Below are 115343 nucleotides of genomic sequence, written 5' to 3' on the forward strand. Positions count from 1 at the left end.
CGGCAGTCGTGGGTGGGCCTGCGGCTACTTGACCGCGTCCGCGGGGACCACCTGCAGGGCGTCGTCTCGGCCGGAGGCGACCAGCAGCGCACCGCTCGCCGGGTCGACGTCCATCGACGTCACCTGCGGCACGCTGGCGATCCGGTGCTTCTCGATGGTCTCACCGGTCGAGACGTCGTACGCGGTGATCGAGTTGGCCGCGGTGCTCGACACCCAGAGGAGCTTGCGCTGGTTGTCGTAGGCGAGCGCGTACGGGCTGTCCGCGACGGGTGCCCGCATGCGCATGACGATCGGCTGGCCGTAGAAGGCGTACACCTCGTTGTTCCGGGTGCCGGCGACCAGGATGCGGCCGAACCGGTCGACGATCGAGTTGGTCGCGCCGTCGCCGGCGCGCAGTGCGGCCTTCAGATCTCCCGAGTCGATGTCGATCGGTGTCAGCGCCGACTGCGCACGGTCGAGCACGACGATCTGGCCGGCACGATCGCCCGCGGTCGGGGGAGCGACGGTGATGTCGTCGACGCGGACGAAACCGCCGATGTCGCGCTGCTCCTTGCCGTCCCGATCGAGAACGAGCACATGACCCCGATCGGTGCCGACCAGCGTACGACCGTCGGCGGTCACCGCCACGGACTGTGCGCCGGAGAGATCGGCCTGTTGCTCGGTCGTCGAGCCGTCCGCCGCGATCCGGACGATGCCGTTCGGGCCTGCACCGACGAAACCGTCGCCGGAGGCGGTCAGCGCGGCGAGCCGGGGGACCTTCACCGAGACGGGAGCGGGAGCCCCGGGGGTACCGGGCGCGGCGAAGATCTGCACGGTCTCGCCGTTGTTCGCCAGCACCGCGGCACGTGACGGTCCCGTCTGCGCCGCGACCACCGCGGTCGCGGCGTCGGCGCCGACCACGACGCCCGCGGGGGCGGTGACGCCGACCGGGGACGAGGCCGCCGTCGCCGGTGTGACAGTGGGCACATTCTGCGCCGGACCGTCGTCGGACTGGCTGCAGGCAGTGAGGGCGGACGCGGTGGCCACGGCCACGAGCAGGGCGGTGATTCGGGTTCGCACGCGCATGACACCATCTTGCGCGATGCCGGTGTGTGACCCGTTCGATGGGTAGCATCAGCCCCCGTGACTCCGACCATGACATGGCTCCAGGCAATCGTCCTCGGAGCCGTCCAGGGCCTGACCGAATTCCTGCCGATCTCGTCGTCGGCCCATCTGCGGATCATCTCCGAGATCTGGTTCGGCGACGACGCCGGCGCGTCGTTCACCGCGGTCACGCAGCTCGGCACCGAGCTCGCGGTGCTGCTCTTCTTCGCGAAGGACATCTGGCGAATCATCCTCGCCTGGTTCGCCGGGTTGCGGGATCAGACCAAGCGGGGCCTCGACTACCGGATCGGGTGGTACGTGATTCTGGCCACCATCCCGATCGGTGTGCTCGGATTCGTCTTCAAAGACCAGATACGCACGGCCGGACGGAACCTGTGGCTGGTCGCGATCATGCTGATCCTGTTCTCCTTCGTGTTCCTGGCCGCGGAGTACGTCGGCAAGCGGGACCGGCCGCTGGAGAAGATCACGCGCCGAGACGCGATCGTCATGGGCGTGGCCCAGTGCCTGGCGCTGATCCCGGGCGTCTCGCGCTCTGGTGCGACTGCCAGCGCCGGACTGTTCGTCGGCCTGGAGCGCGAGGCGGCGTTCCGGTTCTCGTTCCTGATCGCGATCCCCGCAGTGCTCGCGTCGGGACTGTTCAGTCTGAAGGACGTCTTCGAGCCCGCCGGAGAGGGGCTCGCGGCAACCGGTCCGCAGATCGTGGTGGCCACGCTCGTCGCCTTCATCCTCGGCTATGTCTCCATCGCCTGGCTGCTCAAGTTCGTGGCGCACCATTCGATGGTCTGGTTCGCGACGTACCGCGTCGCGCTCGGTCTGCTGGTGATCGTGCTGCTGCAGCTGGGCGTGATCGCCGCGTAGCGTCTGGCGGCCACGGGTGTCGGTAATCTGTCCACCATGACGGTGATCCTGGTCCGGCACGGACGATCCACGGCCAACACCTCGGGCCTGCTCGCCGGTCGTACACCGGGCGTCGGCCTCGACGATCGCGGACGCGCCCAGGCCGAGGAGCTCCCACAGCGACTCGACGGTGTCCTGGCGGACCTGACCGCAGTGGTCCGCTCGCCGCTCCAGCGATGCGCCGAGACCGTCGAGCCGCTGGTGTCGGCCCGGCCCGAGCTGCCGCACATCACCGAACCGAACCTCGAAGAGGTGGACTACGGCGACTGGAGCAATCGCAAGATCGCCGAACTCCTCGCCGAGCCGCTGTGGAAGGTGGTTCAGCAGCAGCCGTCGGCCGCCGTCTTCCCCGGCGGGGAGGGACTGCTCGACGTCTCCCGCCGGGCGACGGCCGCCGTCCGCGAGCTCGACCGGGTCCACGGCGGACCGGACGGAAAGGGTCTCTGGGTGGCCTGCTCCCACGGCGACGTCATCAAGGCCGTCCTCGCCGACGCCCTCGGCATGCACCTCGACCAGTTCCAGCGGATCGTCGTCGACCCGGGGTCGATCAGCGTCATCCACTACGGTTCGGCCAGACCTTATGTGCAGACCGTGAACAACAGCGGCGCTCTCGAGCTTCCGCGACCGCCGATGGCGGCCGGTGCGACGGTCGGCGGTTCCACCGGGACCTAGTCCGGGGACGGGGCAGCACCCTCCGGGTACCGTTGAGACATGGCCCGTACGATTCACGAATTCCGGAGTCCGCGACGATTCGTCGCCGGCACCGTAGGCCAGCCGGGGGACCGCACCTTCTACATCCAGGTGTCCCAGGACTCTCGGTTGATGAGCGTCGAACTCGAGAAGCAGCAGGTGCTGATCCTGGCCGATCGGCTCGGCTATCTGCTCGACGAGGTCCGTCGCCGCTTCGGCACGCCGATTCCGCCGGAGGCCGAGGACGTCGACGACGTGTCACCGCTCGAGAACCCGATCGACTCGGAGTTCCGCGTCGGCTCCATGGGACTCGGCTGGGACGCGGACGCGGCCTCGGTCGTCATCGAACTCCTCGCCGTCACCGAGCAGCCGCTCGACGAGTCGGTGATCCTCGACGACACCGACGAGGGGCCCGACACAGTGCGGGTCTTCCTCACCGCCGACGAGGCGAGAGAGTTCAGCGCGCGCTCGATGCGGGTGATCGCCGCGGGCCGTCCGCTGTGTCCGCTGTGCAACCAGCCGCTCGACCCGACCGGCCACATCTGCGCCCGCAGCAACGGGTACAAGCGCGACGCCGAGTTCAGTCGATCGTTGGAGTTCGTCGATCCCGAAGTGCTCGCCAGCCTCAGCCGACTGGTGCCGGGCTTCGACTCGTCTTTCAGCGTCGAGCCGGACGACCTCGACGAGGAGGGCCTGGCCGACGATGATCCCGACCAGGACGAGGACGGCGACGACGGCGACGACACCGACCGGTGAACGCCGACTGTCTGGAGCTCCTCGTCACCGGTGAGCTCACCGTTCTCGGCCGTATCGCGTCCGCGAGCAACCTCACTGTGGCGTGCGAGGTGTCCGACGGGACCTCCGCGATGCGGTGCGTCTACAAGCCGATCCGCGGCGAGCAGCCGCTGTGGGACTTCCCGGACGGCACCCTCGCCGGCCGGGAGGTCGCCTCGTACCTGATCAGCGACGCGCTCGGATGGGACCTGATCCCCGAGACCGCCCTGCGCGACGACGGACCGGTCGACGTCGACCTCGGTCCGGGTATGGTGCAGCGCTGGATCGACCGGCCCGACGCCCGGGAAGACGTCCTCGATCCGGTGGATCTGGTCCCCGCGGGCAGCGTTCCGGACGGCTACCGCGGCGTGCTCAACGCCTACGACCAGCACGGGGACGAGGTGGTGCTCGTCCACGAGGACTCGCGCCGGCTGGCCCGACTCGCCCTGCTCGATGTCGTGCTCAACAACGCCGACCGAAAAGGCGGTCACATCCTGACCGGCGTCGACGGCCGGGTCTACGCCATCGACCACGGGATCTGCCTGCACTCCGAGAACAAGTTGCGGACCATTCTGTGGGGGTGGGCGGGGTCGCCCGTCCCTGTCGGCGATGCCGGCGACCTGGTACTTCTGGGCCGGTCTCTCGACGATCCGGACAGCAGTCTGCGCGTGCGCCTGTCGGGCCTCATCACGGCCGACGAGATCGACGCGCTCCGGCGGCGAGTGGCGGTCCTCGCCGACGACGGCGTCATGCCGTTGCCGCCGCACAGTCGCGCCATCCCGTGGCCGCCGTTCTGACCCCACCCCGGGCTGCCACGCATCGGCCGTCGACACATACAGTTGACGTCATGCATTCGTGGCCGTCGCCTCAGATTCCGTCCGTGCCGGGTCCCGCCGTCCCGCTGCGTCTCTACGACACGTCCGACGCCCAGGTGAAGCCGGTCAGTCCGGGCGAGGTCGCGACGATGTACGTCTGCGGCATCACGCCCTACGACGCGACTCACCTCGGCCACGCCGCCACCTACGTGACATTCGACCTGATCAACCGCGTCCTGCGCGACGGTGGGCACGACGTCCACTACGTCCAGAACATCACCGACGTCGACGATCCGCTGTTCGAGCGCGCCGAACGCGACGGCGTCGACTGGCGCGATCTCGGAGCCCGCGAGATCGATCTGTTCCGCGCGGACATGACCGCTCTGCGGGTGCTCGCGCCCCGTGACTACATCGGGGCGGTGGAGTCCATCGACGAGGTGATCGACGCGGTCGGGAAGCTGCTGGCCAACGGCTCGGCCTACGTGGTCGACGACCCTGAGTTCCCCGACGTCTACTTCAGCGTCGACGCGACCCCGCAGTTCGGCTACGAGTCGGGCTACGACGGCGAGACGATGGCCAAGTTCTTCGCCGAGCGCGGCGGCGACCCCGATCGTGCCGGCAAGCGGAATCCGTTGGACGCGCTGGTGTGGCGTGCGGCCCGCGACGGTGAGCCCTCCTGGGAGTCGCCGATGGGCCCGGGCCGTCCGGGCTGGCACATCGAGTGTTCGGCGATCGCGCTCAACCGGCTGGGAATGGCGTTCGACATCCAGGGCGGCGGCAGCGACCTGATCTTCCCGCACCACGAGTTCTCTGCCGCGCACGGCGAGGCGCTGACCGGTGAGCGACGGTTCGCGCGCCACTACGTGCACACCGGCATGATCGGGCTGGACGGCGAGAAGATGTCCAAGAGCCTCGGCAATCTGGTGCTCGTCTCGAAGCTGCGTGCCGCGGGCGTCGATGCGGGTGCGGTCCGGCTCGGCCTGATGTCGCAGCACTATCGTGCGGACCGGATGTGGACCGACGACATCCTCACCGACGGTGAGCGCCGCCTCGCGACCTGGCGGCGCGCCGCGAAGCACGCGACCGGGCCGGACGCGACGGCGACCGTCGCACGGCTTCGCCAGCACCTGTCCGACGACCTCGACACCGCCAAGGCGATCGCCGCGGTCGACGCCTGGGCAGCGGATGCGATCCTCGGCATCGGGTCGTCGGAGACGGCGCCGGCACTGATCATCGATGCGGTCGACGCACTGCTCGGCGTCGACATCGCGCCGGTCGGATAGGACCCGTTGTGGCCCGAGCTCTCGAGATCCCGGACGGCAACTCCGAAGGCGTGTGGACCGTCGTCACGCGCACGTCGACGTACATCCTCGACTTCGGCGAGATGACCCTTCTCCGTGCGCCCGGCGTCGGGCGGACCGACGACCACCGGTGGGAGGTCAGCGAACTGCGCCGCGACTCCGAGGACATTCCGCTGCTCGGGGTCAAGAACTGCCGAGTCGGCGTGCCCGCCCAGTTCTGGGTCCGGGCGGCCGACGATCCGGAGGTCCGGACGTGGCGGGTCACGACGCCGGTGGTCGAGATCGAGCGAATCGGCTGAGTGGCCGCGGCGGGTGAGGCTCAGGGGCCTTCGTCGCCGCGGCGACGAAGATACTTCTCGAACTCGGCCGCGAGCTCCTCGCCGTCGATCCGGAGCATCGCGTCGTTCAGATCCTCGTCGGTGGTCTCCTCGAGCTCGTGGACGTACGCGGCCATGTCCTCGTCGTCCATCGTCAGCTCGGTGATCGTCTGCTCCCACTCCTCGGCACGGTGGGGCAGGGTACCGAGCGGGATCGGCACCCCGGTGACCGTCGCCAGATTGGTCAGCAGCGCCAGGATCGCCTTGGGATTGGCGGTGTGCGCAACGTAGTGGGGGACCGCGGCCCAGAGTGACACCGACGGGATCCCCGCCTGCACGAACGCGTCCGACAGCACACCGGTGATGCCCGTCGGTCCCTCGTACCTACTGAGCTCCAGACCCAGCCGCTTGGCCGAGTCCGCGGTCTCGGCGGTTCCCGACACCGGCACCGGTCGGGTGTGGGGCGTGTCGGCGAGCAGCGCGCCGAGCATCACCGTCATCTCGACGTCGAGCGCCTCCGCGAGGTCGACCAGGTGCGCGCAGTACGCCCGCCACCGGTAGTTGGGCTCCGGTCCGAGCACCAGCACGACGTCCCGGTCATGGCCCTCGAGCACGCAGGCGGACACGCTCGTCACCGGCCACTCGATCCGGCGGGTCACCCCGTCCTTCTGCCGGATCGTCGGGCGGGTGGACTGGTAGTCGTAGTATTCGTCGGGATCGATCTCGTGGATCGAGGTCGCGTTCCATTCGAGCGCGAGGTGTTCGACCGCGCCCGTGGCGGCGTCGGCACCGTCGTTCCAACCGGAGAACGCGGCAATTAAAATCGGCCTGCGTAAAATTGGGAGCTCGCCGCGGCGAGACGAATCGTCCTGCTCAGCTGCGTTCTCGTCCGGATCGGAGTTCATTCCATCGAGCCTACGGCGCTCGCCGATTCGCCGCGAACTAACCTACTAGGTATGGCATCTCATCCCACCGCAATCGACAAGTACGACTCGACCTTTCTGCAGGCGATGTCGCGACGGGTGTTGATCGGTGACGGCGCGATGGGAACGATGCTGCAGGCGGCCGACCTGACTCTCGACGACTTCAATCACCTCGAGGGCTGCAACGAGATCCTCAACGACACCCGGCCGGACGTCCTGGCCGACATCCATCGCGCGTACTTCGAGGCCGGCGCCGACGCGGTCGAGACGAACACCTTCGGCTGCAACCTCTCGAACCTCGGCGACTACGACATCGCCGACCGCATCCGCGAGCTGGCCTACAAGGGCGTGTCCATCGCGCGGGGCGTGGCCGACGAGTTCGGCCCGTCGGCCGACGGGACCGACCGATTCGTCCTCGGCTCCATGGGCCCGGGAACCAAGCTGCCCAGCCTCGGGCACACCACCTTCGACGTGATCCGCGACGCGTACGTCGAGTGCGTCCTCGGCATGCTCGAGGGCGGTGCCGACGGCATCCTTATCGAGACCAGCCAGGATCTGCTGCAGCTGAAGGCGGCGGTCGTGGCGGCGCGTCGTGCGATGGAGCAGTTCGGCAGGCACCTGCCGATCATCACCCACGTCACGGTGGAGACCACCGGCACCATGCTCATCGGCTCGGAGATCGGCGCGGCGCTGACCGCCATCGAGCCGCTTGGCGTCGACGTGATCGGGCTCAACTGCGCCACCGGGCCGACCGAGATGAGCGAGCATCTCCGCTACCTGTCCAAGCACGCCCGGATCCCCGTCTCGGTGATGCCGAACGCCGGCCTGCCGGTGCTGGGCAAGAACGGCGCCGAGTACCCGCTGACCCCCGAGGACATGGCGACCGCGCTCGCCGGTTTCGTCGCCGACTACGGACTGCAGTTCGTCGGCGGCTGTTGCGGCAGCACTCCCGAGCACATCCGCCAGGTCGCCGAGGCAGTCGCGGAGGTGACCCCGGCCGAACGCCGTCCCGAGCACGAGTCGGAGACGTCGTCGCTGTACACCGCTGTGCCGTTCGAACAGGACGCCAGCTTCCTGGTGATCGCCGAGCGCACGAACTCCAACGGATCCAAGGCCTTCCGCGAGGCGATGATCGGCGGCGACTATGAGACGTGCCTGGAGATCGCGAAGAACCAGACCCGCGACGGCGCGCACATGCTCGACCTCAACGTCGACTACGTCGGCCGCGACGGCGCCGCCGACATGACCGAACTGGCCTCGCGGTTCGCGACCGCCTCGACGCTGCCGATCATGATCGACTCCACCGAGCCCGATGTGATCCGCGCCGGACTCGAGCACCTCGGTGGTCGTTGTGCGGTGAACTCGGTCAATTACGAGGACGGCGACGGGCCGAACTCGCGTTTCACCAGGATCATGAGCCACGTCAAGGAGCACGGGGCGGCGGTCGTCGCACTGACCATCGACGAGCAGGGTCAGGCCCGCACCGCTGACCACAAGGTGGCCATCGCCGAACGCCTGATCACCGACCTCACCGAGAACTGGGGTCTGGAGGAGGAGGACATCATCATCGATGCCCTCACCTTCCCGATCTCGACCGGTCAGGAGGAGGTCCGCCGCGACGGCATCGAGACCATCGAAGCGATCCGGCGGATCAAGCAGGCGCACCCGTCGATCCATTTCACACTCGGCATCTCCAACATCTCGTTCGGCCTCAACCCGGCGGCCCGCCAGGTGCTGAACTCGGTGTTCCTGCACGAATGCGTCCAGGCCGGTCTCGACACGGCGATCGTCCACGCGTCGAAGATCCTGCCGATGGCGCGGATCCCCGACGAGCAGCGTCAGACCGCGCTCGACCTGGTCTACAACAACAGGACCGACGACTACGACCCGCTGCAGAAGCTGATGGAGCTGTTCGAAGGCGTGTCGGCGGCATCGGCTCCCCCGGCGCGGGGCGCCCGACGTCGCGAGAGGCGGTGGTGTGTGCGACACGTACCAGCCACGTCAGCGCCTCGAGCGGCGAATCGTCGACGGCGACAAGAACGGCTTGATCGACGACCTCGACGAGGCCCGCCAGACCGTGCCGCCGCTCACCATCATCAACGACACGCTGCTGTCGGGCATGAAGACCGTCGGCGAGCTCTTCGGCTCCGGCCAGATGCAACTGCCGTTCGTGCTGCAGTCGGCCGAAGTCATGAAGTCGTCGGTCGCGCACCTGGAGCAGTTCATGGAGGCGACCGACGAGGACGGTAAGGGCAAGATCGTCCTCGCCACGGTGAAGGGCGACGTCCACGACATCGGCAAGAACCTCGTCGACATCATTCTGAGCAACAACGGCTACGACGTCGTCAACATCGGCATCAAGCAGCCGATCGCGACCATCCTGTCGGCCGCAGAGGAGAGCCGGGCCGATGTGATCGGCATGTCGGGCCTGCTCGTGAAGTCGACGGTGGTGATGAAGGAGAACCTGGAGGAGATGAACTCGCGGGGCCGGACCGACATTCCGGTCCTGCTCGGCGGCGCCGCCCTGACCAGGACGTATGTCGAAGACGACCTCGCCGACGTGTACGACGGCGATGTCCGCTACGCCCGCGACGCGTTCGAGGGGCTCGCCCTGATGGACGAGGTCATGGCCATCAAGCGCGGCGAAGGCCCCGACCCCGACAGCGAAGAGGCCAAGGCCGCCGCGGCGAAGGTCGCCGAGCGGAGGGAGCGCCGTCAGCGGTCCAAGCGGATCGCCGAGAAGCGCAAGGCCGCCGAGGTGCCGGTCGAGATTCCCGCTCGCTCGGACGTCGCCGCCGACAACGAAGTGCCCGCCCCGCCGTTCTGGGGCACCCGGATCATCAAGGGCATCCCGGTCGGCGATTACCTGCCGATGCTCGACGAGCGTGCGCTGTTCCTCGGGCAGTGGGGCCTGCGCGGAACGCGCGGCGACGAGGGACCCGGCTACGACGAACTGGTGGAGACCGAGGGCAGGCCCCGTCTGCGTGAGTGGATCGACACGTTGTCGACCGAGGGCATTCTGCAGCACGCCGCGGTCGTCTACGGGTTCTTCCCGGCCGTCAGCGAGGGTGACACCGTTCACGTCCTGGAATCCGACGACCCGTCGTCGCCGATTCGCCACAGCTTCGAGTTTCCGAGGCAGCAGCGACCCAGGTTCCTGTGCATCGCCGACTTCATCCGGTCCAAGGAGCAGGCGCTGGCGGACGGCCGGGTCGACGTTCTGCCGTTCCAGCTGGTCACGATGGGTACGCCCATCGCGGACTTCGCGAACAAGCTGTTCGCCGACAACTCGTACCGCGACTACCTCGAAGTGCACGGCATCGGGGTGCAGCTCACCGAGGCGCTGGCGGAGTACTGGCATCAGCGGGTGCGCAGCGAGCTGAAGTTCGCGGGCGGCGTCGTCGCCGACGAGGACCCCGATCAGCCGCAGGGCTTCTTCGACCTCGAGTACCGCGGCGCGCGCTACAGCTTCGGCTACGGCGCCTGTCCGAACCTGGAGGACCGGGCCAAGATGATCGACCTGCTGGAACCGGGTCGCATCGGCGTCGAACTGTCGGAGGAACTGCAGCTGCACCCCGAGCAGTCGACCGACGCCTTCGTGCTGCACCACCCGGAGGCGAAGTACTTCAACACGTAGGCCGGCCTCAATCGTTCTCTCGGCTGTTCGGCCGGACTAGGGTCGGCACCATGGGCAGCCGACTGAACGTGCGGGGCAGGACGCGGTTCGGTACCGGCTTGGCGGCCGGGGCGGTGATCGCGGCGATCGTCTGGCCGGCGACCGGGCTCTGGCAGCTCGCCCCGATGGTCGTCGTGACGGTGACCGCAGCCGTGTACCTGGTGTGGTCGATCCGGATCCTGTGGCCGATGGACGCCGCGTCCACTCGCGCCCACGCCGAGGCGGCCGACGTCCGAGACGAACTCGGGGACGCCGCGTTGATCGCGACGCTCGCGGTCTGCCTGTCCGCGGTCGGAGTGCTGCTCCTGTCCGCCGGTGATCGGAATCGCAGCTGGTACGCGACGCTCGCCGTGATCGCGGTACTGGCGGCGTGGGGGATGCTGCACACGCTGTTCGCGTCCCGCTACGCCCGCATCTACTACGGCGGTGATTCCGGCACGGGTGAAGCCGGCGGGATCGACTTCAACACCTCGGATCAGCCGTGCTACGTCGATTTCTTCTACTTCGCGTTCAACCTCGGCATGACCTACCAGGTCTCGGACACCAGCGTCGGCCCCCGCCATCCGTCGCGAAGTGCTCAAGCACTGCCTGCTGAGCTACATCTATGGCACGGTGATCATCGCGACCACCATCAACCTGGTGATGAATCTGGTCGGCTGACGGCGGGAATCACGGTGCTCCTCGCCGATAGGCTGGTCATCATCCCCATTCGCGTCGAAAGGCTTCAGCAGTGGCAGATGACCGTGCGCTTCCGAGCGCAGTGCTCTGGGACATGGACGGCACCCTCCTCGACACCGAGCCGCTGTGGGGCCGGGCGATGGAGGAGTTCGCGGTCAAGGTGGGTACCCGGATGACACCGGAGCTGCGCGACTCGACGATGGGCAACAGCTCCGTCGACGCGCTGACGAAGGTGTACGACGCGGCGCTGGTCCCGGAGTCCGGACGTGATTTCGACGCCGACGAGGCGTGGATGGTCGAGCGCGTGCTCGCGATGTTCGCGACGGACCTCCGTTGGCGACCGGGCGCTCTCGCCGCTCTCGACCTGGTGTCCGCGGCGGAGATCCCGATGGTTCTGGTCACCAACACGATCCGGGAGGTGACCGACGTCATGCTCGACACTCTCGGGCGCGAACGCTTCGTCGCGTCTGTCTGCGGTGACGAGGTCGAGGCGGGCAAGCCGGAACCGCACATCTATCGGCGTGCGGCCGAGATCGTCGGATTCGCGCCGGGCGAGTGCCTCGCGTTCGAGGACTCGCCGGTCGGGGCCGCCGCCACCCATGCGGCGGGCGTTCCGGCGATCGTGATTCCGTCCGCGGTGCCGGTGCCGCCGAAGCCGACGTACTCCTACCGCGAGTCTCTGGAGGGCCTCACCCTGGACGACCTGTCGGCGGTCTTCCGCGGGAAGTGATCCACAACGGCCCCGCACAGGCGCCTGTCAGTGCGACGTGCAAAAATACGTACCGTGAAAACCTTCGACGAACTCTTCTCTGAGCTGGCCGACAAGGCGCAGACCCGCCCCGAGGGCAGCGGCACCGTTGCCGCACTCGACGCCGGCGTCCATACGCTCGGTAAGAAGATCATCGAGGAGGCCGGCGAGGTCTGGCTGGCCGCCGAGCACGAGTCCGACGAGTCACTGTCGGAGGAGATCTCGCAGCTCGTCTACTGGCTGCAGGTGATGATGATCAAGCGCGGGCTCACCCCGGACGACATCTACCGCTACCTCTGACCCGATCCGACGACACTCGGCCGTCCACACTCTCAAGGAGCCAACGCATGTTGCGCGTCGCCGTCCCGAACAAGGGCGCACTGTCCGAAGCCGCTGCCGGAATCCTCTCCGAGGCCGGTTACCGCAAGCGGTCGGACCCCAAGGACCTCAACGTCATCGACGTCAACAACGACGTCGAGTTCTACTTCCTGCGCCCCAAGGACGTCGCGATCTACGTCGGCGCAGGCACCCTCGACCTCGGCATCACCGGCCGGGACCTGGCGGGTGATTCCGGTGCCGAGGTGATCGAAGAGGTCGCGCTCGGCTTCGGCTCGTCCGTGTTCCGCTACGCGGCGCCCGCCGATCAGGAGTGGACCGTCGACGACCTGGCAGGCAAGCGGATCGCGACCTCGTACCCGAACCTGGTGCGCCGCGACCTCGCTCGGCGCGGACTCGAAGCGGAGATCATCCGACTCGACGGTGCCGTCGAGATCTCGATCCAGCTGGGTGTCGCCGACGCCATCGCCGACGTCGTGGGCACGGGTCGCACTCTGCGATTGCACGGCCTCGCCGCGTTCGGCGACTCGCTGTGCGACTCGGAGGCGGTGCTCATCCGCAATCCGGAGTCGGCCGAGGCCACGAAGGCCGCGAAGCAGTTCATCGCCCGGGTCCAGGGCGTCGTCTTCGGTCAGCAGTACGTAATGATCGACTACGACTGCCCGAAGGAGCTGCTGGATCAGGCCGTTGCGATGACGCCGGGCCTCGAGTCCCCGACGGTCTCGCCGATGCTCGACCCCGAGTGGCTGGCAGTGCGGGCGATGGTGCCGCGCAAGTCGCACCAGTCGCTCATGGATGATCTGTCCGAGCTCGGCGCCCGTGCCATCCTGGCCTCCGACATCCGCTCCTGCCGCTTCTGATCCCCCTGAGGGCGACGACGGCTATCCCTGTCGCGCGATCATGTCGGTCTGCGCCGACCGCCCGAGGAAGCCGGTGACGTCGTACAGGTCGGCGAAGGTCGCGCCGTAGCCGCGGGCACCGATGGCGAGGTCGGCGTCCAGACCGAGCCACGGTGAGGTCGGCTGACCGACCAGGTGCACCGTGGTATCCATGTTCATCCACGACCACTCGGTCGGGTCGAGTCGCGTACCGACGCCGTTAGCGACGTCGAGCACGGTGAAGATCGATTCGAGATCCGACATCTCCTCGCCTTCGACCAGCGGAATCGCCGGGCGGATCCAGAGTGCGGGCGTCTTGCCGTTACGCCCGGACTGGCGGGCGGTCACCGTGGTGCCGATGAACCCGACCTTGCCCCACGCGACCGCGTCGTCGTCCTCCGTCGGGAAGCCGATCGACTGACGGAGCTCATCGGGCGACGCGGGGAGCGCAGCCACCGGTGCGCTGACGACGGCCGCGGAATCGGCGGCGAGCAGTCGCCACGCCACCGATCGTGCGACGAGCCGGAAGTCGCCGCGCTGAGTCTGGGCTTCGAGATCGGCCTGGATCATCGAGATCCGCTTCCCGGGCCGCGGGATCGAGGTACGGACGCGGTTCACGCCGAGGCCCACCGGACCGATGATCTCGGTCGTGATCCGGCTGAACTCCTGGCCGTCGTCCGGTGCGGCACGCAGCATGGCTCGCATCAGCAGACCGGCGGGCGGCCCGCCGTGCTGCATGTCCTGCGACCACACGCTCGCGGTGGCGAGCGTCGGCTGGAAGTACTCGTAGCTGTCGTCGGCGCCATCGGGCACAGCGATCGGTTCGTAATAGCAGCTGTAAGGCACCTCGTTCACGTCCATACGGGCACTCTATGACAAGGTTGTCAGAGCACTTCTCGGACGTCCGCCGTTGCGCGTCGACTGTCCGTTCCGGCGTGCCGAACCGAGACGAAGGACAACTCCACGATGGCGACTACCGGCCCGTTCGTCGTAGGCGATCGCGTACAGCTCACCGACTCGAAGGGACGCAAGTTCACCGTCGTCCTGGAAGAGGGCAAGCAGTTCCACACCCATCGCGGCGGCATCCTGCACGACGATCTGATCGGCAGCCCGGAGGGTTGCGTCGTCGAGGCGACGTCGGGCACGCAGTACCTCGCGCTGCGACCGCTGCTCACCGACTACGTGGTGTCGATGCCGCGCGGCGCACAGGTGATCTATCCGAAGGACTCGGCCCAGATCGTCGCCGAAGGGGACATCTTCCCCGGCGCGCGCGTCCTCGAGGCCGGTGCCGGGTCGGGTGCGCTGACGTTGTCGCTGCTGCGCGCGGTCGGCAGCGAAGGCTCGGTCCTGTCGTACGAGGTCCGCGAGGATCACGCAGAGCACGCGGTTCGGAATGTGGAGACCTTCCTCGGCGGCCACCCCGACAACTGGACGCTGAAGGTCGGGGACCTCGTCGATCACGATCCGGCGGAGCAGTTCGACCGCATCATCCTCGACATGCTCGCACCGTGGGACTGCCTCGACGTGGTCTCGAAGACTCTGCGACCGGGCGGTGTGCTCACGGTGTACGTCGCCACGGTGACGCAGTTGTCGAAGGTGATGGAGGGATTGCGCGAGCAACAGTGCTGGACTGAGCCGCGCGCCTGGGAATCCTTGGTCCGGGAGTGGAGCGCAGTCGGGCTCGCGGTGCGCCCCGAGCACCGCATGCAGGGACACACGGCGTTCCTCATCACCGCTCGACGACTCGCCGACGGCACGGAAACGCTTCGGGTGCAACGGCGTCCCACACGCGGGTAGCGTGGACAACACCCCCCGGCAAAGGAGACACGATGACTGAGTCCGAGCGTTCGCCCAGCAGCAGCGTCGAGTTCTCGACCATGCAGCAGCGCGTCGAGAGTCTCACCGTGCGGAACAGCAAGCTGACCGAGATGCTCAAGGAGGCGCGGCAGCAGCTGATCGCCCTGCGCGAGGAGGTCGACAACCTCGGTCAACCGCCGAGCGGATACGGCGTGCTGCTTCAGGTGTGCGACGACGACACCGTCGACGTCTTCACCTCCGGCCGGAAGATGCGCCTCACGCTGTCGCCGAACATCGAGGTCGATTCGCTGCGCCGCGGCCAGTCGCTGCGGCTCAACGAGGCGCTGACCGTCGTCGAAGCCCTCGACTACGACTCCGTCGGCGAGATCAGCACGCTCCGCGAGGTCCTTGCGGACGGTCGGCGCGCGCTGGTCGTCGGCCACAGCGACGAGGAGCGGATCATCCAGCTCGCCAAGTCGCTGATCCACGTCGACGACGGCGGCGAGGCCGGCCGCAAGCTCCGTCCGGGCGACTCGCTGATGATCGACGGCAAGGCGGGTTTCGCGCTCGAGCGCATCCCGAAGGCCGAGGTCGAGGATCTGGTGCTCGAAGAGGTGCCGGACGTCGACTACGAGGACATCGGCGGTCTGCGTCGGCAGATCGAGCAGATCCGCGACGCGGTGGAACTGCCGTTCCTGCACAAGGATCTGTTCCACGAGTACTCTCTGCGGCCGCCGAAGGGCGTTCTGCTGTACGGACCGCCCGGATGCGGTAAGACGCTCATCGCTAAGGCCGTCGCCAACTCGCTGGCGCGGAAGATCGCCGAGGCGCGAGGCGACGACGCCGCGCACGAGGCGAAATCGTACTTCCTGAACATCAAGGGCCCGGAGCTGCTCAACAAGTTCGTCGGCGAGACCGAGCGGCACATCCGGCTGATCTTCCAGCGCGCCCGCGAGAAGGCGTCCGAGGGGACTCCGGTCATCGTCTTCTTCGACGAGATGGACTCGATCTTCCGCACCCGCGGGTCCGGCGTCTCGTCGGACGTGGAGACCACCGTCGTTCCGCAGCTGCTCAGCGAGATCGACGGCGTCGAGGGCTTGGAGAACGTGATCGTCATCGGTGCGTCGAACCGCGAGGACATGATCGACCCCGCCATCCTCCGACCCGGCCGCCTCGACGTGAAGATCAAGATCGAGCGCCCGGACGCCGAGTCGGCGATCGACATCTTCTCGAAGTACCTGACACCGGAACTGCCGGTGCACCCGGAGGATCTCGCCGAGTTCGACGGCGACCGTCAGAGGTGCATCGACGCGATGATCCAGCGGGTCGTCGAGCGGATGTACGCCGAGTCGGACGATAACCGTTTCCTCGAGGTCACCTACGCCAACGGCGACAAAGAGATCATGTACTTCAAGGACTTCAACTCGGGTGCGATGATCCAGAACGTGGTCGATCGCGCCAAGAAATACGCGATCAAGGCGCACCTGGACACCGGGCAGAGCGGCCTGCGGATCAGTCATCTGCTCGATTCGATCCTCGACGAGTTCTCCGAGAACGAGGATCTGCCGAACACCACCAACCCCGACGACTGGGCGCGGATCTCCGGAAAGAAGGGCGAGCGGATCGTCTACATCCGGACGCTGGTGACCGGGAAGACCGGTGGAGCGAGCCGGGCCATCGACACCGAGTCGAACACCGGGCAGTACCTCTGAGCCGTAACGTCGAACGCTGAACCGTCGGCGCGCCGCCCCGCGTATGCGGGACCGGCGCGCCGACGTCATTCCGTCGGTCGATCACCGCATCGGCGACGATAGAGTTACCCGCGATGAACACGACAGCAATCACGCCGCTGCAGGTCCGGGTCGCGGGGTCGCGCCCGCAGGTGGTGCGCAGCTCACCGGCCACGCTCGGCCGCATCCCGGACAACGATCTGGTGGTGAACCACCCGCTGGTCTCCCGGGTGCATCTGGCGTTCGAGTGGAACGGCGCCTGGAGCGTGACCGACCGCGGGAGCACCAACGGCTTCTTCGTCGACGGAGTCCGCCAGACGACGGTGCGGGTGGACCGCCCGCTGCAGATCCGGCTCGGTGATGCGACCACCGGTCCGACGGTGGACCTGAGTCCCCAGGGATCGGCAGCGCCGACGGTCGTGCCGACGGCGGCCACGACGCCGGTCCGGCAGCCCGCGCCACCTCAACCTCCCCAGCCATCGCCGCGCACGCCCCAGTCGGGTTCGATCCCGCAACAGGCACGACCGCAGATGCGACCGGCGGGCGGCCCACCGCCACCGGCGGCGCGCCCGGCGACCGCGCGGATGGGCGCACAGCAGCCGCCGGGCGGCTACCGCCAGGCACCGCCGCGGTTCGGCGCGCTGCCCGACGCACCGCACCTGGCAGCGTTGCACCAGAACGCGTCGGCGGTGTACGAGGTGCCCGGTGAACTCCGCGGCCGCGAGACCATCTCGCTCAAGGGCGTTCAGACGATCGGCCGCACACCGGACAACGACATCGTCGTCAGCGACGTTCTCGCGTCGCGGCATCACGCCCGGATGACGAGTACCCCGCAGGGCATGCTGCTGGAGGATCTGGGCAGCGTCAACGGGACGTTCGTCAACGGTCACCGGGTGATGGCCCATCGGCTCAGCGAGAGCGATGTCGTCACGATCGGCAACTCCGACTTCGTGCTCGCCGGCGGTCAGCTGGTCCGCGGCCGCCCGCAGGCACAGGTCGCGGGCGGGCTGGAGGTCACCGGCGTCGGTCTGACCATCGACGGCAAGGCACTGCTCAACGACATCTCGTTCTCGGCCGCGCCCGGCACGCTCACCGCGATCATCGGTCCGTCGGGTGCGGGCAAGTCGACGGTCTCGAAGATCGTCGCCGGGCTGAACAATCCGACCGTCGGTGTGGTGACGTTCGAGGGCCGCGGCGTCCACAGCGAGTACGAAGCCCTGCGTTCGCGCATCGGCATGGTGCCGCAGGACGATGTGCTGCACCAGAAGCTCACCCTGCGGCAGGCGCTGCGATACGCCGCGGAGTTGCGGCTGCCCGCGGACCTCTCGACCGCCGACCGCGATCAGGTGATCGACGGTGTGTTGTCGGAGCTGCAGTTGACCGAGCACGTCGACACGCGGGTCGACAAGCTCTCGGGCGGCCAGCGCAAACGCGCGTCGGTCGCGATGGAACTGCTGACCGGGCCGTCGTTGCTGATCCTCGACGAGCCGACCTCGGGCCTGGATCCCGCGCTCGATCAGCAGGTGATGAAGACCCTGCGCAGGCTCGCCGACGCGGGCCGCGTGGTGCTCGTCGTCACGCACTCGCTGACGTATCTCAGTCTGTGCGATCAAGTCCTGCTCCTCGCTCCCGGCGGTAAGACGTCGTTCTGCGGCGCACCGGGTGATGTCGCGAGCGAGATGGGTACGAGCGACTGGGCGGAGATCTTCGGCTATGTCGCCGACCAGCCGGATCAGGCGTGGGCGCAGTACCGGGGACGGCATCCGCAGCAGACGCCGCCTCCGCAGGCGCCGCCGCCCGGTCCGCCCGTGACACCGGTGAAGATGGGGTTGCTGAGACAGACCGGCACCGTCGCCCGCAGGCAGTTCCGGCTTGTGTGGGCCGACAAAGGCTATCTCGTCGTGCTGCTGGTGATGCCGATCGTTCTCGGCTTGCTCACCTTGGTGATCCCGGGCGACAAGGGATTCAGCCGAGCGGTGATGCCGCCGACGAACAACTACGTACCGCCGAAGGACCCCGGTGAGGCCCTCCAGATTCTGACGGTCCTGGTGATCGGTGCGGCGTTCATGGGCACCGCCCTGGCGGTCCGCGACCTGGTGGGCGAGCGGGGGATCTTCGAACGCGAACGCGCGGTCGGTCTGCGACCCGGTGCCTATCTCACGGCCAAGGTGCTGGTCTTCTCGCTGATGAGTGTGCTTCAGGTGGCGATCATGATCGGCCTCACCTACGGGCTCAGGGCGATGCCGAAGGCCGCCGACATCACCAAGCCGGGTGATTCCGAACCGCTGATCCCGCCGGCGGTCACTCTATTCCTGGCGGTCGCGACGCTGGCCTGCGTGAGCGTTCTCGTCGGCTTGGCGATCTCCGCCGCCGTCCGGTCCACCGAGCAGACGATGCCGCCGCTGGTGATCGTGGTGATGGTTCAGCTGGTGCTCTCGGGTGGTCTGTTCGCGATCGGTTCGGCATTCGTGAAGCCGTTGACGTGGATCTTCCCGACTTACTGGGGTTACACCAACGCCGCCCAATCGGTGAACCTCCCATGGATCGCCGACCAGGTGCCGCAGGTCAAGATCGAGGAACCCGGCGACGAGATGATGTATCCGCTCTGGCAACCGTCGGCGATGCACGCGCTGATCAGTTACGGCGCGCTCGTGGCGATCGCCGCGGTACTGACCGTGTTCATCTTCTCCCGTCTCCGCCTTCGGCGGCGGTGACGGGGCGCGAGGCGATGGACTCTCGCACCACGGCCTAGGCTGGAATCCATGCAGCGCATCATCGGAACCGAAGTCGAGTACGGCATCTCAGCTCCGGGCGACCCGTCCGCGAACCCGATCATGACCTCTACCCAGGCGGTTCTGGCGTACGCGGCCGCCGCGAACGTGCCGCGCCGCGACCGCCGCACGCGCTGGGACTACGAGGTCGAGTCGCCGATGCGTGACGCGCGGGGGTTCGACCTCGGGCGCAGCGGGGGACCGGCCCCGATCATCGACGCCGACGAGATCGGCGCCGCCAACATGATCCTGACGAACGGCGCCCGGCTGTACGTCGACCACGCGCATCCCGAGTACTCGGCACCCGAGGTCACCGATCCGCTGGACGCGGTGATCTGGGACAAGGCGGGGGAGCGGGTGATGGAGCAGGCGGCGCGTCACGTCGCCAGCGTTCCCGGTGCGCCCCGCCTGCAGTTGTACAAGAACAACATCGACGGCAAGGGCGCCTCGTACGGGACCCACGAGAACTACCTGATGCGCCGCGACACGCCGTTCGAGTCGATCGTCACCGGCCTCATGCCGTTCTTCGCGTCGCGGCAGGTGATCTGCGGATCGGGCCGTGTCGGGATCGGTCAGCGCGGTGAGGACGCCGGCTACCAGCTCTCGCAGCGCGCCGACTACATCGAGGTCGAGGTGGGCCTGGAGACCACCCTCAAGCGCGGCATCATCAACACCCGCGACGAGCCGCACGCGGATCCGGAGAAGTACCGCAGGCTCCACGTCATCATCGGCGATGCGAACCTGGCGGAGACCGCGACGTACCTCAAGGTCGGCACCACCGCGCTCGTCCTCGACCTCATCGAGGCCGGTGTCGATCTGTCCGATCTGGCGTTGGCGTGGCCGGTGGAAGCCGTCCACACCATCAGCCACGACCCGACGCTGCGTGCGACCGTCGCTCTGGAGAACGGCCGCGAGATGACGGGTCTGGCGCTGCAGCGGGAGTACCTCGATCGCGCCCAGCGCTTCCACGACGCGCACCACAGCGACGACGATCGCGCGGCGCACGTGCTCGCCACCTGGGCCGATGTCCTGGACAAGCTCGAGCGCGACCCGATGGAGTGCGCCCACCTGCTGGACTGGACGGCCAAGCTGCAGCTGCTCGAGGGCTTCCGCAACCGCGAGGGCCTCACCTGGTCGGCGTCGCGGCTGCATCTGATCGATCTCCAGTACTCCGACGTCCGCCTCGACAAGGGGCTCTACAACCGGCTCGTCGCGCGCGGCTCGATGCAGCGGATGACGACCGAGGAGCAGGTGATGAGGGCGGTCGAGACACCGCCGGAGAGCACCCGCGCCTACTTCCGCGGCGAAGCGGTCCGCCGGTTCGGCGCGGACGTCGCCGCCGCCAGCTGGGACTCGGTGATCTTCGACCTCGGACGCGACTCGCTGGTGCGGATTCCGATGCTGGAGCCCCTGCGGGGCACGGCCGCACACGTCGCCGAACTGCTCGAGACCGCCGAGTCCGCCGCCGATCTGGTGGACCGGCTCACCGCACCCTGACAGCTGGAATCGCTCCGGCCGCAAGAAGATCCCGAACGGGACCGCCGCGTCGGCCACGCGCGGGGGTCGCCCACCGGTAGGGTTGAAGTCACAACTCTCTTCACAGGAGGCGAACATGGCGCAGGAGCAGACCAAGCGGGGCGGCGGCAGCGACGATGACGACGCGATCGGCGGCGGTGCGGCCGGCCAGGAGCGGCGGGAGAAGCTCACTGGCGAGACCGACGATCTGCTCGACGAGATCGACGACGTCCTGGAGGAGAACGCCGAGGACTTCGTCCGCGCCTACGTTCAGAAGGGCGGCCAGTGACGGCGGTGCGAGGCCACTCGGTACCGGGCGAGGCGGGCGCGGGCGGCATCTCGTCGTTCACCGAGTACCTGCGCGTACACGCACCTGATCGCTTGCCGCAGAACATGACGGTCGCGAACGGCTCCGTCGAGCAGATCCCCCACGGCACGACCATCGTCGCGGTCGGCTACCCGGGTGGCGTGATCCTCGCCGGCGACCGGCGAGCGACGATGGGCAACCTCATCGCCACCCGGGACGTCCAGAAGGTCTACGTGACGGACGAGTTCACCGCGGCCGGCATCGCGGGAACCGCGGGCATCGCCATCGAGATGGTCCGGCTCTTCGCCGTCGAACTCGAGCACTACGAGAAGATCGAGGGCGTGCCGCTCACGCTCGACGGCAAGGTCGCGCGACTGGCGACGATGGTCCGCAGCAATCTCGGGGCCGCGATGCAGGGCCTCGCCGCGGTACCGCTGCTCGTCGGATTCGACGCCGAGGGCGATCCGGACGATCGCGGCCGGATCTTCTCCTTCGACGTCGCGGGCTCGCGGCACGAGGAGACCGCGGGTTACGACGCGATCGGTTCGGGTTCGGTGTTCGCGAAGTCGTCGCTCAAGAAGCTCTATCGCGGGGACCTGACCGCGGCCGAGGCGCTCGCGACCGCCGTCGAGGCGCTGTACGACGCGGCCGACGACGACTCGGCGACCGGTGGACCGGACCTGGTGCGCCGGATCTTCCCGACCGCCGCGCGCGTGACGGCGGACGGAGCCGACATGGTCGCGGAGTCGGAGATCGAGGCCGCCGCCGAATCGGTCGTCGCCAGACGCCGCGACGCAGCGACGTCCGGACCCGGAGTGACAGGGGAGCGCGGATGACGTTTCCGTACTACGCCAGCGCCGAGCAGATCATGCGGGACCGCTCGGAGCTCGCGCGCAAGGGCATTGCCCGCGGCCGCAGCGTCGTCGCGCTGACCTACGCCGACGGCGTGCTGTTCGTCGCGCACAATCCGTCCAACACGCTTCGCAAGGTCAGCGAGATCTACGACCGCATCGGGTTCGCGGCCGTCGGCAAGTACAACGAGTTCGAAGGGCTGCGGAAGGCCGGCATCCAGATGGCCGATCTCCGCGGGTACAGCTACGACCGCGCCGACGTGACCGGACTGTCGCTGGCGAGCGCCTACGCCAACACCCTCGGTGCGGTGTTCACCGAGCAGGCGAAGCCGTTCGAGGTCGAGCTCTGCGTCGGCGAGGTGGCCCGCCCAGGCAAGAGCACGCCGTCGCAGCTGTACCGCATCGGCTACGACGGCTCCATCGTCGACGAGACCTCGTTCATCGTGATGGGCGGCAGCACCGAGCCGATCAATGCCGCGATGAAGGACGCCTACCAGCCGGACCTGCCGCTCCCCGCCGCGCACCGGCGCCTCGGCGCGCGACCGCGCGGGCGGTACGCGCGCTGTCCGCGCCGGCGGAGCAGACCAACGGCGACAAGGAGACCGCGGCCGCCGCGCTGACCGGGGCGGACGTCGAGGTCGCGATCCTCGATCGGAATCGTCCGCGGCGCGCATTCAAGCGGCTGCGCCGCACCGACATCACCGGCTATCTCGAACAGGAGTGAACGCCGTGGAACGACGGATCATGGGCATCGAGACCGAATTCGGTGTCACCTGCACATTCAAGGGGCAGCGACGCCTGAGTCCAGACGAGGTGGCCCGCTACCTGTTCCGCCGGGTGGTCGCCTGGGGACGGTCGTCGAACGTCTTCCTGACCAACGGCGCGCGACTCTACCTCGACGTCGGCTCTCATCCGGAGTACGCGACCGCCGAGTGCGACTCGGTCGCACAGCTGATCGCGCACGACCGCGCCGGTGAACGGATCCTCGAGGAGTTGCTCGTCGACGCCGAGGAGCGGTTGGCCGCCGAGGGCATCGGCGGTGACATCTACCTGTTCAAGAACAACACCGATTCCGCGGGCAATTCATACGGCTGTCACGAGAACTACCTGGTGAGCCGGGTCGGGGAGTTCGGCCGCGTCTCCGACGTGCTCCTCCCGTTCCTGGTGACCCGGCAGCTGATCTGCGGCGCGGGGAAGGTGCTGACGGTCGGACACGAGGCGAGGTACTGCCTCTCGCAGCGGGCCGACCACATCTGGGAGGGCGTCTCGTCGGCGACCACCCGCTCGCGGCCGATCATCAACACCCGGGACGAGCCGCACGCCGACGCGGAGAAGTATCGGCGGCTCCACGTGATCGTCGGCGACTCCAACATGTCGGAGACCACCACCATGCTCAAGGTGGGATCGGCGCTGCTGGTTCTGGAGATGATCGAGTCGGGGATCTCCTTCCACGACTTCGCGCTCGACAACCCGATCCGCGCCATCCGCGACATCAGCCACGATCCCTCCGGACGGCGGGAGATCCGGCTCGCCGGCGGCCGCACCGCGACGGCGCTGGCCGTCCAGCGCGAATACCACGCCCGGGCGGTGCAGCATCTGGCGACGCGCACCCCGGATCCGACGCTGGACCGGGTGGTCGACCTGTGGGGACGGGTACTCGACGCGGTCGAGAGCGACGACTACAGCGGCGTCGACACCGAGATCGACTGGGTGATCAAGCGGAAGCTGCTGCAGCGCTACCAGGACCGGTACTCGATGGAGCTCACCGATCCGAAGATCGCGCAGCTCGACCTCGCGTATCACGACATCCGTCGAGGCCGCGGAGTGTTCGATCTGCTCTCGCGCAAGGGACTCGCGGCGCGGGTGACGACGGACGAGGAGATCGACGCGGCGACGTCGACCCCACCCCAGACCACTCGCGCGAAGCTTCGCGGCGACTTCATCACCGCGGCGCAGAAGGCCGGACGCGACTTCACCGTCGACTGGGTGCACTTGAAGATCAACGATCAGGCGCAACGGAACGTCCTCTGCAAGGACCCGTTCCGCAACGTCGACGAGCGCGTCGATCGGCTGATCGCGTCGATGTAGCACCTAAAGTGGACACGTGACCGCGAAGAACGAGCGACTTGTCAACCTCGTCGTCTGCCTGATGTCTGCCCGAACCTTCGTGCCCGCGGTGTACATCCGTGCGAACGTCAACGGCTACATGGAGTCCGAGCAGAGCGCCGACTCGTTCAAGCGAATGCTCGAACGAGACAAGGCCCTGCTGCGCGAGATGGGCATCCCGGTCGAGACCGGCCGCAATCCCAGCGGCGAAGAGGGCTACCGCATCGATCCGGACCAGTACGCACTGCCGGAGATCACACTCGACCGCGCCGAGGCGGCGGCGATCGCCGCTGCGTCAGCGGTGTGGCGCGAGCCCTCGGTGGCCGCCGTCTTCCAGACCGCGGTGCTCAAGCTGCGCGCCGCGGGCATCGAAGTGGTGCCGGACGACGAGGTCGGTGTCCTGCAGGAGGGATCGGCACGGTCGCTCGGTGACGAGCGGGCGATCACCGGACTGCTGTCGGCGATCGACGTCGGCCAGCCGGTGACCTTCACCCACCGGTCGGCGCGTGGCCGGAAGACGCGAACCCTCGAACCGTGGGGCATCGCGGGCGGTCGCGGACGGTGGTACGTGACCGGCCACGACCGTGACCGCGATGCGGTCCGCACGTTCCGTATCTCGCGCATCTCCGACGTCGAGGCCTTCGAGGAGCCGGGGTCGGTGGTCGTGCCCGCGTCCGCGAACATCCAGGCGATCGTGAACGAGGCCGCCGACCTCGCCCATGCCGACGGCGGGGCGACCGCCGAGGTCTGGGTGGCCGTCGGCCGTGCACATGGGCTGCGGCGAATGGCGACGTCGGCCACGCCGCACCGCCTGGGTGACGACGACGGCGACCTGTTGACGATCGACATCACCTCCCGGTCGGGTCTGCGGCGGGTGGTGCTCGCGGCCGGTCCCGACGCCGTGGTTCTGTCTCCCGCGGATCTGCGGGCGGACGTGATCGCCGGGCTGGACGCATTGATCACGATGGAGGCGACCGCATGACCGGACCGAACCCGACGCGGTTGTCGCGCCTGCTCGCGATGGTCCCGTACTTCCTCGCCCGCCCGGGCATCAAACTCTCGACGGCGGCCGCGGACCTGGGACTCACGCCGAGCCAGCTCCAGTCCGACCTCGAGCAGCTGTACGTGTGCGGTCTGCCCGGCTACGGCCCCGAACACCTCATCGACATCCAGTTCTGGGACGGTTACGTCAGCGTCGTGTTCGCGGCAGGCATCGATCACCCCCTGCGACTGACCGGGCCGGAGGCGAACGTGCTGCTCATGGCCCTGAACATGCTCTCGGAGACGCGTGGTGCCGCCGAGGCGGACGCGGTCCGGAGCGCGATCGCCAAGATCGAGGAGGCGATGGGAAGCACCCATCGCGCGGTGAGCGCCGATGCCGTCGCCGTCGACGAGGAGCGTCCGGTCGACGCGGTGATCCGTCGGGCGATGGAGCAGCGGCGAGCACTGCGCCTGACGTACTACACAGCCAGTCGCGACGAGGTCACCGAGCGCACCGTCGATCCGATCCTGATCAAAGCCGTCGACGGGAACACCTACCTCGAGGCATGGTGCCGATCGTCCGAGGGCATCCGCCTGTTCCGATTCGACCGCATCGAATCGGCCGAGGAGACCGGGGAGGAGTCGCGACCGCCCGCCGATGTGGTCCCGCCGGAGCCGACGGGGTTCAGCGTCCTCACCGGAGAACTGCCCACGGCGCGCATCGAGATCGACCCGGACGCGGTGTGGCTTCTCGAGTACTACGCGGCCGAGGCGGACGAGGAACTCGCGGAAGAACCCGAGGGGCCGATCAGTGCCACGATCAGGTACGGCTCACCGCAGTGGCTGGCGCGATTTCTGCTCGGTTTCGGTGGCCGCGTGCGGTTGCTCGAGGACGTCGACGGCACCTCGTCCCTCGTCGCGACCGGTGCCCGCGCCGCGCGCGACCGCTACCGCGCGTAGGTCCGTGTCCGACCGGTCCGGCGAGCTTCTCGACAACCATGGGATAGCCACCGAAACCGGACCGCGCCGAAGCGGCGGTCGTTCGGTAGACTGGAGCACCGAGACTGATTTCCTTTCGAAGGGTTGAATTATGGGTGCGATGTCGCCGTGGCACTGGGCAGTCGTTCTGCTGGTGCTGGTGCTGCTGTTCGGCTCGGCGAAGCTCCCCGGAGCGGCACGCGGCCTCGGCCGTTCGCTGCGGATCTTCAAGTCGGAGATGCAGGAGATGCAGAGCGACGGCAAGTCGTCGAACACCGAGTCCGGCGAGGCCTCGCGGGAGCTGCCGTCGGCGCCGGAACAGGTCCCGGGTGCGGACGGTTCGCCGCAGTCGAACGACAAGAAGACGGCTTAGCCGCACACGACTGGGGTGCGCAAGCGATTCTCACTCGGTCGATTCGATCCTCGTCAACGACGAAGCAGGGTCAATCCCGACGGCTCGATGCCGTTGGCCGAGCATCTCTATGAGCTGAGGACCCGGCTCGTCATCTCGATGATCGCCATCGCGGTGACCACCGTCATCGGCTTCGTCTGGTACAGCCACGGACTCTGGCGTATCGAGTCGCTCGGCGAACTGCTGCGCGGGCCGTACTGCGATCTGCCCGCGTCGACGCGTGCCTCACTGACGCCGGACGGCGAATGCCGACTCCTGGCGACGGGTCCCTTCGACCAGTTCATGCTACGTCTGCAGGTGGCGCTCACCGCGGGTGTCGTGCTCGCGTGCCCGATCTGGCTGATGCAGATCTGGCGTTTCATCACCCCGGGCCTGCACAAGAACGAACGTCGCTACGGCATCGGTTTCGTGGTCGCCGCCAGCATCCTGTTCGTCACCGGAGCGGTGTTGGCCTACCTCGTGGTCTCGAAGGCGTTCCACTTCCTGCTCACCATCGGCAACGACGTTCAGGTCACCGCACTGGCCGGCGACCAGTACTTCAGCTTCATGCTGCACCTGCTCATCCTGTTCGGCATCAGCTTCGAACTGCCGCTGCTGATCATCGCGCTCAACTTCGTCGGCGTGCTCACCTACGAGCGGCTCAAGCGCTGGCGCCGCGGACTGATCTTCGCGATGTTCGTGTTCGCGGCCGTCGTCACCCCGGGCCAGGATCCGTTCACCATGCTCGCGCTGTCGGTGGCGCTGACCGTGCTGCTGGAGATGGCCATTCAGATCTCTCGGATTCACGACCGCCGCAAGGCCAAGAAGGATCCGGACTGGCTCAACCTGCCCGACGACCAGGCTTCGCCCCTGGGGTCCGACAGCGCCGATCCGGGTATCGCCGTGATCGACCGTCCGGCGCCCGTGGAGCCCGCCGGACCGATCGGTGCATCAGCGGATCGCAAACCCATTCGGACGCAAAGCGCATTCGATGACATCCTGTAGGGGATGACCACCCACGATCTTTCCGAGACCGGCCCGCAGCTGACTGCGTTCAGCGCCCGACTCGGCTTCTCCCTCGATCCGTTTCAGCACCGCGCGTGCCTCGCTCTCGAATCCGGGCAGGGGGTCCTGGTGTGTGCACCCACCGGCGCGGGTAAGACCATCGTCGGCGAGTTCGCCGTGCACCTGGCGCTCGCACACGGCACCAAGTGCTTCTACACCACCCCGATCAAAGCGCTCAGCAATCAGAAGTTCCACGATCTCGTCGACGTGCACGGTGCGGAGAACGTCGGGCTGCTGACCGGTGACAACTCGATCAACTCCGGGGCTCCCGTCGTCGTGATGACCACCGAGGTCCTGCGGAACATGCTGTACGCCGACTCCTCGGCACTGCGAGGCCTCTCGCATGTGGTGATGGACGAGGTCCACTTCCTGGCCGACCGATTCCGGGGCGCCGTGTGGGAGGAGGTGATCCTGGGCCTCGACCCGGCTGTCCGCGTCGTCAGCCTTTCGGCGACCGTCAGCAACGCCGAGGAGTTCGGCGACTGGATCACCACCGTCCGCGGCGACACCGCGGTGATCGTCGACGAGCACCGGCCGGTGCCGCTGCATCAGCACATGCTGGTCGCGAACCGGATGTTCGGACTCTTCGACCGCAAGCATCCGGGGCAGGTCAATCCCGAGCTGAATCGCTACATCAAGCATCGGCTCCTGTCCGACGACGCGGTCGGCGGCTACCGGGAACGCCTGGCCCGCGAACGGCGGCGGGGCGGCACCGGGATCTCCCGGCCGCGGTTGATCAGGCTGCTGGAGGAGAACGGGCTCCTGCCGGCGATCACGTTCATCTTCTCGCGCAAAGGATGCGACGGCGCCCTCGCGCAGTGCCTGCGCTCCGATCTGAATCTGCTCGAACCGCACCAGGTCCAGGCCGTCGACGCGATCGTCGACCGGCATCTGGAAGCGCTCGCGCCGGGCGACGCCGACGTGCTCGGCGTCGACGAATGGCGCGAAGGGCTGCGCCGCGGCTTCGCCGCGCATCACGCGGGTCTGCTGCCGACCTTTCGGCAGGCGGTCGAGGAGCTCTTCGTCGAGGGACTGGTGCAGGTCGTCTTCGCGACCGAGACCCTCGCGTTGGGCATCAACATGCCGGCGCGGAGCGTCGTCCTCGAACGACTGGTGAAGTACAACGGCGAGGCGCACGTCGACCTCACGCCGGGGGAGTACACCCAGCTGACCGGGCGGGCCGGCCGTCGCGGGATCGACGTGGAGGGACACGCGGTCGTCGTCTGGACACCGGAGGTCGTGCCCGACCGCCTGGCCGGGCTGGCCGGCGCACGGACGTTCCCCCTTCGGAGCTCGTTCGCGCCGGAGTACAACATGGCGATGAATCTGATCGACCGCCTCGGCGTCGAGGGGTCGCGCGATCTGCTGCGTCGGTCGTTCGCGCAGTTCCAGACCGACCGATCCGTCGTCGGCCAGGCCCGCCAGCTCGACCGTGCGCGACTGACATTGCGCAAGGTCGACGGCGAACTCGAGCACTCCACGGAACGTCATGGCCTCGCTCCCGAGGCCTTCCTCGAGTACGTCTCGCTCCGGGAGGACATCCGCAGACAGGAACGCGCTGCGAAGTTCGTCCGCCGGATGGAGGCGTCGGACGCGGTCTCCGAGGACCTTCTGGCGTTGAAGCCGGGACATGTGATCGGGCTCAACACCGGGAGGCACCGCGGGCTCGCGGTGGTGCTCGAACCGGCGGCGATCGACCGGGACCCGAAGCCACTGGTGCTGTGCGAGGACGGGTGGGTCGGACGCGTCGGAGTCCGGGACTTCGTGAACCCGCCGGAGGTGCTGGGGAACCTGCGGATCCCGAAGTCCGCGAATCGGCGCAGCGCACACGGTCGGCGCGACTTGGTCGCCATGCTGAGATCGAGTGGGATCGACCGCCCGCGTGGGCGCAACACCAAACGGAAGAAGCAGTCGGAGAGCGATCTGCGACTCGTCGAACTCCGCAATCGCCTCAAGAAGCACCCGGTGCACAAACTCGGCGGGATCGACGACCTGCACCGGCTCGCCGAGCGGCGTCACCGTCTGCTTCGCGACATCGACGGTCTGGAACGAGCCGTCGACGAGCGGACTGCCGCCCTGGAGACCGAGTTCGACGCGATCACCGGGGTCCTGACGGAACTGTCGTATCTGGAGACTGACGACGCAGGCGAACTGGCGGTGACCCCGACCGGTGCGGTGTTGCGGCGGATCTACTCCGAGAGCGACCTGCTGGTCGCCGAGTGCATCCGCGCCGGCATCTGGGATCGGTTGTCGCCGCCGGACCTGGCCGCCGTGGTGTCGGCGATGGTGTACGAGTCCAGACGGGATTCGTACACCGGCGGGATCGATTCGATGCCTGGAAACAAGGCGCTCCGCGATGCGCTCGTGGCGACCGTCGAAGTCTGGCACGCGACTAACGAGGTCCAGGAGCGGCACGGCGTCGTTCAGACGCGTGAACCGGACACCGGATTCTGCGTCGCGATCGGCGCGTGGGCGTCGGGAAGATCGTTGCGCGAGGCCCTTCTCGCCGCGTCGGAACGCGGACAGATGCTCTCGCCGGGCGACTTCGTCCGATGGAACCGCCAGGTCATCGACCTCCTCGAACAGGTGCGAGGCAGCGTCGAGCCCGAATCGAGTCTCGCCGAGGCCGCGCGGAAGGCTGTCAAGGGTGTTCGACGCGGTGTCGTCGCATCCGAATTGGATTGAATCCCTGCGGTAACGTGACACCAGCCAGCGCTCAGGGGCACTTTCAGAGGAGGAAGGCGCGACATGACGAACGGGAACGAGCCCACCGCTCCGGGACAGCCGGAGGACGAGAAGACCACGGTGGTGCCGCGCCCGGGTGCGTCGGAGACTCCGTCCGCAGGTGCACCGGATCCGGCCGCTGAGACGACGATCGTGACGCCGCCGGCGGCCGCCCAGGCGAGCCCGTGGCAGCAGGAGCAGTCCGCGGGTCCGACCGAGCAACTCGGTCAGCCGCCGATCGGCGCTCCGGCGTACGGTCAGGAAACGCCGGGAGCTCCTCCCCAGTACGGCCAGCCCCAGTACGGCGCCGGACAGCCGGCGCCCGGACAGTTCGTGGCGCCCGCTCAGTACGGTCAGCCGCAGACGCCGCCTGGTGCGCCCCAGCAGAATCCGTACGCTGCGGGGCCACCGGCGTACGGTCAGCAGCAGCCGTACGGTCAGGTCCCCGGCTCGCAGACTCAGTTCGGCCAATCGCAGTTCGGGCAGTCGCAGTACGGGCAATCGGGGCAGCTGAGCGGCGACCCGACGCTCAATCCGTACGCACCGCCGCAGGCACCCGCGTCGAAGAAGTCGACCGGCAAGATCGTCGGAATCGTCGTCGGCGTGCTGGTGCTGATCGCCGCGGTGATCGCGTTGACGGCCTTCGTGTGGCCGAAGTGGGCGAGCAAGGACCTCAACCAGTCCGCGGTGCAGGACGGCGTGACGAAGATCCTCACCACCCCGGAACCCGAGGGATACGGTTTGAAGGACGTGACCTCCGTCGACTGCCCCAGCGGCCAGAAAGTGGAAACGGGACACACGTTCACCTGCTCGGTGAAGGTGAACGGTGAGAACAAGCACGTCACGGTCACCGTCAAGGACGACAGCGGGACCTACGAGGTCTCTCGGCCCACCAACTGACTCGGTCGACGACCTGCGCGAATCGATGAGCTGACGCGCCCGGCGGAGGGATCCGCCGGGCGCGTCACCATTCGAGGGCCTTGGCGAGCCGGCCGATGCTCGCGTCGATCCCGAGCTCGTCGACCAGCCGGTCGAGGCCGGCGCGATCAGCGGGGGCGGGCGGCAGGGCATCGGAGTCGGTGCTGTCGATCGTGTCGGCATCGGTGCGCACCGCGACGACCGTGCGGGCGGCCGCGAGGTACTCCACCGAGTTGAGGATGGAGTTGCGGGCGCGCGTCGGCACCGGCGCCGTCGGGTCCCCGGCCGCAGATTCGAGAGCGTCGAGGCTCGCGAACTGGGTCAGCAGTTTCGCTGCGGTCTTCTCGCCGATTCCGGGAACGCCGGGGAGTCCGTCGGACGGATCGCCGCGCAGGATCGACATCTCGGCATAGGCGACGCCCGCGCGGTCGACAGGCACCCCGTACTTCGCTGAGACCTCCTCCGGTCCCATCAGTTCCGCCTTCGCCAGACCGCGACCGACGTAGAGCACCCGAACCGGCACGGGATCGTCGGCGACCACCTGGAGCAGATCACGGTCGCCGCTGACGACGAGGACGTCGTCGACCGCTTCGTGGAACGCGAGGGTGCCGATCACGTCGTCGGCTTCACAGCCCCGGGCACCGGAGGTGGCGATGCCCGCACATCGAAGGACGTCGAGGATCATGTCGACCTGCGGAGTGAGGGTGTCGGGTACCTCCTCCGCGCCGTCGCCTTCGGCCGCGACTCGATGCGCCTTGTAAGACGGGATCAGCTCGGTGCGAAACGCGGGCCGCCAGTCCAGATCGAGGCAGACCACCAGACGGGTGGGCCGATGGGTGGTGACCAGCGCCGCGATGGTGTCGACGAAACCTCGCACGGCATTGACCGGTCGACCGTCGGGTGCGGTCATCTTCTCCGGCAGTGCATAGAACGAACGAAACCACAGACTCGCGCCGTCGAGGAGCATCACCGATCCGGTCATGATCATCACCTTGTCACACCCGTCGTGAAATACGCTTGGCGCATGGCCACCAGATTCGACTCCGACGTCTACGCCCGCCGCCTCGAGCGAGCGGCAGAACTCACTCACCGAGCAGGATTCGACGCGATCGTCGTCGGCACCGGACCGGACTTCCGGTACCTCACCGGGTCCGCGGCCGAGACCTTCGAACGCCTCACCGTGCTGGTGATTCCGGCACGGGGCCGGGCTCGCGTCGTGACCGCCCGTCTGGAACTCGCGGCGCTCCGGGACTCGGCGATCGGCGATCTCGGACTCACCGTCGCCGACTGGGTGGACGGCGAAGATCCGTATGCGTTGGCCCTCGACGGGCTGGGAGGCGATGCGCGCCTTGCAGTTTCAGACACCTTGCCGGCGCTGCACCTGATCCCGGTCGCGCAGCGGACGACCGTCGCCCCCGTTCTCGCGACCCCGGTCCTACGGGAGCTGCGGATGATCAAGGACGCCGCCGAACTCGATGCGCTCCGGCGTGCGGGCGCGGCGATCGACCGGGTGCACGCGCGGATGGGTGAGTTTCTGAAGCCGGGCCGGACGGAGGCCGACGTCGCCGCCGACATCGACGCGGCGATTCGGGCCGAGGGACACACGCATGCCGAGTTCATCATCGTGGGCTCGGGTCCGCACGGTGCCGATCCGCATCACGAGCAGTCGGAGCGAGTGATCGGGGTCGACGACGTCGTCGTGATCGACATCGGCGGACCGGTGGAACCCGGCTACAACTCCGACTCGACGCGCACCTACTGCTTCGGCGAGCCCCGAGCCGACGTCGCGGAGGCGTACGCGGTCCTCGAGCGTGCCCAGGCCGCCGCGGTCGCCGCCGTGCGTCCCGGCGTGACCGCGGAGAGCATCGACGCGGCGGCGCGGAACGTCCTCGCCGACGCCGGGCTGGGCGAGCGGTTCATTCACCGCACCGGTCACGGCATCGGCCTGTCGGTGCATGAGGAGCCGTACATCGTCGCCGGGAACGACGACGTCCTGCGCGAGGGGATGGCCTTCAGCGTCGAACCCGGCATCTACTTCGGCGGCGACTGGGGCGCCCGGATCGAGGACATCGTCATCGTCACTGCCGACGGCTGCGAGCCGGTGAACTCCCGCCCGCACGGATTGGTGGTGCTGCCGGGCTAGCCGTTCCAGGATGCGGTAGGGGGCCGGTAAGGCAGGTCCTGCATTTCCTCTGGTCACGCTCGGTCGCTCAAAGGCTGTGAGCCGCTCCCAGGTTGGTCGAGCAGCCCGCGAACGGAGTGAGCGAGCGTGTCGAGCCTCAAGGGGCTGCGCCCGACGCGTTTGTGCGAAGGTCCGCCCCAGCCTGGCCTGCCGCCCCCAGGCCGATCGAGTAGCCCCGGCGCGCAAGCGCCGCGGCGTATCGAGATCCCCACGTCGTCTCGATACCCCCGTCACTTCGTTTCTCGCTACTCGACAACCCTGGAGTCATCACCAGCGGAAATACTGGGCCTTCCTTAAAGATCCGCACGCTGACGGACTAGGGCTGTCGTTTGGTGCCACCAGGAGACACCAAACGACAGCCTTGATCTCGTCGCTCACTTTGTTCGTGCCTGACCTGCAGAAATACCGGACCTTCCTGACAGACTCGCCCGCTGACAACGCAAGTCTCGAGACGCTCGCTCACTCCGTTCGCGGGCTACTCGAACCGACCTGCGGTCCATGACGCTCAGGCGAACATGCCTGCCGACCCCATCGCCCGGTCGACGTCCATCTCGATGACCACGCGGCGCGGGTTCGGCTTCGGCGTCCGGTAGCGGGCGGCGTAGCGGGCCTCGGCGTCGGCGACGGACGCGGCGTCGCGGCGGACCGTGACGGGGCCTTCCAGCGTGAGCCAGCGCGGACCGTCGACGTGAGTGAGCGCCGCACGACCGCCGCGGTCGGCGTTGCGGACCTTCTGCGAGCCCTCGAACGTGATCACCCGAGCCTTGGCCGTCGCCTCGTCGAACGTGAAGCCGACCGCGACCACATGAGGCGTCCCATCGGCGCGGGTCGTCGCCAGTGTCGAGAGGTGGTACTCGGTCAGCATCTGCAGCGCATCGGCGGAGAGATCGGCGGCGGTTCGGCTCATAGCGCCAACGGTATCGGCCGGGCACCGGTACGACCGACCCGGCCACGACACCCGCCGAGGCGACCGGCGATACTGGGTCGGTGGGAACGATCGTGGTCTTCGGTGGGCGCAGTGAGATCGGCGTGGCGACGGCGAGTCGCCTCGCGGCCGGGCACCGGGTGGTGCTGGCCGCTCGCCGACCCGACGATCTGGCGCAGGAGTCCGCAGCTCTGCTGGCGGCGGGAGCGACGTCGGTCGACACCGTCGAGTTCGACGCCGACGACATCGCCTCTCATCCCGCGCTGATCGATTCGCTGTTTCAGCGCGACGCGCCGATCGACGTCGCGATCGTCGCGTTCGGCATCCTCGGCGACGCGGCCCGATCGGAGACCGACGTCGAGCACGCCCTGCAGATCGCGCACACCGACTACTACGCGCAGATCAGCGTCATGACTCCGCTCGCGGTCGCATTGAGGAGGCAGGGCGCGGGCACGATCATCGCGTTCTCGTCGGTCGCCGGCGTCCGCGTCCGACGCGCGAACTACGTCTACGGCTCCACCAAGGCCGGGCTCGACGGCTTCGCGAGCGGCCTCGCCGACGCACTTCACGGCACCGGGGTGAACCTGCTGCTGGCGCGGCCCGGGTTCGTGATCGGGTCGATGACCCGCGAGCTCATGGACTCGGGTGTGAAGCCCGCGCCCTTCTCCCGCACCGCCGACCAGGTGGCCGACGCCGTCGCCAAGGCCTACCGCAGGGGCCGGGGCGAGGTATGGATCCCCGGCGTGCTCCGGCCGATGTTCTTCGGCATGCGACTGCTGCCTCGTGCGGTGTGGCGAAGGCTCCCGCGATGACGCGGTTCGTCGTCGTCGGCATCGGCGCGGACGGGTGGCCGGGGCTCAGCGGCCGGGCGCGGGACGCACTCGCCGACGCCGCGGTCGTCTACGGTTCGGCCCGCCAGGTGTCGCTGATCGACGGACATGTCGCGGGACGTGCGGTTCCTTGGACCTCGCCGATGTCCGACCACCTGCGTGATGTGCTGGCGGACCGAACCGAGCCGGTCGTCCATGTGCTGGCCAGTGGCGATCCGATGTTCCACGGCATCGGTACCACCATCGTCAACGCCGTCGGACGCGACCGGGTGACGGTGATCTCGGCGCCGTCGAGCGTGTCACTGGCCGCGGCGGAGCTCGGCTGGGATCTGGCGACGACCGTCGTCGTCAGCACCGTCACCGCGCCGCCCGAAGCCGTCGTGCCGGAACTCGGCGACGGTGTGCGGCTGCTCGTTCTCTCGCGCGACGGGTCGACGCCCGCCGCACTCGCCGCGCTCTGCGACGATCACGGTTTCGGGCGGACCGGCGTGACGGTGCTGGAGAACCTGGGGGGAGGCGGGCAGGCGATGCGGAGCGGCACCGCGTCCGAGTGGGACCGCACGCCGTGCGCACCGTTGAACATCGTCGCCCTGGACTGCCGGGGGCCCAGCGCCTCGCGTGCCCCGGGACTACCGGACGGCGTCTACGTCAGCGACGGCCAGCTCACCAAGCAGACCGTTCGGGCCCTGACGGTGTCGGCGCTGCGCCCGGCGGCCGGCCAACTGCTGTGGGACGTCGGTGCGGGTTCGGGGAGCATCGGCATCGAGTGGCTGCGCGCGACGCGGGACGGCCGGGTCGTCGCCTTCGAAGCCGATCGGGATCGGGCGGTGACCGTCAGACGCAACGCCGAGCGCCTGGGGGTCGGGCATCGACTGACCCTCGCGGGCTCGGTCCCGCAGGCGTTCGCCGCGGCACCGTCGCCGGACACCGTCTTCCTCGGCGGCGGCGCGGACCGCACGGTCCTCGACGACGCGTGGCGCGCCCTCGCCCCCGGCGGACTGATCGTCGGCAACGCCGTCGCGATCGAGACGCAGCAACTGTTCGTCGACGCCCACGCGCGGCTCGGCGGATCTCTGACCAGGATCTCGGTGGAGCGAGCCGCGCCCCTCGGCACCATGTCGGCGTGGCGGCCGGCACTGCCGATCATTCAGTGGGCGGCCGTGAAAGACGCTGCAACACAGGAGGACTCGTGACCGTCTATTTCATCGGCGCCGGTCCCGGCGCGGCCGACCTGATCACCGTCCGAGGCGCCGAGATCCTCGGCCGCTGCCACGTCTGCCTGTACGCGGGCTCGCTGGTGCCCGAGGAACTCCTCGACCGGCTGCCCGCGGGTGCCGAGGTGGTGAACACCGCGAAGATGCCACTGACTGAGATCGTCGCCCGACTGGCGCGGGCCGACGCCGCCGGACACGACGTCGCACGACTGCATTCGGGCGACCTGGCGCTGTACTCGGCGCTCACCGAGCAGCTCCGGCGACTCCGCGAGCTCGGCGTCGACTACGAGCTGGTGCCCGGTGTCCCGGCCTTCGCGGCAGCCGCGGCCGCGCTGGACACCGAGCTCACCGTGCCGGGCGTCGGCCAGAGCCTGCTGGTCACCCGCGTCTCGACGCTGTCCACCGACATGCCGCCGGGGGAGGACCTCGCCTCTCTTGCGCGCAGCGGCGTGACGCTCGCGCTGCATCTGGCCGCGCACCGGACAGCGCAGATCGTCGACGAACTCGCTCCCCATTACGGACCGGACTGTCCGACCGCGACCGTCGCGTTCGCCTCCCGACCCGATCAGCGGATCGTGCGGTGCGCGCTGGCTGACCTGCCCGCGGAGCTGGCCGCTGCCGGAATCACCAAGACGGCGGTAATCTTCGTCGGTCGCGTCCTCGACGCCGACGCCCAGCCGGCACTCACCGACAGTTACCTGTACTCCCACGCCCGGATGACCAAGCTCCGTGCGGACCGCGATGCCTGAGGTCCGGGTTCTGATCCTCGGCGGCACCGGCGAGGCTCGCGCCGTCGCCCGTCTGCTGGACGACGCGGGCGTCGACTTCGTGACGTCGCTGGCGGGGCGGGTGGCGAACCCCCGGCTGCCGGTCGGTGAGGTACGGGTCGGCGGCTTCGGCGGGGTGGACGGGCTCGCCGATTGGATCGCCGCCAACGGCATCACGACGGTTCTCGACGCGACACACCCGTTCGCCACCCGGATCACGCCCAATGCGGTCGCCGCCGCCACCCGGGCCGGTGTGCGTTATCTGCGTCTGGCACGACCGCCGTGGACACCGGCCGCGGCGGACCGATGGGCCGTGGTTTCGGACATCCGGGCGGCGGCCGGGGCCGTCGCCGATCGCGGCGGCCGGATCTTCCTCACCACCGGCAGACAAGACGTCGCAGCCTTCGCCGACGTCTCGGACGCCTGGTTTCTGATCCGCGTCGTCGACGAGCCCGACGGGCCGCTGCCGCCGAGGTCTCGCGTGCTCCGCTCGCGCGGGCCCTACGACATCGCCGGGGAACGTGCACTGCTGCGTGAGCACGCCATCGACGTCCTGGTCACCAAGAACAGCGGCGGCGAGATGACGTCGGCGAAGCTGCGCGCCGCGGCCGAACTCGGCATCGAAGTCGTGGTGGTCGAGCGTCCCGCCGAACCGGAGGGAATAGATCGGGCCGCGACCCCGGAGGAGGCCCTGGCGATACTCGTCAGGGACGCGACCGCGACCGGCTGACCGACTCAGCCGAGGTCGTCGAGGAACTCGAGCAGCACCTTGTTGACCGCCTCCGGATTCTCCATGGCGAGCAGATGCCCGCCGCCGTCGACGGTCCGAACCGCCCGCACATCGGCGTGGTGTTCCTTCAGCGCCTCGATCGGATCGTCGCCGTGCCAGTTCAGCAGGTCGACGTCACCGGCGCTGCACAGGAAGTAGAACGGGACACGGGTGATCGAATCTCCGCGGTCGCGGCGGTACTCCCAGTTCATGTCACCCGCGAGGTACCAGTTGACGCCACCGCTGAAGCCGCTGCGCGCGTACTCCGAGACGTACGTCTCCAGTTCCCACTCGGTCAGCCACGACCACGGCAACGGCGGCGGCACGGGCAGCGCCTGCCGGTATGTGACGCCCGGTGGACTCTGCCAGACCTGCATGAAATCGCCGTCGCCCGAGAGGACGTGATAGATCTTGGTCAGGATCTCCCGCGGATGCGCGTCCATGTCCTGCGCCGCGGTCATCGGATCGTCCAGGTAGTACGACATGTGGTTGAAGTGCTCTCGTCCGCGTTCGCGTTCGATCTCGCTCGGCAGGCGGTCGTAGGCCGCGTAGAACGGATTCTGCATCCCGATCAGGCCGCGGACCCGTTCCGGGTGTTCGATCGCGATGTCGTAGGCGATGAACTGTCCGAAGTCCAGACCGGAGAAGACGGCGCGCTGCTCGCCGAGATGGTCGAGCAGACCGAGGACGTCGGCCACCACATGGTCGACGCGGTAGTCCTCGAGCCGACCGGGGACCTCGGTCTGGCCCATCCCGCGCAGATCCGGTGCGACCACCCGATAGCCCGCCTCGGCCAGCGCACCGATCTGGTGACGCCAGCTGAACCAGGTGTGCGGGAATCCGTGCAGCAGCACGACGAGCGGACCCTCGCCCTCGGTCACGTAGTGCATCTCGATTCCGTTGATCGAGGCCCGATGATGAGTCCAGTTCGCCACGGCAGCTCCGTCCAGAGGTGATTCACGTCACTGGCGACGGTAGGGGTGGATCGCCGCGGGGAACAGACGGTTTACCGCTGGATGGAAAATGCGCGCCGGAGCTACTCGTAGCGGCGTGGCGTGAACACCAGGTCGCCCGCCGCACGCCGGACCAGCGTCGTCATCGAGGACCCGACGATCAGCAGGGTTCGCATGTCGACCGTCGACGGGTCGAACTCGGCCGCCGTCGTCACCGTCAGCCGCTGGCCGGGTCCACCGACGTCGCGTCCCTGGACCACCACGCGGTCGGCCGGGATGAGTTCGACGAGAAGCTCCTTCAGACGGTGGATCTGCTCGAGGCGCTTGGGCGAGGCCGGGTTGTAGATCGCGATCACCAGGTCCGCGGCGATGGCGTGCCGCAATCGTTCCTCGATGACCGAGCCGGGCTTGAGGAGGTCCGACAACGAGATGACTGCGAAGTCGTGTCCGATGGGAGCGCCCACCGCGGCGGCCACCGCGTGTGCGGCGCTCACGCCGGGCACCACCCGGACCGGAACCGTCGACCACCGGTCCTCGGACGCGACTTCGGCGACCGCTGTCGCCATCGCGAACACTCCTGGGTCGCCCGACGACACCACCGCCACGCGCGCGCCGCGGGCGGCCAGATCGAGGGCGAACTCGGCGCGCTCGGCCTCGACACGGTTGTCGCTCGCGTGCACGCGTTGGCCGGGCCGCGCGACGACCCGGTTCAGGTAGGTCTTGTAGCCGACGAGATCGGTCGCCGCCGCGAGTTCGGCGGCAACCTGCGGGGTCGTCTGGTCGACCGGCCCGGGGCCGAGACCGACGACGACCACCTCGCCGCGCGGCCGGTCGCCGCTCGCGGCCAGCGGGTTGTTCCGTCGGCCGGGAACCACGATCAACGAGAAGTAGGGGACGGTCGACGGATCGACGTCGGCGACACGCTCCACCCGCTGTCGACCGGTGGATGCGCGCTCGACATACCAGGCCTCGTCGAGTCGCCCGGCGGCCGCCAGGGCGTCGCGCACCTTCACGAAGGTGCGCCCGAGTTTCATGATCGCGAGCGCCTCACCCGACCGGAAGTGGGCGACCAGTTCGCCCGGCTCCGCGGTGCCGGGCAACACGGTGAGGGTCTCCTCGCCCTCCACGAGCGGGATCGCGAGGGCTGCCGAGGCCGCGCTGACCGAAGTGACGCCGGGGATGATCTCGGCCTCGAATCGCTCGACCAGGCGCTTGTGCATGTGCATGTAAGAGCTGAAGAACAGCGGATCGCCTTCGGCGAGCAGCACCACGTCGCGACCGGCCTCGAGATGCGCCGCCAGCCGCTCGGCGCTCTCGGTGTAGAAGTCGGCCATCGCGCCCGCGTACCCGCCCGGATGATCCGTGGTCTCGACCGTCAACGGATACATCAGTCGCTCTTCGGTCTGCCCGTCGCGCAGGTAGGGCTCGGCCACCGAGCGCGCGATCGAATTCCCATGGCGGGCACAGTGATAGGCGATCACGTCGGCGTCGGAGATCACCCGCGCAGCCTTGACCGTGACGAGTTCGGAGTCACCGGGCCCCAGGCCGACACCCCAGAGTTTGCCGTTCACGCTGCTTCCTTCTCCTTCGAGTGCGGACGCTCGTTGTCCTCGTGGTGTCATTCCGCAGTGCTCGCGAGTGCGTTGATCGCCGCAGCGGTGATCGCGGAGCCGCCGCGCCGTCCCGTCACCGTGATGAACTCCAGGTCTGATCGGGCGGCGAGGGCCGCACACGATTCCGCCGCTCCGACGAAGCCGACCGGTGCGCCGACGATCGCCGCGGGCTTCGGCCAGCCCTGGTCGATCAGGTCGAGCAACGCGAACAGCGCGGTCGGGGCATTGCCGATCGCGACGACGGCCTGCTCCAGGTCAGCGCGCCAGTACTCCAGCGCCGCCGCCGTACGGGTGTTGCCGATCCGTGCGGCGAGCTCGGCGATCCCGGGTTCCTTCAGGTGGCAGCGGACCGGATTGTCGGCAGGTAACCGCAGCCGGGTGATTCCGGAGGCGACCATGTTGGTGTCGCAGAGGATCGGCCCTCCCGAGGCGAGCGCCGCGCGCGCCGCGGCGACGACGCCGGGCGAGGCGACGACGTTCTTGGTGAGGTCCGTCTGGCCGGACGCGTGGATCATGCGCACGACCACCGGTTCGAGGTCACTGGGAAAGGCCGAGAGGTCGGACTCGGCGCGGATCATGGCAAACGACTGACGGTAGATCTCGGCACCGTCGCGGACATACTCGGTCATGGTGCGCCCAAGATTACGCATGACCGCGGCAGGTCAGACCTACCGGTCCGTGCGGTGACGTTCGACGCGATACCCGTCGCCGGTCGCGACGCGCCGGGTGTGCGCGCCGCTCGGCGAACCGCAGGCGCGGTCGCAACCGACCCAGTGCTCCCGCACGCCGTCGTCGGCAGGACCGGACGTTTGCAGGTGGTCGAGTAGGTCGGTGCGAACGTCGGCGAGTGACTTCGCGCAGCCCGGCGACCCGGTACAGGCGCTCGTCCGGACCCACGGCGACGTCGCGTCGAAGATGAAGCCCAGTGGCGCGAGGACCCGCACCACCGTCTCGGCGACGTCCTCCGTGAGATCCGGGATCAGCACCTCGCGGTCGGGCGTCACCAGGATCGGCACCCCGATCGCGGCGGCGAACTGCGCCTGCCGCGAACTCAGCCTGGCGAACTCGGTGACCGCGCCGAGCAGCACGCGCCCGTCGCTCTGCTCGAACCACCCGACGACGGGACCGTCCGGATCCGGTCGATCGGGCACGCAGGCCGACCCGCGGCGGCCCAGATCGGCGATGCCGGCGGCGATCGCGCTCCGCCCCTCCGAGGTCAGCTCGTTGATGCGCCATTCGTCCGAGCGCTGTTCGTGGAACGCTGCGGCGGCCCGCACCATCGCCGTCGGCGCGTCGGCGAGCGGCACCACCCGTCCGGTCGGAATGCCCGCGAGATGCAGTTCCACCTCGTCACCGCCGACCGCGACCACGGTGACGTCCGGCTCGCGGGACACCACGTCGCCGCGACCGTCGTCGAACCCGAACCAGAATCGTCCGGACAGCGCCTGGGTCCACTCGTGCCGAAGAAGTTCGGTCTCGAGCCCGGCGACCGCCGACCACATGTCGGCACGACCGCCGACTCGCCCGCTGAGCGTCGACACGACGATGTTCCGCACCCTGTCGTGGGCCTCGTCGGTCACGAGTCCGGCAGCCAGAATCCGGTCGGCGAACGGCGCCACGTCGTCCGCCGCGATACCCCGCACCTGCAGGTTCGCACGCACGGTCAGCTCGATGCCGCCGTCGCCGAACTCCTCGGCGGCCGCCGCGAGTGCTTCCAGAGCGGCCGGCTCGATCTTTCCTCCGGAGAGCCGGATCCGGGCGAGATGCCCGTCCGCGGCGGGGTGAGTCCGGAAGACGCCGGGGCAGCGGTCGGCGGGTTTGTTCACCCCTCCAGGGTATGGCCTAGAGTGAACCGCAGCCCGCCCGCGCGGAAGCCGGTTCGATTCCGGCACGGTCGCGCCACTGTGTGGGACTCCGGCGAACGATCGCCCGGCGTCCTGAGTCAGACCCGCTGCGGCAGGCGACCGTCGGTCCACCGGGCCGATGTGACCGCACGACGCCGGGCGCGACTCCCGGCGAGGAGTTCCGCTGTGATCACCCTCTTCTCGACGTCCGACACCGACCTGCGGACCGCAGCCACCAGCGGCGGCGACTTCCGCGTCGCGAATCCGTCCCGCACTCTGATCGACGATCTGCCTGAACTCCTCGAGGGTGCCGACCTCGTCGTGGTCCGCCTGCTCGGCGGAAAGCAGGCGTGGGAGGACGGACTCGCAGCGGTGCTGGCCGGTCCGGCGCCGGCGGTGGTTCTCTCCGGTGAGCACAATCCCGATCCCGACCTGATGGCCCTGTCGACGGTGCCCGCGGGCGTCGCCGCACAGGCGCACGGCTACTTCGTGGCGGGAGGGCGCGAGAACCTGCTGGCGGTGCACAACTTCCTGTCGGACACGGTGCTGCTCACCGGCCTCGGTTTCGATGCGCCGGTCGAGACTCCCGACTGGGGTCTGCTCGACCGGACCGCGGCGGTCGTACCCGCGGGAGCACCCTCCGTCGCCGTGCTGTATTACCGCGCGCAGCATCTGGCGGGCAACACCGACTACGTCGCGGCGCTGTGCGACGCGATCGAGGCCGAGGGAGCCCGCGCCACCGGCGTCTTCTGCGCCTCGCTCCGCAGTGCGCCCGACGAGCTGATCGAGCATTTCGCCGAGTACGACGCCCTCGTGGTGACAGTCCTCGCCGCGGGCGGGTCCTTGCCGTCCCTGGCCTCGGCAGGCGGTGACGACGAGTCGTGGAACGTGGAGCGGCTCGCCGCCCTGGACATTCCGATCCTGCAGGGTCTGTGCTCCACCGGGTCACGGGAGGACTGGGCGGCCGGTGACGACGGCATGACGCCGCTCGACGTCGCGAGCCAGGTCGCCGTGCCGGAGTTCGACGGGCGCATCATCACGGTGCCGTTCTCGTTCAAGGAGTTCGACGACAACGGTCTCCCGTTCTACGCGCCCGATGCCGAGCGCTGCTCCCGCGTCGCGGGGATCGCCGTCGCGCACGCCCGTCTCCGCCACATCGACCCGCCCGACAAGCGCGTCGCCCTGCTGCTGTCGGCCTATCCGACGAAGCACGCGCGCATCGGGAACGCGGTCGGGCTCGACACCCCGCGCACCCTGGTCCATCTGTTGCGCGCGCTGCGGACCGCAGGCTATGACATCGGGCCGGTCACCGGCGACGACGCCGTGCCGGGTCTGGGCGCCACCGCCGACGCCGACGACCCCGACACGCTGATGCACGCGTTGATCGACGCGGGCGGCCAGGACGCCGACTGGCTCACCGAGGAGTCGCTCGCCGCCAATCCGATCCGGGTCTCCGCCGCCGAGTACACCGCGTGGTTCGAGACCCTGCCGCAGCAGCTCCGGGCCGACGTCGTCGAGCACTGGGGTCCGCCGCCGGGGGAGCTCTTCGTCGATCGGACCCACAACCCCGACGGCGATCTGGTGATCGCCGCGATGACCTTCGGCAACGTCGTGCTTCTGGTGCAGCCGCCCCGCGGCTTCGGCGAGAATCCCGTCGCGATCTACCACGACCCCGACCTGCCGCCGACGCATCACTACCTCGCCAGCTACCGCTGGCTGGCCTCGCGCGCCGACCGCGACGGCTGGGGATTCGGCGCCGACGCCGTGGTCCACATCGGCAAGCACGGCAACCTGGAGTGGCTGCCGGGCAAGATGGTCGCGATGTCGGCCGACTGCGGGACCGACGCGGCCCTGGGCAATCTGCCGCTGATCTATCCGTTCCTGGTCAACGATCCCGGCGAGGGCACGCAGGCCAAGCGACGTGCGCACGCGGTCCTCGTCGACCATCTGATCCCGCCGATGGCGCGGGCGGAGTCGTACGGCGACATCAACCGGCTCGAGCAGCTGCTCGACGAGCACGCGAACATCTCGGCGCTCGACCCGGCGAAGCTGCCCGCGATCCGGCAGCAGATCTGGACCCTGCTGACCGCGGCCAAGATGGACCAGGACCTGGGCCTCGCCGAGCGTCCGGAGGAGGATGTCTTCGACGACATGCTGCTGCACGTGGACGGCTGGCTGTGCGAGATCAAGGACGCCGCCATCCGCGACGGGCTGCACGTCCTGGGACAGGCCCCGGACGGCGAGATGGAGATCGACCTGGTCCTCGCGATGCTCCGGGCACGCCAACTCTGGGGCGGCTCGCAGACGCTGCCCGGCCTGCGCGAAGCGCTGGGCCTGACGGAGAACGAGTCCGCGCGCGGCGAGGTCGATCGGGTCGAAGCGGTCGCGCGCGGCCTGGTCAGCGACTGCGCGGCGGGCGACTGGAGTGCCGACGCCGTCGCCCGCGCCGCGGACGGACACCCGCCCGCGGTGGGCGAGATCCTCGCATTCGCGGGCACCGAGGTGATCCCGCGCCTCCGGGCGACCAGCTGCGAGATCGACCGCGTGCTGCATGCGCTGAACGGCGGGTTCATCCCGGCCGGCCCGAGCGGCTCACCGCTGCGCGGCCTGATCAACGTCCTCCCGACCGGCCGCAACTTCTACTCGGTCGATCCGAAAGCCGTCCCCTCACAGCTCGCCGCGGAGACCGGGCGGGCGATGGCGGACTCGCTGATCGAGCGGTATCTCGCCGATCACGGCGAGTACCCGACCTCGGTCGGCCTGTCGGTCTGGGGCACCAGCGCCATGCGCACGTCGGGCGACGACGTCGGCGAGGTCCTCGCACTGCTCGGCGTCACCCCGGTGTGGGACGAGGCCTCGCGGCGCGTCGTCGATCTCGAACTCGTACCGCTCGCCGAGCTCGGGAGGCCGCGCATCGATGTGACGGTTCGGATCTCCGGATTCTTCCGCGACGCGTTCTCGCACGTCGTCGCCATGATGGACGACGCCGTGCAACTGGCGGCCGCGGCCGACGAACCCGACGAGCAGAACTTCGTCGCCGCGCATGCCCGCGCGGCGATCGCCGAGCACGGTGACGCCCGGCGCGCGACCACTCGCGTATTCGGTTCCCGGCCCGGCACGTACGGCGCCGGCCTGCTGCAGTTGATCGACTCGAAGCAGTGGCGCACCGATGAGGACCTGGCCGCGGTGTACACCGAGTGGGGCGGCTACGCGTACGGCCGGGGGCTCGACGGTGTCGCCGCCGTCGACGACATGCGAGCGGCGTACCGGCGGATCGCGGTCGCGGCGAAGAACACCGACACCCGCGAGCACGACATCGCCGACTCCGACGACTACTTCCAGTACCACGGGGGCATGGTCGCCACCGTCCGGGCGCTCACCGGCAGCTCGCCCGAGGCGTACATCGGCGACTCGACTCGCCCGGACTCGGTCAAGACCCGCACGCTCCACGAGGAGACCTCGCGCGTCTTCCGGGCGCGCGTGGTCAACCCGCGCTGGCTGGCGGCGATGCGGAGGCACGGCTACAAGGGTGCGTTCGAGATGGCCGCCACCGTCGACTATCTCTTCGGATACGACGCGACCACCGACGTCGTCGCGGACTGGATGTATGAACAGCTCACCGAGCAGTACGTGCTCGACGAGACCAACCGCGAGTTCCTCGACGCGGCGAACCCGTGGGCGCTGCACGGCATCACCGAACGGCTCCTCGAAGCCGTCGAACGGAAGATGTGGCACGACCCGCCGGCGGATCTGCTGCAGGAGCTCCGCCGTGTCTATCTGGAGGCCGAGGGCGACATCGAGTCGCGGTCCGAGAACGACTGACGGGAACGGTCCAGTCGGCTCGGGAGCAAAATCGGCTCCTGGGTCGTTGTCCTCTAGAACGCACCCGGCTCCGTCCGGCTGCAAGAGAGGATTGAGACATGCGATACGTCTTCGTCGGTTACCTGGTGGCTGAGATCGCGGCATTCTGGGCGATGGTCCACTTCCTCGGTTTCGCGTGGGCCTTCCTGATCACCGTCCTCGCGGCGGGCGTCGGCTACATCGTGCTCGCGCGCCGGGCCCGCGACCTCGGTACAGACATGCGCAAGGCGATGCGGAACGAGATCGCGCCGGGGGAGCCGCTCACCGATTCCGCGCTGTTCGGCGTCGCCGCCACCCTGACGATCGTGCCGGGCATCGTCTCGACGCTCGTCGGACTGCTGATGCTGACCCGCCCGGCCCGGAAGCTGCTGCGCCCGGTGGTCACGGCGCTCGCGGCGCGCCGCGCGACCCTGATGGCGGACCGGATGACCGTGATCGACTTCGGCGGCCGCCCGGCCGGCGGGCGCGGATTCGGCTTCGGCACGCACGACTACGTCGATGGCACGGTCGAGGGCGTCGTCGTGGACACGACGGTCCGCAATCCCGACGGCACGGTGCACGTCGACGTCCCGGCACTGCCGCGTCCCCACGAAGCGTGACCTGCGCCCTCCCGATGGGACTCCGGGCGGGCGTCTGGGAGAATGGCTGACGTGACGACGCAGTTGCTCCTCGGAGGCATGGTCTATTCTTCTCCCGCAGTCCCGGACGCCACCGCGATGGCGGTGACCGACGGCATGATCGTGTGGGTCGGCACCGACGACGTCGGGCGCGCCCTCCACCCCGACGCCGAAGTGGTGGACCTGCAGGGCCGGTTCGTCAGCCCGGCCTTCGTCGACGCGCACGTTCACCTCACCGACACCGGTCTCGCGCTCGGCGGGCTGAACCTGTCCGCCGCGAGCGGTCGCTCCGACTGTCTCCGGCGGCTCGCCGCCTATCTCGCGGCCCACGACGACGACATCGTCTGGGGATTCGGCTGGGACGCGTCGGCGTGGCCCGCCGACTCCGGCGGGCAGGACCTGCCGCCGACCACCGCCGACATCGACGCGGTCGCGGGCGGGCGCCCGGTGTACCTCGCCCGGATCGACGAGCACTCCGCGGCCGCGTCGACGGGCCTGCGGCGGCTGGTTCCGGGCCTCGACGCCGATCACGGGTACTCACCGGAGCAGCCGCTGGTCGCCGACGCACATCATCGGGTCAGGGCGGCGGCGCGCAGCCTCATCAGCCCGACCGCCCGACGCAAGGCGCAGATCCGCGCCCTCGATCGCGCGGCGTCGCGCGGCGTCGTGTCGGTTCATGAGAACGGCGGCCCCGACATCAGCGGCATCGACGACTTCCGGTCGATCGCCGATCTCGACCACGGCGTCGCGGTGCGCCGCTACTGGGGCGAGGCCGTCACGGCCGCCGACGACGTGCACGCGATGCTCGAACGGACTGGTGCCGACGCGATCGGCGGCGACCTCTTCGTCGACGGGGCCCTGGGATCGCACACCGCCTGGCTCACCGAGCCCTACTCCGACTGGACCAGCACGAGCGGCGTCAGCTACCTGTCGGAGCAGGCGGTACTCGACCACCTGCGCGCGACCACCGAGGCGCGCGTCCAGGCCGGTTTCCACATGATCGGCGACGGCGCCGCAGCCACGGTCGCGAATGCCATGGAATTGCTCGCGGACGAACTCGGAACCCCGGCCCTGGCGCGGTGCGTGCACCGTCTCGAGCACGCCGAGATGGTCACACCCGAGCAGGCGGAGATCTTCGCACGGTGCGGTGTCGTCGCCAGCATGCAGCCGCTGTTCGACGCCGCCTGGGGCGGACCGGACGACCTCTACGCGACCCGTCTCGGCGAGCGCGGCCGGCGACTCAACGATTTCGCGATGCTCGCGCGGGCGGGTGTGTCCCTGACGTTCTCCAGCGACTCCCCGGTGTGCGACATCGATCCGTGGGCGACGGTGCGAGCCGCCGCCCACCACCGCACCGCGTCCAGTTCGATCTCACCGCGTGCCGCATTCGCGGCGACGACCCGCGGCGGCTGGCGGGCCGCGGGCCTCAACGACGGACTCACCGGCACGCTGGTCCCCGGTGCGCCCGCTCACTATGCGGTGTGGGATGTCGACGAGTTGGTCGTCGCGGCCGCGACTGAGAACGTCCAGCGCTGGTCCACCGATCCTCGGTCCCGCGTCCCGGCGCTGCCGGACGTCGCTCCGGGCGCTCGTCTGCCCGAGTGCGTCGAGACCGTGGCCGGTGGCCGGACCATCTTCCGGCGCGCGTGATCGAGGTCCGCTGGTGGCATCGCGTCATCGCCGCCGCGGCGGCCGGTGGCCTGATGTACGCCTCGTTCCCGCCGCTGAACCTCTTCTGGTGGCTGGCCCCGATCTCGCTCGGACTGCTGTACGCGGTGCTGACCGTCGGGCGCCCGTCGGTCAAGAGCTGCGCCGGCTCCGGCTTCGTCTTCGGGATGGCGTTCTTCGTGCCGCTGCTGCCGTGGATCGGGGAGTACGTCGGGCCGTTGCCGTGGATCGCCCTCGCCACCGTCATGGCCGGCTACCTGGCGCTGTTCGGGACACTCGCCGCCGTCACCATGCGACTGCCCGCGCGGCCGCTGTGGTTCGCGTTGAGCTGGGTCACCGTCGAAGCGATTCGATCGGCCTTCCCATTCGGCGGATTCCCGTGGGGTAGAACCGCGTTCAGCCAGGTAGAGGGCTGGTACCTGCCACTCGCCGCGGTCGTTGGCGTGCCTGGTGTCTCCTTCGTGGTCGCACTCAGCGGCGCCGCGGCCGCCGCGGTCGTCATGCACGCGGCGAGCCGGCGACGTCGGATGCTCCGGTCCGCGGGAGCGGGCCTGGCGATCGCCGCCGTCGTCGTGCCGCTGGCCGCGGGCGCGGTCCTGTCCGCGACCGGGAGTCCGTTCACCTCGCAGACCGGTGAGAGCGACATCGCGGCGATCCAGGGCAATGTGCCGCGGCTCGGACTCGACTTCGACACCCAGCGGCGGGCGGTCCTCGACAATCACGTGCGTGAGACGCTGCGCTTGGCTCAGGACGTCGACGACGGGAAGCGGACCAAGCCGGACCTGGTGCTGTGGCCGGAGAACGCGGCGGACGCACCGCCGACGGTCTACGCGGACTCGGCCGCGAGCATCCGTGCCGCGGTGACCGCAGTCGGCGCCCCGGTCGCCTTCGGCACCTGGATCCCGCTCGACGACGGGGGCACCGCCAACACGGTGCTGCTCTGGGGAGAACGCGACGGATTCGCCGACGAAGCGCCGTCGGGGCGCTACGACAAGCACATCGTGCAACCGTTCGGCGAATACCTGCCCTGGCGGAGCTTCTTCCGGCTCTTCTCCTCGTACGCCGACCGAGCCGGCGACTTCCAGCCCGGCACCGGGCCGGCGATCCTCACCGCACACACCCGTGACGGCGACGTGGTGATGGGTGTGGCGACCTGCTGGGAAGTCGCGTTCGACCGCGCACCGCAGCAGTCGATTCGCGAGGGCGCCCAGTTCCTGTTCGTGCCGACCAACAACGCCACCTTCGGCAAGACCGACATGACGTACCAGCAACTGGCGATGTCGCAGGTCCGCGCCGTCGAGACCGGCCGGAGCGTGGTGGTCGCGGCCACCAGCGGCGTCAGCGCGCTCATCGCGCCCGACGGCTCGCTGATGGACGAGAGCGAGATCTTCACCCCGGACATCCTGCAGGCGAAGATGCCGATGCGGACCGGCGAGACGCTCGCTGTCCGATTCGGTCCGTGGCCGCAGCGGCTCGCGGTACTCGCCACGCTGGCCGCATTTTTGTACGCGCTGCGCGGACGCATTAGCCTCGATGTGTTCGCCGGTCGGAGGGGACCGGCCACGGAGAAGGAGCACGATGGCCAGCAGGCAACCTGAATCGCGCATCGTCGGGGAGGGCGGCGAGAGCGCTCTCGTCGTGATTCCGACATTCAACGAGCGTGAGAACCTGCCCATCATCGTCGGGCGACTGCTCGCCGCACAGCCCGGCATCCATGTTCTGGTGGTCGACGACTCCAGTCCCGACGGCACCGGCGACGTCGCCGAGCAGTTGGCGTCCGACGACGCCGCCGGCCGCATCCATGTGATGCACCGGACCGTGAAGGACGGTCTGGGGAAGGCCTACCTGGCGGGCTTCGCGTGGGGCCTGGATCGCGACTACGCCGTCATCGTCGAGATGGATGCCGACGGCAGTCACGCTCCCGAACAGCTCCACCGTCTGCTGCGGGGAGTCAACGACGGCGCCGACCTGGTGATCGGATCCCGCTACGTTCCGGGCGGCGAACTCGTGAACTGGCCCAAGCGACGCGAGTTCCTGTCGAAGGGCGCGAACACCTATGCGCGCCTGGCGCTCGGCGCCAAGATCAAGGACATCACCGCGGGCTACCGCGCGTTCCGCCGCGAGGTGCTGGAGAAGATCGGCCTCGACCAGGTGGAATCGGCGGGCTACTGCTTCCAGATCGACCTGGCATGGCGGTCGCTGCAGAACGGCTTCACCATCCGGGAGGTGCCGATCACATTCACCGAACGCGAGATCGGCGAGTCGAAGATGGACGGCGGTGTGATCGCCGAATCGTTCCTGAGCGTCGCACGCTGGGGACTGAAGGGCCGGCTGGACCGCATTCGCGGCGCTTAGGTCGAACGAGCCGTCGAGAAAGCGATCAGCCCCGGGAGATTGTTCTCCCGGGGCTGATCGCTTCTTGCGTCTGTCAGGCGGTGCCGCCGCGACGACGCTGCTTGAGCAGGTCCAGACGCTCGGCCAGCAGTACCTCCAGCTCCTCCTCGGAACGACGCTCGAGCAGCATGTCCCAGTGAGTGCGCGGCGGCTTGCCCTTCTTCTCCTCCGGCACGCCGCCTTCGAGGAGCTTGCCCTCCATGCCGTTCTTGCACGGCCAGGTCGCGGGGATCTCGGCTTCGTCAGCGAACGGGATGTCGAAGATCTCACCGTTGTCGGTGCGGTACTGGACGAGCCGTCGCGGCGCGAGATCGTGGTCCCGGTCCGTTTCGTAGCTCACCGCTCCGAGTCGGCTACCACGCAGGACTCGATCAGCCATTGAAGTCTTCCTCTCAAACGGTCGGGTGACGGCTACCATTCTACGCGGTCCACGCCGTGGACGACGTTCCACGGTACCGTCGTGGTGTGCCCGAATCTCCGTCCATCGAGCCTGGTGCCGCAGCACCGTCGCGACGACGCCCGTATGCGTGCGCGTGGTGCGGAAGGCAGATGGTGGATTCGGAGCGGGGCCGTAGGCGCAAGTACTGCAAGCGGTCCTGCCGACAGCGGGCCTACGAACAGAGAACGCTGGTCGAGGGCACATCTATTCCCGAGGACGCGATCATTCTCAGTCCCACGGAGGCCGCCGACCTCGGCGACCGGATGTTCGCGCTGCGTTGCGCCGCCGAGGATCTGACGACGGCGTTGGGGGAGAAGGCCGATCGGTCGACGATCACCGATCTCGCCGCCGAGGTGCTCCGCCTGGCCCATGAGGCCGAGCGATTGCGCTGACGCGCGCGGAGGTCGAGAGCGATGTCACCGATCGGGTGGACCCGCGGTGTCGGCGGACGTCATTATGATCATCATCGTGAATGACGAACGGCGCACCGACGATGCGGACTCCGACATCGTCCCCGCGCGGCCACTGAGTCGCGCGAGCGAGCTCCTCGCCCGGACGGACGAGAGTCAGACCGCGGTCCGCGCGGCTCAGCTCGCCCGGCGTCTCGCGCCCGTCGAGGGGCGACTGCCGACCGGTGACCGTACGTCCGACCGTGTGGCGCGTCTGCTGAACGATGTACGGCCGGACCGGCCGAGTGCGATCCGCGAGCTCGGACTGGCCTCGGTCGCGGTCTGGCAGTCGCTCGTCGAACGCCGACGCCCGGATCCGTCGGGACCGATCCCGGCCACCATCCTGTTCACCGATCTGGTCGGTTTCTCCTCCTGGGCGCTCCGCGCGGGTGACGACCAGGTGCTCGAACTGCTCCGGGAGGTCAACGCGGCCTGCGACGAGGTGATCCGCGCCCACGGCGGGCAGGTCGTCAAGACGCTCGGCGACGGGACCATGGCCGTCTTCCTCGAAGCGGGGGAGGCGATCACCGCAGCACATGAGGCAGTGGGTGCGGTCAGCGCCATCGTCGTCGGCGATTTCCGGCCGGCGTTGCGAGCGGGCCTGCACACCGGTGCGCCTCGAGCGGTCGGATCGGATTTCCTGGGCGTCGACGTGAACATCGCGGCCCGCGTGTGCGATGCCGCGGGTGGCGGCGAGGTCTATGTGAGCGACTCGGCGCTGGCGCAGGTGGACGTCGACGACTACGTGATCAAGCGCAGGCGCTTCAAGGCGAAGGGCGTTCCGCGGGAACTCCAGGTCTTCCGAGTCTTTCCCCGATACTGATTCCATGCCGTTCGACGACGACGAACTGGAGGAGTTCTACCGGAACATCGAGGCGCGGACCTCCGCGGCTCACGCACGCCCGCGCAAACGCAAGCGCGAGGTCCCCGCGATCGTTTTCGCGTGTCCGACGCCCGAGAAGATCGCCTATCCGTCGCTCGCCGCCGTCACCGGCGCCATCCTCGCGATCGCCCGCCAGTCGCGAACCCGCCCGACCCTCAGATCATACGAATGCGTCTGCGGCGCATGGCATCTCACGAGTGCGGTGCCGAGAGCAGACCGCTAGCGATCGGGTGGGGCGGAGCGCTCAGCACGGGCCTGGGATGCACTCACCGCATTGCTTGACGGGCTGCGCGCCTAGGCCACTCGGCAGGCCTGAGGCGGTGACCTGCGGAAAAACACGGCCTTCCGATCAGCACAAATCGGCAGTGTTCGGCGTGACCACCAGATGGTCACGCCGAACACTGCCGATGCCAGAGCTGCCGATCAGTACCGCCCAGGTCCGTCGAAGTAAGCGAGCGTTGTCGAGACCCTCGCCGTCAGCACACGAGCCCAGGACGACCCGATGACGACACGAAGCGGCCCCGACGGGAGATCCGTCGGGGCCGCTTCGTTGATCTGTTGCCGAGCAGCTATGCCGCGCCGAGCACCGCGACCGGGGAATTCCCGAGTTGCAGGCTCAGGCGCTGGGAAGCGCTCTGGTTCATCCGCGCGGCGATACTCCGAAGGTAGCCGCGAACTGTGGTCGCAAAGGTCGGACTGGTGCTGGATCGCATAGTGGAGACCTCCTCCGTTTGTTGCAGTCCATACATTTGTAACCTACGTGCAAGGTGAAGTCAAGTTCCATTCGGTCCGTGTTCACTTTCCGTTCACCTAGTCCAACCTTCGTTCACCTTGGTCAGTGGACGAGCGACGCCAGACGTTCCACTTCGGCGACCGATCCCGGCGAGACGAGCATCGTCGTGACGCCGGACTGCTCCCAGACCTTGATCTGTTCGCGCACATGAGCCTCGTCGCCGACGATGGCAGAGTCGTCCACCACGGCGTCGGGGATGATCGAGGCCGCCTCGTCCTTCCGACCGGAACGGAAGAGCTCGGTCACCTCGTCGACGACCTCCGCGTACCCCATGCGCCGATAGACCTCGGCATGGAAGTTGGTGTCCTCGCTGCCCATGCCGCCCATGTACAGCGCGAGGAACGGTTTGATCGCCGCATAGGCCGCCTCGGTGTCGTCGGTCAGCACGATCTGGGCGACGGCCGCCACCTCGAACGTCTCCCGGGTGTTGCGGGCGCCCGGACGGGCGAACCCTTCGTCGAGCCACGCGTTGTACTGATCGGCCATTCTCGGGGTGAAGAACAACGGCAGCCAGCCGTCGGCGATCTCCGCGGCGAGTGCGATGTTCTTCGGCCCCTCGGCACCGAGATAGATCGGGATGTCGCTGCGCAGCGGATGGACGATCGGCTTGAGCGGTTTCCCGAGTCCGGTCGAGGTCTCGCCTTGAAGGGGGAGGGGATAGTGCGGGCCCGGGCTGGTCACCGGCGCCTGTCTGGCCCACACCTGCCGCATGATGTCGATGTACTCCCGGGTTCGGGCTAGCGGTTTGGCGAAACGCTGTCCGTACCAGCCCTCGACGACCTGCGGTCCGGAGACGCCGAGGCCGACGATGTGGCGGCCGCCCGACAGATGATCGAGAGTCAGCGCCGCCATCGCACAGGCAGTCGGCGTCCGTGCGGACAGCTGGAGCACCGACGTGCCCAGCCGCAGCCGCTCGGTCGCACTGCCGTACCAGGCGAGCGGCGTGTAGGCGTCCGAGCCCCAGGCTTCGGCGGTATAGACCGAGTCGAAGCCGGACCGCTCAGCGGCGTCGACGAGCTCGCGATGATTGGCGGGCGGCTGCGCGCCCCAGTATCCGAGTTGCAGACCGAGTTTCATGAACCCGAGGCTAACCGGTGAACGAGCGCTTGGTCGGACCGTTGGGGAATGACGACGCACCGATGAGGCCCCGCCGGAAGCGATTCCGGCGGGGCCATGGGAACGATCGCGCCTGCGGTCAGCCGTGCAGGTCGAAGCGGTCGGCGTCCATCACCTTCGCCCAGGCGGCGACGAAGTCGTCGACGAACTTGGCGCCGGCGTCGTCGGCCCCGTACACCTCGGCGAGCGCACGGAGCTGCGCGTTGGCACCGAAGACGAGATCGGCCCGGGTGGCCGTCCACTTCTGCTCACCGGTCGCCAGATCGGAACCGACGAAGGTACCGTCGCCGGCTTCGGTCCACTCGGTGCCCATGTCCAGGATGTTGACGAAGAAGTCGTTCGACAACGTCTCGGGACGATCGGTCAGCACGCCGTGCTGAGATCCGCCGTGGTTGGCTCCGAGCACGCGGAGACCGCCCACCAGTGCCGTCATCTGCGGACCGCTCAGCTGGAGCAGCTGCGCCCGATCGACGAGGAGGTACTCGCCGGGGATCGGAGCATCCGCCGCCAGGTAGTTGCGGAAGCCGTCCCAACGGGGCTCCATCACCGTGAACGAGTCGACATCCGTGTTCTCCTGAGTGGCGTCGGTCCGGCCCAGCGACACCGGGACCTCGACCGAGTGTCCGGCAGCGCCGGCCGCCTTCTCCACCGCGGCGGCGCCGCCCAGCACGATCACGTCGGCCACCGACACCTGCTTGGCGCCGGACTCTGCGTTGAACGCCTCGGCGACGCCCTCGAGCACGGTGAGCACCTTGTCCAGTTCTGCGGGCTCGTTGACGGTCCAGTTGCGCTGCGGCTCCAGTCGAAGGCGTCCGCCGTTGGCGCCGCCGCGCTTGTCGCTGCCGCGGAACGACGCGGCGGCCGCCCAAGCGGTCTTGACCAGCTGCGAAACACTCAGCCCCGAATCCAGGATGCGCTGTTTGATGGCCTTCGCGTCAGCGGCGTCGATCTGCTCGTAATCCGCCGCAGGCACCGGGTCCTGCCAGATCAGGGACTCGGACGGGACCTCGTTTCCGAGGTACCGCGACAACGGGCCCATGTCGCGGTGGGTGAGCTTGAACCAGGCTCGTGCGAAGGCGTCGGCGAACTCGTTCGGGTTCTCCAGGAACCGCCGCGAGATCTTTCCGTACACCGGGTCCTCGCGAAGCGCGATGTCGGTCGTCAGCATCATCGGCTGATGCCGCCGGTCCGGATCCTGCGGATCCGGGACGCTGGTCGATCCGGCGTTGTCCTTCGGTCGCCACTGCGTGGCGCCGCCCGGCCCGGTGTAGGTCTCCCACTCGTAGCCGTAGAGGGTCCAGAAGAAGTTGTTGTCCCAGGTCGTCGGAGTGCTGTTCCACGCACCCTCGATTCCCGAGCTGATGGCGTCCGCCCCGGCGCCGGTGCCGAACGAGTTCTTCCAGCCGAGGCCCATGTTCTCCAGCGGCGCGTCCTCGGGCAGCGGTCCGACGTACTCGTCCGCGTCGGCCGCACCGTGCGTCTTGCCGAAGGTGTGCCCTCCGGCGATGAGTGCGACGGTCTCCTCGTCGTCCATCGCCATCCGCGCGAAGGTCTCACGAATGTCGACTGCGGCCTTCAGCGGATCCGGATTCCCGTTCGGCCCTTCGGGATTGACGTAGATCAGGCCCATCTGGACCGCGGCGAGCGGGTTCTCGAGGTCCCGTTCGCCCGTGTACCGCTCGTCGTCGAGCCAGGTGGTCTCCGGGCCCCAGTAGATCTCCTCGGGCTCCCACTTGTCGGTCCGGCCGCCGGCGAAGCCGAACGTCTTGAAGCCCATGGACTCCAGAGCGACATTGCCCGCGAAGATGATCAGGTCACCCCACGACAGGCTGCTGCCGTACTTCTTCTTGATCGGCCAGAGCAGACGACGGGCCTTGTCCAGGCCCGCGTTGTCCGGCCAGCTGTTCAGCGGTGCGAAACGCTGCATGCCGTGGCCGCCGCCGCCTCGGCCGTCGGCGACGCGGTAGGTACCCGCCGAGTGCCACGCCATCCGGATGAAGAGCGGACCGTAGTGTCCGTAGTCGGCGGGCCACCACGGCTTCGAGTCGCGCATCAGTTCTTCGACGTCCCGCCGGAGCGCCGTGAGATCCAGTGATTCGAAGGCCTTCGCGTAGTCGAAGTCCGCGTCCATCGGATTGCCCTCGGCCGGATTCTCCGCGAGGAGCTTGAGGTTCAGCTGCTTGGGCCACCAGTCGCGGTTGCCGCCGCCTTCTGATGGTGCTGCCATCTGGCCCCCGTGGACCGGGCAGCCGGTCGCGTTCTGAGCTGGCTGTTGGTCGGACACTGCAGTTCCTTTCGGTGGGTGAAACTCCGGGTATCGATCAGTGGGCTGAACTGTTCGCGCGGCCGGGATCCTCCGGATCGCGCGGCGAGTCACCGTGTGCGGCACAGTCGGGGCAGACCCCCCAGTAGATGACCTCGGCCTCGTCGATCTGGAAACCGTGGTCGACGGCTGCGTGAAGGCAGGGGGCTTCGCCGACGGCACAGTCGACGTCGCGGACGTCACCGCACACCCGGCACACCAGGTGGTGGTGATTGTCCGCGATCCGCGTCTCATAGAGGGACACGTGACCCGACGGCTGGATCCGTCGGATGAGCCCGGCGTCGGTGAGTGCGTGGAGGACGTCGTAGACGGCCTGACGGGAGACACCGGGCAGGTCTTCGCGCACCGCGGCCAGGACCGATTCGGTCTGAGCGTGCGGATGTGCGTCCAGGGCCGCCAGCACCGCGAGTCGGGGCCGGGTGACTCGGAGTCCGGCTTCTCGAATCGCGGTGGGGTAGTCGACGGCCATGAGTTCAGCCTACAGGTTTTCTGTACTGGTTCCAGATTTCTCGGGATTTGCTACAGCAAGCAGCGGCGACCCCGATCCGGCGGTGGATGCAGCGCGGGTCAGGAACCTGCGCGGCGAGTCGCGGACCATCCTGTCGATCGCATCGTCGGAGATGCCCGCCGCACGCAGATCGGGAATCACCCTCCCGGTGACCTGGAAGTAGTCCCAGTCCGGGGCCACCTCCCGTCGGACGCGTGGATCGAACCAGTCGCTGAAGCAGAAGGAGTCCTGCGACAGCGCGATCCGGTCGCCGTAGCCGCGTTCGAGCAGCGCGAGCAGCGTACGCATGCGGTCCGGATAGGGGAGCAGGACCTCGAGTCCGAAGCGATCGAGTCCCAGAGTCGAACCCGCATCGGCCAGTCTCATCAGATAGTCGAGGTCGGTGGTGTCGCCGCAGTGCGCGATCTGCACCCGAGCCAGGTCGACGCCTTCCTCTGCCAGTACCCGCTGCGCGATGAGTCCGGACTGCGTGTGCGGATTCGTGTGGACGACGACGGGAGCTCCGGTCTCGATTGCCGCGCGGCCAACCGCACGCATGACGCGTTCGACTCCGGTGCTCAGGCCCTCGGCCTCGATGGCGCAGAAGAGGAAGCCGGCTTTGACGTCGGTGTCGCCGATTCCCACGGTCAGATCGCGCACGAACTGGCGGTCGAGCGGGTCGGGTACGTCGAAGCCGAGACCCGGTCCCGTGTAGTGGAACTGGAACGGAAGGTCATGGTAGGTGAACAGACCCGTCGCGACGACGACGTTCAGATCCGTCCGGGCGGCGACGCGCTGGATCCGGCCGATGTTGCGTCCGAGTCCGGCCACAGACACGTCCATCAGCGTGTCCACACCGGCCTCCTTGAGCCGTGTCAGTGTCTGCACGGCGGCGTCGACCTCGGCGTCCTCGTCCCAGTCCGGCAGGAAGTTGAGTCGGTAGTCCTCGTTCAACACGAAGATGTGTTCGTGGGTGAGCACCGTCCCCAAGCGGTCCGTGTCGATCGGACCAGCCGCGGTATCGATGGTCGCCATGGTGCCTCTCGCTGCAAGAACGGCACCGCTCGGCGCCCGTGATCATTGCCAAACGTAGTCGTCCGAGGCGGCGTTCGCGCCGTTACGGGCAGAAGCGCGTACGGTGCGTGCGTCATCGGCTCCGCACGCGCACCGTCACAGGGTTTCCACAGCCCTCGGCCCGCAGTATCGGGACATGACCTCCGCTCCCGAGAGATCCGCGTCCCGGCGACTCGCCCCCACCGACGAACGCTCTGTGCTCGCGGGTGTGCTGCTGCTCGTCATCACCGTCGGGCTGGCCCTCGCCGTGTATGCCGCGCGGGGTCCGCTCCATCTGGATGAGTCGGTGTGGGCGTGGACGGTGGACCACCGCTCCGACCCGGCGACGGCGATCGCCGAGTTCGTCTCGACCGTGTTCAGTCCGATCGGCACGATAGTGCTCGGCGCCCTGTCCGCCCTGATCCTGTGGCGTCGGGACCACGGACTCGAACGCGCCGTCGCGGTGCCGGCGACGGTCCTGGCCGCGGCTGCCGTCACCGAGGCCCTGAAGCTCCTCGTGCACCGCGGGCGGCCGCCGATGACATGGCAATTGGAAGCGCATGAGGCCGCCGGGTCGTTTCCATCCGGACACACCACCGGCACCGCGGCGCTCGCCTTCGGGCTCGTCGCGGTCACGGCGGCTGCCGCCTCGGTGACCGCCCGGATCTGCGCAGTTCTCGGCGCGCTCATGGTCGCTGTCGTCGCGGCCGCCTCCCGCCTCTACCTCGGCATGCATTGGATCTCGGACGTCACCGCCGGGCTCCTGGTCGGCGCCGCGGCCGCGTTGATCGTCCCTCCGCTGGTTCACGAGTCGATGCCGCATCTCGAACGGGCATGGCAGTTCGTCCGAACGCGATGAGTGCCGATCGCCGATGAGCCCGCCGGGTGACGGTGTCATAGGCTGTTCGCATGTTGAGCCCCGGTCAGTCCTTCGCCGACTATCGAATCGAGCGAAGGCTGGGAGCCGGCGGCATGGGCGAGGTGTACCTGGCCGCTCATCCGCGGCTGCCCCGGCAGGATGCGCTCAAGGTTCTCCCCGCCGAGCTCACCGGTGATCCGACCTATCGAGCCCGGTTCACGAGGGAGGCCGACCTCGCCTCCCAGCTCGACCATCCGAGCATCGTCAGCGTGTACGACCGCGGCGAGTTCCGGGGGCAGCTCTGGATCGCGATGAAGTACATCCCGGGCTCCGACGTCGACCGACTCCTGCAGACCGCGCACGTACTCGACGTCGACACGGCCTGCGAAGTGGTCGGCGCCGTCGCCGACGCGCTGGACTACGCGCATTCGCGCGGCATGCTGCACCGCGACGTCAAGCCCGCCAACATCCTGGTCGACGAATCGACCCCATCGCGTCGGAAGGTGTACCTGACGGATTTCGGGATCGCCCGGGCGACGACGAGCGACACCGCTCTGACGGCGGCGAATCTCACCGTCGGATCGATTCAGTACAGCTCGCCCGAACAGTTGCGCGGCGGGGAGCTGGACGGCCGCACCGACCAGTACGCGCTGGCGTGCACGGCGTTCCGCCTGCTCACCGGCCGCGCACCGTTCCCGCTCGCCACGCCCACGGCGATCATCAACGCGCACCTCACGGCGCCGGCCCCCAGCGCGACGGCGGTGCTGCCGACGCTGGCGCCCGCCGTCGACATCGTTCTGGCCAGAGCGATGGACAAGGATCCCGGGCAGCGCTACGGGTCGTGCAGGGAGTTCGCCGCGGACCTGGACGGCGCGTTGCGCACTCCCGGCTTCCGGCCGCAGCCGTACGGACCTCGATCGAATCGCGGTGCGTACGCCCCTACCGCCATCAGTGCGGCACCGGCGGTTGCGACGCCGCCCTCACCTGCTCAGCAAGCGGCGCCGCCGGTTCAACCGCCGCAGGCCCCGTCGAAGCCGACGCCGCCGACCGAGGTGATTGCGCCGAGCCCGACGACGCCGTACGCCGCACCGCAGTCGTACCCGGCGGGTCCGAGCCCCCAGGACCGAAGCCCCCAGAACCCGGGTGCCCAGTACGGTTCGGCACCGTACGGCGGGCCTGCGCCGCAGGGTCCGTACGGTCCACCGCCCGGCGGTTACGGCCGGCAACCGTACGGGTCGGGATACCCTCCGGAACAGCCGTCCGATGCGGGCGGCCGCAAGGGCGTGTTGATCGCCGCCGCGGTGCTCGTGATCCTGGCGCTGGTGGCGGTCGCCGGCTACTTCGTGCTGCGCGACGACTCCGGATCGGACACGGCCGCGGCCGACACGACGTCGGCCACCACGGCGCAGCCGCCCGAGTCGGCGAGCCCGTCGACACCCGCAGGCACCGATCCCGCGGTCGTGGCGGGTGTCCCCACGCAGTGCGCCGCAGGAACGACGACACAGTCGACGTCGGCGCAGACCGTCGCCAGCGGACCGATCTCGATTCCGCCGAGTGATCTGCCGACCACCGGTTGGCGACCGGACAATACGTCGCAGGTGCCCTTCGCGCGGGCGGCGAACGGCATCAGCGCCTCTCGACCGGTCGGCTCGTCCGGATGGATGGCTCAGATCACCGTCGGGACCCTGCCCTCCTCGTTCAAGACGAACACCGAGGCGATCGCGCGCAAACTGGTCGACTGTCTGCCCTCGAGTCCGGGCTACTCGATGGTCGACGCCTCACCGCCGCAGATCGAGGGCGTTCAGAACGAGAAGCTCGACGACAAGGTCACTCCCTACACTCTGATCCGGGCGCGCATCGACGTCCGCAACCAGCGGTCGGGGGTCCCGGGGGACGACCTGGTCGTGGTGGTCGTGAACAGTTCGCCGATGACGTTCGCGTTCGGGTCGAGCCCGATCAACGACTCCGCGACCAAGGCCGAGGTCGACAAGGCGATCGTGAACCTGCAGGTGAAGACCGGGGGCTGACCCCGCTCACACCAGGTGCCAGGCCAGCGCCGCGCCGAGGGCGCCGGAGGCGTTGAGGGTCCAGTGCAGCACGATCGGCGCCAGCAGATTCGCGGTGCGGAACCGGAGCCAGCCGAGGATCCAGCCGGCCGCGGTGGTGGCGACGACGGCGCCGACGACCCCCGCGACCGCCGCGCCGACTCCGCCGCCGATCGCGTCGGTGACGCCGGCGTTGCCCGACGACAGCCCGAGCGACGACGCGATGTGCCACAGACCGAACAGTCCGGCGCCGACGGCCAGCGTGGTTCGCCTGCCGAGCACTCGGCGGAGCGTGCCCTGCAGGACGCCGCGGAACAGCAGTTCCTCGGGGATCACGGTCTGCAGTGGAATCCACACGAGTGCCGCCAGCAGTGCGTCGCGTGCCGACGAGTACCTGTCGTTGAGGAAGAAACTCCTGGTCCAGGGAATCGCCACCCCGACGGCGACGGCCAGAACCACCACGACCAGGACGATCGCCGACCACCGGAAGCCGTACTTGAGTTCGGACAGGCTGATGCCCATCTCGGACCACCCGAGGCCGCGGAGCCTGGCGAGGAGGACCGCCAGGACCGCGCCGACGGGAACTGCGAGGAGTCCGAACCAGTGGCCCGCGAAGTGCGCGAGGAGGTTGATCGTCACCAGCGCCGCGATGACGACGACGACTCGCCACCAGTCCTGAGAATGACGCACGCCGCCTCCGATCCCGACTCCCACTGCAGATCATCCTCCCCGATCGGGCCCTCTCCGGTGAAAAGCCGCAGACCGCAGGTGAGTTCGGGGTGATGACGCGGACGTACAGCGCGGCGATGCGACACAATGGCGTGCATGCCTGCGTCCCATGCTCCCGCGTCCGAAGTGACCGCCGCCGATACGCCGCCCGCCGACAGCCACGATCTGATCCGGGTGCAGGGCGCGCGCGTCAACAATCTCAAGGACGTCAGCGTCGAGCTCCCGAAGCGCAGACTCACGGTCTTCACCGGCGTCTCCGGGTCGGGCAAGAGCTCGCTCGTGTTCGGCACCGTCGCCGCCGAGTCGCAGCGTCTGATCAACGAGACCTACAGCGCCTTCGTCCAGGGCTTCATGCCGACGCTCGGCCGCCCCGACGTCGACGTCCTCGACGGCATCACCACCGCGATCATCGTCGACCAGGAGCGGATCGGTGCCAACCCGCGTTCGACCGTCGGCACGATCACCGATGCGAACGCCATGCTGCGCATTCTGTTCAGCCGACTCGGCGATCCGCACCTCGGGAGTCCGAACGCCTATTCGTTCAACGTGCCGACCGTCTCCGGCGGCGGCGCGATCAAGGTGCAGCGCGGCACCGAGGTGAAAGCCGTCAAACGCACGTTCTCCCAGCTCGGCGGTATGTGCCCCCGGTGCGAGGGAATGGGCAATGTCTCGGACATCGACCTCACCGAGATCTACGACGCGGACAAGTCACTGGCGGACGGCGCCCTCAAGGTGCCCGGCTACAGCATGGACGGCTGGTACGGCCGGATCTTCGGCGGCAGTGGCTACTTCGACATGGACAAGCCGGTCGGCCGGTACACCGAGCGCGAACTGAACGATCTGCTGTACCGCGAGCCGACGAAGATCAAGGTGGAAGGCATCAACCTCACCTACGAGGGCGTGATCCCGAAGATCACCAAGTCGATGCTGTCGAAGGACATCGACTCCGTGCAGCCGCACATCCGCGCGTTCATCGAACGCGCCGTCACCTCCACCGCCTGCCCGGACTGCGACGGCACCCGCCTCGCCGAGCACGCCCGGAAGTCCACCGTCCACGGCGTCAGCATCGCGGACGCGTGCCGCATGCAGATCTCCGACCTCGCGACGTGGATCCGGAGCCTCGACGAGCCGACCGTCGCACCGCTGCTGTCGAAGCTGGGCGCGGCGCTGGACTCGTTCGTCGAGATCGGTCTCGGCTATCTCTCGTTGGAGCGGCCGACCGGGACGCTGTCCGGCGGTGAAGCGCAGCGCACCAAGATGGTCCGGCATCTCGGCTCCGCGCTGACCGACATCACCTACGTCTTCGACGAGCCGACCGTCGGGCTCCATCCGCACGACATCGCCAGGATGAACGACCTGCTGCTCCGGTTGCGGGACAAGGGCAACACCGTTCTCGTCGTGGAGCACAAACCGGAGACCATCGTCATCGCCGACCATGTCGTGGACCTCGGCCCGCGCGCCGGTTCACTCGGCGGCGAGATCTGTTTCGAGGGAACCGTCTCCGGCCTGACCGAGTCCGGAACGCTCACCGGACAGCACCTGCACGACCGCGCCGCGCTGAAGGACACGGTCCGGAAACCGAAGGGGCACATCGAGATCCGAGACGCCACCACGAACAATCTGCAGCACGTGGACGTCGACCTGCCACTCGGCGTGCTGACCGTGATCACCGGCGTGGCGGGCTCTGGCAAGAGCTCCCTGATCCACGGGTCGATGCCGTCCGGGGCCGACGTCGTCTCGATCGATCAGACCGCGATCCGCGGTTCACGCCGCAGCAATCCGGCCACCTACACCGGCCTGCTCGACCCGATCCGGAAGACGTTCGCCAAGATCAACGGGGTCAAACCGGCCCTGTTCAGCGCCAACTCCGAGGGGGCGTGCCCGAACTGCAAGGGCGCGGGTGTCATCTACACCGACCTGGCGACGATGGCCGGGGTCGCGACCCCGTGCGATGTGTGCGAAGGCAAACGGTTCGATGCGGCCGTCCTGGAGTATCACGTGGCCGGACGCGACATCAGCGAGGTGCTGTCGATGTCGGTCGACGCCGCGCTGGACTACTTCCGGGAGGGGGAGGCGAGAACGCCCGCCGCGCAGAAGATCCTGCAGCGAATGTCCGACGTCGGTCTCGGGTACCTCACGCTCGGCCAGCCGCTGACCACCCTGTCCGGCGGTGAGCGGCAGCGCATCAAGCTCGCCATCGCGATGGTCGAGAAGGCCGGCGTTTACGTGCTCGACGAGCCGACCACCGGTCTGCATCTCGCAGATGTCGAGCAGCTGCTCGGTCTGCTCGACCGCCTCGTCGACGCGGGCAGGTCGGTGATCGTGATCGAGCATCACCAGGCGGTGATGGCGCACGCCGACTGGATCGTCGACATCGGTCCCGGCGCCGGACAGGACGGCGGGCGGGTCGTCTTCGAGGGCACGCCCCGCACACTGGTCGAAACGGCCTCGACGCCCGCCGGTTCGACTCTCACCGGCGAGCATCTGGCTCGGTACGTGGGCGCTACTCCGTGACCCGGACGACGGCGGGGCCCTGCTCGACGCGCATCTTCGCCGCGGCGAGGCTGCCGCGCCCCTCGAAGGTGCGCTGGTAGCCGGTCGAACTGATCCGCCACCCGTCGGGGGTCCGGCGGTAGGTGTCGCTGTAGAACGCGGCGCCGATGATGAGCACGTCGTACTCCGGGATGATCACCTTGTCCTGCAGATACCAGCTGCCGGTCGCGGTGTCGCCGTCGATCTCGATGATCGGGTGGTCCACCCGGTGCTCGGTGATCATCGTCGGCGTCATGATGCGGCTCAGATGCTTCACCAGGGAGTCGCGGTCGGCGAAGGACAGCGGTTCGCCGTCGACCTGCGATCCGTAGTCCGCCCGGACGTCGTCGGTCAAGGTCTGCGCCAATGCGGTCCAGTCCTTGGTGTCGACCGCCCGCAGATAGCGGTACTTCACGGTCTCGATGGCGCGCAGGTCATCGTGGTGGTTGCTCATGTCGGGTTCCTTCGGGGAGTGGGCGGTGTCGTCGGTGATCGGAGGTCGGGTCACAGGTCGGGGAGCGGCATCAGGAAGTTCGACGAGACCAGGCCGCCGTCGACCTCGAGGATCTTGCCCGTGAGATACGACGATTGGTCGCTCGCGAGGAAGACCGCGGCCGCCGCGATGTCCGACGGCGTGCCGAGTCGGCGCATCGGTGTGCGACTGAGCATCTGGTTCCGGACCTCGTCGTTCGCCGCCACATAGTCCAGCGCCGGCGTGTGGATCGAGCCGGGTGCGATGCCGTTCACGCGGATCCGCGGCGAGAGGTCTTGCGCGGCCATCCGGGTGTAGTGCGCGAGCGCTGCCTTCACCGTTCCGTACACCACGAACGCCCGGCCGGGGTGCGAGGTGATGGAGGAGGTGATGTTGATGATCGACCCGGTGCCGTCCCTTTCGAGCATCTTCGGGACGGCCGCCAGATTGAGAGCGTGCGCGGTGCCGACGTTGAAGGCGAAGGCGCCCGAGAGTTCCTCGACCGAGGTCTGGAGGAAGGGCTTCGGCACCGCGCCGCCGACGTTGTTCACGACGATGTCGAGTCGGTCGAACTCCGCCGACGCGTGCTCGACGAGGGCGGCCGGGTCGTCTTTCGCGAGGTCGATGGGAACGGTCACCGCACGTCGTCCACGGGCCCTGATCTGTTCGGCCACCTCGTCCAACTGGCCGGCGCTGCGCGCGGCGAGAACGATGTCGGCACCGGCGTCCGCCAGTCCGATCGCGATGCCGGCGCCGATGCCCCGACCGGCGCCCGTGACGATGGCCGCCCTTCCCAGGAGGGTCTCTGAATGCTCCACTGCCTCGCCTTCGATTCGAATATTCGAGTTGATGTGATTGAATATCCGTCACAAGGTAGCGGCCTGTGTGCCGTGACACAACCTCACGTCTCAGAGAGTGGTCGTCCATGGCTGGTTCGCCGCCCACCCGCCGCGTGATCGACGCGCTCGAGTTCCTCGCGCAGACCGACCACGCGCAGACCATCGCCCAGATCGCCGACGAGCTCGCGGTGCCCCGAGCCACGATGTCGGCGATCCTGGCCGAGCTCGACGACGCCGGCTGGGTGGTCCGCGATGCTGAGCGGGCCTATCGGATCGGGCCCGGGGCGTCGGCTCTCGCCGGCGCCGGTTCGGGCGTTCCGACGGCGAATCCGGACGTGACCGCCATCCTCGCCGAACTCGTCGCCGCCACCGACTGCGGAGTGACGCTCGCCCGATTCTCACCCGGCCGGATGACGGTGGTCGCGGCGCGTCACAGCCCGGTGCGACCGGTACCGGGGCTCGGGCTGGGGCAGTCCCTGTCCATCGTGTACCCGGTCGGTGCCGCGGTCATGGCCTGGAATGACGCCGACCGAGAGGCGTGGCTGGGCCCGACGCCTCGCCGCGAACCACGGGAACGACTGCTCGAATCGGTGCGCGAACGTGGATTCGCGGCGTACCGGCCCGCGTCGTCGGACGCCTTGCTCGTCGAAGTGCTCGCCGAACTGCTCGGTGCGGTCGGACCGTTGCTGATCGATCCGTCCCTGCGCCGGTCGGCGACCCGCCAACTCGCCCAGCTGTCGTCGCGCGCCTACTCCGTCGACGAGCTGGACGCCGACGGGGGCCAACCGATCAGCTACCTCGCCGCACCCGTGTTCGACTCCGGCGCAGCCGAACTCGAGCTGCATCTGGGCGTCCTGCGGTCGAGTGTCGACGCCGATGAGAGGCAGGACCTGGCCACGGCGCTCGTCGAGGCCGCGGCGCGGATCTCGGCGCTGATCTGACCGCGACGGGTCACGCCTCGGGCGGAACCAGCGCGTCGCTCAGCACCTCGAAGGCGCGCTCCACCATGTCGCGGTCGGCGGGCTCCAGCCGGTCGAGCGCCTCGGCGAGCCGCAGCACTCGCGCGTTCCGCGCGGTCGACATCACATCGCGACCGGCGTCGGTCGGATACAGCAGCCGGGCCCGCGCGTCGTCGGGGTCCGCGCGACGCTCCACGTAACCCATACTCTCGAGGCTCGTCACGATCCGTGAGATCGCGGGCGTCGAGACGGACTCGATCTCGGCCAGCCGCGACAGTCGCAGCGGTGCGTGCTGGGTGATCGACCACAGCGCCGCAGCGGTGCCCGCGCTCAGACCCGACCCGGATCCTGCGAGGCGCAGCACGCGATTGATCCGCACGAGTCGATGGTGCAGTGACCGCACATCGACCAGCGTCTCCTCGTTGTCCGGCACCCGGGGCCTCCTCGTATGGTGTCTCACACGCATCGTAGTCAGCCGCGCAGACCGAACGCGGGACGGGCGACGCAGCGAGCGGCCGTCGCGGCTCAGGAGGCGTGGGCGATCGCCGCGCCGCCGATCACCACCTCGTGTCCGGTCATCGTCGCCATGAACGCTTCGGCGCGACGATCTCCTCGACGGGCCGCGCGAGCCCGACCGCCCGGCAACTGGGCCGCTGCCGACCGAATCAGGTTGACGGGGAACACGAGTGGCGGGTACCAGGGGATCGCGCGATCGGTGAGTCCGAGTCTGCGCATCGACGTTCGTCCGAGGAAGGCGCGGGCGATGCCGAGATGCTGGGACCGCGCAATGGAGCGGCGCACGCCGGGCAGCACCGGGTACTGCCAGTGCTTCGGGTCGTCGGCCATCGGGGCCGCGAGCAGCTTCGAGCTGTCGTCCGGCACCGCCAGAGCCGCGGAGGTGTGATTGAGGATCCGGATCGCGTCGGCGAAGCTCGTCGGCAGGTAGTCGTCGTCGACGCCCATGAGCCAGCCGACGTAGCGCGTCAGATGCGCGATCGCTTCGTACTCCCGAGGTGAGTTCACGATGCCCAGGCCCGCGACCCCGACCGACGGTGCCACGAGCGCCCCGACCAGGGTCGCCGCCATGTCGGTCTGGTTGATGGGCAGCCCCCAGACGCCGCTGTCCCAATCCGGCAGCGCGGCGACGTGTCTGCGCACCAACGAGTGGATGAATCGCACACGGAGAGTGGAGCGGTACCCCGCGCCCCCGATCGCAAGCCCGCCCTCGCTGATCACGTCGAGGGCCCAGCGCGTGGTCTCGGCGAATCGAGTGTTCGAGCCCTTCTCGAGTGCGCCCGTCCGGAGCAGTGTCTGATTGAACCCGGAGAAGAGATAACCGCCCAGCAGCGCGACGTCCCGGGCGATGTACAGGCCGTCCTCGCCGCCGCTCTGCATCACCTGTGCCGCCAGGCGAAGTCGCGCCGGGTCCACCCAGTCGGGCGTCGCCTCGACCACTCCGAAGAGCTCCCGCAGAGCCGCCGGCGGATCCTCGAGCGAATCGATCCCGTTCTCGACGGCACGCTCGAAGGCGGCCCGCCCGGCAGCCATTCCGGACCCGGCCAGGTCCGCGACCACCGCGTCCATCAGGGGATCACCGTCCATCAACGACTCGCCGAGGCCGGCGAACTGCGCGGCGGTCGGCCCGTCGACCCGGAGCAGTCGGCTGAAGACCTCGACGCCGCTCGGGATCGGCCGGGGCGCCGACGGATGTCGAGCGGGAACGACTGCGGTCATGCTGATCTCCGATCGGACCGACCCGCGAAAGGGCGCAGGGGGGATATTGGAACACGGTCGTTATCCAAACTATGGAGCGGTACAGTCCATGTCAATGGTTCGCGAGGCAGTGGTGCGCGACTACGGCGGCGTCAGTGCCGACGGCCGTCGTCGAGAGCGCCGAGACAGACTGATCGGCGCAGGCCGCGCACTCTGGGGCGACGGCGGACTCAACGCCGTCTCGGTCCGAGGCGTCTGCAAACAAGCCGGACTCGTCCATCGTTACTTCTACGAACACTTCGCCGGTCGTGACGAGTTGATCGTCGCCGTCTCGAATGAGATTCGCGACGACGTGGTCGCCACTCTCGTGTCCGCGAGCGCGTCGACGGGCGGAGATGCCGGCGACCGCCTGCGCGCGGCGCTGACCGCACTGCTTCAGGCGATCGCCGACGACCCGCGTCTGCATCGCATCCTGAGTACCAACACCTCAGAGGTCGCGGGCTTGGAGAATCGCCGGCGGGAGACCGTCGACCTGGTGGCAGACCTGGTGATCGAACACGGTGCGGGCCTGCCGGGGCTGCCGTCGGCCACCACCTCGTTCACTCGACACCGAGCCCGATTCATCGTCGGCGGCGTCGATCACCTGATCGCCGACTGGCTCGACGATCGAGACCTCACCGTCGGCGAGCTCGCGGATCTGTGCACTCGATGGGCGATGGCGGTCGCGGCCGCCGGACCCGGAGGAGACGAGAAGCCGCCGACACCGGAGAACGTACGGCATCGGGTTTCCGGACAATCGTCGAACTTGCGGCAAACCCCCACGTAGACAGCCGATCCGACCGGACGGACGGCCCCGATCGGCGTAACGTCCCGCACCGGGGGAGACGTTCACAATCGATCGGAGGAACTGATGACCGACGCCCGCGAAAGCGTGCTCGCATACGCACCCGAGGCCGACCTCGACGTCGTCGACAAGATGGCCGCGACCTACCGCCTCGTGCTCAGCAACCGCGACGCCGCCCTGGTGTCCGCGAGCGACCCGGAGGAGCTCAAGACCGTCAGGGAGAACTTCCTGAAGAAGAAGCTCGGCCTCGGCGAGTCCGACGACGCGCTCGACCAGGCGATCACCGAGGTCATGACGACGATGAAGGACGGAAAGCCCAACCCGCGGCTCGCGGTGTACTACCTGCTCGCGGAGAAGTTCGGAAAGCTCGACGTGTTCAAGTGATCCGTCGGCCCCGCAGGGCCGGTGACCGAGATTTCCGCGGCGGTCTCGAGAGTGGTACTCCACTCTCGAGACCGCCGTTTTCACGCGGTGGTTCTCGGCGAGAGATCTCTCGATTCCAATCGGCGATTCGCCTCCTGACCTGCATATACCGCACTACTCCGCGAACTGAATCGCCAAGTGCGCTACGGTGAATTCGCTAATAGAGGGGAAATGTTCTGAACGGGATCTGGGATTTCATATCAAGCCGCAAGCAACAGCTGGCGGTCGATTCCTACTTGCACGTCAGCGCAGTGATTCAGTGTCTGCTGCTCGCGACGATCATCGGCGTCGGAGTCGGCATCTTCGTGTACCGAAGTCCCGGCGGTTCGGCGATCGCAACGGCGCTTTCGAGCACGATTCTGACCATTCCGTCATTCGCTCTGCTCGGCCTGCTCATTCCGATCGTCGGCCTCGGCGTTCCGCCGACAGTCATCGCGTTGACCATGTACTCGCTGCTGCCGATCGTCCGCAACACGATCGTCGGCCTCAGCGCCGTGGACCCCGCGGTCACGGACGCGGCGAAGGGGATCGGCATGAGCCGCTTCCGGGTGTTGGCGCAGGTCGAGCTTCCGCTGGCCTGGCCGTCGATCCTCACCGGTATGCGCGTCGCCACGCAGATGGCGATGGGCATCCTCGCCATCGCGGCCTACGCCAAGGGCCCCGGGCTGGGCAACCTCATCTTCTCCGGTCTGTCGCGAGTCGGTAGCCCCACGGCTATCCCGCAGGCGCTGACGGGCACCGTGCTGATCGTCATCCTCGCGCTGATCCTCGACGGGATCTATGTGGTGATCGGCCGATTGACGACGTCGAAAGGGATCCGTTGACCGACAGTAAAGACAGTGCCGAGAACTCGATTTCCGGAGTGGAAATCGTCCTCGAACACGTCTCCAAGACCTATCCTGGCCAGCGCGAAGCCGCTGTCGAAGACGTTTCTCTGACAATCCCCGCCGGAGAGTTCGTGGTCTTCGTCGGCCCTTCGGGCAGCGGCAAGACGACGACGATGCGGATGATCAATCGGCTGATCGAGCCGAGCAGTGGGCGCATCACCATCGGCGGACAGGACGCCCTGTCGATCGACGCCAACAAACTGCGGCAGAGCATCGGATATGCGATTCAGCAGGGCGGCCTGTTCCCACATATGACCGTGGCACAGAACATCGCGGTGGTGCCGAAACTCCTCAAGTGGGACAAGAAGCGTATCGCCGATCGCGTCGAGGAACTGCTCGACATGGTGGGGCTCGACTCCGCCGAGTTCAGTCACCGATACCCCCGGCAGCTCTCCGGCGGACAGCAGCAGCGCGTCGGTGTCGCGCGCGCTCTCGCCGCCGACCCTCCGGTGCTCCTGATGGACGAGCCGTTCGGCGCCGTCGATCCGATCACCCGAGGACTGCTGCAGGACGAACTGATGCAGTTGCAGGCGGAACTGCGCAAGACGATCGTCTTCGTGACCCACGATTTCAGCGAGGCCGTCAAGCTCGGCGACAAGATCGCTGTTCTCGGCGAGAAGTCGAAGGTCCTCCAGTACGACTCGCCCGAGGCGATCCTCGCCAATCCCGCGAACGAGACCGTCGAGGGCTTCGTCGGCTCGGGTGCCTCCCTGCAGCAGCTCAACCTCCTCCGCGTGCGCGATGTCGAGATCGAACAGCGGCCCACCGCTCACGAGGGCGACTCGGTAGCGCAGTTCGCCGCCGAGATCGGTGACGGCTGGGGCATCATCCTGGACGCTCGTGACCGCCCGGTGCGCTGGACCGACGCCAGGCATCTGGTCGGTGCGACGTCGATCAAGGGGATCGGGCTACCGCTCGGCGAGACCGTGTCGACGGCCTCCACGCTGCAGGATGCGCTCGAGGCCATCCTCGCCGAACGGAACGCCTCCGCGGTCGTCACCGGATCCCGTGGTCGATATGTCGGCGTGGTGACGATCGAGACGCTCATCGAGTCCATCCGCGCCCTCCGCGAACATCACCTCGGCAACCCGGCCATCGTCGATCCGCATGCCGACGACGCCGTCGGCAGCGCCGCGGAAGGCACCAGCTGATGACGGCCGCGTCGACCGCGTCCAAGGAGACCAACGCCGGAGCCGCCAGCAATCTGCAGCTGTGGATCCAGCCGACGCTGGCGATCCTGATGGCCGCCGGAGTGCTGGGCTGGGCGTTCTCCCAGGACCTGACCGCAACGCAGAAGGCGACGATCAACCCGTCGTACATCGCGCAGCTGGTCGGGGAGCACCTCGCCTTGACGGTGGCGATCACCGTGATCGTGGTCGTCGTGTCGGTGCCGCTGGCGATCCTCGTGACGCGCAGGCGATTCCGCTGGCTCGCACCGTTCTTCATCGGCATCGCGAACATCGGTCAAGCGGCGCCGGCGATCGGTCTGCTGGTGCTGTTCTTCCTCTGGACCGCCACCACCGGCTTCTGGATCGGCGTGCTTCCCATCGCCTTCTACTCATTGCTCCCGGTGCTGCGCAACAGCATGCTCGGGCTGCAAGAGGTCGACCCGGCGACGATCGATGCCGCGAAGGGGCAGGGCATGTCCGAGCCTCGCGTGCTCGCCCAGGTGGAACTGCCGCTCGCCGTGCCGTTCATCCTCTCCGGGCTCCGGACGTCGCTGGTCCTGGCCGTCGGCACCGCGACCCTGTGCTTCCTGGTGGACGCGGGCGGACTGGGCATCTTGATCGACACCGGCTACAAGTTGCGCGACAACGTCACCCTGATCGTCGGCGCGGTGCTCGCCGTGGCTCTCGCGCTGATGGTCGACTGGCTCGGCGCACTCGCCGAGCGCTACCTCGGACCGAAGGGACTTCGATGACTGGGTCCGCGCCCCGCGGTCCGCGGATCACGCGTCGACTGATCCGCTCCTGCATCGCACTGGCCGCAGCGATCTCCCTGACCGTCGGCGTCGCCGCGTGCGGGTTGCAGTCCGGCGGAGCGCTGCCGCTCCAGGTGAAGCCGGGGTCGATCACCGTGCAGCCCGATCTCGACGGCCAGACCGTGACGGTCGGCTCGAAGGATTTCACCGAGCAGGTGATCCTCGGCTACATTCTCGGGTTCTCGCTGTCGGCGGCGGGTGCCAACGTCCGCGACCTGACCAACATCCAAGGATCCAACAGTGCACGCGATGCGATGGCGGCCGGGCAGGTCGACGTCACGATCGAGTACACCGGCACCGGCTGGATCAACTACCTCGGCAACGAGCAGCCGATCCCGGACCCGACGAAGCAGTTCGAGGCCGTCCGAGATGAAGACCTCAAGAAGAACGGCATCGTCTGGGTGAATCCCGCACCGATGGACAACACCTACGCACTGGCGGTCAATCAGGAGAACGCCCAGAAGACCGGCGTCTCCACGCTGTCCGAGTACGCGGCCCTGGTGAAGAAGGACCCGGCCGCGGCGACGACCTGCGTCGAGACCGAGTTCCGCAGCCGCCAGGACGGTTTCCCCGGCATGGCCGCCAAGTACGGCTTCGATCCCGCGCAGGTGCAGATGCAGATCCTGCAGACCGGAATCATCTACCAGGCGATCGCCAACGGCAACTGCGTGTTCGGCGAGGTGTTCACCACTGACGGACGCATCAAGGCGCTGAATCTCAACGTCCTCGAGGACGACAAGCAGTTCTTCCCGCACTACAACGCCGCGGTCAGCATGCGCCAAGACGTCGACGAGCAGTTCCCGTCGATCGCCAAGATCACCGCACCGGTGATGGCGAAGCTGACCTCCGAGGAGATCACCGAACTCAACCGACAGGTCGACGTCGAGGGCCGGGAGCCCGCCGACGTGGCACGCGACTGGCTCGTGAAGAACGGTTTCGTCACCGTGTGAGGTGGTTACGGTACCGTAAGTTACGGTACCGTAGCCTGATGGACGTAACGCTCGACAACGCCGACGAGGTGTATCGCTACTACGCGGCGCACCGGCAGAGCCGGCTCAAGGCCACCGCGATGTACGGACTGCTGGCGGCACGACACCGGCCGATCGTGAAGTACGAGGGGGGAGCTCGCGACGCCCTGTCGATGATCGTCCGCCGACGCGAGGTGCCGCTGATCATCGCCGCGAACCACGTCCGGCAGACGGACCCCTTCATTCTGGCGGCGGCAGGCTTCCTATCACCGGTCCGCACGCGCATCGGCCGAATGCGCGTGCTCGCGAAGGATGAGCTGTTCGAGGACCCGGCGCAGCGTCGCAAGATCGACGACCTGGGCGGAATACCGGTGTTCCGGCAGAAGGATCACGGGATGCGCGCCGCGGCATCGGCGGGCAAGCAGATGATGGACGTCTGCGTGGAGCGGATGACCGACGGTGATTCGATCGCCATCTTCCCCGAGGGCACCTGCAATCCCGACGACCCGAGACTGCTGCAGAAGGTCAGCAGCGGAGTCGGGCACATCGCCGTCGGCGCACGGAAGGCGGGAAGCAGCCCCTGGCTGGTCTGCGCCGGAATCGCGTACCCCGACGTGGACGGGCGGCCGGTGGTGGTCTTCTCGAGGCCGATCGATCTGACGTCGGAGGTTGCGGGCACCCCCGCACAGGCCACCCGGCTGGTGACCGGCGAGCTCCAGCGGAGCGTGACCGCGGCGTTCGCCGATCTCGCCGCGCCGTGAGCGCTATCGGGCCTGGGCCGCGTACTCGGGATTCGGTCGCATGTCGATGGCGCTGGCCATGCGGTTGGTCATGTTGAAGAACGCCGCGGTCGACGAGATGTCGAAGATATCGCGGTCGTCGAACCCGGCGGCCCGGAGCGCCGCGCGGTCGGCCTCGTCGAGTTTGGACGGCTGCTCGGTCACCTTCTCGGCGAACACCAGCATGGCTCGATGCCGCTCCGAGAGCGCGGCCGCGCGGAAGTTCATCACGAGCAGCTCGCCCAGTCCGGGATCCCCGGACAGCTGCCGGACTGCGGCACCGTGCGCGGTGAGGCAGTAGTAACACTTGTTGATCGACGATACGACGACGGCGATCATCTCGCGCTCGAGCTTCGACAGTCCGGAGTCGCCGAGCATCAGATCGTTGTACATGCCGGTGAACGCGCGCAGTTTGGTCTCGTCGAACGTGTACGAGAGAAGCACGTTGGGGACCATGCCCAGCTTCTCCCGGCAGATGTCGAAGTACTTCTCCGTCTCGGGACTCAACTCGCCCGCAGGCAGGTCGAGAGCGGTGATCCGTTCGGTCATGGGGTCGGTCCTCTCCGTGCGCGTGCCGACAGTCGATCGCTGCCGTCGCCGCGATCGTATGTCGGCCGACCGACTGATCGGTTGGTTTTCGGCAGGACGATCATCGTCGCCGATGCGGAGTCGCTCAGCGGACGAAGTACCGGGCGTCCGGATCGGTCCGCGCCTGCCAGCCCGCGCGTTCGAGCTCGGGGGTGGCGTCGACCTTCTCCGGATAGCCGACACACAGATACGCCACGAACCGCCATTCCTCGGGGACGTCGAGCGCCCGGTACACCGCCTCGGGTTCGATGATCGAGATCCAGCCGACGCCGACACCGCGGGCGCGCGCCGCCAGCCACAGGCTGCCGATCGCCGTGACCACCGAGTAGGCGAGTGTCTCGGGCATCGTCTGCCTGCCGAGGCCGTGTCCCTGCAGGGTCTCGTCCTCGCAGAACACCGCCAAGTGAACGGGTGCCTGATCGAGTCCGGCGAGCTTGAGGGTGGAGTACTGCTGGGCGCGTTCGCCGCGATAGCCCTGCAGCGCTTCTGCGTTGCAGCGGGCGAACGTCTCCTTCACGACCGCGCGCGGCTCGGGTGAGCGGACGTCGACCCAGCGCCACGGCTGACTGTTGCCGACGGACGGGGAGAGCTCGGCGGACGCGATGATCTCCTGGACGACCTCGGGGTCGATGGGGTCGGTCTTGAATCGACGGACGTCGCGACGCCAGCGCAGCAGTTCGTCGAAGCTCTCGATGAACTCGTCGTCGAAGTAGCCCTGGTCGCCGCTCACGGTCGTCATCGTCGAATCCGCCTCTCCTAGGAATCCGTGAACCATGGTATCCGGACCGCAGTTCGCGCCACGCATCGTGCGATCGGTCGGCAGACTGTTCGGGACGGGACATCGTGGGCAGGAGAACACGTGGGAGAAGGCCTCAGACTCGCACCACCGATCGCACGGGTGGAGGGCCTCGGCGGCCTCCGCACCGAGGTGCGGGAGTTCATCGACCAGCAGTTGGCGGCGAATGCGTTCACGCCGACGGTGGACAGCTGGATGACGGGTTCGAACCCGGAGTTCACTCGCGCACTCGTCGAGCACGGTTGGATCGGAATGACGATCCCGACCGAGTACGGCGGCCGGGGACGGACGTTCATGGAGCGATTCGTGGTCACCGAGGAACTGCTGGCCGCGGGGGCGCCCGTGGCCGCCCACTGGATCGCCGACCGGCAGATGGCGCCGTCGATCCTCAGATACGGCACGCAGGATCAGAAGGCCGAGTTCCTGCCGCGCATCGCCGACGGCAGCGACTTCTGGGCGATCGGAATGAGCGAACCCGACTCCGGCTCCGACTTGGCCAGCGTCCGCACACGCGCCGTTCCGGTCGCGGGCGGCTGGTCGATCACCGGCGCCAAGGTGTGGACCTCGGGCGCACACGTCTCGCAATGGCTGATGACCCTGGCGCGGACGTCAGCCGTCGACCCCGCCGCCCGTCACGGCGGACTCAGCCAGTTCATCGTCGACCTCCGGGCACCCGGCGTCCAAGTCCGACCGATCGTGTCGATGAGCGGCGGGCACCATTTCAACGAGGTCGTCCTCGACGACGTCTTCGTCCCTGACTCGAGAGTGTTCGGCCGGATCGGCCACGGGTGGCAGCAGGTGACCAGTGAACTCGGATTCGAGCGCAGCGGTCCGGAGCGGATTCTGTCGTCGTTCCCGATCCTGCGAGCCCTCGTGGGGGAGCAACGCACCGAGACCGCTGTGACACCCGCAGATCTGGGACGACTCGTCGCACGGTCGGCGGGACTGCACCAGATGTCCGAAGCCGTCGCCGGGGTCCTCAGCAGGGGCGATACCGCGAACGTTCCGGCGGCTGTGGTCAAGGTGCTCGGCACGGCGACCGAAGGGGACATCGTCGACGTGGCCGACCTGCTCGTCGACGACGCCACCGACCCGCGATTGGCTCAGCTGGTCCGCGCAGGCGTCGACCAGCGTCCCGGGTTCACCATTCGCGGCGGCAGCAGCGAGGTGCTCCGCGGCGTGATCGCACGGGAACTGGGGATGCGATGAGCCTCGTCGATGCCGATCTCGCGCAGATGATGGACTCGGTGCTGGCCGAACGTCGCGACCGTCACCGGGCGACCACCGGATTCGACCGCGCACTGTGGGACGAACTCGACGAGCTCGGGCTCGTCCGACTGACCGCACCGGAATCGACCGGCGGTTCCGGTGCCGGCTGGGCCGAGGCGGCCGAACTCCTGACCGCGGCGGTGCGTCATGCGATCCGACTGCCGCTCGCCGAGCACGATCTACTCGCCTGCGACCTCCTCACGACACTGAACCTCCGCTCCGACGACGGACTGGTGCGCACGATGGCGGTCGTGGACTCGGCGGGCCGCGCGCGCAGTGTTCCCTGGGCAGACGACGCCGATCGGATCATCGTGATCGGTGAATCCGCCGGCCGTACGACGATCACCGATGTCGATCGCGGGGCGTGCACGCTCGCACCGGGAGTCAACCAGATCGGCGAACCCCGATCGGACCTCGTCGTCGACCTCGAGGCCGCCGACAGCCATGAGGTCCCCGCCGAGGTCGTGCGCCGATTGCGTCTCAAACACGCCCTCGTCCGCGCGATCCAGGTGTGCGCCGCGCTCGACTGCGCCGTGGAATCGGCGATCGAGCACGCCACCGCGCGGGTCCAGTTCGGTCGGCCGCTGGCGAAGATGCAAGCCGTTCAGACGTTGATCGCCGACGCCGCGGCCGAAGCCGCATTGGCCCGGACGGCGACCGAGACCGCGCTGGCCGTCGCCGTGGACAGCGGCTGGTCGGACCGGAGGCTCGGTTTCCTGATCGCCGTGGCGCGGTCGTGCTCCGGGCATGCGGCCTCGATGGTCGTCCGAAACGCCCACCAGATCCACGGCGCGATCGGCACCACGCTGGAACACCGCTTGCACGAGTTCACCCGAGCCGCGCTCGCCTGGCGAGGCGAGGGCGGCTCGGTCGCACACTGGGACCGCGAAGTGGCGCGAGCGGCCGTCGAGGCGGGAGAACAAGGCGTGTGGGCGCTGATCACCGGATGACGCTTGATCGTCTTTTCACGCACTCGATGAATTCGCCGGAACGGCGGGGAGAATCGGTGAGCCTGCGCTTTTACGCGAACACCGCTTAGAGATTCCTTAATCCGCAGTCATTGACATCACTGCAGGTAGAGTGCTGTTCGAGCATTCATTCAGGCGTTGAATATCAATCCGGAAAGATCGGCGATTCTGCGTTTTCATTCGACCGCGCGGCTTTGCTAGTCTCCGATTCATGAACATTTCCATAGGCTTGCCTAATCTGATTATCGGGTTGCGGGAAGCTCTGGAAGCCGGCCTGGTGATCACCATCCTGCTGGCCGCGGTCAAGCGCGGTTCGGGTGATCGACGGCAGGTCGTCGCGATCTGGGTGGGTGTCGTCGCCGCACTCAGCCTGTCGGTCAGCGCGGCGATCGTGTTGACCGCGAGTCTCGCCGCGCTCCCTGCCGCGGGCCAGTCGATTCTCAGCGGTCTGCTCGGGCTGCTGGCCGTGGTCCTGGTGACCCGAATGATCTTCACGATGCGCCGGACCGCCCGGACCATGAACGCCGAACTGAGTCAGAAGGTCGCAGTCGGTGCCGGCAACGGCACCGCGGCCCTCATGCTCACCGCGTTCGCGGCCGTCGCACGCGAGAGTCTCGAAGCCACCCTGTTCCTCTGGACCGCGTCCCGCCAGAACGGCGATGCCATGGGATCGATCATCGGCGCGGTGATCGGCATCGCCTTGGGCCTGTCGTTGGCCTGGCTGCTGTACCGCAGGTCCCTGCAACTGAACCTGGGGAAGTTCTTCACCTACACGGCGGTGTTCCTGACGGTCGTGATCGCCGGGATTCTGTCGTACAGCGTCGGCGAGTTGCAGTCCGCCGGATGGCTTCCCGGCCGCAACTGGATCGCCTGGGACGTGTCGGCGACGATCGACGCGAGCAGTTGGTGGATGGCGATCGTCACCGCCGTGACCGGCATCGCCGTCCGCATGACCGTTCTGCAGGTGGCCGTCTGGGTGCTGTACCTCGTCATTGTTCTGTGGGTGTACTTCCGCGTCCCGATCGCCGCGCCGAGTGACCGCGGACCGTCCCGGCTCGACGGATTCGCCGCGAGGATCACCGATCATCAGCGTTCGGTCACAGCGGCGGTCATCGTTGTTCCTCTCGCGGTCGCGACGGCGGTCGCCACGATGCTCCCGAAGCAGATCTCCACCGAGTCCACAGTCACCGTCGCCGAAGGCAGCTGCGGCGCCGATGCGGTGATCGACGGTGCCGGCGTGCACACCTTCAACGTGCGCAACAAGTCAGGCCGATCGGGGGAGATCACCCTCGAAGACCCGGCGGGCGACATCCTCGGCGAGATCGAGACCCTGGCGCCGAAGACCACCGTGCCCATGCGGACGACCGTTCCCGCGGGCCGATTCCGATTCCACTGCGCGATGGCCGGTTCGGCCGCCTCGTACTCCTCGTTCATTCCCGTCAGCGGCGCCCCCGGGATACGACCGCCTGCGCCGAAGCCACCGGTGACCGAAGCCGACCTCGCCGGACCCGCCGCAGCGTTGCGAGCCGATGTGCTCCGGCGGCTCGACGATCTGCGGTCGGCCACGCTGACTCTCAACAACGCCATCGCATCGGGCGACACCATCGCGGCGCAGTCCGCCTGGCGGACCGCCATCGCCGTCTGGCAGCAGTCGAGCGCGTCCTACCGGGCCTTCGGCGATCTCGGCGATGCGATCGGCGGACCGCCGTGGCCGTACCCGCACGGCGTCGACGATCCCGCCTTCCGCGGGCTCAGGCGTGTCGAATACGGCCTGTGGCACGGTCAGTCGCCGGCTCAGCTCGCCCCCGTCGGGACAGCGCTCATCGTCGACATCGACGCCCTGACCACCGCGGTCCGCACACACGATCCGGACGTGGCACTGGACCCGAAGGACATCCCGCTGCGAGCGCACGAGGTGCTGGAGGAGGCCGAGCGCCACCTCACCAACGGATTCTCCGACCTCGGCGCGGGCAGCGAGTACCTCGAGACCGATGCGATGATCGCCAATACCCGCGTGGTCCTCGACTGTCTCGGCGGACTGCTCCGCAGCCGCGACCCGCAGTTGCTGGCGCAGTCGCGCACCCAGCTCGATCGTCTCGAGTCCGTGTTGAAGTCCAATGCCCAACGGCCCGCAGGCGACTGGGTCTCGCGGAATGACATCACGGTCGCACAGCGACTCGCGATCAACGCGGGCCTGTCGTCGACCCTCGAACTGCTCGCCAAGATCCCAGGAGAGCTCGAACCGCCCCTGGCCCGGACCGCGGAAGGCAAGTGACATCCGGTGAGTGACATCAATCGCCGTTCTCTGCTCAAGGGAAGTCTGTTCGGTGCGGCCGGTGCCGCCGTCGCGATCGGCGTGGTCGGCGGTGGGGTCGAAGCCGACCGTCGTGCCGCAGAGCCCGCGGGAACGCCGATCGAAGACAGCTATCCGGTGCACGGCGACCATCAGCCCGGCGTCGACGATCCGGCGGCGGGTCGGCAGCAGCCCGCATCGGAGTTCGTCTCCGCGCGCGTCACCGCGACCGACCGCGCCGGCCTGGAGGCCCTCCTGAAGACGCTGACGGTGACGATCCGTCAGCTCGCTGCGGGGGGAGGCGTCGCCCGACACGCCGGTGGCACGACCACCCGCGGACAACGGCGTCCTGGGTGCCGCACCCGACACCGACGGTCTGACGGTCACGGTCGCGGTCGGCAGTTCACTGTTCGACGACCGATTCGGCCTCGCGAATCGCCGACCGGCGAGCCTCACACCGATGCGCGTGTTCCGGAACGACCGGCCGGAATCGGCGTGGACGGGCGGCGACCTGCTCATTCAGATCTGCGCGAATCACGCCGACACCGTGCACCGCGCGGTCCGTGAGATCCTCCGTGCCACGCGCGAGAACATGCAGATCCTTTGGCGGATAAGAGGATTCGGATCACCACCGCGACCGGAGGGCACACCCCGCAACCTCATGGGCTTCAAGGACGGCACCGGGAACCCGCAGGGTGCCGACGCGCAGTCGCTGATCTGGCTCGACCACGACGTCAGCCAGCCGTGGACCGTCGGCGGTACCTTCGTCGTGGTCCGGTTGATCCGCATGTTCACCGAGTTCTGGGACCGGATCTCGATCAACGAGCAGGAGCGGATCTTCGGGCGGCGGCGCGACAGCGGTGCCCCGCTGGACGGCAACGCCGAGTTCGACACGCCGGACTACGCTGCGGACCCGAAGGGCTTCGCAGTGCCGGCGGACGCGCATATCCGACTGGCCAATCCGCGGACCCCGGAGACTGCGCGCCAGCGACTCATCCGGAGGTCGTACAACTACGACCTCGGCGTGGACGACAACGGCAATCTGCAGTCGGGCCACATCTTCGTGTGCTTCCAGCAGAACATTCAGCAGCAGTTCGAGACCGTCCAGAGCCGGCTCGACGGCGAGCCCCTCGAGGATTACGTGCAGCCGTTCGGGGGCGGTTACTTCTTCGTGCTGCCCGGCATCCGCACCTCGTCGGACTGGCTCGGTCGCGGAATGCTCGCTGACGGCGTCGCCCGGTAGCACGGCGTATCGAGCTTCAGGCCGCCGCGCTTCTTGTCCGCTCACACACCGAACGCTGCTGCGTACCGCATGAGCCCGGACGGTGGAACCGTGTCCGGTGCCAGCGGCAGCACGAGGAAGGCGTCGTCGGGTACGTCGAAGGGCGCTGTCACTCCGAATCCGGAGGCTGGCCTGAAGCCGAATCGCGGATAGTAGTCGGCATGCCCCAGCACGACGGCCGTCGTCTCACCGGCCTCGCGGGCGGCGTCGAGCAAGGCGGTGATGACGGAGGTGCCGACACCGGTGCCCTGCGCCGACGGCACCACCGCGCACGGAGCGAGCGCGAGCACCGGCTCGCCATCGATCTCGGCTCGGGTCAGCAGCGCATGGCCGATCACGTCGCCGTCGACGACGGCCACATACGACAGCCCGTCGATCCAGGCGGTCGGATCTCGGCGCAGTGCATCCACCAGATCGGCTTCCTCTGCGGACGGGAACGCCGCCATCTCGACGGCCCGAATCGCCGCCTCGTCACCGTGTTTCTCAGGTCGGACAGACCAGTTGTTCTCGGTCATCGTCGATCTCCTTCACCTCGCTTCGACTGTGGCACAGGCAGAGCCGAGTACGTCCAACAGGCCGGCGACGACCTCGTCAACGGTCTCCGGTGTCAGCATCGCGACCGGATACAGCACCTCGAGACAGCCTGCCGCACCGGGCGAAGGCGGCACCACAGACATGTGCAGATCGCAGTGCGCGAGGTCCACCGGCAGCGGATTCACGCCCGACGCGGTGGGCCGGTCGACGGTCAGCATCACCTGGAACAGCGGATGACGATCCGGCCTTGCGGCGCCCAGGGCTTCGACCACCTCGGCGAAGGCCGTCGTCGCGTGGCCGAACGCCCCGGCCTCCGCAGCGGCGACCGCTCTGATCGTCTCGTCGTGGTCGTCGGCGACACGGCATACCACGCATACGGTGTTGACGAACATGCCCACGACATCGGTCGACGCCGAGTCGGTGCGCCCCGAGCAGAGTGCGCCGATGTGAACTACGCGGTTCCCGGATCGGCGCGCGAGCGTCGACGCCAGCCCCGCTCGGACGATCGTCAGCTCGGTCACGCGGTGCTCCGCCGCGGCTCGAATCACTCCGCTCCACACGGCGTCATCGAGTGGATATCGCACTCGGGTCCCCGCCGGATCCCAACGGGACGGGCGCACATCGACCCGGTCGAGCGGTGAGGGCAGCGCGGTATCGATCTCCCGTGCGAAGAAGGAGATCTCCTCGTCCCGCCGCTCCGTCGCTCGTCGCACGGCGCGAACCGCGTACCCCCGGTAGCCGCGAGTGACCGCGGTGCCCGCGCCGCCGAGGAGATCCCGGATGAGCACCTGCAGCGACTCCCCGTCGACCGCGAGGTGATGGAAGGCGACCGCGACCTCGGACCGGTCGTCTGCGCACGCCAGACCGACACGCAGCGGATACCGGTCCGCGACATCCATCGGTCGATGCAGGTACTCGCGGCGCCAGTCGGGTGACGACGTGTCGACGTGATCGACGCTCCAGCGCTCGGGATCGGGGACCGGGTCGACGTCGAACAGTCCGTCGTCGAAGGTGCGGCTGCGGAGCATCTCGTGGCGCCGGAGAAGTCCGGCGACGATGTCCCGGAGCGCGGCACGGTCGAGTCCGTCCGGAACCCGCATCGTGAAGGCGACGAGGTGGTCGATCCCGTGCCGGCGGACGAACACATTGCGCTGGGCGGGAGCGAGTGGAAGCGGCCCGTCGGGTACTTCGTCGTCGGATTCGACGACGTCCGACGTCCCGGACGGCCGGACCGAGTCCGTGCGTCCCCGGACCAGCGCCGCGAGTCTGCGCGGCGTGCCGTCGGTCAGAACGTCCCGTACTCCGACGACCGACCCCAGCCCGGCCGACAGGGCCGCTGCGACCGTGGTCGCGGTCAGGGAATCGCCTCCGAGATCGACGAAGTCGTCGTCGATGCCGACGCGGTCGATGCCGAGCGCCGCCGCGAACGCCTCGACGACCGTCGCCTGAACCTCGTCCGAGGGCGGCAGATAGGCGGCCGATGACGACGCCACGGGTTCGGGCAGGCGGACACGGTCGAGCTTCTTGTTCACCGTCAGCGGCAGTTCGTCGACCACCGTCACCCCCGCCGGGACGCATGCCGCAGGCAGCGTCGCGCTCAGCGTTCCGCGCAGCCGCCCCGGCAGGGTGGAGGTCTCGACGCCGTCCATCGCCACCACGTAGGTGTGCAGCCGGCGACCGGCCGCGCTGGAATGGGCGATCGTGGCACTGGCACGGACCAGTCCGCTGTCCAGGACCGCTCGATCGGTCTCGGCGGGCTCCACCCGGACACCGCGGATCTTCACCTGAGCGTCGGCGCGACCGAGGAACCACAGCTCGTCGTCGAATCCTCGACGGACTCGATCGCCGGTGCGGTACATCCGGCCACCGGCGACGTCCGGATCTGCGACGAACCGGCCGGCTGTCGCTCCTGGCCTCCCGAGAACGCCGAGGGCCAGGCTCGGTCCCGAGACATACAACTCGCCGTCGCCGCCCGGTGGCACCCGACGCAGTCGGCGGTCGAGCAATTGCAGTCGTACGCCGCGCATCGGGCGACCCAATGGAACCGCTCGACGGACACGGGCCGCGTCGATCGGCGCGGTCATGGTGACGCTGCAGGTGGTCTCGCTCGGTCCGTACGCACACCGCACGGTCGACCGCTCGGCCCACCGTCTGATCAGCGGCGCGGGACAGACGTCCCCGCCGACGATCAGGTGTGTCACCGACCGCGCGTCGTCGACCGGCACCGTCGCCAGCGCCGCGGGCGTGATGAACAGGTGCGTCACCTCGTGCGCGGTGAGCAGTGCTGCCAGTTCACCGCCGCCGCGGATCTCGGGCGGTACGACGACCAGCGCTGCGCCCGACAGCGCCGCGGCGAGCGTCTCGACGATCGCGGTGTCGAATCCAGGGGAGGCGAAATGTGCCACACGGCACTGTGATTCAAGTCGGTAGCTGTCGTCGATCTCAGCCGTCAGCTCCGCGATACCGCGATGCGGGACCACCACGCCCTTGGGCGTTCCCGACGTTCCGGACGTGTAGATCAGGTAGGCGGGCGAGTCCGGCGGAACCGACGACGCACGCACCGACCGCTCGTCGGCTCGCGGAACCGCCGCCAGGTCGACGTCGGCGAGCCCGTCGTCGCACCGTCCGAGTACGAGCGCGGGCCTGGCATCGTCGAGAATCGCTTGCCGACGGGGTAGCGGCAGGGCCGGATCGAGCGGCAGCACGCACATTCCGGCCGCCGCTATCGCCCAGGCGGCCGCGACGGCATCCGCGGATCGGGGACTGTGCACCGCGATCACGTCGCCCGGTCGGCATCGGCGCGTCAGGAGGTCGACCACGCCGGCTGCGCGGCTCGCCAGGTCCCGGTAGGCGACGACTCGGGACCCCTCGATGACCGCCGGACGACTGCTGTGCCGGTGCCGCCAGTAACCGTCGGCGAGCGAGCTCCCGTCGGAGACGGGGCTGGCTCCGGAGGGGATCGCCCCACCCGCCGCCGGCAGGCCGCCGACCAGCGAGTCCGGCGACGCCGCGCACAACGCGGCGAGGTGTGTCGTGACTCCCGTCAGCAATACATCGGCCGCGCGTTCGGTGTGGGCCCTCGCGTTGGCCTCGATCTCCACGCGGAGTCCGTCGGTCCGGTCCGGGTAGACGTTGATGTTCACGTCTGCGACGGGGCCGGTCGACAACAGGCGGAATCGCGTGCGAAGCGAGTCGCCCAGCGTGATCCGCGGTGGTGACGGGACGATGTTCAGCACCGGACCGAGACGGGCGGCCAAGCCCGAACGGGTCCGGTCACCGAGCCCGGGTTCGTCACCGGCACTCATGCGCTCATACCGGAACTCAAGGTGACGCAAGGCTTCCGACAGAGTTCCCGAGACGTACCGGAGATGTCGATCGACGGTGTCGTCCGCGCGATGTCGAAGCCAGATCGGCAGCAGATTCGACATCGTCCCCGCCGCGGACCGCAGTCGGGCGGTCGTGCGCGCCGACGTGACGAGTGTCAACGGAACCGTGTCGTGCTCGCGCAGCCCCGACAGGGACAGTGCCGCGGCGGCCACGATGACGGCGACTGCGGGCACTCCGGAACGATCCGCGGTGCGGCGCAGCAGGTTCAGCTGCGGAGCGGTCAGGTCCACCCCGGCTCGATGACGCTCGACCGCGGGCGCAGCGGCGGGATCCCCGAGGACGAGCGGCTCGGGGGCCTCCGCCAGCACTTCCGACCAATAGGATCGATCCCGAGCCTCGCGCGCCGAGCCCGCGTAGCGGCGCTCCCGATCGAGAATGGTCTCGGGGCCGGCCGGGGCGGGTGGTGCGACGTCGTCGCCCGCGTCCCCGACGGCGCGCCGATACCGATACGCCACATGACGCATGAAGAGGCCCGCGGCATAGCCGTCCAGCAGTACGTGGTGTGCTCGTGCGTACAGCACCCGGCGTCCCGGGCCGACGTCCAGCAGGGCACAGCGAAGCAGCGGACCGTCGAGGGGGAAGGGCGCCGTGGTCGCCCTCGTCATCCACCGCTCCGCAGCGGCCCGCCGATCCGGCAGATCCTCGAGGACGACCGCGTCGGTGAAGACCGACACCGGCCGCCCGCCGACTTCCAGGTCCGGCTGCTCGGTGCCGACCAGTCTGGTCGTGGAGATCTCGAGATCGACGGCGACCTCATCGACGATCCGCATCAGCGTCTGGACATCCAGGGGGCCGTCGATCTCCAGACACTGCGCGATCGACATCGGCACATCGGGGCCGAGCATCTCCTGCGCGTACCAGAGGGCGCGTTGCGCCCGGTTCAGCGGCAGACGGGTCACCGCCCGGCCTCGCTCGGATTCCGCCTGGTCCGGTTCGCGCGAACCACGACGAGTCGTTCCGTGCGCCGGCCCGGCTCGATCAGACCGCGCCGCTCCAGCCAGTCGGCCCGCTCCGTCATCACCGGCCCGAAGTCGACCGGGACGTCGTCGGTGACCGACGCGGCGAAACCGTGCGCGGCGAACGCCGCGAGGGTCGGCTCGACTCCGCACACGTCGGACTGCACGATGATCGCTCGGCCACCGGGCCGGACCAGCCGCGGCAGCACCGCGATCATGGCATCGAGCACGTCGCGCCCGTCCGGTCCGGCGTTCCATGCGTGTCCAGGCGGTGCGGTCGGCGGCGCGGGCACATACGGCGGGTTGGCGACGACCAAGTCCGCGGCGGGCAGCGGCGGAAGGTTCCGCACATCGGCCCGGACCACGTCGACCATCACGCCGTTCGCCGAGGCGTTCGCGCGCACCGCGCGCTCGGCCGCGGCGGTGTCGTCGATCGCGGTGACCCGCGCGCCGGCTGAGGCCGCGTACACCGATGCGATTCCGCTGCCGGCACACAGTTCGATCACCGTGCCGATCGGCGACGACACATCCAGCAGCTCGGCCACCATCCGGCTGCACAGCAGCGCGGAGTCGGTCGACGGTCGATAGACGCCCGCTGCCGTCGTGATCCGCGGCATCGGCAGGGGAATGTCCGCGAAGATCCGCTCCGCGGTCCGTGCGTCCGGCACCCGGTGCCCGATCATCGAACTCCTGCCGGACGCAACGAGGACCGGCCGGCCTCCCAGGACTCCCAGACGTGCTCGGCCGCGGCCTTCTCGACAGCGAGACAGATCATCGCACCGCGGATCAGCGCGATCCGATCGTTCGGCGACTCGGCGAGCGCGCCTGCGACGGATCTGACGACGAGTTGCTCGTGCACGGAATCGGCTTCCACGTGCTCGTCGAAGAAGAGCCCCACGGCCGGTTCGAAACCGAGTCGTCTCAGGGCCCTGCTGTAGTCGCGGCAGGGCAGTGCGGAGGTCGTCTCGATCATGCACAGATGGCCGATCAACTCGAGGACGGTCGATCGGTGCAGACCGAGATACGACAGGGTGTTGACCGCTGCGAGAGTCGTTGCCGGAATTCGGTCGATATACGAGGCATACGTGGAATCGAGCCCGAGTCCGTCCATCAGATCCGCCCACAGTGTCGCGTGCATGAAATCCACTCGGCCACCGCCGTATTCGTCCGATTGCACTTCGACGAGAGCTGCTTTGGCCGATCCCGCCAAACGGGGTATCGCCAAGGTGTGGACATCTGCTTCGCGCAGCTGATTCAGTGATCGATGGACCACCAGTTCTCGGAACTGATCGATTGATCCCGAAGTGGCGAGATAACGCGCGAGGGGTGGGCCGTCGTCGGCGGCGGCGATCCGGAACATCTCATCGGCCACTTCACCGGGATCGGCGATCGGCCCGACCAGCGCGTCGAGTTCATCCACCATCCGACGTTCGATCATCGCCCGCACCTCGAGCAGACGGACGTCCCATTCGGCTCGATCGTCGACGCCGGCGATTCCCCGGAGATGGAGCTCGTACAGCATGGTCAGCGAGATCTGGATGTCCTCATCTGCCAGGACCGGCCCCGCATGTGAGTCCATCAGGACCACCAGCCGGCCGGCCGGCCGGTCCAGATCGACGAGCAGGTCGGCCAGCTCGCCGCTGACCACACCGCGCGGAGCGGGCAGCGGCATCCGCCCGCGCGAGGCTTTCGCCGGCTGCTCTTCGGTGAGTAGGCTCGCGCTGACCGACGAATTCTGCAGATTCCCAGGAAACGAGGACACATGGCCTCCAACAATCAGGGCGGCAGACCTCGGGACACTGACGTGACCGTCATTCCGTGTCCTTCAGGGCCGCTTTTGGTACGCGGTCCGATCTCAGTGCTCGATGTCGATGGTACGTCGTATTCGCCGCGTCGACAGACGGTCGCTTTCTGCCGCTGCGGCCATTCGACGATCGCGCCGATGTGCGACGGTTCGCATAAACTACGAACCGGTCACCGGAATTCTTGAGGCGAATCCGCGGTGTCTGCGCACCGTCCGTCGTTCTGATTCTCGCGTGCGTTCAGTTCGTGGTCGTACTCGACGAGACCGCCATCGCGCTGTTGGCTCCGCTGGTGGCTCGGGACTTCCAGCTCGGCAGCGAAGTCAGACACCTGATGGTGACGCCGTTCGCCGCCGCGTTCATCGTGGCGCTGCCCGCGACTGCCGTCGCCTTGCGCAGCGTCGATGCCCGACGGTTCGTCGCCCCGGCGGCCGCGACGTTCGCGTTCACGGCCCTGGCGGGTGCGCTCGCAGTCTCTCCGCAGTGGCTCGTGCTCGCACGAGCCGCACAGGGCGCCACCGCGGCCGTCACCGCGACGTGCGTGCTGGCGTCGTTGCACGCGATCGCCGGTTCGGGCAGAGCGCGTATCCGCGATTTCGCGGTGTTCACGGTCATCTCGGGATCCGGTGCGGTGGCATCGCTGATCATCGCCGCGCCGCTCGCGGCGGTCTCGTGGCGGTGGAGCTTCGTCGCGGTGAGCGTCGGAGCAGCGGCGTGCGCCGCGATCTGGCCGGCCGCGCTCAGATCGTCTCCGGCGCCGCGCGTCGCGACGTCCGGACCGCCGGACCCGTTCCGGTCCACGATGCCACCGTGGACCGCGCTGGCGGCGGTCGCGGCGGCGAACGCGCTCCTCGCCGCTTCGGTCATCACGACGAGCTTCGTCCTGCAGGACGATCACGGCTGGTCGGTGACCGAGACGGGAGCGGGGTTCTTGCCGTTGAACGCTGCGGCGGCGGTCGGCGCCGCCCTCGCGTCGCGGGTGGTGCCGCGTCTGGGCCCCGGCCGGGCGCTGCTCATGGGTCTCGCGGTCCTCGCCGTCGGGTGCGTCGCGGTGTCCGCGGCTCCCGGCGTCTCGGGTGCCCTGATCGCGGCAACCGTTCCGGTCGGCATGGGCGTCGGCCTGACGTTCCCCCTCGTCAACGACCGGACGCTCGCGACGGCAGGGGAGTTCCCGGTCCGGCGCGCGGCCGAACTCGGCGCGGCGCAGCAGACCGGGCTCGCGACCGGCGCCCTGGTGGCGGCCATGGACTCCGATGGCGCGTCGTATCTGCTGAGTGGCTGCGTGATCGGGATCGCTTGCCTGGCCGCGACCCTCGGTCCGGGGTCCCGGGATCGTTCGCGCGGAAGGCAGCGGTCGTGACCCGGCGCTCCGTCACAGCAGTTCCGCGACCTTCTTCGCCGTCGCCTTCGCCGATCCAGGGTTCTGTCCGGTCACCAGATTGCCGTCGACCACGGTGTACGAGACGAACGGAAGCCGCGACTTCCGATAGTCGGCACTGCGGTCGCGCATCGCTCGTTCGGCGTTGTAAGGCAGCACGTTGTCCACTCCGGCGAGCACTTCTTCACGCCACGAGAATCCGGTCAGCCGGCGACCGGCGACCAGATACGAGCCGTCGGACAGCCGAGTGTTCAGCAGACCGCAGTACCCGTGACACACCGAGGAGACGATGCCGCCGCGCTCGAAGATCTCCCGGGTGATCTGCTGGAGGCCGACGCTGTCGGGAAAGTCGTACATCACGGCGTGGCCGCCGGTGAAGAGGATCGCGTCGTACTCGGACGAATCCACTTGCGCGGGACGGGCGGTCCGCTCCAGCAGCGCCATCCGCGCCGGGTCCGCTCGCCACGCCTTCGCGGTCCGATCGTAGTTCGGAAACTTCAGCGACCGCGGTTCGAGCGGCGACCGGCCTCCGGCGGGGCTGACGACGTCCTGCGCGAAGCCGTGTTCGGCGAACACCTGCCATGCGTGTGTCAGCTCGGAGAGCCACAGTCCGGTTCGATGTGATGGATCGTCATAGCTGCCGACATTGGTGACGATATGCAGGATGCGCTTAGTCATGGCGGGTCCTTCCGGTGAAGTCGATCGACGGAGAACAGGTTCAGGAGCCTCGGTGGTCGAGTGCTGCAAGCACGGCCGAGGTAACGGTGCGCGCCACGTCGTCATCCGGCGACGTGCCCAGCTTTCCGTCCAGGTGGAGGAAGGCCAGCCCGTGCACGAGCGCCCACACGGACGTCGCCATGGCCTCTTGCTCGGCCTCCGGCATCGTGTTCGCGACGATCGCGGCAAGGTACGCCCGGATCGTCTCGACCGCGGCGACGCGATCGGGACTCGTCCGATCGCAGCCCTCGGCGAACATCACCCGGAAGAGCCCCGGTCGGTCGAGCGCGAACCGCACGTAGGCGACCGCGACCTCCGCCAGATCGTCGGCGTCCGCCGGGTCGGGACTGGCCTCGACCAGCGCCGCACCGAGCTCGGTGTACCCGACGGCGGCGACCGCGGACAGGAGCGCGGTCCGGTCGGGGAAATGCCGGTACGGCGCGGCGGTCGAGACACCGGCCCGTCGCGCGACGGCGCGCAACGACAGATCTCCGGCGCCGTCCTCCTCCAGCAATTCGATCGCGGCAACGACCAGCGCGGTGGGCAGGTCGCCGTGGTGATATGTCGCGACGGGCGCGGCGCCGTCCATCTCAGCGCGCCCCGGGAACCAACAGCACCTTGCCCACCGAATCCGCAGAGTCGAGCAACGCCTGTCCACGCTCCGCCTCGGCGAGGGGGAGGACCGTCGAGACGACTGGCCGGATGAGCCCGCGTTCCACCAGCGGCCACTCGTCCGCGGCTACCGCGGCAACGATCTCCGCCTTCGATCCGGGACCGTCGAGCGGCCTGTTCCGGACGTTGAGGCCGATCACCCGTGCCCGTTTGCCGATCAGTGCTCCGACGTTCACCTCTCCGGTGAGACCGCCCTGCATGCCGATGATCACCAGACGCCCGCCGACGGCGAGGGCGTCCACGTTGCGCGACAGATAGCTGCCTCCCATATTGTCGAGAATCACGTCGACTCGACCGGCGAGCTCGGCCGCGAAGTCCTGCTCGCGGTAGTTGATCACCACATCGGCGCCGAGCTCGCGGCACCGCTTCGCCTTGCCTTCGGAGCCGACGGTGACGACGACGGTCGCACCGAGCGCTTTGCCGACCTGAATCGCGTGCGTGCCGATACCGCCACCGCCGCCATGCACGAGCAGTGTCTCGCCCGCCTCCAGTCCGGCGTCCATGACGATCGTCGACCACACCGTGCTCGCGACCTCCGGCAGCGCGGCGGCCTCGACGAGGGACACGCCCTCGGGAACAGGCAGGAGCTGAGCCGCCGGGACGACGACGTACTCGGCATAACCGCCGCCGGCGATCAACGCGCACACCGCTCGCCCGAGGAGCGCCTCGTCGGCACCGTCCCCGAGAGCGGCGACGGTGCCCGAGACCTCGAGCCCCATCACGTCGCTGATGCCGGGCGGCGGCGGGTACAGGCCCCGGCGCTGGAGTAGATCGGCTCGGTTGACTCCGGCGGCCGCCACGTGGACCAGGACCTCACCGGAGCCGGGGGCCGGCGTCGGCACCCGGGCCATCGAGAGTGACTGATCGTCGCCGACGGCCACGGCCTCCATCGAATCGGGAACCGCGGATCCGGCTGCGGGCGCGCTCATCGGACGGTCCCCTCTGGCGACAGGACTCGAATCTCATGTATGCACTGCATACATGGCAGCATACGAACTGCATGTAAGCACTGTCAACACTCTTCAGGTGCTCATCCGACGGTGAAGGCCTCGGCAACGTCTACGCCGACTATCGACTGTGGCTCGCCGAGATGCGTCAGCAGGTCGACGGCCCGTCGCGGGGTGACTGACGCCGTCAGACCAGCCGTTCCCGGACCTTCTTGAAGGCGGACTCGATGGCGGCCAGCTCTGCAGGATCGAGCAGATCGATCAGATCGTTGCGCACCTCGTCGACGTGAGCGGGTGCCGTCTGCTCAAGTTTGACGACGCCGGCCGGGGTCAGGTGCGCCCACGCGCCACGACGGTCGTCCATGCACGGAATCCGCTCCACCCAGCCCGCCTCGACGAGTCGAGTGGTCGCTCGCGTGACACTGCTTCGAGTGGTCGTCACCGCATCCGCGAGGCTGCTCATCCGCAGTCGCAGGCCCGGCGCCTCCGACAAAGCCACCAGGAGTTCGAAGTCCGTGAACGACAGCCCGGCGTCCCGCACCAGCTGCTGGTCGAGCGCCGTCAGCAGCAAGCGGGTGCCGTCCAGATAGGCACGCCAGGCCTTCTGCTCGTCACTCGAGAGCCACCGCGGAGATCCCATGGCCCGCATTATACCGAAATGATTGACAACGAAATCAGTTGGTCGTACGGTGAATACTAGTTTCGATCGAAACTACATCCGGATGCGGGTGTCCCACCGATGGAGGAGTCGACGTGGCAACCACTGACGAGCAGCAGCGGTCCGCGCAGTTCGCGGATGCGCGAGACAAGCTCCGGGCCGAGTACCTCGTACCTGCGCAGTCGCGGCCGGCCTCATCGGCGCGCGGTCTGCACCACACCGCGCTGGTGAGCAGTGACGTCGAGGCCACCATCCGCTTCTACCAGGGACTGCTGGAGTTCCCGCTCACGGAATTGATCGAGAATCGCGACTACGCGGGCTCGTCGCACTTCTTCTTCGACATCGGCAACGGCAACCTGCTCGCCTTCTTCGACTTCCCGGGACTCGACGTCGGCCCGTACCAGGAAGTGCTCGGGGGACTGCATCATGTCGCGATCAGCGTCGAGCTGTCGCGATGGGAGAAGCTGCGCGACAAGCTGATCGCGGCCGGCGTGGAACTCGTCGAGCACAGCGACGTCTCGCTGTACTTCCGCGATCCCGACGGCGCGCGCATCGAGCTGATCGCCGACCCGCTCGGCGAGATGTACGGATCGAAGGTCCTGTGACCGTCGAGCGCGCCCACCACTGGCGGGCCGGGCACGGACCGACCCTCCTGCTCCTCCACGGAACCGGGGGCGACGAACGCAGCCTGCTGCCGCTGGCCGACCAGATCGCCCCGGGCGCCACTGTTCTCGCGCCTCGCGGCACCGTTCGAGAGGGCGATCTCAACCGGCACTTCCGGCGACACGAAGAGGGCGTGCTGGACGCCGCCGACCTGTTCGCACGGACCGACGAACTCGCCGCGTTCGTCCGGGCCACTGCCGCCGAGAAGTCCTTCGCAGTCGGTGGGCTCGTGGTCGTCGGCTTCTCCAACGGCGCCAACATCGCGACCTCACTGCTGGTCCGGCACCCCGACCTCGTCGCGGCGGCCGTCCTGATCGCGGCGATGGACGTCCCCGTCGAGCACCCCCCGGCGCCCGATGCGCTCAGCGGGGTGCCCGTCGCGATCGTCAACGGCGCGCGCGACGACCTCGTCCCGGCCGCCCAGACCGCGGCCCTCACGACCCTGCTGGCCGACGCCGGCGCCGCGGTCACCGACCTCAGTCATACCGGCGGTCACGAGATCCCGGCGGCGCGCATCGCCGACCTCACCGCCTTCATCACCGACTCGGAGGAACAGACCGATGACCACTGAGACCGCGGATCCGACCGTCGACGTCCGGCGCGCCGAGGACCGCTACAAGACCAAGATCGGCTGGCTCGATTCGAAGCACTCCTTCTCGTTCGGGCATCACTACGACCGCGGCAACACGCATCACGGGCTGCTGCTGGTGAACAACGACGACATCGTCGTACCCGGCATGGGCTTCGACACCCACCCGCATCAGGACATGGAGATCGTCACCTGGGTGCTGCAGGGCTCACTGGTCCATCAGGACTCGATGGGCAACTCCGGCGTGATCTACCCGGGACTCGCGCAGCGGATGAGCGCGGGAACGGGGATCCTCCACTCCGAGAAGAACGACTCATGGCGGCTCGAGTCCGCACCGTCGCAGCACGCCGACGAGCACGACGATCCGGTTTGTGGGTGCTGCCGGACGAGGCCGGCATCACCCCGAGCTACGAGCAGTTGGAGATCGACCACGAGCTCCTCAGCGGCGGTCTGGTCCCCGTGGCCTCCGGAATGCCGCAGCACGCCGATCACGCAGCGATCCGGATCAAGAACCAGTACGCGACGATGCACGTCGCGCGGATGGCCGCCGGACAACCGCCGGTGGTCGTGCCCGACGCCCCGTTCGTCCACGTCTACGTGGCTCGGGGAGAGGTGGACCTGGAGGGCACCGGGCGCCTCCGCGAAGGCGACGCCGTGCGGCTGAGGGGCGGTGGCCGTCGATTGACCACCGACTCCGCGGCCGAGGTGATCGTCTGGGAGATGCACGCGACGATCGCCCAGTGACATGGAGACGTTCACCTACTCCGCGCATCCGTCCCGAGTCGTCTTCGGCAGCGGAACCGTGTCCGTCCTGGCAGACGAGGTCCGCCGGCTCGGCGGCCGACGAGTGCTGCTGATAGCGGGACCGCGGCATCGCGCGCTCGCCGAGACCGCTCTCGGCGACACGTCGGTGGCGCATTTCGGCGGCGCCGCGATGCACACACCCGTCGAGGTGACCGAGCAGGCCCTGTCAGCCGCTCGCGACGACGACGTCGACACGATCGTCGCCGTCGGCGGAGGCAGTGCCGTCGGGCTGTCGAAGGCCCTGGCCGCCCGCGACGGTTACGACCAGATCGTGGTTCCGACCACCTACGCCGGATCCGAGGTGACACCGGTGCTGGGGGAGACCCGCGAGGGCGTGAAGACCACCCGATCCGGACCGGAGATCCTGCCCGAGACGGTGGTCTACGACGTCGATCTCACCCTCGGCCTGCCCGCCGAACTGACGCTGGTGAGCGCCGTGAACGCACTGGCGCACGCGGTCGAGGCGCTGTACGCGGCGGATGCGAATCCCGCCACGAGCGCCGTGGCGGTGGAGGCCGTGACGCGTATCGGCGCCGGGCTCCCGGCCGTTCGCGCACGGCCGGCCGACCCCGACGGCCGGTCCGATCTACTGGTCGGCGCCTGGCTCGCGGGCACCTGTCTGGCGAGTGCCGGAATGGGACTGCACCACAAGCTGTGCCACGTGCTCGGCGGCAGCTTCGGCCTCCCGCACGCGCACACCCACACCGTCGTGCTACCGCAGGTGATGCGGTACAACGCGGCCGCGGCCCCGTCGGCGATGGACCGGGTCGCCGCGGCGCTCGGCGTCGACGACGCGCCCTCAGGCGTGTTCGATCTGGTCGCCGCCGCAGACGGACCGACCGATCTGGCCGACCTCGGGTTCACCGAGGACGACGTGCCACGCGCCGTCGACCTCGCGCTGCGTCAGGAGTATCCGAATCCCGCAACGGTGACGCGGGAAGGGCTGACCGCTCTGCTGGCGGATGCGATAGTCGGACGGAGACCTTCGGCGTCCCACTGAGCGGGATGTCTCGAGTGTCACGCGGTGAAGGTGAATTAGCTTCGCGCACAACGTCATCACAATCGAACGGAGAGTCGATGAGCGGACCACTCGAGGGCCGGGTCGCACTGGTCACCGGCGGCGGGCAGGGAGTCGGCCAGGGCATCGCGCTGGCACTCGCGGAGGCGGGCGCCGCGGTCGCGGTCGTCGGGCGCACGGCGAGCAAACTCGATGCGACCGTCGCCGAGATCACCGACGCCGGCGGGATGGCGGCACCGTTCGTCTGCGACGTGAAGGACGCCGACGGGATCACCGGCACGGTCGAGGCCGTCGCCGATCGGTTCGGTCGTCTCGACATCCTCGTCAACAACGCGCAGGAGGTCCCGCTCGGCCCGCTCCTCGACGTCAAGGACGAGAGGTTCGCGGCCGGCTTCGATTCGGGACCGCTCGCGACGTTCCGCTTCATGAAGGCCTGCCACCCGCATCTCAAGGACAGCGGCGACGCCGTCATCTTCAACCTGACCAGCTCCTCGGCACGGCGGTGGGACATGTCCGGCTACGGCGCCTATGCGGCCGTGAAGACCGCCATCGTGTCGTTGACCCGCGCCGCCGCGGCCGAATGGGGAGTGGACGGGATTCGCGCGCTGACCATCGCACCGCATGCGGACTCACCCGGCCTCAAATGGTGGATCGGCGCGAATCCCGAAGAGGCGGAGGAGTTCTTCCAGACCATCCCACTGCGTCGGATCGGCAGCTGCCGCGACGACATCGGCGTTGCGATCGCGGCCCTCTGCGGTCCGGCCTTCGGATACCTCACCGGCGCCACGATTCCGCTCGACGGCGGTCAGGCCAACTTCAGCTGAGGGCTCCGGCCACAGGCATCGGGCGACGGCACTGATCACGCAGCCGACATCACCGCAAGCAGTTCGTACACGATGTGCGCCGCGGCGATGCCGGTGATCTCGGCGTGGTCGTAGGCGGGCGCCACCTCCACGACGTCGGCGCCGAGCAGCCGCCGGCCGGCGAGAGCACGCACCGTCCCGAGCAGTTCGCGGGACGTCAGCCCGCCGGCCTCCGGGGTGCCGGTCCCGGGCGCGTGCGCGGGGTCGAGCACGTCGACGTCCACCGAGACGTACACCGGCCGGTCGCCCAGACGACGCGAGATCGCGGAGGCGACCTCGGCGACCCCGCCGGTCTCGTACCGGTCCGCGGGAATCACCTGGAATCCGAGCGTCTCGTCGTCGCTCAGGTCGTGATCGGAGTACAGCGGCCCCCGAGTGCCCACATGGACGCACCGATTCAGGTCGAGCAGACCCTCCTCGGCCGCCCGCCGGAACGGCGTGCCGTGGGTGAACGGCGCGCCGAAGTACGTGTCCCAGGTGTCCAGATGCGCATCGAAGTGGACGACGGCGACAGGGCCGCCATCGGTGGCGAGCGACCGGAGGATCGGCAGCGCGATCGTGTGGTCGCCGCCCAGCGTGACCACCCGCAGGCCCATTCGACGCAGTGCGCTCACCCCGGTCTGAACCGCGGTGAGCGCAGCCGGGATGTCGAACGGATTCAGGGCGAGGTCGCCGGCGTCGACTACCTGCTGCGCCGCGAACGGTTCGACGCCCAGCGCCGGGTGAAACGGCCTCAGCAGCTTGGACGCACCACGGATGTGACCGGGACCGAATCGGGCGCCCGGACGATACGAGGTACCGGCGTCGAACGGCGCACCGAGGATCGCGATGCCGTCGCGGAGCGCCGCCGGATCCGCTTCATCGAGTCGCGGGAGCCGCGCGAACGTCGCCGGACCGGCGAATCGCGGCACGCTCGTCGCGTCGACCGGACCGAGCGGCGCATCGGAATCGGGCATCGTCAGGCCTCCTCACGACGATTGTGCTCCGGACTGCCGACATGGATCGGCGAAATGTCTGAGCCGGCGAGCCGAGATGATTGGTTTCGATCCCTCGACGACCTTCAAACTCCAGCCGCAGGAGTGGGCGGTCTGCTGTGATGGAGATGGCCTCGACTTCAAGAGACCTCCGTCGATCAGTACCGAGGAGTGACCAATGAATTCACCGCCCATGACCGCTCGTCTGCGCCGCCTGCCCCTGCGTCTGGCGACGGGCGCCTTCATCGTGAACTCGGGTGTCGGCAAGCTGGGATTGGACGAGCAGAGCGCCGCAGGCGTGCAGGCCATGGCGGCCAACGCGTTCCCACCGTTGAAGAGCATCCCACCGGGTGTCTTCGGCAAGCTGCTGGCCGGCGCCGAGATCAGCATCGGCGCCGCACTGCTCGCGCCGGTGGTTCCGGCCGCTGTCGCGGGCGCCGCGCTGACGGCGTTCAGTGCGGGCCTGCTCACGATGTATGTGCGCACCCCGGAAATGCACGAGGACGGCTCGCTCCGGCCGACCCAGCAGGGCACCGCCGTCGCAAAGGACTCCTGGCTGCTCGGCATCGGCGCCAGTCTGCTCGTGGACGCGATCGTGTCCGGCGAGTGCCGGGCCGACTGCGGCCGAGCCGATTCGGAGCCGGCGGCCGACGAGTAGTCGTCGTCCGGCACCACTCGTGAGCCGACCATGCGCATCGCGATGCTGCAGGGCCCCGCGGCCACCGACCTCGACGGTTCCCTGGCGGAGGTGGGCGAGGCCGCACGCTCGGCGTCGCTCGCCGACGCGGCCATGCTGGTCTGCGCTGAACTCACGTGCACCGGCTATCGCCTTCCGCTGGTCGCCGAGCCCATGCCCGACGACGGTCATCGCGGCCGGATCGGCGCCACGATGCGGAATCATGCACGGGAGTTCGGGATCGCGATCGCCTACGGGTACGCGGAGGCGCGCGAACCGCTGCCCGGAGGCGGTTCCGCGGTGCACAACTCGGTGGCCGTCGTCGACCCCGACGGCCGGATCCTCGCCCATTACCGCAAGACCCACCTGTACCGTCCGCCCGCGTCGCGACGCCGTTCGGGCGTACCCGACGACTCGCCCTTCACTCCCGGCGACGTCCTGGTCGAGCAGTTCGTCTTCGACGGACTCACGATCGGTGTCCTCATCTGCTACGACGTCGAGTTCCCCGAGGCGGTCCGCGCGCACGCGATCGCCGGAGCCGACTGTCTTCTGGTGCCGACCGCGCTCGCGGAATCCGACAGCCTCGTCGCGACGTCGCTGGTCCCGGCTCGGGCGGTCGAGAGTCAACTCTTCATCGCATACGTCAACCGCGCCGGCTGCGACGATCGGGCATCGGGTGGACCCGATGCCCGATACTGCGGCCTGACCTGTGCGATCGCCCCGGACGGCACCGAACTCAGTCGCGCGGGGTCGAAGCCGGAACTGCTGTTCGCCGATGTCGACCCGGGGGTCCTCGCCGCGTCACGACGACGGAACACCTACCTCCGGGACTTGCGGCCGGACCTGTACGCACAGTCGCCGATGCATCGTCGGACGGAGACGTCGTGACCACGCCGACAGCGCCCGCCCCCGGCCCGCCGCTGTCGATGATCGGGCCCGACTTCCCGTTTCCCTATGACGTCTTCCGGCACCACCCGGCAGGCATCGGCGCCGTCCCACGGGACGTACAGGGCACCCGCGTCGCGGTGATCGGGGCGGGACTGTCCGGCACGATCGTCGCCTACGAACTGGCGCGGATGGGATTGCGGCCCGTCGTCTACGAGGCCGAGAGAATCGGTGGACGCATACGGTCCGAGGCCTTCGAAGGTCACCCCGGAACCGTCGCCGAGATGGGCGCGATGCGGTTCCCGCCGTCGTCGACCACGCTGTTCGGGTACCTCGACGAGGTGGGCCTGCGAACGGTGCCGTTTCCCAATCCGCTCGCGCCCGCGACTCCGGACACCGTGATCGACCTCAAGGGCGTCACCGTCCACGGCCGCGCCCTCGACGATCTTCCTGAGCAGTTCCGTCGGGTCGCACGCGGCTGGGAGTCCGCGCTCCAGGACGGTGCGCACATCGATGCGCTGCGGTCGGCCATCGCGGCGCGCGATCCCGCGGCGATCGCGGCGCTGTGGCGCCCGCTGATCGAGCGGTACGACGACACCACCTTCTATCGGTTCCTCGTGGATTCGCCGCATCTGCGCTCCTTCGCGGATCGGGAGCTGTTCGGGCAGGTCGGATTCGGCACCGGCGGCTGGGACACCGACTTCTCCAACTCGGTGCTCGAGGTCCTCCGCGTGGTCGCGACCGGTGCCGACGAGGACCACCGGGCGATCGTCGGCGGCTCACAGCAGTTGCCCGCGCGCCTGTGGTCACAGCCTGTTCCCGGCGTGCGGCACTGGGCGGCGGGCACATCGGTCGCGGATCTGCACCCCGGTGGCGTGCCGCGGACCGCCGCCATCGCACTGCGGCGCACGCGGCCGGGGGAGATCGTCGTGCACGACGCCGACGGTGGGCGCGAAGCCTTCGCCGCCGTTGTGCACACCGCGCCCGTCTGGTTGCTGCTCAGTACCATCCGCTGCGACGAGACGCTCTCACCACGCCGCGCGGCTGTGCGGGCTCACGACCGCGCACGACCGCTCGCGCCGACCTGGACGCTGACGGATGCGCGCCGCGACTGAGGGCTGCACGACACGAGGAGCGTCAGCAGGTGGACCCGTCGACCGGCCGGCAGGCCATGAGTATGACGCTGACCGATCGGATGCCGCGCGGGGTCTACCTGTTCGACGGCGAGCTGGCCGGGCGGTCGGCGGGGGACGACGGGCCGGCCGTGATGTGCCTGTCGTACACGTGGGCCGACGACTCGCTCAAACTCGTTCCGCTCCGAGCGACCGAGCGCATGGATCTGATGCTGGAGTCGTTGGCCGCGATCTATCCGGCGGTCGACGTCCGCAGTCACATCATTGCGCCGCCACTGACCGTGTCATGGGAGATGGAACGCAATTTCGTGGGGGCTTTCCGTGCGAATCTGCCCGGCCAGTACCGCTATCAAGAGCGATTGTTCACCCACTTCATGCAAGCGGATCTCCCGGAACGGCATCGTGGCATCTTTCTCGCCGGCGACGACATCTCCTGGACCGCGGGCTGGGCGGAAGGCGCCGTCCAGACCGCACTCAACGCGGTGTGGGGCGTGATGAACCAGCTCGGCGGTGCCTGCGACCCTGCGAACCCCGGCCCCGGAGACGTATTCGCCCAGTACGCACCGCTGCGGCTACCCGATGTCCGATGACCCGACCTCCGAGACCTCGCCCGGATTCAGCTGCCCGAGGAGCCCGGCAGCAGATCGATCAGCGAACCGTCCGACGACCCCGAGGATCCCGATGACCCTGATGATCCGTCGGACGAACCCGACGAGCCGTCTGACGATCCGCCGCCCGGGAACCGGGGCGACGTGACCTTCTCCAAGAACTCGACGGCGATCTTGTACTCCGGATCGCCGCAACCCGGGCAGGCGTCGCCGTTGCCCGGCACGTTCAGCCAGAAGCCGGTCGCGCCTGCTCGCTTGGCCGCGTTGTAGACCTCGACCATGTCGTTCGCCGTCACCACGCGGCCGTTCGGGCCCGTGCTCACACCGGCCAGCACCGGCGCGCCCGCTGGATGGACGGCATAGGCCGCCCGGACGGCTTGGGACACGAAGGAGCGCGCGAACTCGGTTGCCTCCGTCCGCTGCGCTTGGACCTCGAACGCGTCGGCGATCGCCGCGCCCGGCCGCACCACTTGGTCGATGAATGCGTCGTACATCGCCTGACCCGAGGTGCCCGGCGCCAGCACCTTCATCAGGTCGACAGCGGGGGTGAAGATGACGCGTTTGCCGTAACGGTGCGCGGCGTCGATTGCTCGACGCAGCGCACCGATCGGATCGCGCTGCTCGTTCTCCGGGGTCAATGACGAGGCTTCGAGATCCAGAAGAATCCACGGCATCGAATCGGGGACCTCACCGGTGTTCAGCGCATGCTTCAAGTCCCTGGTGTTCTTGAAGTTGAACGTATTAGTACCGTTCGGCAGATAGCTGTTCGTATAGATGTGCTGAACCAGCAATAGCGTCGAGGGATTGTTCGCGTCGTCGAGGATCGACTGCGGCAGACCCGCCTCGACGATTCCCGGCACGGAACCCGATACCACTATCCACCGGGGCATCGGCGCAACGGGCAGGGGCGTGATGGACGATCCGGGGTCGGCACGAGCCGGGGAGCACACCGCGGCCGCCGCGGCGACCAGGATGAGTATCACGACGACCATTCTGTGCATTGACACCACGGCATGCTCCCAACAGTGATCGCAGATTCCTGCGAATTCGGAACGGGAAATGTTCGCAATTCGGCCCTCTATCGAAGGTACCCGCCGATATCTCGATTTGTGGCGTTATTCGTCCCAAGAATATGGCGATCCGGCAGAGTTTTACTCGACGACCGCGATTTCCAGCACTGCCGAAGATTCGCGATACGGCGAAGGATTCGGTTCTTTCATCGGCCGCACGAAGGCCGGGCGAATCCCATACCCTCCAGGGCAGACCCGTCCTCAGCATCGCGGCGGTCCTCAGCGTCGCGGTGCCGGCGGACCCGAGGCGTCCGACAGGAGCTCGATCATACGATGACGAATCAGACTGCGGGGCAATCGAACACCCGGCGGATCATGCTTGTGATCGGACTGTCGGTGCTCGTCACCTCGTCGGCGGCGAGCAGCCTGAATCTCGCGCTGCCGTCGGTCGCGGCGGGGACCGGTGCGACCCAGTCGCAGATGCTCTGGATCGTCGACGCGTACACGGTCCTGATGGCGGGCCTGCTGCTCGCCGCCGGCGCTCTCGGCGACCGATTCGGACGGCGATCCATCTTGTTGCTCGGCCTGTCGATGTTCGGACTGGCCGCCCTCGTCGCGAGTTTCGTCGATTCACCGATCACCCTGATCGTCTGCCGCGCCGTCATGGGATGCGCGGGAGCGCTCGTCCTGCCGACCACGCTGTCGGTCGTCACCACCACGCTGCCGCCGGAGAGGCGCAACACCGCCGTCGGCACCTGGACCGGTCTGGCCGGCGCGGGAGCGGTCCTCGGGATGCTCGCTTCGGCATTGTTGCTGCAGTTCTTCGCGTGGAACTCGATCTTCGTTCTCACCGTCATCCTGGCGGTCATCGCCATCACCGGGGTGACCCTGGTCCTGCCCTCGACCCGCGCCGAGGACCCACCGAAGCTGGATCTGCTCGGCGCCGCACTGTCCCTGATTGCGATCTCGGCGGTCGTCGTCGCGATTCTCGAGGGCCCCGACCGCGGATGGACGGACGGGCTCGTCCTCGTCTTGTTCGCCGTCGGGGTGATCGCGTTCGCATCGTTGATCTGGCACGAACTGCGTTGCGACGAGCCGATGATCGATCCTCGGGTGTTCCGCTTCCGCGGCGTCGAGGTCGGCACCGTATCGAACTTCCTCGTGACGATGGGTTCGCTCGGCTTCATGTTCATGTTCACGCAGTATCTCCAGTTCGTCGGAGGGTTCTCGCCGATCCAGGTGGTGTGTTCGGTCCTGCCGTTCGCGTTGGTGATGATTCCCGCCTCCCGGCTCACGCCGCGTCTCGCCGAGAAGTACGGTGCCCGGACCGTGATGTGCGGCGGCTTCGTGCTCACGGCGGCAGCATTCGTGATCGGGCAGTTTCTCGGCACCGACGTCGATGTTCTGCTCGTCGTGCTCATGATGGTCATCGTCGGCATCGGAATGGCCTGTGTCTCGCCCGTCGCGACCACGGCGATCGTCACGTCGCTGCCCGAGGAGAAGCAGGGCGTCGCCTCCGCTCTGGGTCAGACCGCACGGTCGGTCGCGGGTTCCCTCGGCGTCGCACTCATCGGCGCCCTCTTGAACTCCGGCTACACCTCGTCGCTCAGCGAGGTCATCCCGGCCAATGCTCCTGCCGAGCCGGCGCGGGCCGCCGAGGCGTCGATCGCGGCCGCCGATGCCATCGCCGACCAGATCGGGCCGCAGGGTGAAGCGCTGAGTTCGGCAGCGTCCCAGGCCTTCGTCGACGGTTTGGGGCACGCGTTCTGGGGAGCTGTCGCCATCGCACTCGCCGGTCTCCTGTACGCCGCGGTCCGAGCCCCTCGACGCGGCTCCCGTTCTACGGAATTCCTCGAGCCGTGATCGGCGCCGATCGGGTGAGATGGGCGAAAGGATCGACACCGAGCTCGACGGACCACAGGAGTATGTGAATGCACAACGACCACCCGGAGGAGGCGATCCGGTCGCTGATCGCTCGCATCGCGCACACCGCCGACGACGGGGAGATCGCCGACTACGCCGCCCTGTTCACGACCGACGCGGTCTGGGACATGCCCGCGGACCCACGGACGGGGGTTCCGCGCCAGTTGCGGCGAGGGCACGACGAGATCCTCGGCAGCGCACAGGAACGACGAGACGCAGGAATCACCGGCCCCGGCAGCGCGACTCGACACCTCACCACCTGCTCCGACATCTCGGTCTCGAACGACGGCACGGCGACGGCCGTCACGATCTGGCAGTTCTACGCGGACACCACCACCGTGCCGCGGCTGGTCAGCATCGGCCGTTACGACGATGTGTTCGTCTTCGACGAGAAGTGGCGCCTGGCGAAGCGATCGATCACCCTCGGCTGAGGACTCGCAGGTCGGCAATCGTGTTCCCGGCACGCGGGAAGCGACCTACTCGCAGGCGGTCGTCGTCACTAGCGTCGGCCGCGGCGAAAGGAACTGCGATGACACGGATGTCGGGCAAGACGGTGCTCATAACGGGTGCGGCGAAGGGGATGGGGCGCGCGCACGCGGTGCGCCTGGCAGAGGAGGGCGCAGACGTCCTCCTGATGGACGTGCCGGGCGAGGAGTCCGAGACCGAGCTCGCCGCGACCGCGCGTCTGGTCGAGGGCACCGGACGGCGGGCCGTGGTCGGCGTCGCCGATATCCGCGACTTCGAGGCGGTGGAGTCCGCGGTGAAGGCCGGTGTCAGCGTCCTTGGCCCGCTCGACGTCGTCGTCGCCAACGCCGGAATCTGTGACAACCCGGGCGACTCGTGGACCATCGACGAAGAGATCTGGAACCGGTCGATCGACGTCAACGTCACAGGCACCTGGCACACGGTCAAGGCGGGAGTCGCCGCACTGAACCCCGCCGGCGGCTCGGTGATCATCGTCAGCTCCACGGCGTCCATCAAGGCGGTGCCCGGAGCGTCGCACTACACTGCGGCCAAGCACGCGATCACGGGTCTGTCTAAGACCTTGGCGAACGAACTGGGCGGCCGATCGATCCGCGTGAACACCATTCACCCGGGAGCGGTCGCGACGGCGATGACCATCAACCCGGCGACCTTCGCGCGTCTGCGCCCCGACCTGGAGAGCCCGACCGAGGCGGATGCCGCCGAAGCGCTGTCGCGGCGGATGCTCCTCCCCGTGCCCTGGGTCGAGGCGGTCGACGTCAGCAACGCCGTGCTCTTCCTCGCGTCCGACGAGTCACGGTACGTCACCGGCCTGCAGATGGTCATTGACGCCGGACAGACCCAGAAGGTGGCCTGATGAACAACGAACGTCTGGCGGGCAAGGTCGCTTTGATCACCGGCGCGGCCCGCGGAATGGGACGAGCCCAGGCGGTGCGGTTCGCCGAGGAGGGTGCGGACATCATCGCGGTCGACGTGTGCGCCCCGGTCGACCATGCGACGACGCCCGGTGCGACAGCAGCGGATCTCGTAGAGACCGTCCGACAGGTCGAGGCACTCGGTCGCAGCATCCGTGCGTTCGAGATCGATGTGCGTGATCAGCAGGCGCTCGACGCCGCGGTCGAGAGCGGCGTTCAGACGCTGGGGCGACTCGACATCATCAGCGCCACCGCGGGAATCAGTTCGTCGGGACCGGCGATCGAGATGGACTCCGATCGCTGGCAGACCATGCTGGACGTGAACCTCACCGGGGTGTGGCGCACCTGCAAAGCGGGTATCCCACACATTCTCGACGGGGGTCGCGGCGGCTCCATCGTCTTGATCAGTTCCATCGCCGGCCTCCGCGGGCTGGTCAGCGTCGGCCACTACACCGCGGCCAAGCACGGGGTGGTCGGCCTGATGAAGTCGCTCGCCAACGAACTCGCACCGCATCGAGTTCGGGTCAACACGATCCACCCGGCGAACACGCGCACCCCGATGATCGAGAACCCGGCCACCATGCGGACGTTCTGCCCGGGAGTCGAGAATCCGACGCAGGAGCAGTTCGAGGCTGGGCTGCAATCCATGCACCTGCTGCCGGTGGCGATGATCGAACCCGAGGACATCGCGGCGGCGAGCGCGTTCCTCGCCTCCGACGACTCTCGCTACATCACCGGCGTCACGCTTCCCGTCGACGCGGGTCACTGCGTCAAGTAGGCGGCAGTCGTCGGGTTCCGTGTTCCTCTTAGGGTTTGAGGAACGTGTGCACGACGAACATTGAGCGTTTGTGCCGTTGATCGTGACCACCTAGTGGTCACGATCAACGGCACAAGGACCCGCCGAGCTCGGCAACCTCGCACCACGATGGTCGGCTGTTTCGGGTCAGCGGAGACGAACCCGATCGGGCGTCAGCTCGGCGAGGGAAGTCACGCCCATCAGCTGCATCGTGTTGACCATCTCCGTTCCCAGGATGTCGAGAACGCGGTCCACGCCCGCCCCGCCGCCGGCCATCAGCCCGTAGAGATAGGCCCGTCCGATCAGCACAGCGCGTGCACCGAGTGCCACCGCTGCGATGATGTCCGCCCCGGAGCGCACCGCACCGTCGATGAAGACCTCGGAACGGTCGCCGACCGCGTCGACGATCGCGGGCAGCGTCTCCAGCGGCGTCGGAGCCTTATCGAGCTGCCTGCCGCCATGGTTCGAGATCACGATGCCGTCTGCACCCGCGTCCACCACGAGACGGGCGTCGTCGACGGTCTGAATGCCCTTGACGACGAGGCGTCCCGGCCAGATGCCGCGCACCCACTCGAGATCTGCGATCGTCGCAGTCGGATCCAGATTCGACACCGACGATCCGGTTCCGCCCCACGATCTGAGTGACGCGAACTCCAGAGGCTCCGTGGTGAGGAAGTTGAACCACCAGTGCGGGTGCCGCGCGCCGTCGATGACCGTACGCGCGCGCAGGGTCGGCGGGATCGTCATCCCGTTGCGTAGGTCCCGCAGACGTCTGCCGCTGACAGGAGTGTCCAGTGTCAGAATCAGGGTGTCGTAGCCGTTGGCGTCTGCGCGCTCGGCGAAGTCCCGGCTCGCCTCCCGGTCCCGCCAGAGATACAGCTGGAACCAGCGGCGCGCATCGGGAGCCGCTGCGGCGAGGTCCTCGATGCTCGTCGTTCCCATCGTGGACAGCGCGTACGGCAGCCCCGCCCGGGAGGCGGCGCGAACCACCGCCGATTCACCGGTGTGATGCATCATCCGAGTGAAGCCCGTCGGGGCGAAGATCAGCGGCAGTGACTGCTTGCGCTCGAGGATCGTGGTCGAGACGTCGACGTCCGACACGTCCCGCAGGACTCGCGGTATCAGTTCGACGGAGTCGAACACGGCGCGCGATCGTCGCAGGCTCTCTTCGGCTCCCGCGGCGCCGTCGGTGTAGTCGAACACCGCGCGGGGTGTCCGGCGGCGGGCGATCTCCCTGAGATCGTCGATCGTCTGCGCGCCTTGCAGTCTGCGGGCGACGGGTGATGTCTGCATCGGCGCGAACTGAACGAGCTCGCGCAGCTCAGACCAACGGGGTACACGTCTGACGAGACGGGTCCGCCGACCCGTACCGCGAGCGCGTCTCCACCGCTAGCGACGCGGCTGCACCACCGACGCGAGAGCGCCCCGATCGGCGCCGGAGCCCTCAGCGAGTCGGACCGTGATGCGCGAGCGCGCCCGAGAGAGCATCGTCGAACTCGGCCGCGCTGCCGACTCTGTCCGACCGAACGCCGAATGCGGTTGCCAGCGTGGTGAAGTCAGGCGCTGACAGATCGACGTCGTGCTGCATCCCGTCACCTGTGGTGCGTTCGATGTTGCGGAGCATCCCGTAGCCGGAATCGTTGAACAGGCAGATCACCACCCGCGCCTGCGCCTGCACAGCGGTCGCGAGTTCACCGACGCTGAGCATGAAGCCGCCGTCGCCCTGGAGCAGGATCGTGTGCTCTCCGGTGGCGAGGGCGGCGCCGATCGCCAGCGGCAGGCCGGGCCCGATCCCCGCGCCGGTCGACCGGATCGACGTTCTGGGCTCCCACGCCGCCAACAGGGTCTCGCCCCACACGTACGCCGGAACGGTAGCGTCCCTGACGACCACCGCCGAGCGGGATCGTCGGCTGTTGAGTACGTCGCTGATGGCGGTGTGGTCGGGGCCCGCATGTCGCACGACGAGCTCACGCGCTGTCCGAGCGGCAGTCTGTCCAGCCGCGACATGTCGCATACGACCGGCGTCGGCCGCGGCGCCCGGGGCGTCGATGGCCGCAGTCAACGCGCGCAGACCTTCGCGCGCATCGGCCACCAGCGCCACGGCCGACGGATAGGCGCGGTCGATCATCGCCGGATCGATGTCGAGGTGCACGAGCTGTCGGGGGAGCGGGAGAGTCCAGCCCGCCGTGGGATACTGCTGGAATCTGGTGCCGACGGCGAGCATCGCATCGCAGGTGGCGAGGTAGTCGGGCATCGGGTCGATGGCACCGAGCGCGCCGAGGCTGAGCGGATCGTCGTCCGGGATCGCGGCGCGTCCCTCTCTGGTCGTGAGAACGGGTGCGTTCCATTTGCGAGCGAAGTCCACCAGGGCGGTCTCCGCACCGGCCCGCAGGACACCCCCGCCCGCCCAGATCACCGGCCGTTCGGCGGCCGAGAGCAGACGCGCGGCGTCGCTGACCGACGCGGGTTCCGGTCGTCGCGCACGGGTTGGACGGACGGTGTCCGTCAATCGAGCCGGGTCGACGCGTGCACTCATGCCCTGTACGTCGATCGGGATCTGCACCGCGACGGGCCTCGGCCGTCCCTGCCTCGCCAGGCGGCCGAGAGCGACGACCGTCTCAGCGATCTCGTCCGGGTCGGTGATGCTCGCGACGCGCTTGCAGACCGTCTCCAACATGTCCGCTTGGTGCTCGGCCTCGTGCACGAAGCCTCGCCGACGGCCCCTCTCGTGAGTCGGGATCTGAGTGGTGACGAGCAGTACCGGCGACGAGGCGTAGTGGGCCTCGTAGAGGCCGCCCATGGCGTTCGCCGTTCCGGGTCCGGTGCTGACGATCGCGACCCCGAGTCCACCGGTCGTCCGGGCGTAGCCGTCGGCCGCGTGCACCACGCCCTGCTCATGCCGACAGCCGGTGACCACGATCCGACCACGTCTGTGGAGGGCGCTCAGAACGGCCAGGTTGTGCGCGCTGGGGATCGCGAAAACCCTTGTCACACCAAGGGTTTCCAGTGCAATTGCGACTGCGGAGCCACCGTCGACGACATCCATGGTCAGAATCCTCTCCGCCGTCAGGTCTCGGCCTCGCATCTGGCGAGACCCGCCGGACGGCCACGATGACTCCGGCGAAGGGTGTGGGGACGGCCGATCGGCTGACTCGAACCTAGGACTCAGCGATCACCGCCGCCAGCGTCGGTCCCGCATTCCGGGACGACGCGTTCTCGACCGGCGCAGGCGTCAGTTCGTCGCGTTCGAGGCGCGACGATCGGCGAACACCCTCCGCAGGTAGGCATAGGCTTCAGCATCGACGTCGCCCTCCGAGTCGGAGAGATCGGCGAGGTCCTTCACATGCGGCCCGAACAGTCCCCAGCCCATGCTCATGCAGGTCAGCACCGCAGCCTGCAGCCGCGCGTCCTCGTCGCCGCCGTCCTCCAGGCGACGGACCAACTCGCGCAGCGCGGGCGGCGCCTTGAAGAACTCACCGGGATCGCGGCCTTCGAGAATGAGATGCGCCAGCAGCCGCACATAGGCGTCGGACTTCGGCCGGAGCAGCACGGCGACGGCCGATTCGGTGCCGTCGGCCGCCGAGAAGGCGTCGGCCCAGGTCTCCGACAGGCGCGTGAACACCAACTCGAGCAGTTGGTCCTTGGAGCCGACGTACTGATGGATGAGCCCGTAGTTGACTCCGGCGTGCTGAGCGACCTGACGCAGCGACACCCGGGAGGGTCCACGCTCTGCGTACAGTTCGAGCGCGGCGTCCACGATCTTGTCGGTGTCTCGCTCCTTACTGGTGCGCGCCTGGTTGTCGCCGTTCATTTCCCGCCCGTCCGATGAGGATTCGGTGTCCGGCCCTCCCCATGACCACATGCGGCCTTCACAGGGGGTTGACGCGGACAGCTCATGGTCACTACTGTAACCGCCAACACAGTCTAGCCAGTTGGCTAGTAACTCGAGATGGCAGGTGCGGTCGTTGGAGTCTGATATGCCGAGCGGAACGCTGACCCGGGCATCGATGGTGCTCGAAGACATGTTGAGCCAGGACGGCCGCGCGACCTCCGCGGCGGAGATCACCCGGCGCACGGGGATTCCGAAGTCGTCGGTCCACCGACTGCTGGAGCAACTGCTGACGCTCGGGTGGATAGTCCGCGAGGGAAATCTATACCGCCTCGGGGCACAGATGTACGACTTCGGCATCAGCGCCGCGCGCGGTGATCAGGCCATGGCACACGCCTGGCCGGTTCTCCAGGATCTCGCGGCCCATACCCGATGCGTGTCGTATCTCGGCGGGCTCCGCGGGTCGAAGGTTGCGATTCTGCAGAAGGCCGTCGGACCGAACCGACGCGCACCGCAGTTCGCGGTCGGCGCTCGGGTGCCCGCACTCCGCACGAGCATCGGCAAGGTACTCGTGAGCGCGTTCCCGGACGCGCCCGAGTCCCTGGCGGCCCGAGCCGAGGCGACGTCTGACCGCCTTCGACTGCGCAACGAACTGGCCCACGCACAGGAGACGGGGATCGCGTTCGGGTTCGACGAAGCCAAGCCTGGGCTCGGATGCATCGCATCGGCGATTCGAGTGCACGGGCAGCCGATCGATGTCGCAATCGCGGTCAGCGGTCCGGCCGGTGCCGTGCGCGACCGGAACGTTCAGCAGGCTCTGCGGGCCGCGGCTGCGGCCATCGGCCGGAAGCTGGAATCCACGCTACCGACCGACTCGAGTCTTCGTCGTTCATCTCCGTCGGTCGCGGTGCGCATTCCGCAACGGACGCTTCACGCGGTGTGAAACGAATCCATCGACAGACGCCTACCGCGCCACCCTGGATTCTCTCTCGAGGAACGCCACCAGATCGCTGACCGCACCCATCACCGGCGCAGGGAAGACGACCGTGGTGTTCTTTTCGACACCGATCTCCATCAGGGTCTGCAGACTGCGCAGTTGAAGGGCGATGGGATGGTCGCTCATCGTGTCCGCGGCGCGCGCGAGTTCGTGCGCGGCTGACGACTCGCCCTCGGCGGCAATGATCTTCGCGCGCTTCTCCCGCTCGGCTTCGGCCTCCCGGGCCATCGCGCGCTGCATGCTGTCCGGCAGTTGGATGTCCTTGAGTTCCACCAGGCGAACCTCGACGCCCCACTCCTGGGCGGTCATCTCCAGAATCCGGCGGATGTCCCCGTTGATCGAGTCGGTGTTCGCCAGCACCTCATCCAACGCATGCTGCCCGACGACTTTGCGCAGGGTGGTCTGCGCGATCTGATTGATGGCGGCCCGGACGTCCTCGATCTCGACGACGGCCTTCACCGGATCCACGACCCGGAAGTAGGCCACCGCGGAGACATCGACGGTGACGTTGTCTCGGGTGATGATGCCCTGCGACTGGATCGGCATCGTGACCACCCGCATCGACATCTTGACCATGCGGTCGGCGATCGGAATGATCACTCGCAGTCCCGGGTCGCGCACCCCGACGAGTCGGCCGAACCGCAGTACCACTCCGCGCTCGTACTGCGTGACCACCTTGATCGCCGCCATCGCGATCAACACCGCGATCACCAGGACGATCCCGATGATGATCACTGCCACTGCGGTCGTCATCGCTGACTCCTCACGTCGGGAACCGTGTGCGCGTGTCTGCTCACCGACTGTCCTTCGATTCTATGCCCGACAGGAAGAGGCGATCGCCCCTCGTTGACGGACGCAGGTCACCCGGCGACCTCGGCACGTCATCGGCCGATGGGGCGACGTGGGACTGGCCGATCGGATGATGTCGGCGATGCCGGGCCCGCTTAGGTTGAATCTCATGACACGCACAACCATCACGCGCCGCGCTGCGCTCGCCGTTCTGTCCGTCTCCGCCGCCGCCGGCGCCGTCCTCGCCGCCGGTCAGGTCTCCGCCGCGCCCGCCTCGGCGACGCCGATCGAATCGATCATCTCGCGGTTCACCGACACGCTGACGCCTTCGCAGACCCTCGCGTCGACTCCGTGGAAGACGACCGGCGCCGTCGATCAGGACGGCAAGCGGGTCGCCCTGGACAACCCGGGCGTGTCGAACTTCGTCGGCTGGGCCTACTTCGACGCCGACGGCACGTACACGATGTACAACCTCGATGATTCACCGAAGCTGAAGGGCGACTGGACCGTGAACGCGGACGGTTCCGAGCGGTGGATCAACGCGAAGGACGACAGCGGGAAGGTGCTCTTCGAGCGGGTCGTGCCGATCGTCGAGCTGAACAAGAACGTCTTCACCTACCGCGTGTACCCGAACGCCGCCGATCACAGCACCTACTTCGACATCGTCCACACGAAGACCAACCATGCCGAGCCCGGTTCCGATTACAAGGGCCCCGGCGCCAAGGGCAACCAGGGCGGTCAAGGTAAGGGCGGCTACCACTACAACAACGGCAACTCTCACTGAGTTCTCGCCCCAGCCGATGCCGGTTCCTCGTCTCGAGGCGCCGGCATCGGCGTTTTCGTCGAGGGTCAGTTCACGCGAATGATCCGGCGCTCGATCGCGGCGGCCACCGCGCCGGCCCGGGTGTCGACGCCGAGTTTGCCGTAGACGTGCGCCAGGTGTGCCTTGACGGTGCCCTCGGAGATGAACATCGTCTTCGCCAATTCCTTGTTGCCCATCCCCCGGGCGAGCAGTTCGAGGACTTCGACCTCGCGTTCGGTGATCGTCGGGCCCGGCTGAGAGCTCCGTCGAACGAGGGTGGCGGCGATGGCGGGGGAGAGGACGGTCTCTCCGCGCGCCGTGGCGCGGATGGCCGACAGCAGTTCCTCTGCGGGTGCGTCCTTGAGCAGGTACCCGAGGGCACCGGCGTCGAGAGCACGCAGGATGTCCGACTCCGTCTGGTAGGTCGTCAGCACGAGGATCTTCGGTGCCGGACCGTCGACGCCTCGTTGCAGTTCGGCGATGATCTCGACGCCCGAGTGCTCCGCCGAGCCGAGGTTGAGATCCATGAGGATGACCTGCGGTCGATGAGCGCGCACCGCACGCAGAGTCGACTCCAGGTCGTCGACCTCGGCGACCACGGACATGTCGTCGAGTCCGTTGATCAGAGCGGCGAGCCCGGCTCGCACGACCGGATGATCGTCGACGAGCAGGACCAGGATATCGGTGTCGGTCATTCTCAGTTCTCCTCGTTCTGTGCCGCCGGACCGATCGGGAACCAGACTGAGACCGTGGTTCCGTCGCCGATCTCGGACTCCACGTCGGCGCCACCGCCCAGTTCGACGACCCGGTCTCTGATTCCTTTGAGGCCCAGGCCTCGCCGAATCGCGTTCGGCGACGACCCGGGGGTCGACCGCGCGCGCTGGGGGTCGAAGCCGCGGCCGTCGTCGCGGATGTCGAGACGGACTTCGTCGGGTGTGTAGGTGAGGGTCATCATGGCACGGTCAGCACCGGAGTGCTCCTGCACATTGGCGAGTGCCCCGCGCGCGGTCGCGACGAGTGCGGACGACGAACGATGCGACAGCGGCACAGGCGCGCCGTCGATGCGCAGACTCACCTGCGCCGAGCCGTGTGAATGCTCGCGGAGGTCGCCGAGTCGCTGATGGAGTTCGGCCGCCGTGATCAGCGACGCCGACTCGACCTCGGTGCTGAGGTCGTGAATGACGTGCCGGATCTCTTCGAGCCCACGCCGGGAGGCGTCGATCGCCGTGCGGACGTTGTCGTGGGAGGTTGCAGGCTCGGCGGTCCAGCCGCGGTCGGCGGCCTGCAGCAGCAGGTACACGCTCGAGAGGTCCTGTCCGATCGAGTCGTGGATGTCGCGCGAGAGGCGAGCGCGCTCGCGGAGCGCGCCCACGCGGCGTTGCTCGGCGGCCAGGTCGTCCTGCGTCGCGACCAGTCGGTCGATCAGCTCGGCCCGGGCCTTCGCTTCGAGGTCGAGCGCGCGGAAGGACATCACGGTGATGAGCGCGATGCCCAGCGGCCCGGCGATGACCACCGGGTCGAGCATCGGGCTGATCCGCAGCCATGAGGCAGTGACGACGACCACGAGCGCGCTCACGCAGACCACCGCCCAGAGGTACGGCAGGGTCCGCAGCACGGCGAACGCCACAGGTACCGCGCACCACGCGAACGACGGCGCGGCGATCGTCAATGCCGCGACCAGCGCGGCGAGCGCCACCGACCACGCGGCCGGAATCCAGGTCCGCTGCGGCAACAGCGGTCGTACCGCGTAGCCGACGATCAGAGCGGCCGCACCGAGCAGGATGAGCACCCCCACGGTGCCGAGCCCGTGCCGCAGTACGTAGCGCAGGGAACTGGTCACCACCAACGCGACCAGCACCACGAAGAGCCAGGCGTCGAGGCGTCGCACCGGAGCGAGCACAGCGTTCATGTGATCCAAGAGTATGGAGGTCGTGCGCGAGCCACATCGTCCGGATGGACAATGTCCTGGCATTCACGAGGCCCGCCGGCTGCCCTCGCTGGTCGAGCGACCCTGCCCTCCCGCCGCTTGCACAAGCGTGTTTGAGCTGCCCTTCCGCTGGTGAGCGAGCGGAGCGAGTCGAAACCTCGTGCGTAGAGCCGGGGCTCGCCCCGAAGCCTCCATCCAGAGAATCCGTCAGGTTCCGCAGAAGGTGCGGAATCCGGTGTTGAACGACTCCGGTGCGGGCTCGGCGAGATCGATCCATTCGGTCCGCTGCTCGAATGGATGGGTGACGGAGTCGAGCAGTCTTTCGAAGAGCGCGAGGTCGCCGTCGGTTGCTGCGCGCAAGGCGGCGTCGACCTGATGGTTGCGCGGAATGTATATCGGGTTGACCCGATCCATCTCGTCCGCGACCTGCGAGTCGTCTCGCCCCACGGCGGCCAACGCCGCTCGCCAACGGCCTCTCCACGGCGCACTCGCCTCGCACGGCAGCATGGCGTCGAGTCGGGCAGAACTGCCGCGCAGGTCGTCGGCCAAGGCGCGGAAGGTCCCGGTCCAGTCGACGCGATGTTCCCGCATCAAGGTCAACAGGTCGTCGACGAGAGCATGGTCGACCGTGCCGTCGAGTCCGAGTTTCGCGGCGATCCCGGTCTGGAAGTGCCGATCATAGTGCTCGTCGAAGGTGTTCAACGCTGCCGTCGCCGCCGTGACCGCGTCGTCGGGCGTCGGATCGAGCAGGGTCAAGAGCGTTTCGGCGAAGCGCGCAAGGTTCCACTTCAGCACGGCGGGCTGGTTTCCGAACCGGTATCGGCCGCCGCGATCGATGGAGCTGAACACGGTGTCCGGGTCGTACGAGTCGACGAATGCGCACGGGCCGTAGTCGATGGTCTCCCCGGAGATCGTCGTGTTGTCGGTGTTCA

At 68.3% G+C, this 115343-nt stretch carries 101 protein-coding genes and 6 pseudogenes (1 of these 107 cut by a window edge); 69 read left to right on the forward strand and 38 right to left on the reverse strand.

The genetic code is table 11. The features are described from left to right. Positions 1 to 24 precede the first annotated feature (24 nt). The gene (locus tag SCNU_RS04900; protein ID WP_009678253.1) at positions 25 to 1065 is read right to left on the reverse strand and encodes an NHL repeat-containing protein; all 1041 of its coding nucleotides are present in this window, start codon (positions 1063 to 1065) and stop codon (positions 25 to 27) included. A 57-nt stretch (positions 1066 to 1122) separates the two neighbouring features. Here SCNU_RS04900 and SCNU_RS04905 point away from each other — a divergent pair, with 57 nt between their 5' ends. From SCNU_RS04905 to SCNU_RS04930, 6 genes are read left to right on the forward strand one after another with little or no spacing between them, the layout of a single operon-like run. After that, positions 1123 to 1962: an undecaprenyl-diphosphate phosphatase gene (locus tag SCNU_RS04905; RefSeq protein ID WP_009678254.1), complete on the forward strand. Its 840-nt coding sequence runs from the start codon at positions 1123 to 1125 to the stop codon at positions 1960 to 1962. Positions 1963 to 1998: 36 nt separating this feature from the next. After that, positions 1999 to 2673: an MSMEG_4193 family putative phosphomutase gene (locus SCNU_RS04910; RefSeq protein WP_009678255.1), complete on the forward strand. Its 675-nt coding sequence runs from the start codon at positions 1999 to 2001 to the stop codon at positions 2671 to 2673. Between the two features lie 39 nt (positions 2674 to 2712). Next, on the forward strand, positions 2713 to 3447 hold the full coding sequence (locus tag SCNU_RS04915; RefSeq protein ID WP_009678256.1) for a DUF3090 domain-containing protein: 735 nt from the start codon (positions 2713 to 2715) through the stop codon (positions 3445 to 3447). Then, positions 3444 to 4262: an SCO1664 family protein gene (locus SCNU_RS04920; RefSeq protein ID WP_009678257.1), complete on the forward strand. Its 819-nt coding sequence runs from the start codon at positions 3444 to 3446 to the stop codon at positions 4260 to 4262. Before SCNU_RS04915 ends, SCNU_RS04920 begins: the two co-directional genes overlap by 4 nt. Before the next feature lie 50 nt (positions 4263 to 4312). After that, a complete protein-coding gene (gene mshC / locus SCNU_RS04925; RefSeq protein ID WP_009678258.1) occupies positions 4313 to 5563 on the forward strand; it encodes a cysteine--1-D-myo-inosityl 2-amino-2-deoxy-alpha-D-glucopyranoside ligase in 1251 nt (416 codons plus the stop codon). A gap of 8 nt (positions 5564 to 5571) precedes the next feature. After that, positions 5572 to 5880 (forward strand): hypothetical protein, encoded by a 309-nt coding sequence (locus SCNU_RS04930; protein ID WP_009678259.1) that lies wholly within the window; start codon positions 5572 to 5574, stop codon positions 5878 to 5880. Positions 5881 to 5900: 20 nt separating this feature from the next. Here the strand turns inward: SCNU_RS04930 and SCNU_RS04935 are convergent, their stop codons facing one another. Then, a complete protein-coding gene (locus SCNU_RS04935) occupies positions 5901 to 6803 on the reverse strand; it encodes a PAC2 family protein (protein ID WP_009678260.1) in 903 nt (300 codons plus the stop codon). A gap of 51 nt (positions 6804 to 6854) precedes the next feature. On the opposite strand from SCNU_RS04935, the pseudogene metH reads away from it, so the two are divergent. The 5 genes and pseudogenes from metH to hisG all read left to right on the forward strand — a co-directional run bounded on the left by metH (position 6855) and on the right by hisG (position 13119). Then, a pseudogene (gene metH / locus SCNU_RS04940) lies at positions 6855 to 10458 on the forward strand (methionine synthase). Between the two features lie 68 nt (positions 10459 to 10526). Beyond that, positions 10527 to 11157, forward strand: a pseudogene (locus SCNU_RS04945) (DUF1345 domain-containing protein). Between the two features lie 112 nt (positions 11158 to 11269). Continuing rightward, positions 11270 to 11905: an HAD family hydrolase gene (locus SCNU_RS04950; RefSeq protein WP_009678262.1), complete on the forward strand. Its 636-nt coding sequence runs from the start codon at positions 11270 to 11272 to the stop codon at positions 11903 to 11905. Positions 11906 to 11959: 54 nt separating this feature from the next. Next, a complete protein-coding gene (locus tag SCNU_RS04955; protein ID WP_009678263.1) occupies positions 11960 to 12223 on the forward strand; it encodes a phosphoribosyl-ATP diphosphatase in 264 nt (87 codons plus the stop codon). 47 nt (positions 12224 to 12270) lie between these two features. Then, entirely contained in the window at positions 12271 to 13119 is an 849-nt protein-coding gene (hisG, locus tag SCNU_RS04960) for an ATP phosphoribosyltransferase (RefSeq protein WP_009678264.1), read from the forward strand. Positions 13120 to 13140: 21 nt separating this feature from the next. Here hisG and SCNU_RS04965 read toward each other — a convergent pair whose 3' ends face one another. Next, complete coding sequence (locus SCNU_RS04965; RefSeq protein ID WP_009678265.1) at positions 13141 to 13998, reverse strand: thioesterase family protein; 858 nt, start codon at positions 13996 to 13998, stop codon at positions 13141 to 13143. A gap of 105 nt (positions 13999 to 14103) precedes the next feature. On the opposite strand from SCNU_RS04965, the gene SCNU_RS04970 reads away from it, so the two are divergent. The 14 genes and pseudogenes from SCNU_RS04970 to SCNU_RS20975 all read left to right on the forward strand — a co-directional run bounded on the left by SCNU_RS04970 (position 14104) and on the right by SCNU_RS20975 (position 31253). Further along, positions 14104 to 14934 (forward strand): tRNA (adenine-N1)-methyltransferase, encoded by an 831-nt coding sequence (locus tag SCNU_RS04970; protein WP_009678266.1) that lies wholly within the window; start codon positions 14104 to 14106, stop codon positions 14932 to 14934. A gap of 32 nt (positions 14935 to 14966) precedes the next feature. Then, positions 14967 to 16646: a proteasome ATPase gene (gene arc / locus SCNU_RS04975; protein WP_009678267.1), complete on the forward strand. Its 1680-nt coding sequence runs from the start codon at positions 14967 to 14969 to the stop codon at positions 16644 to 16646. 113 nt (positions 16647 to 16759) lie between these two features. Next, positions 16760 to 19378: an FHA domain-containing protein gene (locus SCNU_RS04980; RefSeq protein WP_009678268.1), complete on the forward strand. Its 2619-nt coding sequence runs from the start codon at positions 16760 to 16762 to the stop codon at positions 19376 to 19378. Between the two features lie 48 nt (positions 19379 to 19426). Continuing rightward, complete coding sequence (dop, locus tag SCNU_RS04985) at positions 19427 to 20932, forward strand: depupylase/deamidase Dop (protein WP_009678269.1); 1506 nt, start codon at positions 19427 to 19429, stop codon at positions 20930 to 20932. A gap of 115 nt (positions 20933 to 21047) precedes the next feature. Continuing rightward, positions 21048 to 21239, forward strand: a complete 192-nt coding sequence (locus SCNU_RS04990) for a ubiquitin-like protein Pup (RefSeq protein WP_006894932.1) — start codon at positions 21048 to 21050, stop codon at positions 21237 to 21239. Beyond that, entirely contained in the window at positions 21236 to 22093 is an 858-nt protein-coding gene (gene prcB, locus SCNU_RS04995) for a proteasome subunit beta (RefSeq protein ID WP_009678270.1), read from the forward strand. Before SCNU_RS04990 ends, prcB begins: the two co-directional genes overlap by 4 nt. After that, positions 22090 to 22832 (forward strand): annotated as a pseudogene (gene prcA / locus SCNU_RS05000) (proteasome subunit alpha). Before prcB ends, prcA begins: the two are co-directional and overlap by 4 nt. 5 nt (positions 22833 to 22837) lie before the next feature. After that, the gene (pafA, locus tag SCNU_RS05005) at positions 22838 to 24196 is read left to right on the forward strand and encodes a Pup--protein ligase (protein ID WP_009678272.1); all 1359 of its coding nucleotides are present in this window, start codon (positions 22838 to 22840) and stop codon (positions 24194 to 24196) included. Between the two features lie 16 nt (positions 24197 to 24212). Beyond that, complete coding sequence (locus SCNU_RS05010; RefSeq protein ID WP_009678273.1) at positions 24213 to 25196, forward strand: helix-turn-helix transcriptional regulator; 984 nt, start codon at positions 24213 to 24215, stop codon at positions 25194 to 25196. Beyond that, positions 25193 to 26155, forward strand: coding sequence for a helix-turn-helix transcriptional regulator (locus SCNU_RS05015; RefSeq protein WP_009678274.1), 963 nt, complete (start codon positions 25193 to 25195; stop codon positions 26153 to 26155). Before SCNU_RS05010 ends, SCNU_RS05015 begins: the two co-directional genes overlap by 4 nt. A gap of 130 nt (positions 26156 to 26285) precedes the next feature. After that, on the forward strand, positions 26286 to 26546 hold the full coding sequence (tatA, locus tag SCNU_RS05020; protein WP_009678275.1) for a Sec-independent protein translocase subunit TatA: 261 nt from the start codon (positions 26286 to 26288) through the stop codon (positions 26544 to 26546). 15 nt (positions 26547 to 26561) lie between these two features. Then, the gene (tatC, locus tag SCNU_RS05025; protein ID WP_009678276.1) at positions 26562 to 27569 is read left to right on the forward strand and encodes a twin-arginine translocase subunit TatC; all 1008 of its coding nucleotides are present in this window, start codon (positions 26562 to 26564) and stop codon (positions 27567 to 27569) included. 3 nt (positions 27570 to 27572) lie between these two features. Further along, positions 27573 to 30314, forward strand: a complete 2742-nt coding sequence (locus SCNU_RS05030) for a DEAD/DEAH box helicase (protein ID WP_009678277.1) — start codon at positions 27573 to 27575, stop codon at positions 30312 to 30314. Positions 30315 to 30377: 63 nt separating this feature from the next. Beyond that, positions 30378 to 31253 carry a DUF4333 domain-containing protein gene (locus tag SCNU_RS20975; RefSeq protein WP_009678278.1) on the forward strand — a complete coding sequence of 292 codons (876 nt, stop codon included), beginning with the start codon at positions 30378 to 30380 and terminating at the stop codon, positions 31251 to 31253. 64 nt (positions 31254 to 31317) lie between these two features. Here SCNU_RS20975 and SCNU_RS05040 read toward each other — a convergent pair whose 3' ends face one another. Further along, entirely contained in the window at positions 31318 to 32238 is a 921-nt protein-coding gene (locus tag SCNU_RS05040) for a 5'-3' exonuclease (RefSeq protein WP_040517756.1), read from the reverse strand. A gap of 57 nt (positions 32239 to 32295) precedes the next feature. Between SCNU_RS05040 and SCNU_RS05045 the strand changes: the two genes are divergently transcribed. Then, positions 32296 to 33414: a M24 family metallopeptidase gene (locus tag SCNU_RS05045; RefSeq protein WP_009678280.1), complete on the forward strand. Its 1119-nt coding sequence runs from the start codon at positions 32296 to 32298 to the stop codon at positions 33412 to 33414. Positions 33415 to 33958: 544 nt separating this feature from the next. On the opposite strand, the gene SCNU_RS05050 is transcribed toward SCNU_RS05045, so the two are convergent. Continuing rightward, the gene (locus SCNU_RS05050; RefSeq protein ID WP_009678281.1) at positions 33959 to 34360 is read right to left on the reverse strand and encodes a pyridoxamine 5'-phosphate oxidase family protein; all 402 of its coding nucleotides are present in this window, start codon (positions 34358 to 34360) and stop codon (positions 33959 to 33961) included. A gap of 80 nt (positions 34361 to 34440) precedes the next feature. On the opposite strand from SCNU_RS05050, the gene SCNU_RS05055 reads away from it, so the two are divergent. Genes SCNU_RS05055 through SCNU_RS05070 form a run of 4 tightly spaced genes read left to right on the forward strand, consistent with a single transcriptional unit; the run spans position 34441 to position 37919 of the window. Beyond that, entirely contained in the window at positions 34441 to 35190 is a 750-nt protein-coding gene (locus tag SCNU_RS05055; protein ID WP_476620528.1) for a decaprenylphospho-beta-D-erythro-pentofuranosid-2-ulose 2-reductase, read from the forward strand. After that, positions 35187 to 36401 carry a bifunctional cobalt-precorrin-7 (C(5))-methyltransferase/cobalt-precorrin-6B (C(15))-methyltransferase gene (locus tag SCNU_RS05060; RefSeq protein ID WP_040517758.1) on the forward strand — a complete coding sequence of 405 codons (1215 nt, stop codon included), beginning with the start codon at positions 35187 to 35189 and terminating at the stop codon, positions 36399 to 36401. Before SCNU_RS05055 ends, SCNU_RS05060 begins: the two co-directional genes overlap by 4 nt. Beyond that, on the forward strand, positions 36398 to 37171 hold the full coding sequence (gene cobM / locus SCNU_RS05065) for a precorrin-4 C(11)-methyltransferase (protein WP_009678284.1): 774 nt from the start codon (positions 36398 to 36400) through the stop codon (positions 37169 to 37171). Before SCNU_RS05060 ends, cobM begins: the two co-directional genes overlap by 4 nt. After that, entirely contained in the window at positions 37164 to 37919 is a 756-nt protein-coding gene (locus SCNU_RS05070; protein WP_040517760.1) for a cobalt-precorrin-6A reductase, read from the forward strand. The genes cobM and SCNU_RS05070 overlap by 8 nt, the downstream gene beginning before the upstream one ends. Before the next feature lie 5 nt (positions 37920 to 37924). Here SCNU_RS05070 and SCNU_RS05075 read toward each other — a convergent pair whose 3' ends face one another. The 4 genes from SCNU_RS05075 to cobG all read right to left on the reverse strand — a co-directional run bounded on the left by SCNU_RS05075 (position 37925) and on the right by cobG (position 42350). Beyond that, complete coding sequence (locus tag SCNU_RS05075) at positions 37925 to 38893, reverse strand: alpha/beta fold hydrolase (protein WP_009678286.1); 969 nt, start codon at positions 38891 to 38893, stop codon at positions 37925 to 37927. A 101-nt stretch (positions 38894 to 38994) separates the two neighbouring features. Then, positions 38995 to 40533: a precorrin-2 C(20)-methyltransferase gene (locus SCNU_RS05080; protein WP_050792753.1), complete on the reverse strand. Its 1539-nt coding sequence runs from the start codon at positions 40531 to 40533 to the stop codon at positions 38995 to 38997. After that, positions 40530 to 41153, reverse strand: coding sequence for a precorrin-8X methylmutase (locus SCNU_RS05085; protein WP_009678288.1), 624 nt, complete (start codon positions 41151 to 41153; stop codon positions 40530 to 40532). The genes SCNU_RS05080 and SCNU_RS05085 overlap by 4 nt, the downstream gene beginning before the upstream one ends. Before the next feature lie 39 nt (positions 41154 to 41192). Then, on the reverse strand, positions 41193 to 42350 hold the full coding sequence (cobG, locus tag SCNU_RS05090; RefSeq protein WP_009678289.1) for a precorrin-3B synthase: 1158 nt from the start codon (positions 42348 to 42350) through the stop codon (positions 41193 to 41195). 204 nt (positions 42351 to 42554) lie between these two features. Between cobG and cobN the strand changes: the two genes are divergently transcribed. The 5 genes from cobN to SCNU_RS05115 all read left to right on the forward strand — a co-directional run bounded on the left by cobN (position 42555) and on the right by SCNU_RS05115 (position 50869). Beyond that, the gene (gene cobN / locus SCNU_RS05095; RefSeq protein WP_009678290.1) at positions 42555 to 46190 is read left to right on the forward strand and encodes a cobaltochelatase subunit CobN; all 3636 of its coding nucleotides are present in this window, start codon (positions 42555 to 42557) and stop codon (positions 46188 to 46190) included. 98 nt (positions 46191 to 46288) lie between these two features. Next, entirely contained in the window at positions 46289 to 46828 is a 540-nt protein-coding gene (locus tag SCNU_RS05100; RefSeq protein ID WP_009678291.1) for an FxsA family protein, read from the forward strand. A 51-nt stretch (positions 46829 to 46879) separates the two neighbouring features. Then, the gene (locus SCNU_RS05105; protein ID WP_009678292.1) at positions 46880 to 48496 is read left to right on the forward strand and encodes an amidohydrolase; all 1617 of its coding nucleotides are present in this window, start codon (positions 46880 to 46882) and stop codon (positions 48494 to 48496) included. Next, a complete protein-coding gene (gene lnt, locus SCNU_RS05110) occupies positions 48448 to 50112 on the forward strand; it encodes an apolipoprotein N-acyltransferase (RefSeq protein ID WP_009678293.1) in 1665 nt (554 codons plus the stop codon). The genes SCNU_RS05105 and lnt overlap by 49 nt, the downstream gene beginning before the upstream one ends. Next, a complete protein-coding gene (locus SCNU_RS05115) occupies positions 50093 to 50869 on the forward strand; it encodes a polyprenol monophosphomannose synthase (protein WP_009678294.1) in 777 nt (258 codons plus the stop codon). Before lnt ends, SCNU_RS05115 begins: the two co-directional genes overlap by 20 nt. 73 nt (positions 50870 to 50942) lie before the next feature. On the opposite strand, the gene SCNU_RS05120 is transcribed toward SCNU_RS05115, so the two are convergent. Next, positions 50943 to 51287 (reverse strand): RNA polymerase-binding protein RbpA, encoded by a 345-nt coding sequence (locus SCNU_RS05120; RefSeq protein ID WP_009678295.1) that lies wholly within the window; start codon positions 51285 to 51287, stop codon positions 50943 to 50945. A gap of 170 nt (positions 51288 to 51457) precedes the next feature. On the opposite strand from SCNU_RS05120, the gene SCNU_RS05125 reads away from it, so the two are divergent. From SCNU_RS05125 to SCNU_RS05135, 3 genes are all read left to right on the forward strand, one after another. Beyond that, complete coding sequence (locus tag SCNU_RS05125; RefSeq protein ID WP_009678296.1) at positions 51458 to 51739, forward strand: hypothetical protein; 282 nt, start codon at positions 51458 to 51460, stop codon at positions 51737 to 51739. A gap of 76 nt (positions 51740 to 51815) precedes the next feature. Beyond that, the gene (locus tag SCNU_RS05130; protein WP_050792761.1) at positions 51816 to 52619 is read left to right on the forward strand and encodes an adenylate/guanylate cyclase domain-containing protein; all 804 of its coding nucleotides are present in this window, start codon (positions 51816 to 51818) and stop codon (positions 52617 to 52619) included. A 4-nt stretch (positions 52620 to 52623) separates the two neighbouring features. Further along, positions 52624 to 52902 carry a hypothetical protein gene (locus tag SCNU_RS05135; RefSeq protein ID WP_009678298.1) on the forward strand — a complete coding sequence of 93 codons (279 nt, stop codon included), beginning with the start codon at positions 52624 to 52626 and terminating at the stop codon, positions 52900 to 52902. 612 nt (positions 52903 to 53514) lie between these two features. On the opposite strand, the gene SCNU_RS05145 is transcribed toward SCNU_RS05135, so the two are convergent. The 4 genes from SCNU_RS05145 to SCNU_RS05160 form a co-directional block, all read right to left on the reverse strand. After that, a complete protein-coding gene (locus SCNU_RS05145; RefSeq protein WP_009678299.1) occupies positions 53515 to 54549 on the reverse strand; it encodes an LLM class F420-dependent oxidoreductase in 1035 nt (344 codons plus the stop codon). 118 nt (positions 54550 to 54667) lie between these two features. Beyond that, positions 54668 to 56941 (reverse strand): catalase/peroxidase HPI, encoded by a 2274-nt coding sequence (gene katG, locus SCNU_RS05150; protein WP_420795018.1) that lies wholly within the window; start codon positions 56939 to 56941, stop codon positions 54668 to 54670. After that, on the reverse strand, positions 56910 to 57380 hold the full coding sequence (locus SCNU_RS05155) for a Fur family transcriptional regulator (protein ID WP_009678301.1): 471 nt from the start codon (positions 57378 to 57380) through the stop codon (positions 56910 to 56912). The genes katG and SCNU_RS05155 overlap by 32 nt, the downstream gene beginning before the upstream one ends. A 9-nt stretch (positions 57381 to 57389) precedes the next feature. Beyond that, the gene (locus tag SCNU_RS05160) at positions 57390 to 58433 is read right to left on the reverse strand and encodes a phosphotriesterase family protein (protein ID WP_009678302.1); all 1044 of its coding nucleotides are present in this window, start codon (positions 58431 to 58433) and stop codon (positions 57390 to 57392) included. A gap of 175 nt (positions 58434 to 58608) precedes the next feature. Here SCNU_RS05160 and SCNU_RS05165 point away from each other — a divergent pair, with 175 nt between their 5' ends. Continuing rightward, positions 58609 to 59310 (forward strand): phosphatase PAP2 family protein, encoded by a 702-nt coding sequence (locus tag SCNU_RS05165; RefSeq protein WP_139025812.1) that lies wholly within the window; start codon positions 58609 to 58611, stop codon positions 59308 to 59310. Between the two features lie 50 nt (positions 59311 to 59360). After that, on the forward strand, positions 59361 to 61337 hold the full coding sequence (locus SCNU_RS05170; protein ID WP_040517663.1) for a serine/threonine-protein kinase: 1977 nt from the start codon (positions 59361 to 59363) through the stop codon (positions 61335 to 61337). A 6-nt stretch (positions 61338 to 61343) separates the two neighbouring features. On the opposite strand, the gene SCNU_RS05175 is transcribed toward SCNU_RS05170, so the two are convergent. Beyond that, positions 61344 to 62045 carry a CPBP family intramembrane glutamic endopeptidase gene (locus tag SCNU_RS05175; RefSeq protein WP_139025814.1) on the reverse strand — a complete coding sequence of 234 codons (702 nt, stop codon included), beginning with the start codon at positions 62043 to 62045 and terminating at the stop codon, positions 61344 to 61346. Positions 62046 to 62180: 135 nt separating this feature from the next. On the opposite strand from SCNU_RS05175, the gene SCNU_RS05180 reads away from it, so the two are divergent. Further along, on the forward strand, positions 62181 to 64598 hold the full coding sequence (locus SCNU_RS05180) for an ATP-binding cassette domain-containing protein (RefSeq protein WP_050792754.1): 2418 nt from the start codon (positions 62181 to 62183) through the stop codon (positions 64596 to 64598). On the opposite strand, the gene SCNU_RS05185 is transcribed toward SCNU_RS05180, so the two are convergent. Both SCNU_RS05185 and SCNU_RS05190 read right to left on the reverse strand, forming a co-directional pair. Continuing rightward, a complete protein-coding gene (locus tag SCNU_RS05185; protein WP_040517764.1) occupies positions 64588 to 65070 on the reverse strand; it encodes a nuclear transport factor 2 family protein in 483 nt (160 codons plus the stop codon). The genes SCNU_RS05180 and SCNU_RS05185 overlap by 11 nt on opposite strands. Positions 65071 to 65120: 50 nt before the next feature. Then, positions 65121 to 65906: an SDR family oxidoreductase gene (locus SCNU_RS05190; RefSeq protein WP_009678308.1), complete on the reverse strand. Its 786-nt coding sequence runs from the start codon at positions 65904 to 65906 to the stop codon at positions 65121 to 65123. Positions 65907 to 66013: 107 nt separating this feature from the next. Between SCNU_RS05190 and SCNU_RS05195 the strand changes: the two genes are divergently transcribed. Beyond that, positions 66014 to 66868 (forward strand): MarR family transcriptional regulator, encoded by an 855-nt coding sequence (locus SCNU_RS05195; protein WP_040517668.1) that lies wholly within the window; start codon positions 66014 to 66016, stop codon positions 66866 to 66868. Between the two features lie 10 nt (positions 66869 to 66878). Here SCNU_RS05195 and SCNU_RS05200 read toward each other — a convergent pair whose 3' ends face one another. Both SCNU_RS05200 and SCNU_RS05205 read right to left on the reverse strand, forming a co-directional pair. Continuing rightward, positions 66879 to 67319, reverse strand: a complete 441-nt coding sequence (locus tag SCNU_RS05200) for a MarR family winged helix-turn-helix transcriptional regulator (RefSeq protein ID WP_009678310.1) — start codon at positions 67317 to 67319, stop codon at positions 66879 to 66881. Between the two features lie 92 nt (positions 67320 to 67411). Next, a complete protein-coding gene (locus tag SCNU_RS05205) occupies positions 67412 to 68620 on the reverse strand; it encodes an oxygenase MpaB family protein (RefSeq protein ID WP_009678311.1) in 1209 nt (402 codons plus the stop codon). Between the two features lie 94 nt (positions 68621 to 68714). Here SCNU_RS05205 and SCNU_RS05210 point away from each other — a divergent pair, with 94 nt between their 5' ends. From SCNU_RS05210 to SCNU_RS05240, 7 genes are all read left to right on the forward strand, one after another. Then, complete coding sequence (locus tag SCNU_RS05210) at positions 68715 to 69425, forward strand: TetR/AcrR family transcriptional regulator (protein WP_009678312.1); 711 nt, start codon at positions 68715 to 68717, stop codon at positions 69423 to 69425. An 84-nt stretch (positions 69426 to 69509) separates the two neighbouring features. After that, positions 69510 to 69827, forward strand: coding sequence for a DUF2853 family protein (locus SCNU_RS05215; RefSeq protein WP_009678313.1), 318 nt, complete (start codon positions 69510 to 69512; stop codon positions 69825 to 69827). A 215-nt stretch (positions 69828 to 70042) separates the two neighbouring features. Next, positions 70043 to 70690, forward strand: coding sequence for an ABC transporter permease (locus tag SCNU_RS05220; protein WP_175284084.1), 648 nt, complete (start codon positions 70043 to 70045; stop codon positions 70688 to 70690). Next, positions 70687 to 71904, forward strand: a complete 1218-nt coding sequence (locus SCNU_RS05225) for an ABC transporter ATP-binding protein (protein ID WP_040517670.1) — start codon at positions 70687 to 70689, stop codon at positions 71902 to 71904. Before SCNU_RS05220 ends, SCNU_RS05225 begins: the two co-directional genes overlap by 4 nt. Continuing rightward, on the forward strand, positions 71904 to 72674 hold the full coding sequence (locus tag SCNU_RS05230) for an ABC transporter permease (protein ID WP_009678316.1): 771 nt from the start codon (positions 71904 to 71906) through the stop codon (positions 72672 to 72674). Before SCNU_RS05225 ends, SCNU_RS05230 begins: the two co-directional genes overlap by 1 nt. Then, positions 72671 to 73684 (forward strand): glycine betaine ABC transporter substrate-binding protein, encoded by a 1014-nt coding sequence (locus SCNU_RS05235; protein WP_009678317.1) that lies wholly within the window; start codon positions 72671 to 72673, stop codon positions 73682 to 73684. The genes SCNU_RS05230 and SCNU_RS05235 overlap by 4 nt, the downstream gene beginning before the upstream one ends. Positions 73685 to 73722: 38 nt before the next feature. Continuing rightward, positions 73723 to 74463 (forward strand): lysophospholipid acyltransferase family protein, encoded by a 741-nt coding sequence (locus tag SCNU_RS05240; RefSeq protein WP_009678318.1) that lies wholly within the window; start codon positions 73723 to 73725, stop codon positions 74461 to 74463. A gap of 3 nt (positions 74464 to 74466) precedes the next feature. On the opposite strand, the gene SCNU_RS05245 is transcribed toward SCNU_RS05240, so the two are convergent. Together SCNU_RS05245 and bluB are read right to left on the reverse strand one after the other, a co-directional pair. Next, positions 74467 to 75030 carry a peroxidase-related enzyme gene (locus tag SCNU_RS05245; protein WP_009678319.1) on the reverse strand — a complete coding sequence of 188 codons (564 nt, stop codon included), beginning with the start codon at positions 75028 to 75030 and terminating at the stop codon, positions 74467 to 74469. 124 nt (positions 75031 to 75154) lie between these two features. Then, positions 75155 to 75808, reverse strand: a complete 654-nt coding sequence (gene bluB, locus SCNU_RS05250) for a 5,6-dimethylbenzimidazole synthase (protein ID WP_009678320.1) — start codon at positions 75806 to 75808, stop codon at positions 75155 to 75157. Positions 75809 to 75928: 120 nt separating this feature from the next. Between bluB and SCNU_RS05255 the strand changes: the two genes are divergently transcribed. The 4 genes and pseudogenes from SCNU_RS05255 to SCNU_RS05270 all read left to right on the forward strand — a co-directional run bounded on the left by SCNU_RS05255 (position 75929) and on the right by SCNU_RS05270 (position 81638). After that, positions 75929 to 77074, forward strand: coding sequence for an acyl-CoA dehydrogenase family protein (locus tag SCNU_RS05255; protein WP_050792755.1), 1146 nt, complete (start codon positions 75929 to 75931; stop codon positions 77072 to 77074). Next, positions 77071 to 78084 carry an acyl-CoA dehydrogenase family protein gene (locus SCNU_RS05260; RefSeq protein WP_009678322.1) on the forward strand — a complete coding sequence of 338 codons (1014 nt, stop codon included), beginning with the start codon at positions 77071 to 77073 and terminating at the stop codon, positions 78082 to 78084. Before SCNU_RS05255 ends, SCNU_RS05260 begins: the two co-directional genes overlap by 4 nt. A gap of 247 nt (positions 78085 to 78331) precedes the next feature. Beyond that, a complete protein-coding gene (locus SCNU_RS05265; RefSeq protein ID WP_175284071.1) occupies positions 78332 to 80377 on the forward strand; it encodes an FTR1 family protein in 2046 nt (681 codons plus the stop codon). Between the two features lie 6 nt (positions 80378 to 80383). Further along, a pseudogene (locus SCNU_RS05270) lies at positions 80384 to 81638 on the forward strand (Dyp-type peroxidase). Positions 81639 to 81679: 41 nt separating this feature from the next. On the opposite strand, the gene SCNU_RS05275 reads toward SCNU_RS05270, so the two are convergent. The 4 genes from SCNU_RS05275 to SCNU_RS05290 are packed head-to-tail and all read right to left on the reverse strand — an operon-like array spanning position 81680 to position 88226. Beyond that, entirely contained in the window at positions 81680 to 82192 is a 513-nt protein-coding gene (locus SCNU_RS05275) for a GNAT family N-acetyltransferase (RefSeq protein ID WP_009678325.1), read from the reverse strand. A 12-nt stretch (positions 82193 to 82204) separates the two neighbouring features. Further along, positions 82205 to 86497, reverse strand: coding sequence for a non-ribosomal peptide synthetase (locus SCNU_RS05280; RefSeq protein ID WP_009678326.1), 4293 nt, complete (start codon positions 86495 to 86497; stop codon positions 82205 to 82207). After that, positions 86494 to 87237: a methyltransferase gene (locus SCNU_RS05285; RefSeq protein WP_009678327.1), complete on the reverse strand. Its 744-nt coding sequence runs from the start codon at positions 87235 to 87237 to the stop codon at positions 86494 to 86496. The genes SCNU_RS05280 and SCNU_RS05285 overlap by 4 nt, the downstream gene beginning before the upstream one ends. Beyond that, positions 87234 to 88226 (reverse strand): iron-containing redox enzyme family protein, encoded by a 993-nt coding sequence (locus SCNU_RS05290; protein ID WP_009678328.1) that lies wholly within the window; start codon positions 88224 to 88226, stop codon positions 87234 to 87236. Before SCNU_RS05290 ends, SCNU_RS05285 begins: the two co-directional genes overlap by 4 nt. Before the next feature lie 90 nt (positions 88227 to 88316). Here SCNU_RS05290 and SCNU_RS20120 point away from each other — a divergent pair, with 90 nt between their 5' ends. Both SCNU_RS20120 and SCNU_RS05295 read left to right on the forward strand, forming a co-directional pair. Beyond that, the gene (locus SCNU_RS20120) at positions 88317 to 88544 is read left to right on the forward strand and encodes a CDGSH iron-sulfur domain-containing protein (RefSeq protein ID WP_009678329.1); all 228 of its coding nucleotides are present in this window, start codon (positions 88317 to 88319) and stop codon (positions 88542 to 88544) included. After that, on the forward strand, positions 88541 to 89716 hold the full coding sequence (locus tag SCNU_RS05295; protein ID WP_009678330.1) for an MFS transporter: 1176 nt from the start codon (positions 88541 to 88543) through the stop codon (positions 89714 to 89716). The genes SCNU_RS20120 and SCNU_RS05295 overlap by 4 nt, the downstream gene beginning before the upstream one ends. A 12-nt stretch (positions 89717 to 89728) precedes the next feature. Here the strand turns inward: SCNU_RS05295 and SCNU_RS05300 are convergent, their stop codons facing one another. From SCNU_RS05300 to SCNU_RS05315, 4 genes are all read right to left on the reverse strand, one after another. Further along, entirely contained in the window at positions 89729 to 90412 is a 684-nt protein-coding gene (locus tag SCNU_RS05300) for a type 1 glutamine amidotransferase domain-containing protein (RefSeq protein ID WP_009678331.1), read from the reverse strand. A 40-nt stretch (positions 90413 to 90452) separates the two neighbouring features. Further along, positions 90453 to 91040: a TetR/AcrR family transcriptional regulator gene (locus tag SCNU_RS05305; RefSeq protein ID WP_009678332.1), complete on the reverse strand. Its 588-nt coding sequence runs from the start codon at positions 91038 to 91040 to the stop codon at positions 90453 to 90455. A gap of 1 nt (position 91041) precedes the next feature. Beyond that, the gene (locus SCNU_RS05310) at positions 91042 to 92013 is read right to left on the reverse strand and encodes an NAD(P)H-quinone oxidoreductase (protein WP_040517676.1); all 972 of its coding nucleotides are present in this window, start codon (positions 92011 to 92013) and stop codon (positions 91042 to 91044) included. A 244-nt stretch (positions 92014 to 92257) separates the two neighbouring features. After that, positions 92258 to 92710 carry a MarR family winged helix-turn-helix transcriptional regulator gene (locus tag SCNU_RS05315; RefSeq protein ID WP_009678334.1) on the reverse strand — a complete coding sequence of 151 codons (453 nt, stop codon included), beginning with the start codon at positions 92708 to 92710 and terminating at the stop codon, positions 92258 to 92260. Between the two features lie 113 nt (positions 92711 to 92823). On the opposite strand from SCNU_RS05315, the gene SCNU_RS05320 reads away from it, so the two are divergent. From SCNU_RS05320 to SCNU_RS05340, 5 genes and pseudogenes are all read left to right on the forward strand, one after another. Continuing rightward, on the forward strand, positions 92824 to 93333 hold the full coding sequence (locus tag SCNU_RS05320; protein ID WP_009678335.1) for a VOC family protein: 510 nt from the start codon (positions 92824 to 92826) through the stop codon (positions 93331 to 93333). Continuing rightward, complete coding sequence (locus SCNU_RS05325; RefSeq protein ID WP_009678336.1) at positions 93330 to 93962, forward strand: alpha/beta hydrolase; 633 nt, start codon at positions 93330 to 93332, stop codon at positions 93960 to 93962. The genes SCNU_RS05320 and SCNU_RS05325 overlap by 4 nt, the downstream gene beginning before the upstream one ends. Next, positions 93952 to 94724: pseudogene (locus SCNU_RS05330) on the forward strand (pirin family protein). The gene SCNU_RS05325 and the pseudogene SCNU_RS05330 overlap by 11 nt, the downstream one beginning before the upstream one ends. 1 nt (position 94725) lies before the next feature. Then, positions 94726 to 95784: a maleylacetate reductase gene (locus SCNU_RS05335; protein ID WP_009678337.1), complete on the forward strand. Its 1059-nt coding sequence runs from the start codon at positions 94726 to 94728 to the stop codon at positions 95782 to 95784. Between the two features lie 77 nt (positions 95785 to 95861). Continuing rightward, on the forward strand, positions 95862 to 96626 hold the full coding sequence (locus SCNU_RS05340) for an SDR family NAD(P)-dependent oxidoreductase (protein WP_009678338.1): 765 nt from the start codon (positions 95862 to 95864) through the stop codon (positions 96624 to 96626). Positions 96627 to 96661: 35 nt separating this feature from the next. Here the strand turns inward: SCNU_RS05340 and speB are convergent, their stop codons facing one another. Next, on the reverse strand, positions 96662 to 97621 hold the full coding sequence (gene speB / locus SCNU_RS05345; RefSeq protein WP_009678339.1) for an agmatinase: 960 nt from the start codon (positions 97619 to 97621) through the stop codon (positions 96662 to 96664). 196 nt (positions 97622 to 97817) lie between these two features. On the opposite strand from speB, the gene SCNU_RS05350 reads away from it, so the two are divergent. The 3 genes and pseudogenes from SCNU_RS05350 (at position 97818) to SCNU_RS20780 (ending at position 100923) form a co-directional block, all read left to right on the forward strand. Further along, positions 97818 to 98297 (forward strand): hypothetical protein, encoded by a 480-nt coding sequence (locus SCNU_RS05350; RefSeq protein ID WP_139025816.1) that lies wholly within the window; start codon positions 97818 to 97820, stop codon positions 98295 to 98297. A 30-nt stretch (positions 98298 to 98327) separates the two neighbouring features. After that, on the forward strand, positions 98328 to 99203 hold the full coding sequence (locus SCNU_RS05355) for a nitrilase-related carbon-nitrogen hydrolase (protein WP_009678341.1): 876 nt from the start codon (positions 98328 to 98330) through the stop codon (positions 99201 to 99203). 38 nt (positions 99204 to 99241) lie between these two features. Further along, a pseudogene (locus SCNU_RS20780) lies at positions 99242 to 100923 on the forward strand (flavin monoamine oxidase family protein). A 26-nt stretch (positions 100924 to 100949) separates the two neighbouring features. On the opposite strand, the gene SCNU_RS05370 reads toward SCNU_RS20780, so the two are convergent. Beyond that, positions 100950 to 101933 (reverse strand): hypothetical protein, encoded by a 984-nt coding sequence (locus SCNU_RS05370; protein ID WP_009678342.1) that lies wholly within the window; start codon positions 101931 to 101933, stop codon positions 100950 to 100952. 351 nt (positions 101934 to 102284) lie between these two features. Between SCNU_RS05370 and SCNU_RS05375 the strand changes: the two genes are divergently transcribed. The 4 genes from SCNU_RS05375 (at position 102285) to SCNU_RS05390 (ending at position 106049) form a co-directional block, all read left to right on the forward strand. Then, the gene (locus SCNU_RS05375) at positions 102285 to 103814 is read left to right on the forward strand and encodes an MFS transporter (protein WP_175284073.1); all 1530 of its coding nucleotides are present in this window, start codon (positions 102285 to 102287) and stop codon (positions 103812 to 103814) included. A gap of 68 nt (positions 103815 to 103882) precedes the next feature. Then, positions 103883 to 104305, forward strand: a complete 423-nt coding sequence (locus tag SCNU_RS05380) for a nuclear transport factor 2 family protein (protein ID WP_009678344.1) — start codon at positions 103883 to 103885, stop codon at positions 104303 to 104305. A 98-nt stretch (positions 104306 to 104403) separates the two neighbouring features. Beyond that, the gene (locus tag SCNU_RS05385) at positions 104404 to 105213 is read left to right on the forward strand and encodes a mycofactocin-coupled SDR family oxidoreductase (RefSeq protein WP_009678345.1); all 810 of its coding nucleotides are present in this window, start codon (positions 104404 to 104406) and stop codon (positions 105211 to 105213) included. Continuing rightward, the gene (locus tag SCNU_RS05390; protein ID WP_009678346.1) at positions 105213 to 106049 is read left to right on the forward strand and encodes a mycofactocin-coupled SDR family oxidoreductase; all 837 of its coding nucleotides are present in this window, start codon (positions 105213 to 105215) and stop codon (positions 106047 to 106049) included. Before SCNU_RS05385 ends, SCNU_RS05390 begins: the two co-directional genes overlap by 1 nt. 165 nt (positions 106050 to 106214) lie before the next feature. On the opposite strand, the gene SCNU_RS05395 is transcribed toward SCNU_RS05390, so the two are convergent. From SCNU_RS05395 to SCNU_RS05405, 3 genes are all read right to left on the reverse strand, one after another. Further along, positions 106215 to 107360 (reverse strand): alpha-hydroxy acid oxidase, encoded by a 1146-nt coding sequence (locus SCNU_RS05395; RefSeq protein WP_009678347.1) that lies wholly within the window; start codon positions 107358 to 107360, stop codon positions 106215 to 106217. 151 nt (positions 107361 to 107511) lie between these two features. Next, on the reverse strand, positions 107512 to 109152 hold the full coding sequence (locus tag SCNU_RS05400) for a thiamine pyrophosphate-binding protein (RefSeq protein WP_083812555.1): 1641 nt from the start codon (positions 109150 to 109152) through the stop codon (positions 107512 to 107514). A 147-nt stretch (positions 109153 to 109299) separates the two neighbouring features. Then, positions 109300 to 109878 carry a TetR/AcrR family transcriptional regulator gene (locus SCNU_RS05405; RefSeq protein ID WP_009678349.1) on the reverse strand — a complete coding sequence of 193 codons (579 nt, stop codon included), beginning with the start codon at positions 109876 to 109878 and terminating at the stop codon, positions 109300 to 109302. A gap of 166 nt (positions 109879 to 110044) precedes the next feature. Between SCNU_RS05405 and SCNU_RS05410 the strand changes: the two genes are divergently transcribed. Then, entirely contained in the window at positions 110045 to 110839 is a 795-nt protein-coding gene (locus tag SCNU_RS05410) for an IclR family transcriptional regulator (RefSeq protein WP_009678350.1), read from the forward strand. 21 nt (positions 110840 to 110860) lie between these two features. Here the strand turns inward: SCNU_RS05410 and SCNU_RS05415 are convergent, their stop codons facing one another. Then, positions 110861 to 111646, reverse strand: a complete 786-nt coding sequence (locus tag SCNU_RS05415) for a slipin family protein (RefSeq protein WP_009678351.1) — start codon at positions 111644 to 111646, stop codon at positions 110861 to 110863. 205 nt (positions 111647 to 111851) lie between these two features. On the opposite strand from SCNU_RS05415, the gene SCNU_RS05420 reads away from it, so the two are divergent. After that, complete coding sequence (locus SCNU_RS05420) at positions 111852 to 112466, forward strand: DUF4822 domain-containing protein (RefSeq protein WP_009678352.1); 615 nt, start codon at positions 111852 to 111854, stop codon at positions 112464 to 112466. Between the two features lie 65 nt (positions 112467 to 112531). Here SCNU_RS05420 and SCNU_RS05425 read toward each other — a convergent pair whose 3' ends face one another. The 3 genes from SCNU_RS05425 to SCNU_RS05435 all read right to left on the reverse strand — a co-directional run. Continuing rightward, positions 112532 to 113179, reverse strand: a complete 648-nt coding sequence (locus SCNU_RS05425) for a response regulator (protein WP_009678353.1) — start codon at positions 113177 to 113179, stop codon at positions 112532 to 112534. Between the two features lie 2 nt (positions 113180 to 113181). Further along, positions 113182 to 114393, reverse strand: coding sequence for a sensor histidine kinase (locus SCNU_RS05430; protein WP_009678354.1), 1212 nt, complete (start codon positions 114391 to 114393; stop codon positions 113182 to 113184). 225 nt (positions 114394 to 114618) lie between these two features. Next, positions 114619 to 115343, reverse strand: partial view of a protein adenylyltransferase SelO gene (locus SCNU_RS05435; protein ID WP_040517684.1) — the 3' end only. The gene runs 778 nt beyond the window's last position; the window shows 725 of its 1503 coding nt (coding positions 779-1503); its start codon lies beyond the right edge, outside the window — the gene reads right to left on this strand; it ends in the stop codon at positions 114619 to 114621.

It is taken from the genome of Gordonia neofelifaecis NRRL B-59395 (assembly GCF_000192435.1).
Taxonomy (GTDB): Bacteria; Actinomycetota; Actinomycetes; order Mycobacteriales; family Mycobacteriaceae; genus Gordonia; species Gordonia neofelifaecis.

Coding starts and splice junctions, on each gene's coding strand:
- hisG (WP_009678264.1), top strand. CDS start 12,271: ATGTTGCGCGTCGCCGTCCCGAACAAGGGCGCACTGTCCGAAGCCGCT.
- SCNU_RS05395 (WP_009678347.1), bottom strand. CDS start 107,360: ATGCAGACATCACCCGTCGCCCGCAGACTGCAAGGCGCGCAGACGATC.
- SCNU_RS20975 (WP_009678278.1), top strand. CDS start 30,378: ATGACGAACGGGAACGAGCCCACCGCTCCGGGACAGCCGGAGGACGAG.
- SCNU_RS05060 (WP_040517758.1), top strand. CDS start 35,187: ATGACGCGGTTCGTCGTCGTCGGCATCGGCGCGGACGGGTGGCCGGGG.
- SCNU_RS05415 (WP_009678351.1), bottom strand. CDS start 111,646: ATGACGACCGCAGTGGCAGTGATCATCATCGGGATCGTCCTGGTGATC.
- SCNU_RS05285 (WP_009678327.1), bottom strand. CDS start 87,237: ATGATCGGGCACCGGGTGCCGGACGCACGGACCGCGGAGCGGATCTTC.
- SCNU_RS05235 (WP_009678317.1), top strand. CDS start 72,671: ATGACTGGGTCCGCGCCCCGCGGTCCGCGGATCACGCGTCGACTGATC.
- SCNU_RS04900 (WP_009678253.1), bottom strand. CDS start 1,065: ATGCGCGTGCGAACCCGAATCACCGCCCTGCTCGTGGCCGTGGCCACC.
- SCNU_RS05305 (WP_009678332.1), bottom strand. CDS start 91,040: ATGGACGGCGCCGCGCCCGTCGCGACATATCACCACGGCGACCTGCCC.
- SCNU_RS05195 (WP_040517668.1), top strand. CDS start 66,014: ATGGCTGGTTCGCCGCCCACCCGCCGCGTGATCGACGCGCTCGAGTTC.
- SCNU_RS05115 (WP_009678294.1), top strand. CDS start 50,093: ATGGCCAGCAGGCAACCTGAATCGCGCATCGTCGGGGAGGGCGGCGAG.
- SCNU_RS04990 (WP_006894932.1), top strand. CDS start 21,048: ATGGCGCAGGAGCAGACCAAGCGGGGCGGCGGCAGCGACGATGACGAC.
- SCNU_RS05240 (WP_009678318.1), top strand. CDS start 73,723: ATGGACGTAACGCTCGACAACGCCGACGAGGTGTATCGCTACTACGCG.
- SCNU_RS05355 (WP_009678341.1), top strand. CDS start 98,328: ATGCGCATCGCGATGCTGCAGGGCCCCGCGGCCACCGACCTCGACGGT.
- SCNU_RS04915 (WP_009678256.1), top strand. CDS start 2,713: ATGGCCCGTACGATTCACGAATTCCGGAGTCCGCGACGATTCGTCGCC.
- SCNU_RS04970 (WP_009678266.1), top strand. CDS start 14,104: ATGGCGACTACCGGCCCGTTCGTCGTAGGCGATCGCGTACAGCTCACC.
- SCNU_RS04980 (WP_009678268.1), top strand. CDS start 16,760: ATGAACACGACAGCAATCACGCCGCTGCAGGTCCGGGTCGCGGGGTCG.
- SCNU_RS05080 (WP_050792753.1), bottom strand. CDS start 40,533: ATGACACCACGAGGACAACGAGCGTCCGCACTCGAAGGAGAAGGAAGC.
- SCNU_RS05230 (WP_009678316.1), top strand. CDS start 71,904: ATGACGGCCGCGTCGACCGCGTCCAAGGAGACCAACGCCGGAGCCGCC.
- SCNU_RS05275 (WP_009678325.1), bottom strand. CDS start 82,192: ATGACCGAGAACAACTGGTCTGTCCGACCTGAGAAACACGGTGACGAG.
- SCNU_RS05380 (WP_009678344.1), top strand. CDS start 103,883: ATGCACAACGACCACCCGGAGGAGGCGATCCGGTCGCTGATCGCTCGC.
- SCNU_RS05390 (WP_009678346.1), top strand. CDS start 105,213: ATGAACAACGAACGTCTGGCGGGCAAGGTCGCTTTGATCACCGGCGCG.
- SCNU_RS05215 (WP_009678313.1), top strand. CDS start 69,510: ATGACCGACGCCCGCGAAAGCGTGCTCGCATACGCACCCGAGGCCGAC.
- SCNU_RS05335 (WP_009678337.1), top strand. CDS start 94,726: ATGGAGACGTTCACCTACTCCGCGCATCCGTCCCGAGTCGTCTTCGGC.
- SCNU_RS05315 (WP_009678334.1), bottom strand. CDS start 92,710: ATGGGATCTCCGCGGTGGCTCTCGAGTGACGAGCAGAAGGCCTGGCGT.
- SCNU_RS05370 (WP_009678342.1), bottom strand. CDS start 101,933: ATGGTCGTCGTGATACTCATCCTGGTCGCCGCGGCGGCCGCGGTGTGC.
- SCNU_RS05420 (WP_009678352.1), top strand. CDS start 111,852: ATGACACGCACAACCATCACGCGCCGCGCTGCGCTCGCCGTTCTGTCC.
- SCNU_RS05385 (WP_009678345.1), top strand. CDS start 104,404: ATGACACGGATGTCGGGCAAGACGGTGCTCATAACGGGTGCGGCGAAG.
- SCNU_RS05375 (WP_175284073.1), top strand. CDS start 102,285: ATGACGAATCAGACTGCGGGGCAATCGAACACCCGGCGGATCATGCTT.
- SCNU_RS05300 (WP_009678331.1), bottom strand. CDS start 90,412: ATGACTAAGCGCATCCTGCATATCGTCACCAATGTCGGCAGCTATGAC.
- bluB (WP_009678320.1), bottom strand. CDS start 75,808: ATGACGACCGTGAGCGGCGACCAGGGCTACTTCGACGACGAGTTCATC.
- SCNU_RS05070 (WP_040517760.1), top strand. CDS start 37,164: ATGCCTGAGGTCCGGGTTCTGATCCTCGGCGGCACCGGCGAGGCTCGC.
- mshC (WP_009678258.1), top strand. CDS start 4,313: ATGCATTCGTGGCCGTCGCCTCAGATTCCGTCCGTGCCGGGTCCCGCC.
- SCNU_RS05410 (WP_009678350.1), top strand. CDS start 110,045: ATGCCGAGCGGAACGCTGACCCGGGCATCGATGGTGCTCGAAGACATG.
- SCNU_RS04910 (WP_009678255.1), top strand. CDS start 1,999: ATGACGGTGATCCTGGTCCGGCACGGACGATCCACGGCCAACACCTCG.
- SCNU_RS05050 (WP_009678281.1), bottom strand. CDS start 34,360: ATGAGCCGAACCGCCGCCGATCTCTCCGCCGATGCGCTGCAGATGCTG.
- SCNU_RS05205 (WP_009678311.1), bottom strand. CDS start 68,620: ATGACCGCAGTCGTTCCCGCTCGACATCCGTCGGCGCCCCGGCCGATC.
- SCNU_RS05425 (WP_009678353.1), bottom strand. CDS start 113,179: ATGACCGACACCGATATCCTGGTCCTGCTCGTCGACGATCATCCGGTC.
- SCNU_RS05170 (WP_040517663.1), top strand. CDS start 59,361: ATGTTGAGCCCCGGTCAGTCCTTCGCCGACTATCGAATCGAGCGAAGG.
- SCNU_RS05260 (WP_009678322.1), top strand. CDS start 77,071: ATGAGCCTCGTCGATGCCGATCTCGCGCAGATGATGGACTCGGTGCTG.
- SCNU_RS04965 (WP_009678265.1), bottom strand. CDS start 13,998: ATGGACGTGAACGAGGTGCCTTACAGCTGCTATTACGAACCGATCGCT.
- SCNU_RS20120 (WP_009678329.1), top strand. CDS start 88,317: ATGGCCTCCAACAATCAGGGCGGCAGACCTCGGGACACTGACGTGACC.
- speB (WP_009678339.1), bottom strand. CDS start 97,621: ATGCCCGATTCCGATGCGCCGCTCGGTCCGGTCGACGCGACGAGCGTG.
- SCNU_RS05210 (WP_009678312.1), top strand. CDS start 68,715: ATGGTTCGCGAGGCAGTGGTGCGCGACTACGGCGGCGTCAGTGCCGAC.
- SCNU_RS05100 (WP_009678291.1), top strand. CDS start 46,289: ATGCGATACGTCTTCGTCGGTTACCTGGTGGCTGAGATCGCGGCATTC.
- SCNU_RS05165 (WP_139025812.1), top strand. CDS start 58,609: ATGACCTCCGCTCCCGAGAGATCCGCGTCCCGGCGACTCGCCCCCACC.
- SCNU_RS05045 (WP_009678280.1), top strand. CDS start 32,296: ATGGCCACCAGATTCGACTCCGACGTCTACGCCCGCCGCCTCGAGCGA.
- SCNU_RS05350 (WP_139025816.1), top strand. CDS start 97,818: ATGAATTCACCGCCCATGACCGCTCGTCTGCGCCGCCTGCCCCTGCGT.
- SCNU_RS05040 (WP_040517756.1), bottom strand. CDS start 32,238: ATGCTCCTCGACGGCGCGAGTCTGTGGTTTCGTTCGTTCTATGCACTG.
- SCNU_RS05030 (WP_009678277.1), top strand. CDS start 27,573: ATGACCACCCACGATCTTTCCGAGACCGGCCCGCAGCTGACTGCGTTC.
- SCNU_RS05290 (WP_009678328.1), bottom strand. CDS start 88,226: ATGCCGCTGCCCGCTCCGCGCGGTGTGGTCAGCGGCGAGCTGGCCGAC.
- SCNU_RS05120 (WP_009678295.1), bottom strand. CDS start 51,287: ATGGCTGATCGAGTCCTGCGTGGTAGCCGACTCGGAGCGGTGAGCTAC.
- SCNU_RS04950 (WP_009678262.1), top strand. CDS start 11,270: ATGGACGGCACCCTCCTCGACACCGAGCCGCTGTGGGGCCGGGCGATG.
- tatA (WP_009678275.1), top strand. CDS start 26,286: ATGGGTGCGATGTCGCCGTGGCACTGGGCAGTCGTTCTGCTGGTGCTG.
- SCNU_RS05145 (WP_009678299.1), bottom strand. CDS start 54,549: ATGAAACTCGGTCTGCAACTCGGATACTGGGGCGCGCAGCCGCCCGCC.
- SCNU_RS05400 (WP_083812555.1), bottom strand. CDS start 109,152: ATGCGAGGCCGAGACCTGACGGCGGAGAGGATTCTGACCATGGATGTC.
- SCNU_RS05155 (WP_009678301.1), bottom strand. CDS start 57,380: ATGGCCGTCGACTACCCCACCGCGATTCGAGAAGCCGGACTCCGAGTC.
- SCNU_RS05180 (WP_050792754.1), top strand. CDS start 62,181: ATGCCTGCGTCCCATGCTCCCGCGTCCGAAGTGACCGCCGCCGATACG.
- SCNU_RS05125 (WP_009678296.1), top strand. CDS start 51,458: ATGGTGGATTCGGAGCGGGGCCGTAGGCGCAAGTACTGCAAGCGGTCC.
- SCNU_RS05185 (WP_040517764.1), bottom strand. CDS start 65,070: ATGAGCAACCACCACGATGACCTGCGCGCCATCGAGACCGTGAAGTAC.
- SCNU_RS05160 (WP_009678302.1), bottom strand. CDS start 58,433: ATGGCGACCATCGATACCGCGGCTGGTCCGATCGACACGGACCGCTTG.
- SCNU_RS05405 (WP_009678349.1), bottom strand. CDS start 109,878: ATGAACGGCGACAACCAGGCGCGCACCAGTAAGGAGCGAGACACCGAC.
- SCNU_RS05430 (WP_009678354.1), bottom strand. CDS start 114,393: ATGAACGCTGTGCTCGCTCCGGTGCGACGCCTCGACGCCTGGCTCTTC.
- SCNU_RS05085 (WP_009678288.1), bottom strand. CDS start 41,153: ATGACCGAGTATGTCCGCGACGGTGCCGAGATCTACCGTCAGTCGTTT.
- SCNU_RS05340 (WP_009678338.1), top strand. CDS start 95,862: ATGAGCGGACCACTCGAGGGCCGGGTCGCACTGGTCACCGGCGGCGGG.
- arc (WP_009678267.1), top strand. CDS start 14,967: ATGACTGAGTCCGAGCGTTCGCCCAGCAGCAGCGTCGAGTTCTCGACC.
- SCNU_RS05135 (WP_009678298.1), top strand. CDS start 52,624: ATGCCGTTCGACGACGACGAACTGGAGGAGTTCTACCGGAACATCGAG.
- SCNU_RS05015 (WP_009678274.1), top strand. CDS start 25,193: ATGACCGGACCGAACCCGACGCGGTTGTCGCGCCTGCTCGCGATGGTC.
- SCNU_RS04935 (WP_009678260.1), bottom strand. CDS start 6,803: ATGAACTCCGATCCGGACGAGAACGCAGCTGAGCAGGACGATTCGTCT.
- dop (WP_009678269.1), top strand. CDS start 19,427: ATGCAGCGCATCATCGGAACCGAAGTCGAGTACGGCATCTCAGCTCCG.
- SCNU_RS05245 (WP_009678319.1), bottom strand. CDS start 75,030: ATGACCGAACGGATCACCGCTCTCGACCTGCCTGCGGGCGAGTTGAGT.
- SCNU_RS05310 (WP_040517676.1), bottom strand. CDS start 92,013: ATGGAGGCCGTGGCCGTCGGCGACGATCAGTCACTCTCGATGGCCCGG.